Source organism: Delftia tsuruhatensis NBRC 16741 (assembly GCF_001571325.1).
Taxonomy (GTDB): domain Bacteria; phylum Pseudomonadota; class Gammaproteobacteria; order Burkholderiales; family Burkholderiaceae_C; genus Comamonas; species Comamonas tsuruhatensis.
Window position 1 is genome coordinate 1 of record NZ_BCTO01000033.1, and the last position, 109,148, is coordinate 109,148.

Below are 109,148 nucleotides of genomic sequence, written 5' to 3' on the forward strand. Positions count from 1 at the left end.
GGTTGAATCCACCGTCGGTAGCTGCCACACGAGAGCCCCTGGCAACCCGCTACGCCGCCGCACATCGGCCCTGAGCGCTTGCGCCTCGGCCGATAGCTCGCTCCTCAGCCTTACTGGTCTAAAAAACTAAAGTCCAGTGGCGCGTTTTCCGTACAGACGAAAGTCCAGTGGCGCATCTCTCTAAAGATCGATGGCGCATGGCTTGCGAGGACGTGAGAAATCAACGAGTTATCTGCGTGACGCGCTGCGTGTTCAGTGGCGTTCCGCAAGAATTCTTCCAGTTGTGTGTTTGTGCTACAGGGGCAGGGTCCTGCGGCCATTGAGTCCTCACGCTGCGGCAGTCGGGCAAAGGCTCCATCCAATTCATGCTGGCGAAGGTGTGCCTCGTGTATCCACTGGAATCTCGTCAAAAACCAGCCGTCCTGGGCTGGTTCCAGAAAGTGATGAAAGCAAGAAGTGCGAAGACTGAGATAAGCAGTCCTACCGCCGCCATGTGGGAGATCCCTGCCATCGTGCTGACCAGCATGGCGCCAAGTGCTGCGCCGGACATCTGTATGAAGCCCAACATGGCGGAGGCTGCACCTGCTTGAGCTCCAAATGGAGAAAGCGCCTGTGCTGTACTGAGAGGATTGGCAACGCCCATTCCCATGAGGAAGACACAGAGCGCGAACGTGAACGCTGTGAGGCTGGATGGGTATCGAACCGAGGCCAGGTAGATCATCACGCCTCCAACCAAGGCCAAGACGATTCCGGCTTGGATGACTCGAGCTGCACCCCAGCGATGTGAAAGTCTTGGTACAGCGAGGCCTGCAGCAAAAACCACGGGCACCGTGGCTGCAAAAAAGAGCCCCATCTCCAGCGCGCTCAACTTGATGGCGCCCATCAGCACTGATGGAGCAGCAGCGAAGAATCCATAAAGCCCGCCTGTGAGACACATGACAGCGACGACTGGACGGAGGAAGCGTGGATCGATCAGAAGGCTGGCATAGATCCTGAGTATGGGGCCAACGGCAAGCGGCATCCGCCGCGACGCGACGTGTGTTTCTGGAAGTCGGAAGGCGTACCACATTGAAAGTGCAAGCCCGAAGGCACTGACCGTCAGGAAGGTCATGCGCCAGCCAATCATTTTCTCAGTCATGCCGCCCAGCAGCGGAGAGAACCCCGGGGCCGCGGCCATAGCCACGATCACCATCGCAAGAACGCGTGCCAGAGTTTCGCCTTCATACATATCTCTTGCGATCGCGCGTGCAAGTACGGACGCGGCGCATACGCCTGCAGCCTGTATTGCTCGGCCGACAATCAGTTCGGCTGGAGCCGCCGCCTGGGCACACACCACCCCGCCGGCCGCGAAGACCAGCAAGCCCCCTATGACCAGTTTGCGACGCCCGAAGCGATCAGACAGAGGTCCCACGAAGAGTTGCCCCGCCGCGAAAACTACGAAGAAGACACTGAGTGTCAGGCCGAGCTGGGCATCTGACGCACCCAGGGTTTTAGACATCGCCGGAAACGACGGCAGGATGATGTTGGTTGACAAAGCGCCTATCGCCGCGAGCGCAGCCAACAGAAGAACTACGCCACGGTTCGCTGTGCCTGCTTGATTTTCCGCCGGCACTGGAGCCCGACTGCTTGGCTTCATTCCGGCATCACCATGCGGATTTCGCGAGTCCCGATCTCTGCGCCGGTCTCTGCGTCGATCGCAATCGGCTTCAGATCGTTGCCCGTCTCGGCATCCAGAAACCGAACCAGCTTGCCTTCGCCACGGTGCTTTCGGCCCCAGGCAGCAATCATGAAGAGAACGGGCAAGTAGTCCCTCCCAGCTTCGGTCAGGACGTATTCCTCGCGAGGTGGCCGCTCCGAATACTGCCGCTTTTCCAGCAGTTGCTCATCCGTGAGCGTCGCCAAACGCTTCGTCAGCATCGTGGGAGCGATGCCAAGGCTTTTCCTGAACTGATCGAAGCGCGTCAGCCCAGCGTTCGCATCCCGCAGGATCAACATAGTCCACGCATCGCCCAGGAAGGCCAGGCTGCGCGCGATGGGGCAAGTGCTTTCAGAAGTTTTTTTCGAGTCCATATCATTTCAGTATTGACTAAGTACTGAAACGATACTAACATGCGCTCATCGTTCAGTCCAGCACCCACGCCCGAAAGGAGTCATGCGCGCAGAGAGCCCGGCCTCATCTTGAGAGGTAACGGTTGTGAGCCATGCCTTGGCTGATGAAGGCTTGTTCATGGTCGCGCTGCCAACCCCGATAGCAAATAGCCCAAAGCCCTTCTGCACGCACGTTCAGCCGGGCAAAGTTTTCAAGAATTTCCATCATCTACGGAGAAGCTACCCATGAAGAAGACAGTCCTAATCACCGGCGCATCCTCGGGCTTCGGCCTGCTGCTCGCCAACAGCCTGCACAACCAGGGCTTCGAAGTCATCGGTACCAGCCGTGAACCTGAAAAGCACGAAGGGAAGGTTCCCTTCAAGCTGCTGCGTCTGGACATCAGCGACGACAACTCCATCAACGCGTTCGCTGAAGAGCTGTTCCGCAGCGTCAGGCAGCTGGATGTATTGGTGAACAATGCCGGCTACATGGTGACGGGGCTGGCAGAAGAGACTCCCGTCGAATTGGGACGTCAGCAGTTCGAAACCAACTTCTGGGGCACGATCAAAGTGACGAATGCCTTGCTGCCCCGGCTGCGGGCGCAAAAGCATGGGCAGATCATCACAATCAGCTCCATCGTCGGCTTGATCGGCCCGCCGAATCTCTCGTACTACACGGCTTCAAAGCACGCAGTCCAGGGGTATTTCAAATCTCTGCGCTTCGAGCTGGATCCGTTCAACATCCAAGTCAGCATGGTGGAGCCAGTGTGGTTCAAGACCAACCTCGCTCATAACTCCGTGTCTCAATCAAGCGGGCGTATTGCTGATTACAACGCCTACCGCAAGCAAGCAGATGCTGCGACACAGAAGGGGATCGATGAGGCGGAGGCGCCCGACGCCGTCGTCAAAACGATTACCAAGCTGATCGATACCAAGAAGCCAAAGTTCAGTAATCCCGTTGGAAAGATGACCGGAATGATCCTGTTCCTGCAGAGCTATGCGCCCAAGATGTTCGAGGGGGCAATATTGAAGAGTGTGAAAACAGCTTGAATCTCAGCATCATTTATCTTTGAGAGGAGCCGAAATGAAATACTACCTGTGCAAATTTGTCCCGCCTCGCGCGAATTTCCTGGGCACCATGTCCGGCGAAGAAAAAACATGGATGATGCAGCATGGCGAATATATGAACGGTCTTCTCGAGCAAGGTGTGATCGTAGCGCACGGGCCTGTGATTGACGATGGTGATGGCTACGGCGTGTCTCTTTACCAGATCGCCGACAACCAAGAGATCGGTTCGTTTACATCCGAAGATCCCATCGTGAAGAATGGGATTGGCCACTATGAGCACTACACGATGGCCAGCTTGACTTCCCGCAGCTGAACGCATCTTTCTCCGCAGCAGCGTCTCTCTGCGCTGACTTGTCTTATTAACCAGGCTGTCATAAAAATGGTGGATATCAATTGGGGAAGTTGAAATGACTAGCTCTCTTATTGCTGGCGCCTCCAGTGGCATTGGTGCTGTTTACGCACGCCGCTTTGCGGCTCGTGGCCACGATCTCGTATTGGTGGCCCGTACCACCGACCGGCTCAATGCATTGCTGCCTGAGTCTTCACAAGGTATTTGCGCAGCAACGAAGTCCTACATGTTGGCCTTCTCGCAGAGCCTTGCAGCTGAGGCAGGGCCCAGGGGCGTCTACATACCAGCGGTTTTGCCGGCCGCCACACGCACCGAGATCTATGAGCGCTCTGGTGGCGATGTCATGGATGGAGGTTGACGACCTCGTTGATGCAGCTGGTGGGTTTTGATCGCAGAGGGCTTGTGACCATTCCACCAGTGCCTGAGGCAGCGGCATGGGACGCATTTTAGCAAGCGCGCGGATATTTGGCCCAGGGCTTCTCAAACTCCAAGCCCGCTACTCGTTACCTCACTTGAATTTCACCATCTATTTGGTTTTTGCAGCATTCGTGCACTGGTCTGCTGCGTGTGGATATTCCCTGAGCAAGACTTTGGGTAAAGATCAGCAAAGTGTTTTGAATTTTCAATTATTTTGTATTGAAAAAGAAAAGCTGATTGGAAACTTATTCTGAATATTGATTGATGAATATATCTGGTAGTCATCAATTTTCTTTAGGAAAGGAGTGGCTCAATATTTAATATTGCGTCTTTGATTCATTCGGTCAACACTGCCGCATAACATACTTGCCGGTAGCCTCATAGTCATCTGTCATTTAAACCATGTCAAAAATAGCCTCGCCCTTGATCAGGGTAAGTGCATTGCGCACTCTAAAATTCGCATTCTTCACAATAGCTATTTCTACTTGCTATGCAGCCAATTCTCAAGAGAGCAGCGCAGCAAATAAAAAGGAAGTAAATAGTACTTCTCGCGCGGAGGTCATGGCCGATCTGGCACTCTGGCGTCGTGCCGGAGTCGACCGCTATGAAGTACTGTCGACTTCGTACGGTATGGAATCAGAAGCCTATCGGTTGGCACATCAGGAATATCTTCGCCTTCGGAATGGTGAGGAATTCCAGGAAGAACTGAAAAAAGCAATCACTAAGTGATTTGCCCTGCCTGAGCAGGCCCTGCGGTGGCGCTGGAGAAGGTTCGGCGCTGATGCGGGTGCGCGTGCTTAGCTCGGGCCAAACGAAACGACAACGGCCCCTTCGATTCCCATGAGGGCGCCGAGGGGGCTGTCGTCGTTTCCGTGTTGAGAGCCCACTGCGCGGGCATGCAATCCAGCCCTTTAGACCGTATTCATGTCCCACTTATGGCCCAGACACCCACTCAATGAGCTGTAAGTGGTTGTCGCCATTGGAAAATTGATGGTCCCTCCGACAGGAATCGAACCTGTATCTGGCGCTTAGGAGGCGCCCGTTCTATCCATTGAACTACGGAGAGGAGCAAACGGCGATTGTAAACCCATGGCGGGTCCGCCCCGCGCAGCGCCGGCAGGGAGGCTGCGCAGGGGTGGGGCGTCAGTCCTTGCGCACGGTGTAGATCAGGTCCAGCGCGCTGGTTTCCCCGGTCTGGCCGCGCAGGGTGAGGCGGCGCGAGAGGTCGTAGAAGATGTACAGCGTGCCCATGGCGCCCGAGAGGCTTTGCTCGTAGGTGACATAGAGGTCGCTGGACAGGCGCTTGCCCAGGGTGAGGGCCGCGCCGGTGGAGCCCTCGCCGCCCGGTCCCTTGAAGCCGATTTCGTCCAGGCCCAGGTTGCTGGCGATCTTGCCGCTGTTGTTGCGCCCGCCGCTGAGCAGGGACAGCGCGGCCTGCTGGAGCAGGGCGCTTTCGGCGCCGCCCGTGGCGGGGTCGCGGCCCATGACCACCCAGGAGAGCTTTTCGGCATCGGGCATTTCGGGGTCGGAGTACAGGCGCACGCGCGGGGCGTTGGCCGTGCCCTGCACCTGCACGCCTGCGCGCACGGCGATGTTCGGGCGCAGCGCCAGGATGTCCAGCGAGGGGTTGGCGTAGGGGCCGTTGAAGCGGATGAGGCCGGTCTCCACGTCCAGCGACTGGCCCCAGGCGCGGTAGCGGCCCTGCACGGTGCGGATCTCGCCGGTAATGCGCGGCGGGCCGCCCGCCACGGTGGGGCCTTGCACTTCCAGCGCGCCTTCCAGGCGTGTGGTGATGCCGTAGCCCTGCAGCGCGAAGTCGCGGCCCAGGTCGAGCTTGACGAGGATGTCGGGCAGCTTGATGGTTTCGGCGCGGGCCTGGGCCTTGCGGTCGGCCTGCTGCTGCTTGCGCGCCGCTTCCTGCTCGGCCTTGCGCGAGGCGGCCGAGTGCACGACCACGTCGGAGTCCAGCGAGGGCGCGGATTCCTCGGGCAGGATGATGGTGGCGCGGTCGGTGGTGAGGTCGCCGCGCAGCGTGAACTGGCCTTGCTCCAGCCTGGCCTGCAGGCCGCCCGAGACGCTGACCTGGCGGTCCGCGCGCACCAGCACCTGCAGCCTGGTGGCCTGGGCGCGCAAGTCCATGCTCAGGCCGGAGTTGCTGCCATCGGCGTTGGGCGGGTCCCAGCGCACGAAGCCCGAGCCCGTGAGTTCGCCGCCTTCGCGCGGCGCCGTGGTGAGGTTGCCGCTGTAGCCCAGGATGCGCGCATTGCTGCCGCGCCCGCCCTGCATGCGCAGCTCGGTCAGGTCCAGGCGGTTGCCTTGCAGGCGCGCGCGCAGCACGCCGTTTTGCAGGTCGATGCCGTCCAGCGCGGACAGGATGCTCAGGCCGTCGGCCGAGAGATTGCCCTGCCACTGCGGGTTCTGGCGGTCGCCGCTGATCTCGGCCTTGGCCTGCAGCGAGCCGGTGACGCGCCAGCCGGGCGGGGCGAACAGCGCCCAGATGCCGATGTCGGGCATGCGGGCGTCTATCTGGCCGGACAGAGGGGCCTTCTCGGGCCAGGTCCAGGTGCCGTCCTGCTGGGCCAGGCGCGTGCCCAGTTGCGCGGTCAGGGTGCCGGCGCGTTCGCTGTCCCAGTCGAGCTTGGCCTGCACGTCGTCGCCCTGGGCGCGCACGCTCAGGCGGGCCTGCTTGATGTGGGCGCGCATGCCGGCGCCGCGCACGGTACGGGTGCGCACTTCGCCGGGCTTGCTGGAGCGCGGCCCCGTGGTGTGGATGACGGTGGTGCCCGAGCCGTCTTCCACGGCCAGGCGCAGGTCGCCGGCTGCACGCTCGACCAGCAGTTCGGCCTTGAGCGCGGGGCCCGTCGTGTCGATGTCCCAGCGGGCGTTGAAGCTCAGGTCGCCGCTCAGGCCCATGGCGGCCAGCGGGGGCTCCTCGGCCATGGACAGGGCATCGACCCAGGCCAGCGGCAATGCCTGGGCGCGGCCTGTGCTGCGCAGGGCCCAGCGGCCGTCGCCGCCCTGGCTGGCGCGGGTGTCGTCCCAGGCCAGCAGCACGGGCTGGGGCGCTTGGGCATTGGTGCGGCGCTGGGGCAGGGTGGGCGGCGTGACCTGCAGGCTGCCGGCCGATGCCGTGAAGGCAGTGGACAGCACGGTGCGGCCCGTGGTGCGCTGGGCGATCCGTACGGGCTGGTTGCCTGCCAGTTGCAGCTGCCATGGGCCGGGCAGGTCCTGGCCCGGACTCAGCCGGGCCTGCAGCTTGTCGATGCTGGCCTGCCAGTCCAGGGGTGCGGCACCGCGCGCCGTGGCAAGGCCTGCCTGCAGGGCCGTGTCGATCTGCGCGGTCTGCGTGCCGCGCTTCGCCTGGCCGGCCAGGGTGAGGCTGGCCTGCTCGGGCGAGCCCTTGAGGGCCAGGCGCAGCTCGGGCAGCTCCAGCGCCTGCTCGGGCGGCGTGTTGGCGGGCAGGTAGCGCAGCTTGGCGGCCTGCAGGTCGGCCTGCAGCTGCAGGCCGCTGGCGGGCAGGGGGTCGCCCACGGCGGCCTTCATGCGCTTTTGCAGTGCGCCCCATCCGCCGCGCCAGCTGGCGTCCAGCTGGGCCTGGCCTTCGATCAGGGCGCCGGCCAGCGGGTCCTTCATGCCGGGCAGCTTGCGCAGCCACTGTGTGAGGGAGGTGAGTGACGACAGCTTGAGCTGGCTGCTGCCCTGGCCTGCGGCAGGGCTGATGTGGCCGTCCAGCGAGAGTTCGGCGCCGGGCAGCTGGGCCTTCAGCACGGTCTGCAGTTTTTGCTGTTCGGTGTCGAACTGCAGGCTGCGGCTGCGCACCGAGGCCTGCAGCGCATCAAGCTGCAGGTTCTCCAGCGACAGCACGGGCTGGGCCCAGCGGCCTTTGGTGGCGAGTTTTTCTATGCGCAGGGGCTGGCGCTTGGCGCCTGCGGGCGCTGCTGCGGCCTGGATGTCCACGCTGAAGTCCACCTGCTGCTCTGCCGTGGTGCTGGCGCGCAGCTCGCCCTGCAGCGGTGCGGCTTCCAGGAGGCTGTAGAGCGCGGCGGGGTCCAGGCGCTGGACCTTGGCCTGGCCTTCGAAGACCTTGGTGGCGGGCTCGAAGCGGCCCTGGGCGTCGATGCCGCCCGAGCCTATGGCGATCTGCGCCTGCTCCAGCAGCCACTGCTGGCCGTCATAGCGCACTGCGGCCTCGATCTGGTCCAGCGGCAGGCGCTGGCGGTCCCAGGGGCCAGGCATGGCGTTGTTCAGGCGTGTCGTCAGCTGCCAGGCGGTGGTGGCGATGGCCGAGCCTGGTGCCTGGTCCGATGCCTGTTCCGTGGCGGGTGCCTGGGCTGTATCAGCTGCCTTGCCATCCGGCCCGGCCTGCAATTCGCCGCTGATGCGGGTGCGCGGTCCCTGGGGCCAGAAGGCGGCGATGTCGATCTGGCTGAGCTGGGCGCGCGCGGTCTGCAGCGGCTGGGGCTGCCAGGGCCGGATGCTGGCCTCGATGTCCGCGTGCATGGGTTCGGACACGGGGGCGGCTTCCTTGCGCTCCCTGGCCTTGCCGTTCTTGCCATCGGCCTTGGCGGATTTCTGTACGGCGGCAGGGGCAGGCGTTTCCTCGGGCACCGTCCCGGGCTTGGCATCAACCTGGAGCTTGATGCCCAGTTGCGCAGCGGCGGTAGCCAGGGTGCCGTCGATCCGTGCCTTGGCCTGCACGGCCAGCGGTGCAGGTTTGGGGGCCTTGGCCGTGGAGGCCTCGTCGTCCGAAGCCAGGGCCGGCGCCTGCAGGTCGCCCTGCAGCTCGGCCTGGATGGCCATGGGCGCACGGGCCTGCAGGCGCAGCCTGGCCTGGTAGCTGCCATCGGCCCATTGCAGGTCGCGCACGTCCAGCTGGTGCTCGCTGCCGTCGTAGGCGTAGTGGCCTTGCAGGCCCAGTACCTCGGCCTGGGGCGGGCCTTGCCAGACGATGCGCTCCACATGGAAGGGCACGTCGATCTTCACGGGCAGCACGAGCTGCTGCAGCGGCTCGACGGGTTTCTTGTCCTCGGGGTCAGGCGTGCTGGCAATGTTCAGCTCGGCGATGCGCACTTCGCCCAGGCGCACGGTGCGCGACAGCAGGGGACGCAATTGCCAGCCGATGGTGGCGTCGCGCAGCTCCACCTTCATGGTGGGGCTTTGCCATTGCAGCCAGCCGATGCGCCCGCCCTGGCGCACGGTGCCGGTGACTTCCTTGGCCTGCAGGCTCTGGCCTGCGGGCAGCCAGCCGGCCACGCGCTGCAGGGTGTAGGCCAGCGAATCGGCACGGCCGCTCCACCACCAGGCGGAACCCAGCAGGGCGGCCAGCAGCAGGACCAGGACCAGGAAGAACCAGAGCAGGTAGCGCAGCCAGCGGCGGCGGGGCGCAGGCGACGGAGGGGACGCCTGGGGGCTTTGGTCTGGCGCGGCGGAGGAGGCAGGGGTATTCAAGCGGGAATCCACCATGGTCAGAAGTTGAAGCCCAGGCGCAGGTGCAGGCGCAGCTGCTTTTCCTGGGCGCCCCAGGCGATGTCGGCCTGCACGGGGCCCACGGGGCTGCGCCAGCGCAGGCCGGTGCCCACGCCCACGCGCATGTACATGGAGTCGGGCGCATCGCCCACGGTGCCGGCGTCCAGGAAGACGGCGTGCTCCCAGTCCTGCGTGTTGCCCTTGATGACGATGGGCCGCTGCCACTCGATGCTGCCCACGGCCATGTAGCGCCCGCCGATGACCTTGCCGCTGTCGGTGCGCGCACCGATGCTCTGGTACCCGTAGCCGCGCACGGTGTTGTCGCCGCCGGTGATGAACAGCTGGGTGACGGGCAGGTCGGCATCCTTGCGGGCCAGCAAGGCACCGCCGGAGGCGCGCAGCGCCAGGCGGCTGCGGCGCTTGGTCTCGGGATCGACCTCGCCGATGGGAATCAGGCTGAGCCAGCGGCCCGAGACACGGCCGAACGGTGTGCGCTGGGGCGTGAGCGTGGTGCCCGCGCCGACTTCCCAGGCAAAGCCGAAGCCCGAGGAGGGCGCCAGCGTGCTGTCGAAGTAGCGGCCCGTCCAGCCGTAGTTGGCCGTGACCGACGAGCTGGACGGGGGCGCGCCCTCGCCCTGGGTCTTGGCGTAGTCGTACTGCAGGTAGTAGTTGCGGTCGATGTGGTCTTCGGACTTGGTGCGGCCGGCGCGCAGCTGCAGGCTGTTGACATCGAAGTCGCCCGAGGGCGCGCGCTCGGCCTTGGCCGTGGTGAACCAGCGCCACAGGGTTTCGTCGGGCAGGGCGGTCCACTGCGTGGAGATCAGCGGGTTCTTGCGGTCGAAGCGCATGCGCGTGACGGCACGCCAGCCCAGCCAGGGCAGGCGGTTGTGGATGTGGTCCACGCTCAGGCGCGGGCCGGTGTCGGTGCTCATGCCCACGCCGAAGACCCATTTCTGCATCTGGGCCTCGCGCACCTGGGCGATGACGGGCGTGGTGACCTGGGCGCCCTTGCGCTTGATGGCTTCCTCGTCCTCGGCGGCGCTGTCTCCCTGCTGGGGCACGTTGGCCAGCGTGAGGAAGACGGAGTCGTAGTAGCCGCTGCTGGCCAGGCGCAGCTGGGCGTCGACCAGGGCGGTCTGGTCGTATTCCTCGCCCTCGGGCAGGCGTGCGATGCGGGCCGTCCCCACGGGGTCGTAGCGCTGGGCGCCTTCGATGCGCAGCGGGCCGAAGGTGTAGGCCGGGCCGGGCGCATAGGCCACGCTGACGTCGGCCTCGTGCGTGTCGGCGTCGATGTCGGCCAGGCTGGAGTCGATGCGCGCCAGCGGGTAGCGGCGCGACTGCAGCGTGCGCAGGCCCTGGCTCTTGGCCTGGCTCCAGCTGGCCTGGCTGAAGCGCTGGCCGGGCTGCAGCGGCCATTGGCTTTCGATGGTGGCGCGCTGCGAGGCGCCTTCGGGATCGTCGGCATTGACGCCCGCAAAACGCACCTGGCTGCGCGCAATGGTGGCGGGCTCGCCAGGGTCCACCTTGACGGTGACCTCCAGCGGGGCCTCGTCGGATTCGGGCGTTTCCTTGATCTCCACCGTGACCGTGGGGCTGAAGTAGCCCAGCGTGCCGATCAGGTCGCGCACGTTGGCGTCGGTGGCGCCCAGCAGCCGCGTCAACTCGCGCCGCTGCAGGTCGCTCTGGTAGCGGTAGCGGCGCAGTTCGAGGTGCTTTTCCAGCAGCTCGCGCACTTCCTTGGGCGCATCGACGACAAGGGAGAAGGCCGGGTCGCCGGTCGCTGCAATCAGCGACGGGTCCGTGTCCTTGTCATCATTCTTGGACGGCAGGAGGCTGCAGCCGCCTAGCATCAGGGCTGCACTCAACAGAAACAAAAACGCCGGCCCTCGGGCCGGCGCTGTCGCGGGGGGGAGCTTGGGCATCGGCCTATTTTGACAGCAGGCGCATGGCGTCTTCCAGACCTTTGAGTGTCAAAGGGTACATGCGGTTGCCCGTGAGCTGCTGGATGATGCTGATGCTCTGGCGGTACTGCCAGACGCCGGGCGGCTCGGGGTTGATCCAGGCAAAGCGCGGGAAGGCATGCGTCAGGCGCTGCAGCCATTCGGCGCCGGGCTCCTCGTTCATGTACTCCACGCTGCCGCCGGGCTGCAGGATCTCGTAGGGGCTCATGGTGGCGTCGCCCACGAAGATCAGCTTGTAGTCCTTGTTGTACTTGCGGATGATGTCCCAGGTCGGAAACTTCTCGGCGAAGCGGCGGCGGTTGTTCTTCCACATGAAGTCGTAGACGCAGTTGTGGAAGTAGTAGAACTCCAGGTGCTTGAACTCGCTCTTGACGGCGGAGAACAGCTCCTCCACGCGCTGCACGTGCTCGTCCATGGTGCCGCCCACGTCCATGAGCAGCAGCACCTTCACGTTGTTGTGGCGCTCCGGGATCATCTTGATGTCCAGGTAGCCCGCGTTGGCGGCCGTGCTGCGGATGGTGTCGGGCAGGTCCAGCTCCAGGTCGCTGCCTTCGCGTGCGAACTTGCGCAGCCGGCGCAGCGCCACCTTGATGTTGCGCGTGCCCAGCTCCTGCGTGTCGTCGTAGTCGCGGTAGGCACGCTGCTCCCAGACCTTGACGGCGCTCTTGTTGCGGCCCGGCCCGCCGATGCGCACGCCGGCCGGGTTGTAGCCGCCGTGGCCGAAGGGGCTGGTGCCGCCCGTGCCTATCCACTTGTTGCCGCCTTCGTGGCGCTCCTTTTGCTCCTCCAGGCGCTTCTTGAGCGTGTCCATCAGCTCGTCCCAGCCCATGGCTTCGATGGCGGCCTTCTGCTCGGGCGAGAGTTCGCGCTCCAGCAGCTTCTTCAGCCAGTCCTGGGGAATCTCGCGCGTGAGGTCGGCCACCATCTCCACGCCCTTGAAGTAGGCAGCGAAGGCGCGGTCGTACTTGTCGTAGTGCTTCTCGTCCTTGACCAGCACGGTGCGGCCCAGGTGGTAGAAGTCGTCCAGGCTCCAGGCGTCCTCGCTCCTGGGGCCGACCACGCCGGCCTGCAGCGCCTCCAGCAGGGTCAGGAACTCCTTGACCGAGACGGGCAGCTTGGCCGCGCGCATGGTGTAGAAGAAGTCGATCAGCATGGCATCTCCCGGGGGCCTGGCGTACGCGCCCTCATGTGCGCGCCACGGCGGTGCTGCCGTCCGAATGGCGCTGCAACTGGTCCAGCAACTGGGCGCGCGACTCGGGCCATTCGCCGCTGCGCAGGCTGTACATCACGGTGTCGCGGATGGTGCCGTCGCGGCGCAGCGCGTGGCCGCGGATCACGCCGTCCTTCCTGGCACCCAGGCGCTCGATGGCGCGCTGGCTGGCGAAGTTGAAGCAGTCCGTGCGCCAGCCCACCACATGGCAGGCCAGCGTGTCGAAGGCATGGCCCATGAGCATGAGCTTGGCCGAGGTGTTGACATGGGTGCGCTGCACGCTGCGCGCGTACCAGGTGTAGCCGATCTCCACGCGGCGCACCTCGGGCAGGATGTCGTGGTAGCTGCTGGTGCCCAGCACGCGGCCGCTGTCGTCGTCGAGCACGGCAAACGCGAAGCGCTTGCCCTGGCTGCGCTGCTCCAGCGCGGCCTCGATATAGGCGCGCACGTCGTCGGGCTCGGGCGCGGAGGTCACGCGGATGCGCCACAGCTGGCCGTCCTGCACGGCCTCGCGCAGGCCCGGTTCATGGCTGAGCGCCAGGGGCTCGAGCCGCACGCCGTTGAAGCGCATGACCACGGGCTGCACGAAGCCCTGGTGCGCCACGGCGCCAGCCACGGGGATGGTGGTGACCTGGCCGGTGATGGCCGGCACGCGCGATTCTGCGCCGGCGTGGTCGGGGCCTTCGGTGTCGGGCTTGGAATCCGGCATGGCTGGCCTCAGCGGTTGCGCTGGTTCATGAAGACCAGCTTCTCGAACAGGCTCACGTCCTGCTCGTTCTTGAGCAGGGCGCCCACCAGCGGCGGCACGGAGACCTTGCCCTCGGCGGTCTGCAGCGATTCCACGGGAATGTCCTCGGCCACCAGCAGCTTGAGCCAGTCGATCAGCTCGCTGGTGGAGGGCTTCTTCTTGAGGCCGGGCAGGTTGCGCACGTCGTAGAACACCTTCATCGCGGCGGCCAGCAGCTCGCCCTGCAGCTTGGGGAAGTGCACGGCCACGATCTGGCGCATGGTGTCGGCGTCGGGGAACTTGATGTAGTGGAAGAAGCAGCGGCGCAGGAAGGCGTCGGGCAGCTCCTTTTCGTTGTTGGAGGTGATGAACACCAGCGGCCGGTGCTTGGCGCGGATCATCTCGCGCGTCTCGTAGCAGTAGAACTCCATGCGGTCGATCTCGCGCAGCAGGTCGTTCGGGAATTCGATGTCGGCCTTGTCGATCTCGTCGATCAGCAGGGCCACGGGCCGGTCTGCCGTGAAGGCCTGCCACAGCACGCCCTTGACGATGTAGTTGTGGATGTCCTTGACGCGCTCGCCGCCGTCGATGTCGGACAGTTGCGAGTCGCGCAGGCGGCTGACGGCGTCGTATTCATACAGGCCCTGCTGGGCCTTGGTGGTGGACTTGATGTGCCACTGCAGCAGCGGCATGTCCAGCGCGGCGGCCACTTCCTCGGCCAGCATGGTCTTGCCCGTGCCGGGCTCTCCCTTGACCAGCAGCGGGCGCTGCAAGGTGGCTGCGGCATTCACCGCGAGCATCAAATCCTGGGTGGCGACGTAGTTCTCGGAACCTTGAAATTTCATGGGCGGTATCAGCGTAAGTATTGATGGGGACGCTTGACGGTGACTGCCATAATCGTTCGCGCTACCCGCTCAGCAGTAGGCATCCGTCAGAACTCTTGAAGGATTGTGCGCGCAAAATGATAAAAACTTTGACCACGGTATTGGCGCTGGCTGTCGCATCTGTGACCTCTGTGGCACAGGCCCAGCAAAGCAAAGGTGACGCAAAGGCAGGGGAGGGGAAGATCGCCATGTGCATTGGCTGCCATGGCATCCAGGGCTACCAGGCCAGCTTCCCCGAGGTGTACAAGGTCCCCAAGATTTCCGGCCAGGGCGCACCCTACATCGTGGCCGCGCTGCAGGCCTACCAGAAGGGCGAACGCAAGCATCCCACCATGCGCGGCATTGCCGATCCGCTGACCGAGCAGGACATGGCCGACGTGGCGGCCTACTACGCCGAGCATGGCGTGGCCAAGGCCGCCGACGCCAAGGTCCGCGAGCCCAGCACCCAGGTCGCCGCGCTGCTGCAAAAGGGCGCCTGCGTATCCTGCCACGGCCAGGGCTTTTCCAAACCCATCGATCCCAGCTACCCCAAGGTGGCCGGCCAGTATGCGGACTATCTGTACTCCGCCCTCAAGTCCTACAAGACCGAAGGCAACCCCCATATCGGCCGCAGCAACGGCGTGATGGCCGGCATTGCCAAGCAGTTCACCAACAGCGAACTCAAGGCGCTGGCCAACTACATCGGCAGCCTCGATGGCGAGCTGCAGACCCTGCCGCAGCCCCATTTCCGCCTGGGCCACAAATCGCAGTGAATCGCGCGCAGCCCCATACCCCATAGCAAAAGCCCGCAATCGCGGGCTTTGTCTTGAGGGTGATGCACAGAGGCGCTATGCGCCGCCCGTGGCCTTGGCGCCGTCACTCGTGGCGCGGCGCTGGACTGCGGCGATATAGGCTTCGCCATCGGGCGGGCGGCCCGAACGCTGGCTTTCCCAGAGCATCTGCCCCAGGCATTCCATGGTGGCGTGGTGGGCGTCGTGCAGCGAGTCCAGGCGGCGGCTGAGCAGCTCCACGGCCTGGCGTATGCCGCGCGGCTGGTCGATGCTGCACTGCTCGCTGATGGACAGATGCATGGACAGATGCAAAAACGGATTGGTCACGCCGGGCGTGGCGTCGTAGTCGCGCAGCAGGGCGGCGTCCACGTCGGCAAGGTCATCGAAATACTCGGGATGCTCGGCAATCCAGAGGCTGGCCAGCGTCTCTATGGCCTCCATCGGCGCGCCGCTCAGCATCTTGGTGCGCACGCCGCAGAAAAAGCGCCGCACATCGGCTTGGGTGGGGTTGAACATGGTGGCGCGCAGCGTAGCACGCGGCCCTTTTGGGCGGGCACGCAAGGACTTTGCCGAGGGCCCGCCGCAAGAAGAGGTCAGAGCACCTCGAAGACCCTGCCGGTCTGGGCGCCTTCCACGCTGCGCTGGTAGGCCAGGGCCACGCGGGCGGCGGGCACGGTCTCGAAGCCGGGGAAGACCGAGCCATAGGCATCGGCCGATTCGGTCAGCAGGGTGGGGCTCACGGCGTTGATGCGCAGGCCGCGCTGCAGTTCGACCGCGGCGCCGGTGACGAAGCCGTGGAGGGCGGCATTCACTGTCGATGCATTGGCGCCGTGGCGGATGGGCTCGGTGGCGGCGACGCCGCTGGTCAGCGTGATGGAGCCGCCGTCGCGCAGCCAGCGCTGGCCCAGCAGGGCGAGCCGCACCTGGCCCAGCAGCTTGTCCTGCAGGCCGGAGTTGAACTGCTCGGCCGTCATCTCGGACAGCGGGCCGAAGTGCAGCTTTCCGGCCGTGCTGACGATGGCGTCCACCTGGCCGGCGGCTTCGAACATTTTCTGCAGCGTCTCGGGCTGCGTGAAGTCGGCGCGCAGATCGCCGCTGTTGCGGCCCACGGTGACGATGTCATGGCGCGGGGCCAGCAGGGCGTGTACGGCGCGGCCGATGGTGCCGGAGGCACCGATGAGAAGGATCTTCATGCGGTTTTCTTTCTGAGGGGGTGAACAGGCCTCCAGTGTTTTGCAAATCATGGATGGCATAAAGTAGCTGGATCTTTTTGTACTCCTAAGCATTGGTTGGCAATCCATGGACAAGCTGCGCAATATGGAGGTCTTCATGGCCGTGGTCGAGGACGGCAGCTTTGCCCAGGCCGCGCGGCGCCTGGACATCTCGGCCGTGATGGTGGGCAAGCATGTGCAGCAACTGGAAGCCCATCTGGGCGCGCGCCTGCTGCAGCGCACCACGCGGCGCCACAGCCTGACCGAGGTGGGGCGCAGCTTCTACGAGGACAGCCGCCAGGTCTTCGAGCAGTTGCGCTGGGCCGAGTCGGCCGTGGAGCGCAGCCGCAGCGCGCCCCAGGGCCTGCTGCGCATCAGCGCGCCGACCACGCTGGGCAACCATGTGATCGCGCCGCTGGTGGCCGACTACCAGCTGGCCCATCCGCTGGTGCGCGTGGACCTGCAACTGAGCGACAGCATGGTCGACCTGGTGGGCGAGAACATCGACGTGGCCGTGCGCATCGGCCCCGTGGGCGGCGAAGGCCTGGTGGCGCGGCCGCTGCAGCCCTATCGCATGGTGATCGCGGCGGCGCCTTCGTACCTGCGGCGGCGCGGTCATCCGCGTGGCGTGGGCGATCTGGCGCGCCATGACTGCCTGAGCTACGCGGTCTGGCAGCGCCGCTCGGAATGGATTCTGCGCGGCGACGGCTCGGCGCCGGTGCAGTGGCCCGACGATGCCCGCCTGCGCTGCAACAGCGGCGACGGGCTGCGCCATGCGGCGCTGCGCGGCCTGGGCCTGATCCTGCAGCCCGAGGTGCTGCTGGCCGCCGACATGGCCGCGGGCCGGCTGGTGCCCGTGCTGCAGGACTGCGTGCCGCTGCCGCGCCCGGTGCACCTGGTCTATCTGCCGGACCGCCGCCAACTGCCCAAGCTGGCGCAGTTCGTGGACCACATGGTGCAGGCGCTGGGCGCGTCCTGAGGCCCGGTTTTCAGGGGGCGGGCGGGTGCGGGGTTTCCTGCGGCGCCTGGTCCTTCTCCTGCTGCGCCTGGGCCTCCTGCCGCTCCTTGGCCATCTGCTCGACCAGCTGCTGGCGGCCCTGCTTGGCCACGGCGATGAGCTGGGCCTGGTCCTTGTGGTGGGGGTACATGCGCTCGATCAGCTGCAGGTTGTGCTCCCGAAAGCGCGCGGTGGTGCGCCGGGCCTCGGCAGGGCTGTGGCCAGCGAGCTCCAGCACGGTGCGTGCCGAGACCAGGCTGGACTCGAAGACTTCGCGCTCGACATGGTGCACGCCCAGGTCGCGCAACTGGTACCAGTGGGCCATGTCGCGCGCGCGGGCCACGATCTCCAGGTGCGGAAAGCGCTTGCGCACGCGGGCGGCGATCTTCAGCGATTGCTCGGAAGAGTCCACGGCAATGACCAGCACCCGCGCCTTGTCCGCGCCGGCAATGCGCAGCAGGTCCATGCGGGTGGCATCGCCGAAGAACACGCGGTAGCCGAAGGTGTGTGCCACTTCCAGCATCTCCACGCTGTGGTCGAGGATGGTGGCCGGCACGCCCTGGGTCAGCAGCACGCGCGCCACGATCTGGCCGTAGCGGCCAAAGCCCGCAATGATGATCTGCGCGTCCTGCGGCTCCGAGATTTCATGGGCCCTGGCAGCCTGGCCCGCGCCGTCGACCTGGCAATCCTTCATGTCGGCAAAGCGCTTGAGCAGCAGCTTGTCCATCAGCACCAGGACCAGCGGGCCGATCAGCATGGACAGGGCCACGGCGGCCACCAGCATGGACGAGATGCTGTGGTGGAACACCTTGTACTGCGCCGCCGTCTGGAACACCACGAAGGCGAACTCGCCGCCCTGGGCCAGCAGCAGGGTGAACACCGGGCGCTCGCGCCAGGGCAGCTTCAGCACGCGGGCCAGGGTGTAGAGCACGGCGCCCTTGAGCGCCAGAAAGCCCAGCACCATGGCCGCCATGGCCCAGGGCGCGCGCAGCAGCACGCCGAAGTCGATGCTCATGCCCACGGCCATGAAGAACAGGCCCAGCAGCAGGCCCTTGAAGGGCTCGATGTTGGTCTCCAGCTCGCTGCGGTACTCGCTGTCGGCCAGCAGCACGCCGGCCAGGAAGGCTCCCAGCGCCATGGACAGGCCCACCTGCACCATCAGCATGGCAATGCCCACCACCAGCAGCAGCGAGGTGGCCGTGAAGATCTCGGGCGTGCGGCTGCGGGCGATCCAGCGCAGCAGGGGGCGCAGCAGCAGGCGGCCGCCCACCACCACGGCGGCGATGGTGCCCACGGTCTTGAGCACCTGCAGCCACAGGTGGCTGTCTGTGTGCGTGGCATTGGCGGCCTTGACCGCGCCCAGGATGGGGATCAGCGCCAGGATGGGAATGGCGGCCACGTCCTGGAACAGCAGGATGGAAAAGCCGGCCTGGCCGCTGGGCGTGCGCATGAGGTTGCGCTCGGCCATGACCTGCAGGCAGATGGCCGTGGACGACAGGGCCAGGCCCATGCCCGCGATCAGGCTCACGCGCCAGGAAAAGCCGAAGGCCCAGGCCGCCAGGAACAGCACGCCCGTGCAGGCCAGCATCTGCGCGAGCCCCCATCCCAGGATGGGCCGGCGCAGCTCCCACAGGCGGCTGGGCTGCAGCTCCAGCCCGATCACGAAGAGCATCAGCACCACGCCGAACTCGGCAAAGTGAAGAATGTCATCCACATTGCTGACAAGCGACAGTCCCCAGGGGCCCATGGCAATGCCGGCACCCAGGTAGCCAATGATGGCGCCCAGGCCCAGGGCACGCGCAATGGGCACGGCCAGCACGGCGGCGGTGAGATAGAGAAAGCCGTAGGTCAGCCAGATGGGGGCGCTGTGTTCCATGGAAGCTCGGGATCTTGGAGTTGGTGTTTACCCTGGGATGATTGATTGTGTCACTCTCACAGCCGGGTCAGCTTTCTGACAGGGTTGAAAATGCCCCCCACGCTCCCTTTGCTGCGCAAGGTCCGCTGCCCCTGGCCGGGCGCCCCCCGAGGGGGCCGTTTTCATCTTGGGGCGGCCCGGCGATGAAAAATGCCACCGAATGCTTCACCGCCCCATCCGGCTTTGCCGCGGCAGTGCGCCACATCGGCTGCACGGTTTTAAGATGCCGGCCTGCTCCGTATTTTTAAGGTGTTTGGCATGGATTGGCACACTTGGATCGCCTACTTTGTGGCCTGCTGGATCATTGCGGTCTCCCCGGGCTCGGGCGCCGTGCTGTCCATGAGCCATGGCCTGTCGTATGGCGTGCGCAAGAGCAGCGCCACCATCTTCGGGCTGCAGCTGGGGCTGCTGACCATCTTGCTGATCGCCGGCGCGGGCGTGGGCTCGCTGCTGCTGGCCTCCGAATGGGCGTTCAACGCCGTCAAGATCGTCGGCGCCTGCTATCTGATCTACCTGGGCATCAGCCAATGGCGCTCGGGTGCCGCACCCCTGGCCACCCAGGAATCCATGCCCGAGCTCAGCGTGCGCCGCCGCGTGCTCACGGGCTTCCTGACCAACGCCACCAATCCCAAGGGCATCATCTTCATGGTGGCCGTGCTGCCCCAGTTCATGACCACCAGCCGCCCGCTGTGGCTGCAGTTGCTGATCCTGGCCGCCACCATGCTGGCCGTGGACACCATGGTCATGCACGGCTATGCGGCCAGCGCCAGCGCGCTGCGCGGCTTCATGCGCAACGCGCGTGCCGTGCGCAGCCAGAACCGGGTATTCGGCGCGCTGCTGATGGCCGTGGGCACGGGGCTGTTCTTCGTGCAGCGCGCCTCGCGCTGAGCCCCTCCCTGGGCTAACCCTAGCCTGTCGCGCGCCCGACATGGAGCGCGCGGCACCGGCCCCTACCATTTGGGGCATGAAAACCTTCCATTCCTATTCCGAAGTGCGTGCCTGCGTGGGGCAGGAAGTCGCCGTCAGCGACTGGATCACCATCACCCAGCAGCAGGTGCAGCTGTTCGCCGATGCCACGGGCGACCAGCAGTGGATCCATGTGGACCCCGAGCGTGCGTCCAAGGGTCCCTTCGGCGCGCCGATCGCGCATGGCTTTCTGACGCTGTCGCTGATTCCCCAGTTTTTCCAGAGCTGCTTTCACATCGAAGGCGCGCAAATGGGCGTGAACTACGGCCTCAACCGCGTGCGCTTCACCTCGCCCGTGCCCGTGGGCAGCCGCCTGCGCGCGCGCCTGACGCTGCAGGCCGCCGAGCCCATCGAGCCCGGCGGCCTGCAGATGACCTGGCTGGTGACCGTGGAGCGCGAAGGCGCGGACAAGCCCGCCTGCGTGGCCGAGTCCGTGGCCCGCAACTACGGTGCCAAGGCCTGAATGAAAACTGACCCCCCGCTACCCTTGCTGCGCAAGGCCCGCTGCCCCCCAAGGGGGCGCTTTTCATCTTGGGGCGGCCCGGCGATGAAAAAAAGCCCGCAGGCGGCACCTGCGGGCTGGCTGCGTGGTGGCAGCGGTTGCGGGGTCTGGGGCTCAGGCGCCGAAGTTCAGCTGGCCCGAACGCTCGGCAGCGGCGGCCTCGCGGCGCACTTCCTCGCGGCTCACGCCAGCGGTGGCAGTGTTCTGGATGGGCAGGTAGCCTTCGGCGACGGAGGGCATGGTGCCATTGGCCTGGGCGGCCTTCAGGTCGGCCATGACCTGGGCACGTGTCAGCGTGCTCTGGGTCTCCACTTCGGGCGGGTAGCTGCTGTTGTCGGCGTAGTCGAAGCCGGCGGCCTGGGCGGCGAAGGCGGAAACGGTGAGGGCGGCCAGGACGGCAAAACGGCGGGTGTTCTTCATGATTCAAGTCCTTTGTTTTGTTTCTGGGACAGGGCGTTCCTTGCGGAAATCGCTTGGTAACGTAGAGCCCATGACTCAAATGTAGGACGGTGTGGAATCGGGATAAACCCTTGGATTGGCAATGCGCTTTTTCAGCGGTTGAAACAATCGGCGGGGAACTTTCCGCCGACCCGGGCCGGTCGCTCAGCCCGCGCCGGGCGCGCCCTCGGCCAGTGCGGCGCCGGCAAACTGCTGCTGGCGCCAGGCTTCAAACACCGTCACGGCCACGGCGTTGGACAGGTTCAGGCTGCGCTGCTGCGGCAGCATGGGCAGGCGCAGGCGCTGCTGCGGCGGGAACTGCTCACGCACCTCGGCGGGCAGGCCCTTGCTTTCGGAGCCGAACACCAGCCAGTCGCCGGGCTGGAAGCCGATGGCGTGGGCGGGGCTGCTGCTGTGCGTGGTCATGGCGAACATGCGCTGGCGGTCCGGCCGGCAGTCCTGCAGGAAGGCCTGCCAGTCGGAATGGCGGCGCACGGGCGCGTACTCGTGGTAGTCGAGGCCGGCGCGGCGCATCAGGCGGTCTTCCATGGAAAAGCCCAGCGGCTCGATCAGGTGCAGGCTGCAGCCGGTGTTGGCGGCCAGACGGATCACATTGCCGGTATTGGGCGGGATCTCCGGCGCGACGAGAACGATATGGAACATGGCCCGTATTGTCTCGCGGCGGCAGATGCCCCGGGCCCCGGTCCCCTGCGGTCAGGGCGTGCGCGCCAGCACCAGGGCGCTGACCTCGGCCGCGCCTGCGCGGCGCAGGCAGGTGGCCAGCGCATGCAGGCTGGCGCCCGTGGTCATCACATCGTCGATCAACAGGATCTTGCGGCCGCGCACATGGGGCAGTTGCGCAGGTGGCACGGCAAAGACCGTGCGCAGCTGGCGCAGGCGCAGGGCGCGCGGCAGGTCATGCTGGGCCTGTGCCGTGTGGGCGCGCTGCACGGCCTGGTGCCGCAGCTTGCCCCGGGTGGATGCGCTGCAGAGCGCGCGGGCCAGCACCAGGGTCTGGTGAAAGCCGCGCTCTCGCAGGCGCTGCGGCGACAGCGGCATGGGCAGCAGCAGGTCGCATTGCTGCAGTTGCTCGCGCGCCTGAGGCAACTCCAGCAGCAGGTCGGCCAGGCTGCGTGCCAGGCCGGTATCTCCCCGGAACTTGAAGTCGCCGATCACCGTGTGCCACGGGTAGGCATAGTCCAGCGCGGCCAGGCAGTGCGTCAGCGGCGGCGGCTTGAACAGGCAGGCGCCGCAGGTGCGGGGACCATCGGCGCCGGTGCGGGCCGGCAGCGGCATGGCGCAGCGCCCGCATCGCGCCATGGGTCCGGCCCAGCGTGCGCGGCAGTCCTGGCACAGGCGCCGCGCAGGCCAGCGGTGGCAGACGGCGCACTGGCTGGGCAGCAGGCCGGGCAGGCCGGCATGCCAGCGCGAAAGCCATGACGCAGGCAGGTTGGGCATGGAGTCAATATACTCGCGCCGCGTCCGCCACCCCTTTGCTCCGGGGCCGGGCGCCTGTCTTTTGAGGAGCACGGATTCCCCGCCCAGCCATGTCCCACGAATTGCCTCCCACCATCGATCCGGCCGCCGCATTGCGCTGGCAGCAGGGCGCGCCTGCGGCCTCGCCGTGGCTGCATGAGGAGGTGGCGCGCCGCATGCAGGAGCGGCTGGACTGGATCGTCAAGCCGCCCCAGCGCTGGTGCCACTGGCAGCCCGTGCGCGGCGGCCTGCAGGCCCATGCGCTGCTGCGCCAGCGCTATGCCCAGTCCGAATGCCTGGTCTATGAAGCCTCGCCGCTGCATGAGGCCGCCGCCCGCGAGCAGCTGGGCGCGCGCTGGTGGCAGCCCGCGCGCTGGACCGGGGGCGCCACGCGCTTCGGCGAGCCCGAGCCCGCCGGCGTGGACATGCTGTGGGCCAACATGGCCCTGCACCAGCAGGCCGACCCGCAGGCGCTGATCGCGCGCTGGCACAAGGCGCTGTCCGTGGACGGCTATGTGATGTTCTCCTGCCTGGGGCCCGATACGCTGCGCGAGCTGCATGCCCTCTACGCCCAGCTCGGCTGGCCGCCCGCCGGCCAGGCCTTCACCGACATGCACGACTGGGGCGACATGCTGGTGCACGCAGGCTTCAGCGAGCCGGTGATGGACATGGAGCACATCACGCTGACCTTTGCCACGCCCGAGCGGCTGCTGCAGGAGCTGCGCGAGCTGGGCCGCAACTTCCATCCGCAGCGCTTTGCCGCGCTGCGCGGCCGCCGCTGGCAGCAGCGCCTGCACGATGCCCTGCGCGAGCGCCTGGCCGGCCCCGACCGGCAACTGGCGCTGACCTTCGAGATCGTCTACGGCCATGCCTACAAGCCGCAGCCGCGCGTGCGCCTGGAGTCCAGCAGCGCCGTGTCGCTGGAGGACATGCGCAGCATGCTGCGCCAGCCACGCAACACGGGTTTGCGATAGCCTGAATGTCGCTTTCCGGTCATTGATCGAAAACAAAAACGTCTACACTTTTCCCGAGCTGACAGAGACAACAGCTTTTCCCTGGGCTCGCTCTCCCGGGCCGGGAAAAGACCAGCGGTCCGCAGGCCGAAAGGGGAGACGATTTGGTGTTTCGCTTTGCCACGGGAACGAGAACGGGCCGGCGCATTCAAGAGTGGCCCGCCCGCAAGTTTGATCATCACCGGCTGCAGCAGTGCCTGCTCCTCTGGGAGCGGGCACTGGTTTTTCTGTCCCTGTGTTCCCTGCTGCCCGCACTGCTGGGCCGCATGCGCTGCCTCTTTCCATCCGCTCCCGGCCCGCACGGCACACACGGCACACATGCCCTGAAGGGCCGGCGCGCGCGCATCCTCCCATCCACTTTGCTGCTGTCCCCCGAGTTCATGCGCCTGCAGGCGCAGGCGGGGATGGCGGCCCGCCCCCATCCTGGTCCCACGTCCGAGCTGCCGTTGATGCCGGCTGGCACGCTATTGGTGATTGCGCGCAGGCACATCTGCGGCGCTTTCATGCATGCTCGGACAGTTGAGGCCGGGAGTTGCCCTTTGGGCAGGCGTTGAACGGTCTGGCTGCGCGGCCCCCACGCCGGCGCAGCGGAGCGAGTGGATAACCCGAGGCTTAGATGTAAGTGAAAACTATGAAAAGCATTTCCACCAGGCTGGTTCTCTGGGGCTTGATGAGTGTGGCAGGGGCAGGCTCCCTTGCACATGCGGCGACAGATCTGCCAGGCGGCCCGGCCGTCAATCAGCTCAACCTTCATCCGGCGGTCACGCGCATCGCGCATGAGCAGCATTACCTGCACTGGATGATGCTGATCATCTGCACGGTGATCTTCATCGGCGTGTTCGCCGTGATGTTCTATTCGATCTGGAAGCACCGCAAATCGCGCGGCGCCAAGGCCGCGAACTTCCACGAATCGGCCACGGTCGAGGTGGTCTGGACCGTCGTGCCCTTCATCATCGTCGTGCTCATGGCGCTGCCTGCCACCAAGGTGCTGGTGGCGCAGAAGGACACCACCAACGCCGATGTCACGATCAAGGCCACGGGCTACCAGTGGAAATGGGGCTACGACTACATCAACGGCGAAGGCGAGGGCCTGAGCTTCATCTCCACGCTGGACAGCAGCCACCGCGTGCTGTCCGACAGCGGCGATGTGTCCAAGGCACCCAACGACTACCTGCTCAAGGTGGACAACCCGCTGGTCGTGCCCGTGGACCGCAAGGTGCGCATCATCACCACGGCCAACGACGTGATCCACTCCTTCATGGTGCCGTCCTTCGGCATCAAGCAGGATGCGATTCCGGGCTTCGTGCGCGACACCTGGTTCCGCGCCGAGAAGACCGGCGACTACTACGGCCAGTGCGCCGAGCTGTGCGGCAAGGAGCATGCCTACATGCCCATCCACGTGAAGGTGCTGTCCAATGACGGCTACAAGGCCTGGGTGGACGAGCAAAAGAAGATCGCCGCCGCCAAGAAGGACGACCCCAGCAAGGTCTGGTCCCTGCAAGACCTGATCGCACGCGGCGAGAAGGTCTATGCGGCCAACTGCGCGGCCTGCCACCAGGCCAACGGCAAGGGCGCCGGTCCCATCAAGGCGCTGGACGGCAGCCCCGTGGTCCTGGGTCCCACGGCCGAGATGATGCATGTGGTGCTGGAAGGCCGTGCCAACGGCGCCATGCCCGCCTGGAAGCAGCTGAGCGATACCGAGCTGGCCGCCGTGGTCACCTTTGCCAAGAACCACTGGTCCAACAAGACCGGCCAGCTGGTGCAGCCGGCCGAGTTCGTGGCCGCCCGCACAGGCAAGTTCCCTGCGCAGTGAGCACGCAAGACAGATGAGCGATTGGAGATAACAGCATGAGCGCCGTACTTCCCCCCATCCACAGCCCTGCGGGCGAGGGCCACGAACATGCGCATGAGCACGAGCATGGACACGGGCATGACGACCATCACCACCACGCCACGCCCACGGGCTGGCGGCGCTGGATGTTCGCCACCAACCACAAGGACATCGGCACGCTGTACCTGCTGTTCTCGTTCACCATGCTGATGGTGGGCGGGGTGCTGGCGCTGCTGATCCGCGCCGAGCTGTTCCAGCCCGGGCTGCAGATCGTCAACCCCGAGCTGTTCAACCAGCTGACCACCATGCACGGCCTGATCATGGTGTTCGGCGCCATCATGCCGGCCTTCGTGGGCTTTGCGAACTGGATGCTGCCGCTGCAGATCGGCGCCTCCGACATGGCCTTCGCGCGCATGAACAACTTCAGCTTCTGGCTGCTGATCCCGGCCGGCCTGATGCTGGTGGGCTCGTTCTTCATGCCCGGCGGCGCACCCGCCGCAGGCTGGACGCTGTATGCGCCGCTGACGCTGCAGATGGGGCCGTCCATGGACACCTCCATCCTGGCCATGCACATCATGGGCGCCAGCTCCATCATGGGCGCCATCAACATCATCGTCACCGTGCTCAACATGCGCGCGCCCGGCATGACGCTGATGAAGATGCCCATGTTCGCCTGGACCTGGCTGATCACGGCCTACCTGCTGATCGCCGTCATGCCCGTGCTGGCCGGCGCCATCACCATGACGCTGACGGACCGCCATTTCGGCACCAGCTTCTTCAACCCCGCAGGCGGCGGCGATCCGGTGATGTACCAGCACATCTTCTGGTTCTTCGGCCACCCCGAGGTCTACATCATGATCCTGCCGGCCTTCGGCATCATCAGCCAGATCGTGCCGGCCTTCAGCCGCAAGAAGCTGTTCGGCTATGCGTCCATGGTGTATGCGACCTCGTCCATCGCCATCCTGTCCTTCATCGTGTGGGCGCACCACATGTTCACGACCGGCATGCCCGTCACGGGCCAGCTGTTCTTCATGTACGCCACCATGCTGATCTCGGTGCCCACGGCCGTGAAGATCTTCAACTGGGTGGCCACCATGTGGCGTGGCTCCATGACCTTCGAGACGCCCATGCTGTTCTCGGTGGGCTTCATCTTCGTGTTCACCATGGGCGGCTTCACGGGCCTGATCCTGTCGATGGCGCCCATCGACATCCAGCTGCAGGACACCTACTACGTGGTGGCCCACTTCCACTACGTGCTGGTGGCCGGATCGCTGTTCTCCATGTTCGCGGCCTACTACTACTGGGCCCCCAAGTGGACGGGCGTGATGTATTCGGAGACGCGCGGCCAGATCCACTTCTGGGGCTCGCTGATCTTCTTCAACATCACCTTCTTCCCCATGCACTTCCTGGGCCTGGCGGGCATGCCGCGCCGCTATGCCGACTACCCCATGCAGTTCGCCGACTTCAACATGGTGGCCTCGCTGGGCGCGCTGGGCTTTGGCCTGATGCAGGTGTATTTCTTCCTCTTCGTCGTCGTGCCCGCCATGCGCGGCAAGGGCGAGAAGGCGCCGCAAAAGCCCTGGGAGGCTGCCGAAGGCCTGGAGTGGGAAGTGCCCTCGCCGGCGCCGTTCCATACCTTCGAGACGCCGCCCAAGCTGGATGCGACGGCGACCCGCGTCATAGGCTGAAATGAACCACCGCCTGGGTCGCTTCGCGCCTTCCCCCTTCCTCGATGTCCCTGGGGTGGGGCGCGACAGTTTCAGAGATTGCCAGTAGTCATGGAGATCAGAAAAATGGATGCACAGCAACGAAAAGCCAATGTGCGGCTGGCGCTGATCCTGGTATCGGTGGCGCTGGTCTTTCTGGCCGGCTTCGTGATCAAGATCACCGTGCTCCATTGAGCGCTTGAAGGCAACAGGAGGGCAATCCGTGAGCGTGCGCAGTGAAAACGCGAAGATGGTGGGCAAGCTGGCCGTAGTGGCGCTGGGCATGTTTGCCTTCGGCTACGTGCTGATTCCCATCTACAAGCACATCTGCGAGCTCACGGGCATCAACATCCTGTCGCTGTCCGAGCGGCAGGTGCCGGGCAACGGCACGGCCGGGCGCGATGTGAAGCTGCCGGCCAACTCGCAGGTGGACAAGAGCCGCACCATCACCGTGGAGTTCGACGCCAATGCGCGCGGGCCCTGGGACTTCAAGCCGGCGCAGCGCTCCATGCAGGTCCATCCGGGCGAGCTGGCCACGGTCATGTACGAATTCCAGAATGTGCAGAACCGCCGCATGGCGGCCCAGGCGATACCGAGCTATGCGCCACGCCAGGCGGCTGCGCATTTCAACAAGCTCGAGTGCTTCTGCTTTTCGCAGTACACGCTGGAGCCCGGGGAAAAGCGCGAGTGGCCGGTGGCCTTCGTGATCGATCCGCGCATCTCCAAGGACGTGACCACGATCACGCTGTCCTATACCTTCTTCGAGGTGGGCGGCAGGACGCCGGCCGCGCCCACGGGCGATGCGCCGGTGGCCGCAGGGCCGAAGCAGGAGCCGGCCTCATGAATGCGCCGCAACCCGGGGACAAGCGCCGCCCGCCCAGCGTGTGGCGCACGGTGCGCGCCGTGGCCTGGTCCCTGTTCGGCGTGCGCAGGGCTAGCGAGTACCAGCAGGACGGGGAGCGCATCACGCCGCTGCATGTGATTGCAGTGGGGCTGGCGGCCATCTTCCTGCTGGTGCTGGGATTGATCGCGCTGGTCAAGCTCGTGGTCTGAGCGGCGCGGCCATCGGGGACAGAGAGTGATAGACGGGAAACACAGAACCAAGAATGTCAGGAGCTGAGCAATGAGTGCAACCACCCACGGCAAAACGCCTTACTACTACGTGCCGGCAGAGTCCAGCCATCCCGTCATGGCGGCGGCGGGGCTGTTCTTCGTGATCCTGGGCGCGGGCAACTGGATCAACGGCCATGAATGGGGCATGTACAGCCTGGGCCTGGGCCTGGTCTGGTGGCTGGCCGTGCTCTTTTTCTGGTTCCGGGAGGCCGCGCATGAAAGCGAGTCGGGCAAGTACGGTCGCAAGATCGACCTGTCCTTCCGCTGGAGCATGAGCTGGTTCATCTTCTCCGAGGTGATGTTCTTCGGCGCCTTCTTCACCGCCCTGTGGTGGGCGCGCTCGCACTCGGTGCCCGCGCTGGGCAGCCTGGACAACGCCTTGCTGTGGCCCGACTTCAAGGCCGTCTGGCCCAGCATGGCAGCCGGCGCCACGGCCTCGCCGGCCAACAGTGTCGAGCCTTTCCAGACCGTGGGCCCGTTCTGGCTGCCCACCATCAACACGGCGCTGCTGCTGACTTCGGGCGTGACGCTGACCATTGCCCACCATGCGCTGCAGGCCGGCCACCGCGCCCGCACCATCGCCTTCATGTGGATGACGGTGATCCTGGGCTTCGTCTTCCTGTGCGTGCAGGGCTACGAGTACTACCACCTGTACACGGATCTGAACCTCAAGCTGTCCTCGGGCGTGTTCGGCTCGACCTTCTTCCTGCTCACGGGATTCCACGGCTTCCACGTCTTCGTGGGCATGCTGATGCTGTTCTTCATCACCATGCGCCTGCATGCCGGGCACTTCACGGCCGAGCGGCATTTCGGCTTCGAGGGCGCGGCATGGTACTGGCACTTCGTGGACGTGGTGTGGCTGTTCCTCTACGTGCTGGTCTACTGGATGTAGTCTGTATCCGGCCCCATGCAAAAAGAAGCGCCAGGGCGCTTCTTTTTGTTTGTGGTGGCAGGGGGCTTGTCTATTGCCCGGCGGTCCAGCCGGTGGGATGGATGTAGCCCAGCTTGGCCGCCAGCAGCACGCACAGGAACAGCGCGATGGACAGGCCCACGCGCAGCGCCAGTGCACGGAACATGGCGCGGCTGCGGCGCCTGTCGTCGCCCGCTCCCTGCTGGTCTTCGGGATTGCGGCGCATCATGAAGAACAGGGCGCTGCCCAGACTGGCGACAATGGCCAGCAGGGCGAGAACGATCACGAATTTCATGGGTGGATTATCCGGTGCGTGTTTCCAGAATGCCAGAGCGCTGGCGGTTTGTACTGATCACCTTGGCCGCGCTGATCGGCGTGGCCGTCACGCTGTCCCTGGGCCGCTGGCAGCTGCAGCGCGCGGCCTACAAGCAGGAACTGTTCGACGCCGTGCAGCGCCAGCAGGGCCTGCCGCCGTGGAGCAACGCCCAGCTGGCAGCCGTGCAGCCCGGTGCGGTGCCGAACCCCGAAGCCGCGCCCTGGCTGCACCGTCCCGTGCAATTGCAGGGCCACTGGATTGCGGGGCAGACGCTGTACCTGGACAACCGCCAGATGCAGGGCCAGCCGGGCTTCTTCGTGCTCACGCCGCTGCGGCTGGCTGCGCCGCATGAGGACGTGGTGATCGCCGTGCAGCGCGGCTGGGTGCCGCGCAACTTCCTGGACCGCACGGCCCTGCCCGAGGTGCAGACGCCCGAAGGGCTGGTGACCGTCCAGGGGCGCATGGAGGCCGCGCCGTCCCGGCTCTACGAATTCGGCCGTGCAGGGGCAGACCCTGATGGGCAAAAGTCGCGCATCCGACAGAATGTGGACATTGCCGAATGGGCCGTGGCCTCCGGGCTGCCGCTGCGCGAATGGAGCCTGCTGCAGACCGGCGAAGCCAGCGAAGGCCTGCGGCGCGACTGGCCCGTTGTGACGGCCGGTGTCGAGAAACACCATGGCTATGCGTTCCAATGGTTTGGACTTGCGGCCCTGATCACGCTTTTGTATGTCTGGTTCCAAATCGTCCGACGCTTTGTCCGCCCGCGCCATGCCCGCTCCTGAGACTCCCCTGGAGATGACTGTCCATGGCCTGCCACCCTTGCAGCCGGGCCTTGCCGGCGCGCAACGCACGCGCAGCGGCCGCTGGAAGATGCTGGCCGTGTTCGCGGTCTGCGCCGCGCCCGTGGTGGCCTCCTATTTCACCTACTACGTGCTGCGGCCTGGCCAGCAGCGCAGCTTTGGCGAGCTGATCGCGGCCCAGCCGGCCCTGCCTTCGGCCACGGCCACCACGCTGGACGGCGCGCCGCTGCCGCTGCAGTCGCTCAAGGGCCAGTGGCTGCTGCTCAGCGTGGCGGGCGGTGCCTGCGGCAGCGCCTGCGAAAGCCATCTCTATCTGCAGCGCCAGCTGCGCGAGACCCTGGGCCGCGAAAAGGACCGGCTGGACCGGGTCTGGCTCATCTCCGACGACGCTCCCGTGCCCGCCCACCTGCGCCCCGCGCTGGCCCAGGCCACGGTGCTGCGCGTGCCCGAGGCCGTGCTGCGCGGCTGGCTGCAGCCCGCGCCCGGCCATGCGCTGCAGGACCACCTGTACGTGGTGGACCCGCAGGGCCACTGGATGATGCGCATGCCCGCCGGGCTGGGCATGGCCGATGCCGGCAAGGCCAAGCGCGACCTGGACCGGCTGCTGCGAGCATCGGCCTCGTGGGACACGGCGGGACGCCCCGGCGACGGCGACTGAGGCCTGCGCCAAGGAACCGAGCCGGCAGCCAGGCCGTCTCATGGAGGCAGGCAGGCCCCGCAGCGCCGGGGTCTTGCGGTTATGGGTTATGGTTTGCGGCTGTGCGAAAGCGCCTTCAGCAGACGCTTTCGCCTTTTCACTTTCCAGCCCGGGCGGCGCGCAGGCTTTGCGGCCGCGCAGCCTGCGGCAACTACCTTGTTGAGGAAGCATGAACAAACGGACAGCGCTGCGCTTTCTGGGCGTGACCGCCATGGCATGGGGCGCCCTGGCGCTGAGCGGATGCTCGCGCGAGGCCAAGACCAGTTTCCAGGGCGTCGATGTCACGGGCGCCGAATACGCCAAGGACATTCCCCTGCGCGATGTGGACGGCAAGCAGCGCAGCATCAAGGACTTTGCGGGCAAGGTCGTCGTGGTCTTCTTCGGCTACACGCAATGCCCCGACGTCTGCCCCACCACCCTGCAGGAGCTGGTCGAGGTCAAGCAGCAACTGGGCGCCGATGGCGACAGGCTGCAGGGCGTCTTCGTCACCCTGGACCCCGAGCGCGACACGCCCGAGGTGCTCAAGGCCTACCTGGGCAACTTCGACACAGGCTTCGTCGGCCTGCACGGCACGCCCGAGGAGACGGCGGCCGTGGCCAAGGATTTCAAGCTCTTCTACAAGAAGGTGCCCGGCAAGACCGAAGGCACCTACACGCTGGACCATTCGGCCGGCAGCTATGTCTACGACACGGCCGGCCGCCTGCGCGTGTATGAGCGATACGGCGGCGGCCCGCAGGTGCTGGGCGCCGACGTCAAGGCCCTGCTGCAGGAAAAGCGTTCCTGATCCTGCGCGCGCCGCAGCCAGTGTGACCGCCGTCACATTGGCTGCGTTTAGGCGCGATGCGGCAAACCATCCCTGATGTGCATCGCCGCAGGACTGCTTAGAGTGGGCCCCGCCTGGAGCGTCATGCCGACGCCCCGCCCATCTCCAAGAGACCTGATCCATGCGGCGAAACGTGTACGTCACCCAGCGTGAGTACCCTTTGAACGAAGGAGAGACGCTTCTTTCCGTCACCGACCTGAAGGGGCGCATCGTCTATGCCAACGATGCCTTCATCCGCGTCAGCGGCTTCGAGGCCGCCGAGCTCTACGGCAAGGCCCACAGCATCGTGCGCCATCCGGACATGCCGGCCGCCGCCTTCGCCGACATGTGGTCCACCATCCAGCGAGGGCTGCCCTGGAGCGCGCTGGTCAAGAACCGGCGCAAGAACGGCGACCACTACTGGGTGCGCGCCAACGCCAGTCCCATACGCCATGCGGGCACCGTGGTCGGCTACCTGTCCGTGCGCACCCGGCCGCAGCCGTGCGAGGTGCAGCAGCATGCGGCGCTCTATGAACAGATCAATGCCGGCGTGCGCTCGCTGGGCCTGCACCGGGGCTTCCCAGTGGGGCGTGGCGCCGCGGGCGCGCTGCAGCGCTGGTGGCGCTTCAGGCCGCTGGCCTGGCGGGCGCAGGCCATGGTGGCGGGACTGTGGCTGCTGGGATCGGCCGGGCTGTGGTTGCCGTCGCTGCAGGCCTGGGCCTCGGCTTTGCCCCTGTCCCTGACGCTGGCCGAGATCTGGCCCGCCTGGCTGATCTGGAGCCTGGCTTGCGTGGCGGCCGGGCAGTGGCTGCGCACCAGGCTGCTCATGCCCCTGGCTGCCCTGCGCGGACAGGCCCAGGCCGTGGCCAGCGGGCAGCAGACGGGGGAACTGTTCACGCAGCGCACGGACGAGATCGGCGCCATCGGCGGCGCCGTGCGGCAGACCGGACTCAACCTGGTCTCCCTGGTGGACGACATCCAGGGCAAGAGCGACCAGGTGCGCCGCTGCGCGCTGGCCGTGCAGCAGGGCAGCACCGAACTGAGCGACCGCACCGAGGCTGCCGCCGCCAGCCTGGAGCAATCGGCCCAGGCCATGCAGGCCCTGGCCTGCGCCATAGAGCGCAGCAGCGCCCAGGCCGGCGAGGCCGCCCGCCGCGCGCGGCATGGCGTGGACATGGCCGGGCAGAGCAGCCGCATGGTCGCGCAACTGGACCAGGGCATGCGCGGCGTGGCCCGGACCAGCGACCAGGTCGGGGAGATCAGCTCGCTCATCGACGGCATTGCCTTTCAGACCAATCTGCTGGCGCTCAACGCCGCCGTGGAGGCCGCGCGCGCCGGCGAGCACGGCAAGGGCTTTGCCGTGGTGGCCGACGAGGTGCGCGGCCTGTCCCAGCGCAGCGCCCACGCTGCGCGCCAGATCAAGGCATTGATCGAGGCATCGCAGCAGCAGGTGGCGCAAAGCTGCGCCATGGCGCGCGAAATGGGCGAGGCCATGCTCGCCGTGCAGGCCGACATGCGCGAGCAGCTGCTGCTGGCCGAAGGCATGCAGGCCGCCAGCCAGGCCCAGGCCGGTGGCGTGCAACAGGTACAGGCCGCCGTGCAGCAGCTCGAACAGATGACCCAGCACAACGCCACGCTGGCGCGCGACACCATCGCGCACGCGCAGCAGCTGGCCGGGCAGGCTCAGGCGCTGGAGGCTGCGGCATCGGTCTTCCACGGCAAGGGGCCGTCCGCATGATGGCGTCGGCCTGGAGCGCGCAAGCCGGCCATCTGATCGGGCCGTGCGAGGCGCTGGATGAGGAGCTCAAGCGCGTGGCCATGGAGGCCGCGCCCGACGGCATCGTGCTCGTGGATCGCAAGGGCCGCATCCTGCTGGCCAATCCCGCCATGCAGGCCATGAGCGGCTATGGCGCCTCCGAGCTGCTGGGCCGTCCGCTGCAGATGCTGCTGCCGCCCGAGGCGCATGCGGCCCATGGGCCGCAGCTGCAGTCCTACTTCGCCCAGCCCGCGCGCCGGCCCATGGGGCAGGGGCGGGACCTGTGGCTGCTGCGCAAGGACGGCAAGCGCCTGTCCGTGGACATCGCCCTGGGCCATTCCCCGCACGGCGGGGGCGTGGCCGTGGCCTTTGTGCGCGACCTGTCGCAGCTGCGCCAGATGGAGGCCTGCATGCACTACCACGCCACGCACGACACGCTCACCGGCCTGCTCAACCGCTGGCAGTTCGGGTTGCAGCTGGAGCAGGCGATCTCGCAGGCGCAGGCGCAAGTGGGTTCGGGCTCGGGCACCGGGCCCGCGTCCTTTGCGCTGCTGCTGCTCGACCTCGACAACTTCAAGGCCATCAACGACGGCTATGGCCACGACGTGGGCGACCAGGTGCTCAAGGAAGTGGCGCGCCGCCTGCAGGCCGCGCTGGGCACTTCGGCCACGCTGGCGCGCATGGGCGGTGACGAGTTCACCGCCGTGCTGCATCCCTGCAACGGGCCGAACCTGCGCCGGCGCGTCGACGCGCTGCTGGGCGAGCTGTGCCGGCCCTGCGCCATCGGCCACTACGCGCTGAACTTCGGCGCCAGCGTGGGCGTGGCCTTCTACCCGCAGGACGCGGGCGATGCGGCCACCCTCATGCGCTATGCCGACATGGCCATGTACGACGCCAAGCAGCGCGGCCGTGCCTCCTACGCCTGCTATGCCAGCGCCATGGGCGAGGCCATGGCCGAGAAAGTGCTGCTGCACGAACGCCTCAAGCGCGCCCTGGACCGGGGTCTGCTGAGCCTGCATTTCCAGCCCCAGGTGCAGGTGCTGGGCGGCCAGGTCCAGGGCGTGGAGGCCCTGCTGCGCTGGAACGACGAGCAGATGGGCTGGGTCTCGCCGGAGCGCTTCGTGCCCGTGGCCGAGTCCACGGGCCTGATCCTCGCGCTGGGCGAATGGGTGATCGATGCGGCCTGCCGCCAGGCCGGCGACTGGCTGCGCGCAGGCATGCCGCTGCGCGTGGCGGTCAACCTCTCTGCCCAGCAACTGCGCCAGGCCGACCTGCAGCAGCGCCTCATGGGCAGCCTGGCCCGGCATGGCGTGCCGCCGCACCTGCTGGAGCTGGAAGTCACCGAGTCCGCCGCCATGACCGACCCGCAGCAGGCGCGCGAATTGCTGGGCAGCCTGCTTGCCGCAGGTGTCTGCGTGGTGCTGGACGATTTCGGCACCGGCTACTCCTCGCTGGCCCACCTGCGCGATCTGCCCGTCTCGCGCGTGAAGATAGACCGCACCTTCATCGGCCCCATGCTCGACAGCCCGGCCGACGCCAAGATCGTCAAGGCCGTGATCGCGCTGGCCCGCACCCTGGGCCTGCAGGTGGTGGCCGAAGGCGTGGAAACCGCCGAGCAGCTGCGCCTGCTGCGCATCCTGGACTGCGACGCCTACCAGGGCTGGCTCTTCGCCCGCGCCATGCCGGCGGAGCAGATTCCCGCGCTGATTCACAAGCCCGTGGCGACCTTGCTGGCGCAGCAGGAGGAAGAGGCGCTTGAGCATCAAACTGCGGACTGTTGCGATGGGAAGGGAGCGATGGTGAGCAGGGACGGCGGTTCTGCCAAACCTGGCGCTTGATGTTGCAACAGGTCGGCAAGCCTACCGGTCCGCCCGATCAACCGCCACGCCTCTCGCACCCCACCTCCTTCACCCCACCTCCCTCACCCCACCCCCACTGATCCTCGACAACACCGCAGGCTGCAGCACGCAATGCCATCGATCCGGCCGCTCCAGCGCGCCCAGTTGCACCAGGCGCACAAGGCTGCGTGCGATGGTTTCGCGCGTGGTGGCCAGCAGGGCGGCCAGTGCACCCTGGCTGGGCAGGCGCACGAGCAGGCTTGACTGCAGCGCGGCCAGTTGCATCAGGGTGGCGGCCAGCTGGCGCAGCACGCCGGGGATGCGGACGATGTGGGCCCATTCCGCCAGCAGGGCGTTGTTGCAGGTGTAGCTGGTGGCCAGCGCGCGCACGAAGGCGGCATCGACCAGGCCGCGGCGCGTGATGGTGGCGATATCCACGCAGCAGATGCGCCCCGGGCCCAGGGCCTCGAAGTGCATGGCCGAGGGCTGCTGCAGCCAGCCCGGGCTGCCCAGCGCGTGGCCGTTGCCGAACAGTGCCACGGGCCGCTGCACGCCGTCGCCGCCACGGCGGATAGCCAGGACGAAACCGAGCTTGATCACCTGGAATTCATGGGCAACGCAGCCTTGCGCCTGGAGCTTCTGGCCCTTGGCCAGGCCGCGTTCGCGGATGTGCGGCAGCCATTGCAGGAAGGCGGGTTCGGGCAGTTGCCCCAGCAGGCAGTGCGACGAACGCATGCATTCGCTGCAGCGTACGGCTGAAGGCGCAAAGGACGACGATGGCATGGCACGGACGGTTCGAAGGCGCCGCAAGCCAGGGCAGGAGGCGCCCTGGCGCTGGCAGGGACCCGGGCGTGCGGCCAGGGCGAAGCCGTGCAGGCTAGCGGGCCCTGCGGCTGAATGCAACGTGATGTAACCGTTTTCGCGCCAGATGGCGTCAATCCGCCGCTGTTCCTTGACCTGGGTCAGACGGCTGCCGTGCTGCTGGCGCTGCTGGCATGGTCGGCACCGCTGGCCGTTTCGCTGCCGTGGGCGCGGGCGGCTTCGCGCATGCGTGCCAGCTCGCGTGCGGGCAGGGGGATGTCGCCGCTGGCGACCTTCATCAGCAGGCAGTGCAGCATTTCGGTGGACAGTCCGTGCAGCACCAGGCGGTGGCCGGCGCGCAGGGTGGACAGGGGCACCAGCGGGTGCTTGTTGTTGAGCATGACCAGGTGCTCGGGCGAGGCGAGGATCTTGGCCGCATAGATGGCCACGGTCTCGTCCAGCTGCAGCGAGTTGCTGGCGCGCCAGAAGTCGTTGTCGGTCAGCAGCAGCTGGTAGACGGGCGTGTAGACCTCGATGGCGCTTTGCAGGTCCAGCAGGTTCAGGCGCCCGCGCGGCATGTCCTCCAGGCGCAGGGGCGGGTTGCGCAGCATGGAGAAGTCGGGCTCGGCCACGGGCTGCAGTTCCTGGCCTGCGGCGCGCAGCGCGTTGTTCAGGCGGATGACGAAGTTGAACAGGTTCAGGTCGTGCCTGAGGAACAGGTCGTCCTTGATGTCGTCGATGCTGCCTGGCTCCAGCGGTGTGGTGGACACGGGCGTGGGCGCATTGGCCGCGACAAAGGCCAGGATCTGCGAGCCCAGGTGGAAATGGCGCAGGATGAGCCAGTTGGCCTCGGGCGAGACGAAGCGGTTCATGCTGAAGGCCAGCAGCCGGTGCAGCAGCCTGGAGTGCGCCCAGTTGCGCGGCAGCAGCACCTTGAGGATCTGGATGAGCACGATGCTGGTGCGTGCCAGCGGCCGCAGGAAGGGCAGCAGGTACTGGCGCGAGCCGCTGCTGCAGTCGCGCAGCCAGGCGGCCTTGACGTCGTCGGGCAGCGGCGTGCTTTGGTCCAGGTACAGGGCACGCCAGGGGCTGGGGTCGCGCTCGTCGTGGGGCTGGTCGATGAAGTCTGGCGGTGGCATCAGTGCTCCTCGGTCAGGACATGCTCGAACTGCATCAGGTACAGCGCCGCCGTGTGGCGCGCGGTGCGCACGATGGCCTGCGCCGCCGTGCCCCCGGTGCCGTCTGTGCCGTCTGTGCCGTCCAGCGCCATCACCATCTGCACGGCCATGAGCCAGCGCTCCAGGTGGTGTTCGTCGTTGGCGCCGTGGTATTCCAGGAAGCGGAAGGCATCGGGCGGCAGCGGCAGGCTGGCGCGCAGCAGCGGCAGCAGGCTGGGCACGATGCGCTGGCCCGTGCCTTCGATGATGTAGATGGCGCCCAGCAGGCCCACGGGATTGGGCGTGGCGGCCAGGCCGTGCAGGTAGGCGTTGAGCGCCTCGCCGCCGGGGTTGCGGCGCAGGCGGGTGAGGTCGGTCTCGGTGCCGCCGGCCTTCAGGTAGTCCTCGTGCAGGATGCGGAAGTCGTTCTGCTCCTCGCCCGCATGCACGTCGATCAGCGCAGCCAGCGCCGCGTGCTCGCCGGTCAGCGAGGCCGCGCCCTCGCGCATCCACAGGCTGCCCTCGCGCACCTGGGGAACCCAGTGGCTCATCCAGCGCACGTAGTCCGCCGTCTGCAGCCTGCCTGTGCGTATGCGCTGCAGCAGCGGCGTGCGCCACACGCGCGAGCGGTAGTCCTGCCAGAGGCTGGCCAGCTCGGTCAGCAGCGGCGCGAGCGTGGCCGGGGCCTGGTTCGGGTCGTGGGGCGGGGCGATGGTGGAGACATCGGGCAGCAGGTCCGGGGCAGCGGGAGCTTCGGCGGTGGCACTGCGCGCTGTGGCCTTGGCCGGGGTGGCGGTGGGCGCCTGGGCCGCATCCTCCACTTCCAGCAGCATGTAGCCGGCCGTGAAGCGGCCCGATTCGGGAATGAAGCACAGCACGGTGTCGCCGTGCTTCAGGCGTGCCGATTCCGTGCGCAGGAACTCGGACAGCATCACGAAGATGGAGGCCGCGCCCGTGTTGCCGCGCCAGGCCAGGTTGCTCCACCAGCGTTCGCGCGGGATGCCGAGCTGGGCCTTTCCCAGCAACTCGTCCACCACGGGGATGAAGCGCTCCGACGAGTAGTGGCACAGGAAGTGGTCTATGCCGCGCCCGGGCACCCAGCCCGTGTGCGCCAGGTGGGCGTATTCGTGGATGCAGACATCGAACAGGTGCGGCAGCAGGCGGATGTCCTGGCGCAGCGACAGCGCGCCTGCGGCCTCGGCCTCGCCCCAGGCGGCAAAGTCCAGGTGGCTGGTGGCGCGGTCGGGCGTCAGGCCCAGCTGCATGCAGACCGGGTAGTCGCCCGCAAAGCTGCGCAGGTGCGTCCAGCGCAGCTTCAGGCGCAGGCCGGGCGCCTGGGGCAGGGCCTGCGGGCCGCCCAGCAGCACGGCGCCTGCGCCATCGGACAGCATCCAGCGCAGGAAGTGGGCGTCGAAATCCGTGTTGTATCCCTGGGCCGCGAAGCGCGAGCGCTTGAACAGGCGCGAGGGCATTTCGCTGGCCACGGCCAGGGCCAGCGAGTCGGGCGCGCGGTCCACGGCCTGGGCCGCTGCCTGCAGCGCGCCCACGCTGGCGGCGCAGACGCCGTGCACGGACAGGGTCTCCATGGGCGGCGCAGCCATCTCGCCCTGGATCATGCTGGCAAAGCCGGGCATGAGCGCATCGCCGCCCGAGGAACCGCTGGCCAGGAAGCCCACATCGCCCAGCGCGCGCCCGGCCTGCGCCAGGCAGTCCTGGATGGCCTGGGCGGCCATGGCCGTGTTGCTGTGCACGGTGCGGCCTTCGGCGTCGATGGCGTAGTGGCGCTGGACAATGCCGTTCTCGGCCAGGATGCGGCGCTTGAGGCGCTCGGACAGGCGGTTGAGCGGCGCCACGTAGGCATCCATGCCTGCGTTGTCCACGGGTTCACCGGGCAGGAACATGCCTGCGGCATGCAGATAGACGTTGGAATAGGCGACGGGCATGGGTTCTGGGACGTATCAGTCGTATGTTCCGGGAGGCATGTGCGCGCGCGTGCGCGCCGGCGGCCAGACCGTGCCGAGCACGAAGACGCGGGCCATGTAGGGTAGCAGTCCGCCTTCGTTGAGCGCGGGGGCCACGCGCTGGCGATAGTGCAGGTCGTGCAAGCGCGTGAGCTCGGACCAGTGGGCCTGGGGCTGCTCGTGGTGGGCCGTGTGCAGGCCGATGTTGAACAGCAGCGGATTGACCCAGCCCTCGAAGTTGCGCGCGTAGTTCAGTGGCGTGGCGCTGTCCAGCCGCTGGCCGCGCGTCAGTGGCCGGCCATCGGCATGGGCGTGCTGCAGGTAGTTGGTGGCCAGCAGCCAGTGCAGGCCATGCAGCTGGGGAACGATCACCAGCAGCAAGGCCTTTTGCCAATCCAGCGACAGCAGCAGCGCCCAACTGCCCAGCCACAGCAGGTACTGGCCCATGCAGTAGCGAAAGGCGCCGGGCCAATGCCGCCGCAGCTGGCCCAGCCAGCGCAGGAACAGCGGGTACAGCACCCAGCCGGCCTGCAGCGGGTGGAGCAGGTAGCCCAGCAGATGGTTGTGGTCGCCGCCGAAGCGGTAGGTGCGTGCCATGTCGCGCGGGCCGTGGCGGAAGCGGTGGTGGTTGGCCACATGGGCGGGCCAGAACACAAAGGTCGGGTGGCCTTGCAGCAGGGTCAGCCAGTAGTCGGTGAAGCGGTTGGCCCAGCGCCCGCGCCACATGCGCAAATGCGTGTGGTTGTGGTGGATGACGCCCACGCCCAGCGTGAGGAACAGCTCGATCCCGTAGAGCCACAGGTTCCAGCCGTGCTGCCACTGCCACCACACGATCAGCGGCAGCGCCACCAGATAGGCCAGCGACTGCAGGTCGCGCCCGTGGCGCAGCCGGGGCAGCCATGGCTGGACGTGGCGAGCAGGCGGCCGGCTCATTCCGTCCTGGGCCGGGCCGTGGCGGGCAGTGCCACGCGCGTGCGCATCAGCCGGTCCATGAAGGCCAGCGCAAAGCCGTAGTTGCCATTGGGCCGGGCATGGTGCAGATGGTGGCGCCGGCTGGCGGCCAGCGCATGCGTGTCGGACACCCTGGGAAAGAAGTCGTAGTTGGAGTGGCCTATGACGTTCAGCAGCAGGCTGAGCACGGGCACCGAGGCCAGCGACCAGAAACTGAAGTCATGCACCACCATGGGCAACAGGATGACGTTGCCCAGCATCAGCGCCTCGATGGGATGGAAGCTGTAGGTGGACCACGGCGTGGTGACGATGGAGCGGTGGTGGTCGCCATGAAAGCGCCCCAGCAGCCGCGTGTGCAGCAGGCGGTGGTTGATCCAGAAATGCACATCGTTCCAGATCAGCAGCACCACGACTTCGATGGCAATGCGCCAGGGGCCTGCATCGGGCTCCAGCCGCGCCCACCCCAATTGCAGAAGGCCCCAGGGCACGATCATGCCGATGCCGAAGATCAGCACCGAATGCAGCGACTGGCGCCATTCGCGCTGCAACTGGTCGGGCTTGAGCGGGCGCGTGTCCAGCACGCGGCCCACGCCGCGCCGCTGCAGCCAGCGCGTGAGCGCCGACATGCCCCAGCCACCGGCCAGGTAGAGCACGCCAAAGAAGGCCAGGCCCCAGGCCATGACCTGCCAGGCGTTGAGTTCGGTAAAGGCTTGGGCTGCGGTCATGGGGGTGTCAAAGAGGGCACGTCACTGGGCGCATCATTGTGCGCGTATGCCCTGTTCGCGGATGATGCGGCCCAGCGTCGCCACGTCCTGGCGCATGCGCAGGGCCAGGCCTTCGGGCGAGCTGCCCACGGCCTGCCAGCCCTGGGCGGCCAGGCGCGCGCGCATCTCGGGCGAGCGCACGATCTCGCTCACGGCCTCGGCCAGCTTGTGCACATGGGCGGCGGGCATGGCCTTGGGCGCCGCCACGGCGTTCCAGATCTCCAGGTCGAAATCGCCCACGCCCAGCTCCTTGAGGCTGGGCAGGCCCGGCGCCAGCGGGCTGCGCGCGGCCGAGGTCACGGCCACGCCGCGCAGCTTGCCGGCCTGGACCTGGGCCATGGCCAGCGCGGGCGGCAGCATGGACAGCTGCAGGTCGCCGCCCTGGATGGCGTTGAACACCTGCGGGTAGCCGGGATAGGGAATGTGCTCGGGCCTGAGCGCGGAGCGGCTCTTGAGCAGCTCCATGCCCAGGTGGCCCACGGTGCCCACGCCGGGCGAGCCGTAGCTCCAGCGGCTGCCGGCCTGGGCAGCGGCCTCCAGGAAGGCCCGGCCCTCGGGCGCGCCGGCCGGCGCCACCAGCACCAGGGGTGCCACGCCGATCAGGCTGACGGGCTGCAGGTCCTTGACGGGGTCGTAGCGCACGGCGGGGTTGAGCAGGCGGGCAATCGTCAGGTTGCCGTTGATCATCACGCTGAAGGTATGGCCATCGCGCGCACGGGCCACCTGCTCGCCTGCAATGTTGCCGCCTGCTCCCACCTTGTTCTCGACGATGACGGGCTGGCCCAGGCGCTTTTCCAGCGGCTCGGCCAGTGCGCGCGCCGTGAGGTCCGGGGAAGATCCTGCGGGAAAGCCGACGATCAGGTGCAGCGGCTTGCTGGGCCAGTTGTCGCCCGCCACGGCAGCGCAAGGCAGCAGGGCCGAAGCCAGGGCGGTGGCCAAGGCATTGGCGAAGAGGCGGCGTAGTGGCGAGATGGCGCGGGCGGGCATGGGTGCGTGGGGGCCGCAAAGGCCGCGGGCAATAAAAAACCCGGAGATTATCCGGGTTTGTCTTGAAGCAGCCTGTCAGCCCAGGCCGTCAGGCCATCAGGCGAACTCGGCCAGGGCCTTCTTCATCTTCTTCATGGCAGCCACCTCGATCTGGCGAATGCGCTCGGCGCTCACGCCATACACGGCGGCCAGTTCATGCAGCGTCATGCCGCCCGAGCCGTCATCGTTGACCTTGAGCCAGCGCTCCTCGACGATGCGGCGGCTGCGGTCGTCCAGCGAATCCAGCGCCATGGCAATGCCGTCGGTGGCCAGGTGGTCACGCTGGCGCGACTCGATCATGGCCGTGGGCTCATGTGCGCCGTCGGCCAGATAGGCGATGGGGCCGAAGGCCTGCTCGCCATCATCGCTGGGCGAGGGGTCCAGCAGCACGTCGCCACCGGCCAGGCGCGTTTCCATCTCCATGACTTCTTCGCGCTTGACGTTGAGCTTCTCGGCCATGGCGTCGATCTCGCCGGAGGTCAGCGTGTCGCGCAGCATGGCGCCGTCCTCGGCCATGGCGGCGTCGGACTTCAGGCCCTGCTTCATGGAGCGCAGGTTGAAGAACAGCTTGCGCTGGGCCTTGGTCGTGGCGACCTTGACCATGCGCCAGTTCTTGAGGATGTACTCGTGGATCTCGGCCTTGATCCAGTGCATGGCGTAGCTCACCAGGCGCACGTTCTGATCGGGATCGAAGCGCTTGACGGCCTTCATCAGGCCGACATTGCCTTCCTGGATCAGGTCGCCATGGGGCAGGCCGTAACCCAGGTACTGGCGCGAGATGGACACCACCAGGCGCAGGTGGGACATCACCAGACGCCCTGCGGCGTCCAGGTCACTGTGTTCCTTGAGCTTGCGGGCGTAGTCCTGCTCTTCCTCGAGGGTGAGCATGGGCAGGCGGTTGACCGCGGAAATGTAGGCATCCAGATTGCCCAGAGGCGGCACCAGGGCCCAGGGGTTAGCGGGCGCCAAGGTGGTCGCAATGGAGCCGGAGGCGTTTGTCATTGCAGAGTTCCTTTCTTCCATTCCTTCATATTAGCACTCGTTAGGATTGAGTGCTAAAGCCGAAGTTCCGCGGGTTTTTCAGTCGGTTGCAGAAATCTTCGGCACTGCAAAAGTCGCTTCTGGCTAGTCTGAGCGATTTTTGGAAACCCTGCTTGCCGGCGGGAGGCATGTGTCGGCCCCCGCCGGGTTTTGACCCCTTTGCGCCCGGCCCCGCCGGCGACCGGGCGAACGGCACGAAAGATCCAGGTTCGTGCAGTCGGGGTGCCCAGCGGCTATTTGAACCGTGGCTGCACGATGATCTTCACCGCCGACTCGTTGTTGTGGATCAGCGTGTCAAAGCCCTGGGCCACCAGGTCATCGAGCTGGATGCGCTGGGTGATGAAGGGCTCGAGGTTGATCTTGCCCTCCTCGACCAGCTTGATGGTTTCCTGGTGGTCGTTGCAGTAGGCGATGGTGCCGCGCACGTCCAGCTCCTTCATGACCACGCTGTGCACGTTGATGGTGGCCGGATGGCTCCAGATGGACACGATCACCACCACGCCCGTGGCCTTCGTCGCGGCCACCAGCGTGTCCAGCACCTTGTTCACGCTGGTGCATTCGAACGACACATCCACGCCCTTGCCGCCGGTGAGCTTCATCACCTCGGCCACCACGTCCACCTCGGAGGGGTCCAGGATGTGATCGGCCACGCCCGATTCACGCGCCTTTTGCTTGCGCTTGGCACTGAGCTCGGTGATGACGACGGTCAGGCCCTTGGCCTTGAGGATGGCCGACAGCAGCAGGCCGATGGGGCCGGCGCCGCCCACCAGTGCCACATCGCCGGCCTTCGCTCCGCTGCGGGTGTAGGCATGGTGGCCCACGGACAGCGGCTCGATCAGCGCGGCCTGGTCCAGTGGAATGGCATCGGAGATGGGATGCACCCAGCGGCGCTTGACGGCAATCCGCTCGGACAGCCCGCCACCGCGCCCGCCCAGGCCGATGAAGTTCATGTCCTTGGACAGGTGGTAGTTGTCGCCCGGCCCCGTGGGCACATCGTCGGCCACGATGTAGGGCTCCACCACCACATGCTGGCCGACCTGGATATCGTCCACCCCTGCGCCCACGGCGTACACCACGCCCGAGAACTCATGCCCCATGGTGATGGGTGCGGACTCGCCCGAGATGGGATGCGGGTGGCCGCAGGGCGGGATGAAGATCGGCCCTTCCATGAACTCATGCAGATCCGTGCCGCAGATGCCGCACCAGGCCACCTCGATGCCCACGGTGCCGGGCTCCACCACGGGTTCGGGGATGTCCTCGATGCGGATGTCGCCCCGGTCGTGGAAACGTGCTGCTTTCATGATTGAACTTTCTGTTTTGCAAGGCTGGGTTGGCGGGCGGCACAGCCGCCCCATGGCGATTATTCGGCCTTACCGCAGGTGATGAACTTGCTGCAGGTCATAGACACGCACCGGCAGGCCTTCCTGCCGCGCCTTGAGCTGCAGCGCCAGGTACAGCGAGTAGTGGCGCGACTGGTGCAGGTTGCCGCCGTGGAACCACAGCGCCTCTTGCTGCGTGGGCTTCCACATGTTGCGCTGCTCGCCCTCCCACGGTCCCGGGTCCTTGGTGGTGTCCGAGCCCAGGCCCCAGACCTTGCCTACCTTGTCCGCCACCTCCTGGCTGATCAGGTCGGCCACCCAGCCGTTCATGGAGCCATAGCCGGTCGCGTAGACCACCAGGTCCGCCGGCAGCTCGGTGCCATCGGCCAGCACCACCGCGTTTTCCGACAGGTGGCTGATCTGCTTGCCCGCCTGCAGCTTGATGCTGCCGTCGATCACCAGATCGCAGGCCCCCACGTCGATGTAGTAGCCCGAGGCGCGGCGCAGGTACTTCATGAAAAGGCCCGAGTCGTCATCCCCGAAGTCCAGCATGAAGCCGGTCGCCTCCAGCTGGCGGTAGAACTGAGCGTCGCGCTCGCGGATGCGGTTGTACACCGGCACCTGGAAGTCGGCCATGATGCGGTAGGGCAGCGAGGCAAAGATCAGGTCCGCCTTCCTGGTCGTCACGCCGCTGGCCACGGCGCGCTCCGAGTACAGGTCGCCCAGGCCGATGTCCATCAGCGAATCGGAGCGCACGATATGCGTGGACGAGCGCTGCACCATGGTCACATCGGCGCCGTGCTCCCACAGGGCCGCGCAGATGTCGTGGGCGGAATTGTTGGCGCCGATCACCACCACCTTCTTGCCCGCGTAGGCGTCCGGGCCATGGTGCTGGGACGAGTGCTGCTGCTCGCCCTTGAAGATGTCCTGGCCCTTGATCTTGGGCACATTCGCCTTGCCCGACATGCCGGTGGCGAACACCACATGCCTGGGGCGCAGCACCTGCGTCTCGCCATTGCGCTCCACGGTGACTTCCCATTCCTGCCGGCCCTCATCGAAGCGGGCGTTCAGGCAGTTGGTGGACGGCCAGTAGTTGACCTCCATCACCTTGGTGTACATCTCCAGCCAGTCGCCGATCTTGTCCTTGGGCGCGAACACGGGCCAGTTGTCCGGGAAAGGCATGTACGGCAGGTGGTCGTACCAGACCGGGTCGTGCAGGCACAGCGATTTATAGCGGTTGCGCCACTGGTCGCCGGGGCGCGCCTGGCGGTCGATGACGATGTGCGATACCCCCAGCTGGCGCAGCCGCGCGCCCAGCGCAATGCCGCCCTGGCCGCCGCCGATGACGAGCACGAAAGGCTGCCTGTCGCGGCCCAGTTCCTGGGCCTCCTGCTGGCGGCGCTCCAGCCAGGTCTGGCGGCCACGCCGGATGCCGTGCTCGGCCCCCATCGGGCGGCGCGTGCCCATGGGTTCCTCATGGCCCTTGAGCTCCTGGGCGGCCGTCAGCAGCGTCCAGATGCGCCCGTCCCTGATGCGGACATGGCCGCCGCCGCGCGCATGGCGCGTGTCGATCACGATCCAGGCGGACACCACGCCATCGGCCTCCTCCACCGTCTCGCGCTCGTCCAGCGAAAAGCGCACGGGCGCAGCGGCGTCCAGCTGCGCAGCCAGCATGTCGGCGATCTGGCTGCGCCCTTCCATGGTCTTGATGTTCCAGGTCAGCAGCACCAGGTCGCGCCAGTAGCATTCGTCGGCGAACAGGCGGCTGGCGGCCGCGAAGTCGCGGTCTCCCAGGGCATGGTTGAGTTGGTCAAGCATCGCCTTGGCGCGGGCGTTGGGCGTCGTATCGGTCATGGTTGTCTCCTTGATGCGGTCATGCCCGCTGGTTTTTCTTCGGGCAGGCGCTCTTACGCAATCACCATGCCAGGCAGGCCCGGCGGCAGGATGCGCCAGGCAAATCAAGGGGTTGCCTGCGCGCCTCCGGTACAAACCCTGCGCCTTGCAACCCGCTGCCCGGCATTGCCGCCCGCGACAGGTGGGGCAGCCCTGCGACACCTGTCGCACCAGGCGTGCTGCAGCGCAGCAGGGGCAGTGGGTAAGTCTTGATTGGCGCTGCGCCGCACAGGGCACAGAATCGTCTGCGGCACGTTCAAAGCCCGCATCGACTCCACGCCATGCCCCTGCAGTCCTACGCCTCGCACATCCAGGAAATCGAAGCCTTCGGCCTGGGCTACTCCCACCGCGGGCAGGAGCGCGACCGCGCCGTGCTGCGCAGCTGGCGCCGCTGCATCGACTCCCACCGGCTCGACCCGGCGCATACCAGCGAAGCCCACATCGTCACCGAAGGCCAGCTGCGCGCGCACCGCGAGGAGTCCGAGCCGCTGATCCACATCGCCCGCCATGCGCTGGAGCGGCTGTACCAGCAGCTCAAGGGCCTGGACTACGTGCTGCTGCTGGCGGACCGGCATGGCGTGGCCGTGGACTTTCTGGGGCATGAGGCCGACAAGGGCGACCTGCGCCGCGCGGGCCTGTATCTGGGCGCGCAATGGCGCGAGGACCACTCGGGCACCTCGGCCGTGGGTGCCTGCCTTGAGACGGGCGAGGCGCTGACGGTGCACCAGAGCGACCATTTCGACTTCACCCACACCGGCCTGTCCTGCACGGCCGCGCCCATCTACGACATGCGCGGCGAACTCGCGGCGGTGCTGGACCTGTCGCTGCTGCGCTCACCTGCCGAGCGGGCCAGCCAGAACCTGGCGCTCAACCTCGTCATGGCCGCGGCGCGTGGAGCAGGCCAACCTGATGGCGCAGTCCGGCCAGGACTGGGTGGTGCGCCTGGCCCAGTCGCCCGATTTCCTCGACGTCGATCCCGACGCCTCCATCAGCGTCGATGCACGTGGCCGCATCCGCGCCATGACCCACGCGGGCGCGCGGCTGTTGGCAGCGGCCGCGCAACTGGACTGGCGCCAGCGCAAGAGCCTCATCGGCCAGCCGCTGGAGCGCTTCTTCGACGTGGACCTGCGCCACCTGTCCGAGCTGCGCCGCAATCGCCCGGCGCAGGAGCGCATCATCCGCGCCCGCGACGGCAGCATCCTCTTCGCCCATGCCATGGAGCCGCAGCGCCGGACACGCCGCCTGCAAGCGCAGGCAAGGCCGGCGCAGCCCCCGCTGCCTGCTGCGCTGCAGGCGCTGGACACGGGTGATGCCGCACTGCAGACGCTGCTGCGCAAGGCCGCGCGGCTCGCACCGCAAGAGCTGCCCGTGCTGGTGCAGGGAGAGACCGGCGCGGGCAAGGAATACCTGGCCCGCGCGCTGCATGCATCCAGCGGCCGCAGCGGCGCCTTCATTGCCATCAACTGCGCAGCCATTCCCGAGGCACTGCTGGAGAGCGAGCTGTTCGGCTACCTGCCCGGCACCTGGACCGGCGGCGCCAGCAAGGGCCGCGAAGGGCTGATTGCTGCGGCACACGAGGGCACGCTGTTCCTTGACGAGATCGGCGACATGCCCCTGGCCCTGCAGGCCAAGCTGCTGCGGGTGCTGTCCGAATCCGAAATCACCCCCTTGGGCGCGCGCGCGCCACGGGCGGTGGCGGTGCGCTTCATCTCGGCCTCGCACCAGCCGCTGGCCGAGCTGGTGCGGCGTGGCAGCTTCCGGGAAGACCTGCTGTACCGCCTCAACGCGGCCGAGCTTCGCCTGCCTGCGCTGCGCCAGCGCAGCGACCTGCAGACCATTGCCGACCAGATGCTGGCCACCCTGGGCAGCCACCTGCACCTGGGCGACGCAGCCCGCGCCGTGCTGGCCGCGCACGCCTGGCCCGGCAACCTGCGCGAGCTGCACAACGCGCTGCGCTACGCCGCAGCCCTGTGCGGCCACGATGGCGACGGCACCATCGAGCCCGACCACCTGCCTGACCACCTGCACGATGCGCTGCACCGCGCACCAGCGCGCACCGCCTTGGCTGGCAATGCCGGCGAGCCCGCCGCACAGGCGCTGGAACAGCTGCTTGCGCAATGCCAGGGCAATGTCTCCGAGGCGGCGCGCCAGCTCGGCGTCAGCCGCTCCACCATCCACCGGCGCATCCAGCAGCTGCAGCTGGGCGTGCGGCATGCCCATTGGCGCGGGACATAGCACGGCCTTCGCCCCAGGGCCCATGCGATGTCCATGGCGGCTGGCCGCGGCGATCGGCCCGTCGGTCGCAGCGCCAGGTCAGTCGCAGTGCAAGTCCAGTCGCAGTGCAATTTCAGTCGCAGCGTGCGGTCATGCCGCCGTCCACGACAAGCTCGGTTCCCGTCACGAAGCGGGCCTCGTCGCTGGCCAGGTACAGGGCGGCACTGGCGGTATCGCGGCCATCGCCCATGAAGCCCAGCGGGATGCGCCTGACCCGCGAGGCCAGCAGCGTCTCCACATCGCCGCCTGTGCGCTGCCTGGCCAGCCGCGCTTGCACCATGGGGGTGTGCAGCTGGCCCGGCACCACCGTGTTCACGCGAATGCCGTCAGGCGCATGCTGCACGGCCACCACGCGGGACAGGTGGATCACGCCGGCCTTGCTGGCCGCATAGGCGACCTGCGCGCTGCCGGTCCAGCGCAGGCCCGAGGTGGACGCCACGTTGACGATGGCGCCGCTGCCGCGTTCGACCATGTGCGGGAGCACATGCTTGCAGGTCAGAAAGACGCTCTTGAGGTTGATGTCGATCTGGCTGTCCCAGTCCTGCTCGCTCAGCTGAATGGGGCCGCCGGCTGCGGATCCGCCCACGTTGTTGATCAGGATGTCCGGGACGCCCCAAGCCTGCAGGCAGGCCTGGACCATGGCCCTGACGCTGGACGAGTCGGTGACATCGCAGATGCAGGTCGTGATGGACGCTGCCGCCTCGCCGGCCAGGGACAGCGTTTCGTCAAGCCGCGCCTGGTCACGGTCCACCGCCAGCACCTTCGCGCCTTCCTCCGCCAGGCGCACGGCCATGGCCCTGCCGTTGCCCCAGCCTGCTGCCACGCATCCGGCCCCCGTAACGATGGCTATCTTGGACTTGAACCTGCTCATTGGCTTTCCTCATGTGACACGGTGGAGCCGCTGTGGCAAGCGGCGATGCAGGCCAGTTTGCGATCGATGCCGGCAAAGTTAAACTGGATGACGCCTATACCAGCTATGTTGAATACCTATGGATCTGCGCCAACTGGAGTACTTCGTCGCCGTGGTGGAGCACGGCAGCATCAGCCGCGCGGCCGTGGCGCTGAATTTGGCGCAGCCGAGCGTGAGCCGCCAGATCGCACTGCTGGAAGAGGAGCTGGGGCAGCGGCTGCTGGACAGGACAGGGCGCGGCGTGGCAGCAACCGCGGCCGGGGAGACACTGCTGTCGCATGCACGCACGATGCTCAACTCGGCCAGCCAGGCGCTGTCCGATCTCAAGGAAATGCATGCCGAGCCCGTCGGCAGCGTGGTCGTGGGCCTGCCCCACCGGGTGGCGGCAAGCCTGGCCGTGCCGCTGATACGGGAGTTCCGGCGCCGGCTGCCGCATGCACTGCTTTCGGTGGTGGAGGGGCTGAGCCTGTCCTTGCGTGAGGGAATGATTGCGGGCCGCATCGACCTGGGTCTGATGTTCGACCCTGCTCCGACGCCCCTGCTGTCCTACGAACCCCTGATGCGCGAGTCCATGCTGCTGGTGGCTCCCAAGGGCTACCGGTTGCCGTCGCGCATCGGCCTTTCGGCCCTGGCGGACTTTCCGCTGGTGCTGCCGGGCACCCATAACCCGATACGCAGCCTCGTGGACGCCGTCCTGCTGCCGCGCAAGATCCGGCTGAACGTGGTGGCCGAGGTGGGGGCCGTGCACACGGCGCTGTCCGTGGTGGAGGAGGGACTGGCTTGCTCCATTCTTCCGGACAGTGCGTTGAATCTGGCCGGTGCCCGCACTGGAATCCAGTCTGCGCCCATCGGCCCGCCGGCCATACGCAACCAGCTCGTGCTGGCCATGCCCAGGGCGCGTCCCGCGAACCGGCTGATCGCGGAAACCGCCAAGTTGCTGCGCGAGCTTGACTTTCGCAAGGGCGCCCGCGCCGTGTAGGGCATGCCTCCCGGATCGGAAGCGGCAGGTCAGTCGATGCGGATGCCCGCTTCCCTGACGGCCTTGCCGATCTTGTTCAGGTCGTCAGCGATCAATTTCCGGAACTGCGCAGGACTGGACTTCGCGGGGACAAAGGACAGTTCGGCGAACCTGGATTTCAGCGACGGCGCCTCCACGGCCTTTGAAATTTCGGTGTTCAACCTGTGGGTGATGTCTGCGGGCAGGCCGGCCGGGCCCCAGATTCCGTACCAGGACAGGAGCTCGAACCCGGCAATGGTGCCCTCCGCCAGCGTCGGCACATCGGGCAGCGACGGGACGCGGGTCTTGCTGGTGACAGCAAGGGGCCGCAGACGGCCGGCCTGCACGAAGGGCATGACACCCGGCATGGGCGAGATGGCCGCGGAGACATGGCCGCCGATCACGTCCGTCAATTGGGGAACGGCACCCTTGTAGGCGACGATGTCCATCTGCAGGCCAAGGGCCCGGTTCAGCATCTCTTCGCTCAGGTGGCTGGTGGTACCCAGGCCGGAAGTCGCCCAGGTGTACTTGCCTGGATGGGCCCTGGCCAGTTGCACGAACTCTGCCACGGTCCTGACGGGCAACTCGTTGGTGACCGCCACGATCAGCGGCACGTACCCGATTTGCCCCACGGGCGTGAAGTCACGCTCGGCGTCATAGGTTTTCTTGGAACTGACCAGCGGCAGGTAGGCATGGCTGGAGGCATTGAAGATGAGCGTGTATCCGTCAGGCTTGGCCTTCTTGACCTGCAGGGTTCCCAACAGGCCGGAAGCCCCCGGAACGTTCTCGATCACGATGGCCTGGCCCAGCTGCCTTTGCAGTTGGTCGGCCACCAGGCGGCCCACGGTGTCGATCGAGCCACCCGGCGTGTACGGAATCACCATGCGGATCGGCTTGCCCGGATAGTCTTGCGCGCCCACCAGGGTGCAGGTGGCCCAGGCAGCACAGGTCATGGCGATCTTCCAGGTTTTCCTGATGGCGGCTGCGGGCGTGTGGATGGTCATCGTTGTCTCCTGAGCACTGTTTCTGTCCGGCGCATCCCCGAAGGGGCCGGGTGTCTTGCGGGCAAGGGCTGGCCTAGGCGGCGTACACGCGGCGCGTGAATGCCGCAATGGCGTCTGCCATGGCAAGGGGCTGCTCGGGCGCCAGGGCGTGGCCCGCGTCGGCAATCACCTGTTCCGTCACCCGCTCGCCCAGGCAGGACTTCATCACATGGGGGATCACGACCGCGTCATGCTCGGCCCGAAGATCCAGTATGGGAACGGTCGTTCCTGCGCTGAAGTAGTCATCGATGGGCGTGACGCGCCGTGCATGGCCTTGCGCTTCATGGGCCTGGGCGTTCCACCCGTCCAGCCAGGCGCTGGGGTCATGTCCCGGGGCAAAGAAGGCGCGGCGCAGGCAGTCCAGGCGCTGCTCCCTGGACAGCCGTGCATCGCCCGCGCCGTCGATTGCGTCCCGCAGGCGGCCATACGGCATTTCGTCCGATCCCGGCGGCAGCTTGCCTGCCGAGGCGGCGGCCATGACGACGCCGCGCACCAGGTCCGGCCTGTCGGCCGCCAGCATGCGCGCCGGCTGGCTGCCCCAGGCATGACCCACGACCACGACAGGGCCGGTGGCTTCGTGGTCGATGACGGCGGCGACGTCGGCTGCGAAGTCATGCAGCGTCAGCCCCTGCATGGGGCCACGGCTTTGGCCTATGCCCCGAGGCTCGGGGCGCAGTACCCGCAGCCCTTGCGCCTGCAGATGGCGGGCAACGACGTCGTAGTCCCGGCCGGAACGGGCCAGCGATGGCAGCATGCAGACGACCGGCCCTGCGCCCTGGTCCGCATACTCGATTTGTATCTCGTCCTTCGCAGCCTGCGGGCGGTAGCGCACGAGCCGGCGAGTGACGCCGGTTGTCTCCAGATGGGTGTTTGTCATGCCGCCAGTCTGGGTTGCGGGCGCCATTGCGATAAGGCAATGCAGCCTATATCAGCTATGTTTTTTCCCTATGCAAAGCGGGCCGCCCGCAGGTGCGCGGAACGGCGGCCAAACCTCACCGTTTCTCCAGCAGGCTCTGAATCTGGCGGCCCAGCTGCAGCAACGCCGGGTGCAGCTCCTGCACGATGGCTGGCACAGGCTCCGTCGTGGACACGCTGCAGTTCAGGACATAGATGGCATCGGGTGTCACCAGCGGCGTGGCCAGTGCAACCACTTCCGGCTGCCACGATGCAGCGCAGAAGCCTTGGCTTTTCACGGACCTGATGGCCGCCTGGATCTGTTTTTCCAGGTCGCGCCATTGGGCGCCTCTCTTGAGCCTGAAGCTGTCGAACAGTGCCTTGCGCCTGGCAGGCGGCGCCACGGCAAGGTAGGCACGGCCCAGCGACGTCAGCTCCATGGGCACGCGCTGACCCGACACCACATGCCTGAGCACAATCCGGCGGTTGTAGCGGATCGATTCCAGATAGACCATCTCGTCCCTGTCGGGACAGGCCAGGCCCACGTTGATCCTGCGTGTCTCGGCGAGGGTGCGCATCAGGGGGGCCGCCATCGAAAGCACCGTCGATCCGGTACGCATGGCGTGCGCCAGGCTCAGGACAGCGGGAGCCAGGCGAAAGGCGCGGCTTTGGTGATCGGCCTGCAGCATGCCGCAGCCCACCAGGGTCTGCGTCAGCCGGCTCACGGTGGCCTTGGACAGTCCGGTGCGTTCCACCAGGTCGCCGTTGCCCAGCAGTTCCGACCCGGGCCTGAACGCACGGAGTATTTCGATGCCTCTTTCCAAGGAGCGGTTGCTCGGGGACTGACCGGGCTTGTCATGGAGTATGGGGGATCGCCTGTGGGTCATGTTGCTGCCGCCTGCGGGAGGACCGGTTCATCCTCGGTTGAAAGCCTGGTTCTTGCTGCACAGGCGCGGGCGCCTGATGGCGTGGAGTATTCCACCGAAAGGATGGCAGATGAAAACGCAAGTCCTGGCGCGCTCGCTGTGCGGTTTCACTGGTTGGAACATGGGGGGTCACAACTGCGGCGCGTTTCCCTAAGCTTTCACCAATCCGTCGCCAGCGTCATCGCAACGCTTGCGCATGGACCGGACCTCTGCCCATAGAACCAGGAGACACACCATGCTTCGTTTCGCCGCCCGCCGTTGCGCCAGGGCCATTGCGCTCATTGCCGTGCTCGCGACTGCCTGCAACGCAGTCTTTGCAGCCTTCCCGGAAAAGCCCGTGCGCCTCGTCGTGCCCTTCGCGCCCGGTGGCGGAACCGACCTGATCGCACGCACGCTGGGTGCCGAGATGGCCAAGGACCTGGGCCAGCCCGTCATCGTGGACAACAAGCCCGGTGCCGGCACGATCATCGGCACCGACAACGTTGCCAAGAGCGCGCCGGACGGCTACTCCGTGGTCGTGGCTTCCTTCGCGCACGCCGTCAATCCGGCGCTGCAGGCCAAGCTGCCGTACGGGAGCAACAAGGCCTTCGCGCCGGTGATCCTGATCGGCCGCGGCCCCAACGTGCTGGTGGTGCCCGCCGCCAGCCCGTACAAGACGGTGGCGGACGTGATGGCCGCCGCCAAGGCCAGTCCCGACAAGCTGACCTATGCCTCGCAGGGCGCAGGAACGTCGGCGCATCTGGCGGGTGAGCTGTTTGCCAACCTGGCCAAGGTCAGGATCACCCATGTGCCCTACCGTGGCGCAGGCCCGGCACTCACCGATCTGATGGGTGGCCAGGTGGACATGATGTTTGCCACCGCGGCGGCGGTATCCACCTTCATCGACAACGGCAAGCTGCGCGTGCTGGGTGTGACCACGGCCGAGCCGTCTGCCGCCTTCAAGGATGCGCCGCCCATCGCCGTCACCGTCCCGGGCTACCGCGTCGAGAGCTGGTACGGCCTGTACGTGCCGGCCGCCACGCCCGCTGCCGTGATCGAGCGCCTGAACACTGCGGCCCGCAAGGCGGCCCGTTCGCCGGACTTTGTTCGCAAGCTGGAACACGAAGGCCTGGTGGTCAATGCCGGGCCGGCGGCGGAACTGGACACCTATGTGCAGGCCGAGGAAAAGCGCTGGGCCCAGATCGTCAGGCAAAACAACATCCATCCCGATTGATCGCATTGCCCGCGATCACCTTGATAGCACGCCATGAACTACGAACTGATCCAACTGAATGTCGCCGATGCGGTGGCGACCGTGACCCTGAACCGCCCCGACAAGCGCAACGCCATGAGCGATGACATGCGCACCGAGTTCATCGATGCCCTGGAGCGCGTGGCGGCGGACAAGGCCATCAAGGCCCTGGTGCTGACAGGCGCGGGCAAGGGCTTTTGCGCAGGCGGGGACATTGCCGGAATGCAAAGGCGCATGAACGCGCCTGCGGGCGAGGTGGGCTTCAACGGCTGGCAGCGCCAGCAGCGCGTGCACCACGTCCAGGCCCTGTTGCACACCATGCCCAAGCCCGTGATCGCCGCCGTCAACGGCGCAGCGTCGGGCCTGGGCGCGGACACGGCGCTGGCCTGTGATTTCGTCATTGCCAGCGAGTGGGCCAGCTTCGCCTGGAGCTATGTGCTGCGCGGCATCATCCCCGACGGCGGCGGCATGTACTTCCTGCCGCGCCGCGTGGGCCTGGCCAAGGCCAAGGAGCTGATCTTCACGGGCCGCCAGGTCAAGCTGCCGGAAGCCCTGGCCCTGGGCATCGTGGACCGCCAGGCCAGCGCCGAGACCTTGGTGGCAGACGCCCAGGCCTGGGCGCGCGAGCTGTCCTCGGCTTCTTCCACCGCGCTGGCGTTGACCAAGACCATCCTGAACCAGAGCTTCGAGCTGTCTTCGCACGATGTCTTCGCACAGGGAAGCCAGGCCCAGGGCATCTGCTACACCAGCAGTGAACACCGCGCATCGGTGGAGGCCTTCCTGGCCAAGACGGCCGCCAAGGAGTGATGCCATGAGCCAAGCCATTGCCAAGCTGCTGTCGCCGCGCAGTGTCGCCGTCATAGGCGCCTCTGCCGACCTGAAAAAGACCACGGGCCGCCCGGTGGCCTACCTGCAAAAGCACGGGTTTGCCGGCCGCATTCTTCCCGTCAATCCGCGCGTGGAGCGCATCGGCGATCTGGCCTGCTATCCCGATGTGGCCTCGTTGCCTGAAGTGCCCGATGTGGCCGTGGTGCTGCTGGGCGCCGAGCGTGCGCACCAGGCCGTCAGGGAACTGTCGGCGCTGGGCTGCGCGGCAGCCATCGTGCTGGCCAGCGGCTATACGGAAACGGGCGAGGACGGGGCGCACCGCCAGCGGCAGCTGATCGAGGCGGCGGGCAGCATGCGCCTGCTGGGGCCCAACACCATCGGGCTGGTCAACCTGACCGACCGGATCGTGCTGTCGCCTTCTGGGGCGCTGGAGATGGATGAGTTCCCCGCGGGCGGCATTGGCGTCGTCTCGCAAAGCGGCGGCATCCTGGGCTCGCTGCTGTCGCGCGCCGCCGCGCGTGGCATCGGGCTGTCCAAGCTCATTTCCACCAGCAATGAAGTGGATCTGGAACTGGCCGACTTCATAGACCACCTGGCCGATGACCCGGCCACCAAGGTGATCGCGCTGTATGTGGAGACGGTGCGCCATCCCGCCAGGTTCCGTGCCGCCTGCCTGAAGGCCGCGCGTGCCGGCAAGCCCGTGGTGGCCTTCAAGATCGGCCGCTCCGAGGCCGGCGCCAAGGCCGCCGTATCGCACACGGGCGCCATGGCCGGGGCGGATCGCATGTACGACGCGCTGTTCCGCCAGGTCGGCGTGATCCGTGCGCACAGCTTTGCCGACCTGCTGGACGTGCCCGCTGCGCTGGCCACGGGCCGCAGGCTGCGCGGCAGGCGCATCGCCATCCTGACTTCCACCGGCGGTGCGGGCACCCTGGTGTCGGACGATCTGGGCGTGGCCGGCTTCGACACGCCTGCGCCGGACGAGGCAACGGCCGATGCGCTGCGCGCGCTGCAGACCGGCAGCGAAGCCGTGCTGGACCGCAACCCCATCGACGTGACCCTGGCGGGCCTGCGTCCCGACCTGCTGCGCGGCGCCCTCAATGCCCTGCTGGCAAGCCCCAGCTACGACGCGCTGGTCATCATCGTCGGCTCCTCCAGCCTGGCCATGCCCGAGCTGCTGGCCGGTGCCATCCAGGACTGCCTGCCCCATTCCGACAAGCCGGTGCTGGCCTACGTCAGCCCGCATGCGCCGGAAATCGGCGCGCTGCTCACGCAACGCGGCGTGCCGGCCTTCGCTGCGGCGGAAAGCTGCACGGCCGCGCTGGCGGGCATGCTGCGAGTCAACGGCTTCCAGGGTGCGCCTTCCGAGCTGGTCGTCGGCAAGCACACCCTGCAGGAACCGGACCTGCCCGTCGGCTGCCTCGATGAAGCGCAGGCCAAGTCCGTTTTCCGCCGCTTCGGCGTGCCGTGCGCGGCCGAGCGCGTGGTGCATACCGCCGAAGAGGCCGAAGCCGCCGCGCGCGAACTGGGCGGCCGGGTGGTGCTCAAGATCCTTTCGTCCCGGATCACGCACAAGAGCGATGTGGGCGGTGTCGCCGTCGGCCTGACGACGCAGACCATAGGTGCCCGGTTGGGTGCGATGGTGGCCGACGTGCAGGCCAGGGCGGGCGTGCGCCCGGACCGGTTCCTGGTGCAGCAGATGGTGGCCGGCGGCACCGAGCTGATCCTGGGCCTGCACAAGGATGCGCTGGGCACCGCCGTGATGCTGGGCATGGGGGGCGTTGCGGCCGAATTGTTCCAGGACACCACGCTGCGCCTGCTGCCCGACGATGGGACACAACTGGGTGTGCTGAGCCGCTCAGAAGCGCTGGACATGGCCAGGGAGCTCAAGACCTGGCCTCTGCTGGACGGATTTCGCGGCCGCCCCAAGGCGGATGTCGATGCCCTGGCCGATGCCATCGTCGCGTTCTCTGCGATGGCCGCCCAACTGGGCGACCGCGTGATCGAGGCGGAGATCAACCCGGTGTTCGTGCTGCCGCAGGGCCAGGGCGTGTGCGCTGCGGATGGTGTGCTGGTTCTGGCTTGAGGGGCCGGCCACTGCACATTTGTGCCAAAAAAGTGAGACTGCCCCGGCCAGTGTTCATCCAGGAGACCACGCATGCATGCGACCGAAGTGTTCGGACAATTTGCCTCTCGATACCAACGCACCGAGCTTCCCGACACCGTCATCCACCACGCCAAGCGGGCCGTGATCGACTGGTATGCCTCCCTGTTCCCGGGCCTGGGCTGCGCGCCTCTTGCACAGTTGGAACAGGTGCTTGCCGAGGATCTGGACCGCGGGTCCTGCCGGCTTGGAAACGGCCGCATGGCCACGGCGCGGGCGGCGGCACTGTTCAACGGCTCGGCGGCCCATGCCGCCGAGGTGGACGACAGCTTCCGCGATGCCATGTACCACCCCGGGGCCGCAACCATTGCAGCGGCGTTGGCGGCAAGCCAGCAGGCAGGGGCCAGTGGCCTGGAATTCCTGCGTGCCGTGGTGCTGGGCTATGAGGTCTCCACCCGCATCGGCGTGACCCTGGGCCGGGCCCACTACCGCTTCTGGCACAACACCGGCACCGTGGGCGTCTTCGGGGCTGCGGCGGCCGCAGGGTATGCGCTGCGGCTGGATGCAGGGCCATTCGCCCATGCACTGGCCACGGCGGCCACCTTCTCTGCGGGTCTGCAGCAGGCATTCCGCATGGATTCGATGTCCAAGCCCCTGCATGCCGGGCGCGCAGCGGAGGCCGGCCTGCTGGCTGCGCAACTCGCGCACAGGGGGGTGACGGGATCGCTGGATGTGCTGGAGGGGGAGTCGGGCCTGGGCCGCGCTGTCAGCGACGGACCCGACTGGTCAGGCATCGGGGACACGCTGGGCAGGGACTTCCACATCACCCGGCTCACCTTCAAGAACCATGTCGGCTGCGGCCATACCTTTGCGGCCATCGACGCCGCGCTGGCTCTGCGCAGCCAGCATGCCCTGCGGGCGGACGACATCTGCAGCGTGGCCGTGGCCACCTATGGCCCGGCCCTGGATATCGCCTGCTACACCGATCCCGTGACCGAAAACGAAGCGCGCTTCAGTCTCCGGTTCGTGGTGGCGACGGCCTTGGTCCATGGCAGCGTGCGAATGTCCGCTTACACCCCCGAGCGCCTGGCCGATCCCGCCGTGCGCGCGATGCTCGAGCGCGTCCAGGTCTCGGTGGACCCGCAAATCGATAGGGCCTTCCCGGGAAAGAGATCGGCGCGCCTGGAAATCGTTGCCAGGGATGGACGCCGCCATGTCTGGTTGCAGCCCGATCGCAAGGGCGATCCCGAACTGCCGTTGTCGGATGGGGAGCTGGAGGACAAGTTCATGGAGCTTGCCGCTCCCGTCGCCGGCGCGGGACGTGCCCGGCAGCTGCTGTCAAACATCTGGGGGCTTGAGCTGGCGAGCTGCCTGCGGGGTCTTGCGGTCTGACAAGGCGCAAGCCCGGGGGCGGCTCACGATGCAGACTGCCGGCGCTGGATGCTGCGGATGTCGAAGGCGCCGCCGGTCTGGGCCTGGTCGCTGGTGGTGACGGCCCGCTTGCCGAGCAGGGGGAAGACCAGCTCGGCAAAGCGGATGGACTCCTCCAGGTGCGGGTAGCCCGAGAGCACGAAGCTGTCCGCACCCAGCGCGGCGTATTCGCGCAGGCGCTCGGCCACGGTGGCGGCATCGCCGACCAGGGCCGTGCCCGCGCCGCCGCGCACCAGGCCCACGCCGGCCCAGAGGTTGGGCGCCACCTCCAGCCGGTCGCGCCGCCCGCCGTGCAGCGCGGCCATGCGCGACTGGCCCACGGAGTCCATGCGCGCATAGCCGGCCTGGGCGCGGGCGATGTCCTCGTCGGTGAGCTTGCTGATCAGGCGCTCGGCATCGGCCCAGGCCTCCTCGTTGGTCTCGCGCACGATGACGTGCAGCCGCACGCCCAGGCGGACCTGGCGGCCCTGCTGCGCGGCGCGGCGGCGGATGTCGGCGAACTTTTCGGCCACGGCGGCGGGGGGCTCGCCCCAGGTGAGGTAGGCGTCCACCTGGCGCGCGGCCAGGTCGTGGGCAGCGTCCGAGGAGCCGCCGAAGTACAGCGGCGGATGCGGCTTTTGCACCGGGGGAAAGAAGTTGCGGCCCTGCTTGACCTTGAAGTATTTGCCGTCGAAATCCACGGCCTCGCCGGCCAGCAGGCGGCGCCAGATGGTCAGGAATTCATCGGCGTAGGCATAGCGTTCGTCGTGGGCCAGGAAGATGCCGTCGGCCTCCAGCTCGGTGGCATCGCCCCCGGGCACCACGTTGAGCAGCAGGCGCCCGCCAAGGGCCTGGTCCAGCGTGGCGGCCTGGCGCGCGCTGGACACGGGCGCGCCCAGCGAGGTGCGCAGGGCCACCAGCAGCTTGATGCGCTGCGTGACGGGCACCAGGCTGGAGGCGACCACCCAGGGGTCCAGGCAGGAGCTGCCGGTGGGGATCAGCAGGCCGTCGTAGCCCAGCTCCTCGGCCGTGACGGCGATCTGGCGCATGTAGGCGTTGGTGGGTGCGCGGCCGAAGTCGGAGGTGCCGAGGTAGCGCGTGTCGCCCGAGGTGGGCAGGAACCAGAAGATGTCTGGCGATGCGTGGGGGTCTTGGCTCATGGGATCTCCGGGGACGATGGAAAAGACGGTGGCGCGGCCTCGCCCGGCACCTGGCCCAGGCGCTGCAGCCGCGCGCGCACCACGCTGCGGCTGATGCCCAGCTGGCGCGCGGTCTGCACCTGGTTGCCGCGGTTGCGCTGCCAGGCCTTGAGCAGCAGGGCGCCCAGCACGTGCTGCTCCAGGCCTTCGGCATGCACGTCGCACAGGCTGTCCAGCGCTTCGCCCAGGGCCAGTTCGGCGGCGGCGGCCTGGGCGCCGTGTTCGGCCTCGCGTGTGGGGACGGGATCGGGCTCGCCCTGGCTGCTGGCGATGTGCAGGTCGCCCGCGCCGATGTGCATGCCCTGGGTCAGCAGCAGGCTGCGGTGGATGACGTTCTCCAGCTCGCGGCTGTTGCCGGGCCAGTCGTGCTCCAGCAGCTTGCGCTGCGCGTCCTGGCTCAGTGCCATGGGCGCGTAGCGCATGCGCTGGCAGTAGCTCGCGATGAAGTGGCGCGCCAGCGGCAGGATGTCGGCCGGGCGCTGGCGCAGCGGCAGCACGGTGAGGGTGACGACATCGAGCAGGTAGTACAGGTCTTCGCGAAAGCGCCGCGCCGCCACCTTGGTGTGCAGCGGCGCGCTGCTGGCCGCTAGCACGCGCACATCGGCCGGCGTGCGCTGGCTGGCACCGATGCGGGTGACCGCCTTGTCCTGCAGCACGCGCACCAGCTTGCTCTGGACGTGCAGGGGCAGGTCGTCGATCTCGTCCAGCAGCAGGGTGCCGCCGTGGGCGTCCTCGAAGCGGCCGGGCAGGTTGCCGAAGGCACCCGTCAGCGCACCGCTTTCGTGGCCGAAGAGCTCGGCGTTGATCAGGGCCTCGGACAGCGCGCCGCAGTTGACGGCGACAAAGGGGCCGTGGCGGCGCGGGCTCAGGCGGTGGATGTGGCGGGCCACCATTTCCTTGTCGGCGCCGCTGTCGCCCAGGATGAGGACGCCGGCCTCGCTGGCGGCCACCTGTCCCATGGTCTTGAGCAGGGCCTGCGAGGCCGGGTCTTGCAGTATCCACGGCGCGGGCGCGGCGCCGTCATCGTGCGCGGCAGAGGCTGCGGGCGCGGGCGCAGGTACGGGCGCAGGTGTTGCCGAGGACTTGCCGGGCGGCCAGGTGGGCAGACGGGTGTTCATGGCGCGGCGTCACGAGTAGAAGCTGGGCTGCGGATGGGTTCCGTTGAGCACCCAGTCGCCCAGCTCCTGCAGCTTGTAGTGCAGCGGGTCGTGCAGCGTCTGCGTGCGCAGGTTGCGCCAGAAGCGGTCAAAGCGCAGCGCCGCGTGCGTGGCGCGCGCGCCCGTGGCCTCGAAGATGCGGCTGGACAGGTCCAGCCCCGAGCGCGTGGTGGCAATCTTGGCGGCCGTCGCGGCCACGGCGACTTCGCCGCGCTCGTGGGCGGTCAGCGCCGGGCCCCGGCGCCAGGCGGCGTCAAAGCGCTGCGCGGCCTGCAGGGTCAGCAGGCGCGCGCCTTCCAGCGCGGCCCACAGCTCGCCATACAGCGCCTGGATGTGGGGGTCTGCGCCGGCCGCATCGGCAGGGGACTTGAACCAGGGCCGCGCCTCGTTCAGCGTGTAGCCGCGCGCCTGCTCCAGCGCGCCCTGGGCAATGCCCAGGAACAGATGGGCCAGGATGAGCTGGGCCAGCAGCGGGCGCAGCGCGGCATGCGGCGTGGACAGCGGGCCGGGGTCGAGCAGCAGCTCTGCCGCCTCCACGCGCACGCGCTCGAACAGGGCCGAGCCGCTGTCGGTCTGGCGCTGGCCCATGTTGTCCCAGTCGCGCAGCAAGGTGATGCTCGTGCGCTCGGTGGGCACCACGCCGATCAGCAGCTGGCCGCTGTCGGCATCGATGGCCGAGGCCACCAGCATCTGCGAGTCCAGCGCGCCCGAGGTGAAGCTCTTCTTGCCCGAGAACTCCCAGTGGCCGGGCTGGCGCGTGGCCGTGGTGCGGCGGTCCAGAGGGTTCAGCGTATTGCCCCAGAACCAGCGGTGGCGTGCCGTCTGCAGCAGCCAGGGCCGCCACTGGGCGGGCTGGCCGAACAGCTGCACGGTGGCCAGGTGCAGGTGCTGGAAGCCGTAGACATGGGCCAGCGAGCCGTCTGCCGTGGCCAGGATGCGCACCGTCTCCAGCGTCTGCACCCAGTCCGCGCCCAGGCCGCCCAGCGCGCGCGGAATGCTCAGTGCCAGCAGGCCGCTGGCGCGCAGCGCATCGCGCTCGGCCTTGGGCGTGCCGCCTGCGGCATCGCGCAGGGCCGCCGTGGCGGCAAGGCGCTGCGCCAGATCCTGCGCAGTGGCTATCGGGTCCGCAGGGACGGCCTCTGACTGGCTCACGCGGGCTGCCCGGCCAGGGCCAGGTCGGCGGCTTCGGGAACGGGCTGCTGTACCTCGGCCTGGGCCTGCACCAACTGCTGCAGCGCACCCCGCAGCACCGGGGCCGACAGCTGCACGGTCAGCTCGATGCGCTGGCGCAGCGATTCGCTGTGGACCTGGCCGTCCTGGATGTCCTCGGGCGTGGAGTACACGCCAATGGGCAGGGTGAGGGCCGAGAAAAAGCCGAACAGCGGGCGCAGCTGGTGGTCCAGGATGAGGGCGTGGCGCGGGCTGCCGCCGGTGGCGGCCAGCAGCACGGGCGTGCCCTGCAGCGCGTCCAGGTCGATGAGGTCGAACAGGTGCTTGAGCAGGCCCGGCAGGCTGGCGCGGAAGACCGGCGCGCCGACGATCAGGAAGTCGGCCTGCTCGATGGCTTCGATGGCCTGCAGCGTGGCCGGCGGCAGGTCGTTCTTGGACAGGGCCGCGCCCAGGTGGGGCTGCAGGTCCAGCAGGTCGATGACCTGTGCCTGCAGCGGCAGCTCCTGGCCCAGGCGGGCATGCAGGGCGTCCAGCAGGACACGGGTGCGGGAGGGGCGGCTCAGGCTGCCATTGACGATGACAGTCTTCAGCGATCGGCTCATGGAAACTCCTTGGCGTGGGTTCCAGGAGGCAGCGCGGCATGCGGTTTGCGAAGACTGCCAGCCCGGATGAGGTGGGATGGATGCCTTCATTACAGGGCCGAACGCCGGTATGGCGAAAGAAACTTAACGCATTTGCTTATCGGTTTGGGTGCCTTGGCAAGTGCTTGTTTCTGAAAGGAATTTTGTGGCGCATGGCATGTGCTAATGCGTTCTGGCGATATGGGCACGGCCGCTGCGCCCGTCCCTGCGCAGCGCGGACGCGCAAGGGCCTTCAGCCCGCCATGCCCGTCACGCCCGTCACGCCCACTTGCCAGTAGTAGATGGGGTCGGCGCCGTTGAGCAGGATGTCGCCCGCCGAGCGGGCCTTGTACAGCACGGGGTTGTGCGAGGCCAGGGTGCGCGCATTGCGCCAGTGGCGGTCCAGTGCCAGGTCTTCGGACAGGGCGCTGGAGCCGCCCACCTCGAACAGCCGCGCGGCCGCCTGCAGCACGGGATCGACCACGGCCACCTGGGCCTGGGCCGTGCGCAGCTCCAGGGCATGCAGCTGCTGCAGCGGCACCTCGCGCCCGGCCTCGCGCTCGCGAGCGATGCGGCCCAGTTCGGCGGCCACGTCGGCCACGGCCAGGCCCGCGATGTAGGCCGTGCCGGCCAGCTGGCCGACGATGTGCTGCACCAGCGGATCGTCCTTGGGCAGGGTGGCGCTGCCGTGGCTGAACACGCGGCGGCGCGCCTGCACATAGGCGATGGCATCGCGCTGCAAGGCCCGGGCAATGCCGGCCAGGGTGGCCAGGTGGGCCAGCTGGAAATAGGCCACCATGGGCGTGGGCTGGGCGCGCGGGAAGCGGATCACGGCGTCGTCGGGCACGCGCACCTGGCTGAGCACGGTGGTGCCCGAGCCGGTCAGGCGCTGGCCAAAGCCGCGCCAGTCATCGAAGCGCTGCACGCCGGACTCCGAGGTGGGCACGACGGCGTGCACGGTCTGGTCTTCCTTGCCCGGCTCCACCGCGCGCGCCACCACGGTCACCCAGTCGGCATACAGCGTGCCCGTGCTGTAGAACTTGCGCCCGTCCAGCCGCCACCAGCCGGGCTGCGTGTCGGGCACCAGGGTGGTCTGCAGCGTGCCCAGGGTGCCTGCGCCGACCTCGGTGGTGGCATTGCCGAACACGGCGCCGCGCGCGGCCAGCGGCAGCCAGCGGGCCTGGGTGGCGGCATCGCGGTCGATGAGCACGCGGTCCAGAAAGCCGAAGTGCGGGCGCAGGATCTGGGCGACGTTGGAGTCGGCCTCGGCCAGCTCGGTCCACAGCGCGAACAGCTGCTCCACGCTGGCGCCGGCCCCGCCAAGGCGGCGCGGCACGCGCAGCGCGGTGAAGCCGCTGTCACGCAGCCAGGCGATGGGTTCATGGGCCAGGCTGCGCGTGCGTTCGCGCTCGGCCGCACCCTGGGCGATGCGGTCGAACACGGGGCGAAAGCGCGCCTGCAGGGACGGCAGCGAGGGCGCGTCTGGATCGGCCGGGCCGTCTGTGGTCGGGCCGGGCGCCGCGTAGGCCGCAGGCTCGGTGGCGCAGGGGAGGGTGGTGGTCATGGCTTTGCAAATTCAAAGGCCCGCCAACCCGGCCTGCCTGCAAGGCAGGGCCGGGCCACGGGCCGGTGGGGGAGGGTGGCTAAGGACTTCAACGCCGCCAGCGCGCGGCGGCGTGGCTGGCGGGCAGGCGGTCGCCCTGGCCGAACAGGCGCTGGCGCAGCGTGGCGTCGTCGCCGTAGCTGGTGCGGTAGCGGCCCCGGTTCTGCAGCTCGGGCACGACCAGGCGGGCGAAGTCTCCCCAGGTCTCGGGCGCGACGATGCGCGTCAGGTTGAAGCCGTCGATCTCGCCCACGTCGATCCAGCGCTCCAGCTCGTCGGCCACCTGGGACGGATCGCCCACGATGGTGGCGTAGCGGCTGCCCAGCGTGAACTGATCCAGCAGCTTGCGCCGCGTGGTCCAGCCCTGCTTCTGGGCGGCCTGGGCCGCCGACTGGATGGCGTTGGTGTTGCCGAAGGAGATGGGGTCGTCCAGCCCGTACTGCGCAAAGTCCACGCCGGTGCTGGCGGCAAAGTGGGCCAGCCCGCTTTCCGCGCTGGCGTGGGCCAGGTAGTCGGCGTATTTCTCGCGCGCCTCGGCCTCGGTGCGGCCGGGCACCACGGCCACGCCGGCGTAGATCTTGATGTCCTCGGGGCGCCGGCCCGCGTCCACGGCGGCCTGGCGCAGCTGGCGCGAGGCCTCGCGCGCGGCCTCGGGCGTGCGTGCGCCGATGAAGATGCCCTCGGCATGCCGGCCCGCAAAGCGCAGCCCGCGCGGCGAGGTGCCGGCCTGGAACAGCACGGGCGTGCGCTGGGGCGAGGGTGCGCTCATGTGGATGGCGTTGGCGCGGTAGAACGGCCCCTCGTGCACCACCGGGTGCACCTTGTCGGGCAGGGCGTGGATGCGCCGCGCCTTGTCGGCGATCACGGCACCCTCTTCCCAACTGCCTTCCCAGAGCTTGTAGGAAAGCTCCAGGAAGTCGTCGGCGCGGTCGTAGCGGCTGTCGTGCTCGGCCAGGCCGTTCTGGCCCAGGCCGCGCGCGCCGCTGTCCACATAGCCGGTGACGATGTTCCAGCCGATGCGGCCATTGGTCAGCTGGTCCAGCGTGGTCACGTCGCGCGCGAAGGTATAGGGCTGGTGCGCGCCCACGGTGGCCGTGAGGCCGAAGCCGATGTGCCGCGTCACCGCCGCCATGGCCGAGACCAGCAGCCAGGGGTTGTTGACGGGCAGCTGTATGCCTTCGCGCAGGGTCAGGTCCACGCCGCCCTGGTAGACGTCGTAGTAGCCGACCACGTCGGCGATGAAGATGCCGTCGAACAGGCCTTCCTCCAGCACCCTGGCGATGTGGGTCCAGTAGGCCAGCGTGCCGTACTCGGTGGAGCGGTCGCGCGGATGGGTCCACAGGCCGTGGTGTATGTGGCCCACGCAGTTCATGTTGAAGGCGTTGACGTGGATGTGGCGCTTGGCTTGCGTCATGGGGCGGGTCCTGCAGTCCGTTGCGTCAGTTCTTCAACCAGGCCAGGCGGTAGAGCTTCTGGTCGTTCAGGTAGAAGGCGTGGATGGTCTTGCGCACCACGTCGGAGTTTTTGTAGATGTCCAGGAAGCGGGCGATGCGCGGGTCGGCCGCGCGGTCGCTGCGGGCCACGAACTGGATGGCCCAGGAGTCGTCCTCGTAGCTGGTGTAGGCCAGGCCCTTGCTGGCATCGAAGGCCTTGGAGGCGATGATGAAATACGGAAAGCCCTGGGCCAGGTCCACGTCGGGCGTGGTGCGCGCCAGCTGCGGGCCCTCGATCTCCACGAACTGCAGCTTCCTGGGGTTGGAGACGATGTCCGCTTGGGTGCCCAGCAGTCCGGTGTCGGGGCGCAGCGTGATCAGGCCCGCGTGCTGCAGCAGGCGCAGGCCGCGGCCCACGTTGACGGGGTCGCTGGCAATGGCCACCTTGGCGCCCGTGGGCAGGTCGGCCAGGGATTTGTGGCGCGTGGAGTACAGGCCCAGATAGGACAGGATGCCCGCCTGCACGCTGGTGAACTTGAAGCCCTTGCTGCGCGCTGCATTGGCCAGGTAGTTGCTGTTCTGGTAGTAGTTGAGGTCGATATCACCCGCGTCCAGCGCCACGTTGGGCGTGGCCCAGTCGGTGAATTCCACCACCTGCACGTCCAGGCCCTGCTTCTTGGCCTCCTTGGCGGCGGCTTCCACCGAGTCCGCGAAGATGCCCGGCACCACGCCGATCTTCAGGGGCGCGGCCAGGGCGCTGCCCGCGAGCAGGGCAGCGCCCAGGAAGGCGGCCAGCCGGGGCCAGAGTGTGGGGGAGGTCGTTGTCATCATTGCATTCCTGTGTCGTTGATAAAGGTCAGAGCGCGCCATGGCGCGGCGGGCGTATGCCGTTGAGCACGTAGTTGCCCACGGCGTGGTATTTCCAGCGCACGGGGTCGTGCAGGGTGTGGGTGCGCGCGTTGCGCCAGAAGCGGTCCAGGCCCTGTCCCGCCAGGGTGGAGGCAGTGCCCGCCAGCTCGAACAGCTTGCTGCCCGCCAGCAGGCTGGCGCTGGTGCTCAGCGCCTTGGCCTGGGCCACGGCCACCGAGGCAGCGGCCACGCTGTCGTCCGTGGGCGCGCGCTGGGCGGCGTCCACGGCCAGGGCCGCGCGGGCCACCAGGGCATCGGCGGCGCGCAGGCGCACGTGGACATTGCCCAGTTGCTGCAGCAGCAGCGGGTCCTGCGTGGCGCTGGCCACGCCCGCGTCCACCCAGGGCCGCGCATGCTCGCGGATGAAGGGCAGGGCGGCCTGCAGCGCGCCGTGGCCAATGCCCGCGTCCAGGGCGGCATGGATGATCTGGGCAAAGGGGCCGATGGTGGTGGGCCGCTCGAAGGAACTGGTGAAGGGCACCACCCATTCGGGCTCCACGCGCACGCGGTCGAACTGCACGGAGCCGCTGCCCGTCACGCGCTGGCCGAAGCCATCCCAGTCGTCGGTGACGGTGACGCCGGCCGCATCGCGCGGGATGAAGACCAGATACATGCGCTCGCCTTGCCCCGGCGCCTCTTCCTGCGCGCTGACCAGGGTGGGAATCCAGTGCGCGAACAGGGCGCCCGTGCAATAGAACTTGCGCCCCTGCACGAACCAGCCGCCGCTGTCGCGCAGCAGCCGGGTGCGGCGCTGGAAGTCGCGGTGGCCGATCTCGGCCAGCGCATTGCCCAGGCGCTCGCCGCGCAGCACACGGTCATAGAAGAAGGCCTTTTGCGCGGGCGATCCGCCCACGCGCAGCACTTCCAGCGAGTAGTAGTGGTTCTGCGGAATGTGGCCGAAGTTGCCATCGGCCGCCGCGATCAGGGCAATGGCCCGCGTCAGCGTGGCCGTGGACACGCCCGCGCCGCCGTACTCCCGGGGAATGGTGATGCCCCACAGGCCGCTCTGGCTGAACTGCTCCACCTCCTGCCAGGGCAGCAGGCGGTCGCGGTCGCGCGCCAGCGCGCCGGGGGCGATGAGGGCGGCAAAACTGCGGGCCGCTTCCAGCGCCTCGGCCTCGCTGCCGATGATGTGGGCGGGCCGGGCCGCAGGCGCTGCGGGAGCGGGCTGGCTGCCCGGTGTGGAGGCCAGGGCCTGCAGCTCTTGGGTCGATGTCTGTGTCATGGCGGTCAGTTCCACTGGTGGCGGCGCGGCAGGGCGCCGTTGAGCAGGTAGTTGCCCAGCAGGTGGTATTTCCAGCGCACGGGGTCGTGCAGCGTGTGCACGCGGGCGTTGCGCCAGTGGCGGTCCAGGTGGTGGGCGGCGCGGCTGGCCGAGGAGCCGGCCAGCGCGAACAGGTGCTCGCCGGCCTGCAGCGCGGCCTCGGTGGTGAGGATCTTGGCCTCGGCCACGGCCACCGAGGCCTGGGCGCTGGCCTGCTCGTCCACCGCGCCACCAGCCGCTGCAGCAAGCGTATCCAGCGTGCGCGCGGCCTCCAGCAGCACGGCATGGGCCGCATCCACCTCGATCTGCAGCTGGCCGACCTCGTGGATGAGGTGGGGATCGTCGCTGGCGCGCGCCACGCCCGAGTCCATCCAGGGCCGGCTCTTGTCGCGCACGAAGTCCACCGCGTCGCGCAGCGCGCCCTGGGCAATGCCCGCGTCGATGGAGGCCTGGATCAGCTGCGACACCGGGCCGGACAGCGAGGGCGTGGCCTCGAACTGCCAGGCAGGCACCACGTCCTCGGGATGTACCTGCACCTGATCCAGCTGCACGCTGCCGCTGGCCGTGGTGCGCTGGCCGAAGGAGTCCCAGTCGTCGAACACGGTCACGCCCGGCGCATCGCGCCGCACCCAGACCTGCACGATGCGGCCCTCCTCGTCCTGGGCACGGAAGGGCACCCAGTGCGCGAAGGCCGAGCCCGTGGAGTAAAAGCGCGTGCCGCTGACGCGCAGGCCGCCTGCGGCATCGCGTGACAGGCGCGCCGTGGCCTCCAGCACATGGGCCGCGCGCCCCTTGCGTTCCGGCCCGGCATTGCCCAGGCGGTGGCCGGCCAGCACGTCGGCGAACCAGCGGCGCTTCTGGGGCTCGCTGCCCATGTCCCGCAGGTTCTGCAGCACGGCGAAATGGTTCTGCGGAATCTGGCCCAGCGAAGGGTCGGCCGCGCACAGCGTGACGAAGACCTGGGCCAGCGTCTCGTAGGAAACGCCCAGGCCGCCGTAGGCGCGGGGCACGGTGATGGCGCCCAGCCCGCTGGCCGTGTAGCGCTCGATTTCCTGCCAGGGCAGGCGCCGCTCGTGGTCGCGGGCCGCTGCGTCCACGCGCCATTCATCGGCCAGGGTCTGGGCGGCCTGCAGGGCCTCGGCCTCGCTGGTGATGCGGTGCGGGGTGGAGGGCGGCAGGGGCAGGCGCCGCAGCGCCCCGCCCGGGGTGTGGTGTGTGTTGCCGGGCAAGGCTGCGCCCAGGGCATCCGGTGTGGTCATTCCGTGCCTCGTTGCTGAGTCGGTGGGGAGAGGGCCGCCAGGCGGCGGCCCCGGAGGGAAAGGCGTGGTGCCTGTTTTCAGCGTCAGCGGCTGCGCAGCCGGCGCACGTAGCGGTCGCCCAGCACCTGGACCACGGTGACCAGCGCGATCAGCACGGCAATCACCAGCAGCATCACCTGGGTGTCAAAGCGCTGGTAGCCGTAGCGGATGGCCAGGTCGCCCAGGCCGCCCGCGCCCACGGCGCCGGCCATGGCCGAGGAACTGATCAGCGCCACCAGGGTGATGGTGAAGCCGCCCACGATGCCGGGCAGGGCCTCGGGCAGGTAGACGTGGCGCACGATGTCCCACTTGCGGCAGCCCATGGCCTGGGCGGCTTCGATGAGGCCGGGATCGACCTCGCGCAGGCTGACCTCGACAATGCGCGCAAAGAACGGCGTGGCGCTGATGGCCAGCGGCACGATGGCCGCCCACACGCCGATGGTGGTGCCCGTCACCAGCCGCGTGAACGGGATCAGCGCCACCAGCAGCACGATGAAGGGCGTGGCACGGAAGCCGTTGATCACGCTGCCCAGCGCGCGGTGCGTGCGCGGCGAGGCCAGGAAGCCGCCGGGTGCGGTGACGATGAGCAGCACCGCCAGCGGAATGCCCGCCGCCAGCGCGATGCCGCCCGAGACGCCGACCATCATCAGCGTGTCGGCCAGCGCGTTGCCGTAGCGCTCAATGGGAATGGACAGATTCAGCGACATATCCGAGATCCTTGATGTCATGCGCAATGGCCGCCGGGCCCTGCGTCAATGTGTGCCAGTCATGCGCGGCCGTGCCGCCGCCCAGCGCGATCAGCAGCTGCCCCTGGGCATGGCCCTGGATGCGGTCCACGCCGCCATGCAGCAGGCGCACCCGGCCGCCCAGGGCCTGGGCGATGCGCGGGAAGTCGGGCTCCAGCCCGTCCTCGCCGCGGTAGGCCAGCTGCAGGATGCGTTCGTGGCGGCCTGCGGGCGCGGTGCTAAGCAGGCGCTGGCGCAGGTCGTCGGGCAGGCCGTGCTGCAGCGGTGCCAGCAGGGCGCGCGTGGCCGGGTGCTGCGGGTTGCCGAAGACCTTCCAGACCTCGCCCAGCTCTGCGATGCGGCCCTGCTCCAGCACCAGCACGCGGTCGGCGATCTCGCGGATCACGCTCATCTCGTGCGTGATCAGGACGATGGTGATGCCCAGCTTGCGGTTGATGGTGCGCAGCAGCTCCAGGATGGACTGCGTGGTCTCGGGGTCCAGGGCCGAGGTGGCCTCGTCGCACAGCAGGATCTCGGGGTCGGTGGCCAGGGCGCGGGCAATACCCACGCGCTGCTTTTGCCCGCCCGACAGCCGGCTCGGATAGGTGCCAGCCTTCTCCTGCAGGCCCACCAGGGCCAGCAGCTCATTGACCCGCGCATTGATGCGTGCGCGCGGAAGGCCCGCCACCTGCAGGGGCAGGGCCACGTTGTCATGCACCGTCTTGGCCGACAGCAGGTTGAAGTGCTGGAAGATCATGCCGATGCGCCGGCGCAGCTGCACCAGCTGCGATTCGTCCAGCGTGCCGATGTCCACGCCGTCGACCCGCACCTGGCCGCTGCTGGGCTGCTCCAGCCGGTTGATGGTGCGCAGCAGGCTGGACTTGCCCGCGCCGCTGCGCCCGATGATGCCGAAGATGCTGCCCGGCGCGATCTCCAGGCTGATCGCGTCCAGCGCCTGTACGGGCCCGGCCGAAGACTGGTAGGTCTTGGCCACGCCGCTGAAGGCCACGGCGCCGGGTCCACGGATGGATTCCCGCGTGGTGCCGGCCGCTGCCGATGAGCGCCTGCCCGCGTCATGGGCCGGCCTGTCCGTCTCGTGGGCCGGCCTGTCCGCCAGGGGCTGCCTGGCTGCAATGCTGGTTGACATGGCTGAAGTCCTCCCCGCGCCGCTCAGGGCTTGACCCAGGCCAGGTTGTACAGGCGCTTGTCGTTGGAGAAGGCGCGCTGGGCTTCGGCCTTCACCGCATCGGAGTTCTGGTAGATGCGGATGAACTTCTGCACCACGGGGTCCTGCGTGCGGTTGGCCTTGACCACGAACTGGATGGAAAAGCGCGCGTCCTCGATGCCCGAATATGCAAGCCCGCTGGACGGATCGAAGGCCTTGGCCGCCACGATGAAGTGCGGGTAGCCCTGGGCGAGGTCCACGTCGCCCGTGATGCGCACCAGCTGCGGCCCCTCGACCTCGACGAAGCTGAGCTTCTTGGGGTTCTCGACGATGTCGTCCAGGCTGCCCAGGTAGCCCACGCCGGGCTTGAGCTTGATCAGCCCCACCTTCTGCAGCAAGAGCAGGCCGCGCCCCTGGTTCACGGGGTCGTTGGCAATGCCCACCTTGCCGCCCTGCGGCACCTGGGCGATGGCCTTGTGCTTGAGCGAGTACAGGCCCACGTTGGCCAGGATGCCCGTGCCCGCGCTGGCCAGCTTGTAGCCGTTCTTCTGGATGGCGTTGTCCAGGAAGGGCTGGTGCTGGAAGTAGTTGATGTCCAGGTCGCCCGAGTCCACGGCCACGTTGGGCGTGGTCCAGTCGGTGAACTCCACCACCTGCACATCGATGCCCTGGGCCTTGGCCTCCTTGGCGGCCACGGCCACCGAGTCGGCGTAGGCGCCGGGCACCACGCCGATGCGCAGCTTGTCGGCAGCGTGGGCGGAGAACAGGGCCAGGGCGGCCAGCGGGGCGATCAGTGCACGGGAAAGCTTCATCGGGATCTCCGGAAAAAAAGTTCGAAAAAGACAGGAAGGGGCCGCGTCACGGCTTGCGCCACGGCAGGCTGTACAGCCTGTCGTTGGCGGCGAAGGACTTGTGGATCTGCGCCTGCACGGCGCCCGAGGTCTGGTAGATGCGCACGAACTGCGCAATGCGCGGGTCCCGGGCGTTGTCCTGGCGCGAGACGAAGCGGATGGCGTAGTACAGGTCGTCAATGCCCGAATACAGCAGCGCATTGCCGGCCACCTGCGGCCGCCCGGCGTTGACGAAGTGGGCCGGGTAGCCCTGGGCCAGGTCCACATCGTCCAGCGCGCGCACCAGCTGCGGCCCCTCGATCTCGACAAAGCGCAGCCTGCGCGGGTTGGACACGATGTCGTCCAGCCCCGCGCGCGGGCCCTTGCCTTCGCGCAGCTGGATCAGGCCGGCCTTCTCCAGCAGCAGCAGGCCGCGCCCCTGGTTGACGGGGTCGTTGGCCACGCCGACGCGCGCTCCCTCCTTCAGGTCGGCAAAGCGCTGGGTCTTGAGCGAGTACAGGCCGATGTTGGGCAGCAGGCCCGTGGCCACGCTGGTGAAGGCATAGCCGCGCTCGCGGATGGCGTTGTCCAGGAAGGCCTGGTGCTGGAAGTAGTTGAGGTCGATGTCGCCGGCCGCCAGCGCCGTGTTGGGCGTGGTCCAGTCGGTGAACTCGATGACCTGCACGTCCAGCCCCTGGGCGCGCGCCTCCTTGGCGGCGACCTCCACGGAGTCGGCCAGCGAGCCGGGCGTGACGCCTATCTTCAGCGCGGCGGCCGCCGCAAGGCCGGGCAGCGCCAGCGTGGCGGCGAGCGACCAGAGCAATGTGTTTCTGCGCGTGGGCAAGGCGTGGTTCCTCCAGCTCGGCCAGGCCCGGCGCCGGCGCCCACATGGCGCCTGCCGGCATGGCCTCTGAAGGCATTGCAACACCCGGCCCCGGCGCGCACCACGACGGAATTCACATTTCCTTATAGCGAGCCATGCGCGGCGCAAGGCATTGATCGCAAAGGAAATTTTGCACAGGCAAGATTGAGCTTATGCCCGCGCGAAATATGGCACCGTGCCGGCTGCGCAGGCTTGCGGCAGCCAGGGCGGCCTGCCGCGCTCCCAGGCTCAAGCGGCCTGTTGCGCCTTCATCCTCGTCCAGGCCTTGAAGAGGATGGACTGCAGGCTGGCACGCTCGCCCTCGTCCAGGTAGTCGACCAGCGACTCGCACATGCGCCAGAAGGCCGGCAGCGCGCGGGCCAGCACCTCGCGGCCCTGGTCGGTGAGCGCCAGGTCGAAGCTGCGGCGGTCTTCCTGGCTGAGGCTGCGCGCCAGCAGCGAGCGCTTTTCCAGCCAGTCCAGCAGGCCCGTCACCGACGAGCGCGTCACGCCGACGTAGCTGGCGATATAGGAGGGCGTGACCACCGTGTCGCCCAGCAGCCCGCGCTCGGCCAGGCCGAAGATCATGAGCACGTCGAGCTTGCTCTCGGACAGGCCGAACGCCTGCAGCGATGCGTTGGCGCGCTGCTCCACATCGTCGGCCAGCCACAGCAGCAGCAGGCCCAGGCCGGCGGCCGGCGTGTCGGTGCCGGGCTGCGCGGTCTCGGCCATCAGGGCCAGGTGCGGGCGCAGCGCTTCGGGGGCGTTGGCGAGGGGGGTGGAATCGGGGGCCGGTGCGGCAGCGGTCTTGCGCGGACTCATGGGAGTGGATGGAAGCGGGTGAAGGCGTGTGAAACCGGGTTGAAGGCGGGTTGAAGCCGGGAGAAGAAAGGGCGGTTGATTTTACGGCTTTCATATATTACGCTTTGTGTATAGTACGTTAAGCGTATTATTTAGCGGCACACAAATCTGCAAGGACATCCCATGCCCATCAAAGTTCTTGAACTCCACCATGTCGGGTTCGGCGTCAACCACGCCCAGGCCGACGCCATGCTCGACTTCTACCGAGAAGTGCTGAACCTGCCCCAGGACGCCGCGCGCTGGAAGATCCCCGGCATCTACGGCTCCTGGATCAACCTGCCCAACGGCAGCCAGTTGCACATCCTCGGCAGCGAGGGGCCGTCGCGCTATGCGCAGGGCCCGGGCAAGGACCCCGTGTCCAACCACATCGCGCTGGCCGTGGACGACATCCTCGGCGCCGAGCAGGAGCTGCTGGCGCGCGGCGTCGATTACTTCACGCTGGACAACGTGGCATCGCCCAGCCTCAAGCAGCTGTTCCTGCGCGACCCGGCCGGCAACCTGGTGGAACTGCACCAGTCCAATGCGCGCGCCCCCGGCATCGCCCAGGCCGAGCAGGACGCGGCGCGCGCCGGCAACGAGTGACGCGACGCCCTCCCTTTTTCCCTTCCCCTCCGGAATCCCATGTACTTTGAAATGCAATCGCTCAACAGCGAGCAGCGCAGCAACATCCTGCACTCCCTGGTTCTGCCCCGTCCCATCGCCTGGATCAGCTCGGTGGACGGGGACGGCACGGACAACGTCGCGCCGTTTTCCTTCTTCAACGCCATGTCGGGCGATCCGCCGCTGCTGTGCGTGTGCATCGGCTCGCGCCAGGGGGTGCTCAAGGACACGGCGCGCAACATCGCGGCCACGGGCGAGTTCGTGGTGAACCTGGTGTCCGAGCCGCTGGCGCGCCGCATGGCGGTGACGGCCATAGAGTTCGGCGCGCAGGTGGACGAGTCGGCCCAGGCCGGCCTGGTCCTGGGCGATGCCCGGCGCGTCAAGGCGCCGCGCATCGTGGACAGCCCTGCGTCCTTCGAGTGCCGCGTGCGCCAGATCATCGATATCGACGGCGTGCGCAGCCTGGTGCTGGCCGACGTGCTGGCCGCCCATGTCATGGATGCGGCCGTGGTCGATGGCGAGCTCATGTACTTCGACCCCGCGCCCATGGAGCTGATCGCGCGGCTGCAGAACCCCGGCTGGTATGGCCGCGTGGGCGATGCCTTCCAGATGCCCACGCCCTCGGTGGCGCAGTGGGATGCCATGCAGCGCCAGGGCGTGTCCGACAGCTACCTGGCCTGGGCCGACGATGGCGCCGCCGCGCGCTGAAGGGCCGCCCATGCTTGCGCAACACACCATAGACAGCCTGGCGGCCGAGCTGCACGCCAGCGAAAAAAGCCGCGTGCAGGTCCGGCACTTTTCCCGCCGCCATCCGGACATGACGGTGCAGGACGGCTACGCCATCTCGCGCGCCTGGATGCGGCTCAAGCGCGCCGAGGGCCGCACGGTCAGGGGCCACAAGATCGGCCTGACCTCGCGTGCCATGCAGCAGGCCGTGCAGATCACCGAGCCCGACTACGGCACCCTGCTGGACGACATGTTCTTCGAGCCCGGCGGCGACATTCCCTTTGCGCGCTTCATCGCTCCGCGCGTGGAGGTGGAGCTGGCCTTCGTGCTGGGCCGCACGCTCAAGGGGCCGGGCGTCACCCTGTGCGATGTGCTGGCCGCCACCGACTGGGTGGTGCCCGCTGTTGAAATCATCGACGCCCGCATCGAGCAAAAGGACCGCGATACCCAGGCCATGCGCACGGTGCGCGACACCATCGCCGACAACGCGGCCAATGCCGGCATCGTCATGGGCGGGCGGCCCGTGCGCCCCGACGCGGTGGACCTGCGCTGGGTGTCGGCGCTGCTGCAGCGCAACGGCGTGATCGAGGAATCCGGCGTGGCGGCCGCCGTGCTCAACCATCCGGCCACGGGCGTGGCCTGGCTGGCCAACCGGCTCGCGCAATGGGATGAGCAGCTGGACGCAGGCCAGGTGGTGCTGGCCGGCTCGTTCACGCGGCCCGTCACGGCCCAGGCCGGCGACAGCTTCCATGTGGACTACGGGCCGCTGGGCTCCATTGCCTGGCGCTTTGCCTGAGCTTCGTCCGCAGTGTGGCGATGGTGTCGCCTGCGGCACAGTCCGCAGGCCCGGCGCGTCGCCGACAATGCAGCGGCGCCGCCCGCCACCGGTGCGCGGGCGGCGGCTGCAACACATGCACTACAGGATGGACAAGCAATGGAGATGAAGAACGCAAAGACGGCCGTGGTCACGGGCGGAGGAACCGGCGTGGGCAAGGCCGTGGCGCTGGCCCTGGCGGGCGCGGGCTACCAGGTGGTGGTGGCGGGCCGCCGCCAGGCGCCGCTGGATGAGACCTGCGCCGAGGCCCAGGCAAAGTACGGCGCGGGCGAGCGCATGCTGGGCATTGCCACCGATGTCAGCGACCCGGCTGCCGTGGAGCAGCTGTTCGCGCGCACGGTGCAGCGCTTCGGTCGCGTGGACCTGCTGTTCAACAACGCGGGCCGGGGCAATCCGCCCGGCTCCTTCCTGGACTGGACGCCCGAGCAGTGGCGCGAGGTGGTCGATGTCAACCTCAACGGCATGTTCTATTGCCTGCAGCAGGCGTTTCGCACCATGCGCGACCAGTCGCCGCGCGGCGGCCGCATCATCAACAACGGCTCCATCTCCGCGCATGCGCCGCGCCCCAATTCCAGCGCCTACACGGCCACCAAGCATGCCGTCATGGGCCTGACCAAGACGGCTGCGCTCGACGGCCGTGCCTACGACATCGCCGTGGGCCAGATCGATATCGGCAATGCCATGACCGAGCTGGCATCGCGCATGGCCAAGGGCGTGCCCCAGGCCAATGGCGAGATCGCGGTGGAGCCGCTGATCGACGCGGATGTGGTGGGCCAGTCCGTGCTCTACATGGCCAGCCTGCCGCTGGAGGCCAACGTGCTGTTCCACACGGTGATGGCCACCAAGATGCCCTTCGTGGGCCGGGGCTGAACCGGCAAGGGCAGGCCCTCAGGCCTGCACGCGGCGGCTCGCCGTCTCGGACGGGAGCTCGCCGAAGCGGCTGCGGTACTGGGCCGCGAAGTGGCCCAGGTGCAGGAAGCCGTATTTCTGCGCCACGTCGCGCACGCCGGAGCCGGCTGCGGCGCCCGGGCCCTTGGCTGCCTGGAGTTCGGCGCGCACCCGGTCCAGCCGCAGCTGGCGCAGGAAATCCATGGGCCCCATGCCCGCGTGCTGGCGGAAGGAGGCCTGCAGCGTGCGCGCGCTGCAGCCGGCCTCGCGGCAGACATCGGCCAGCGACAGGGGCTGGTCGGCATGGGCCTGCATGTACTCCTGGGCCTTGCGCACGCCGCGCGGCAGCAGGCTGCGCCGGCTGTCCCCGGCCAGTGCGCGGCTGTGGCTGTGCGTGGCCGACATCAGCAGGCTGGTCAGCAGGTATTCCTCCGCATGCCGGGCCAGTGCCTGCGTGGCCTGCAGGGCGTTGCCCGCATCCAGCGTGTGCCGCAGGCAGTCGATGAAATGCACCAGCGGTGCCAGCGCCGGCTGGTCCAGCGGCACGCCCAGATCGAACACCAGGGGCCGGCCTGCGGGCGCCTGCAGCAGCGCCTCCAGCCGCGCCACCAGGGCCGGGCGGGCCATGCGCACGATCAGGTGCGGGCTGTCGTCGGCCCAGCGCATGGACAGCGGCTCGGTCGGCGAGGGCAGGGAGGCCAGGCGCGGCGTGGCATCCACCTGCTGCGCGCCGCAGCGGATCTCGGCACTGCCGCGCAGGGGAATCTGCAACAGGAAGAAGTCCCGCAGGTAGCCGGGCTCGATGTGCACGCCGGGACCGTACTGCACATAGTTCAGGCTGACGTTGCGGGAAAGCGGCGCGCTGTGGTGGCAGGCATCCAGCTCGGCGCGCGGGCGCAGCATGCCCAGGCCATGCGGACAGAAGACGCGCGCCACGCTTTCGCGGGCCTCGTCCATGTCGTGGCTCTCGAAAAGCCGGTAGCGCTGCAGCGGCAGCGGTGTGTGCATGGCGTGTTCCATAGGCTGGGCAGAACGTAGCAAAAACCACCCGCTCCCACAATTCGGACCATTCCCCGGGAGCCGATTTCTGCGCGCCAGGGACAGTGCCTGCGCTTGCCGGATGCCTGCGCGGCCTGGCCCCCCGTAACGTGTGCTGCACAGGCCAGCCCGGCCTGGCATCCACACGGGAGAACAAGCGTCATGTTCAAGGGACTCGAAGGCAAAAGCGCCATCGTCACCGGCGGCTCCACCCTGATAGGCGCCGGCGTGGTGCGTGCGCTGCACGCGGCCGGCGTGAAGGTGGTCATTGCCGACATCGATGCCGACAACGGCCAGGTGCTGGCCGATGCGCTGGGCGAGGGCGCGCTTTTCGTGCGCACCGACATCACCGACGACGCGCAGGTCGCCGCCTGCGTTCAGCAGGCATGCAGCCGGCACGGCGGCGTGCACATCCTGGTCAACCTGGCCTGCTCCTATGTGGATGAGGGCCTGCAGTCGCCGCGTGCCGACTGGCTGGCCTCGTTCAACGTGAACGTGGCCAGCGCCGTGGCCATGCTGCAGGCCGTGCACCCGCACATGGTGGCCGCCGGTGGCGGGGCCGTGGTGAATTTCACCAGCATCTCCTCCGAGGCCGCGCAGACGGGGCGCTGGCTCTACCCGGCCAGCAAGGCGGCCATGAAGCAGCTCACGCGCAGCATGGCCATGGACCTGGCGGCCGATGGCATCCGCGTCAACAGCGTCTGCCCGGGCTGGACCTGGTCGGCGGTGATGGACCGGCTCAGTGGCGGCGACCGCGCCAAGACCGACCGCGTGGCCGCGCCCTTTCACCTGCTGGGCCGCGTGGGCGATCCGCACGAGGTGGCGCAGGTGGTGCTGTTCCTGTGCTCGGACCATGCCAGCTTCGTGACCGGGGCCGACTACGCGGTGGACGGCGGCTACGGCGCCATGGGGCCCGAGCGGGCCGTGGCCGCCATTCCCCAATTGATGGACTAGTACGCAGTACGGACACGGAGCCGCAAGGAGACAGCCATGAAGAAAATCGCCATCGTCGGAGCCGGCCAGTCGGGCCTGCAACTGGGCCTGGGCCTGCTGGCCGCGGGCCATCAGGTCACGATACTGAGCAACCGCACGGCGCAGGACATCGCCCAGGGCCGGGTCATGTCCAGCCAGTGCATGTTCGACAGCGCGCTGCAGATAGAGCGCGGCCTGGGCCTGGTCCACTGGTCGCGCGAATGCCCGGTGGTCGAGGGCATCGGCCTGTGCGTGCCGCACCCTGGGCAACACGGCGAGAAGGCGGCCGACAAGGCCATCGACTGGGCGGCGCGGCTGAACGCGGGCGCGCAGTCCGTGGACCAGCGCCTGAAGATCCCCGCATGGATGGACGATTTCCGCCGCCAGGGCGGCGAGCTGGTGCTCAAGGACGCGGGCATCGCCGAGCTGGAGGAATGCACGCGCAGCCATGACCTGACCCTGGTTGCCAGCGGCAAGGGCGAGATATCGAGGCTGTTCGAGCGCGATGCCCACCGCTCGCGCTTCGACCAGCCCCAGCGCGCGCTGGCGCTGACCTATGTGACGGGCATGAAGCCGCGCGAGCCGTTCTCCGCCGTGTCCTTCAACCTTGTGCCGGGCGTGGGCGAGTATTTCGTGTTCCCGGCGCTGACGACCACGGGCCCCTGCGAGATCATGGTGTTCGAGGGCGTGCCCGGCGGCCCCATGGACTGCTGGGGCGATGTGAAGACACCGGAGCAGCACCTGGAGCGCAGCCGCTGGATCCTCGACACCTTCGTGCCCTGGGAGGCCGAGCGCTGCCGCGACATTGCGCTGACCGATGACAACGGCATCCTCGCGGGCTGCTTCGCCCCCACGGTGCGCAAGCCCGTGGCCACGCTGCCGTCGGGGCGCAAGGTGCTGGGCATGGGCGACGTGGTGGTGCTCAACGACCCCATTACGGGCCAGGGCTCCAACAACGCGGCCAAGTGCGCCGACACCTATCTGCGCAGCATCCTGGCGCGCGGCAATGGCGACAGTAATGGTGACGGAAATGGCGCCTTCGACGCCGCCTGGATGCAGCAGACCTTCGACCGCTACTGGTTCGGCTATGCGCAATGGGTCACGCAGTGGACCAACATGCTGCTGGCGCCACCGCCACCCCATGTGCTCAAGCTGCTGGCCAGCGCGGGCACGCTGGCACCGCTGGCCAGCGCCCTTGCCAACGGCTTCGACGACCCGCGCACCTTCTTCCCCTGGTTCGCGGACGCGGGCGAGGCGGACCACTACATCGACAGCTGCGCGGCCATCGCCGCCATGGCAGCCGTCCCCGCCTAGCCACAGAGGCCGCCATGAGCACATGCGACACCCCGGCCGCCGCCACGGCCTGCTCCTTCGATCCGCGCGAGCTGCGCAAGGCCTTCGGCCAGTTCACCACGGGCGTGACCGTCATCACCACGCGCGCGCCGGACGGGCGGCGCGTGGGCATGACGGCCAACTCGTTCTCCTCTGTGTCGCTGGACCCGCCGCTGGTGCTGTGGAGCCTGGCGCGCCAGGCGCCCAGCGTCTGCGATTTCCAGGGTGCCAGCCACTTCGCCATCCACGTGCTGGCTGCGGGCCAGCACCTTCTGTCGCGGCGCTTTTCCACGCCGCAGCAAGACAAGTTCGTCGGCCTGGACTGCGCGGAAGGCCCGGCCGGCGTGCCCCTGATCGATGGCGTGCTGGCCCGCTTCGTCTGCCGCAACGTCCGGCAATACGATGGCGGCGACCACCTCATCTTCATCGGCCAGGTCGAGCGCTGCGAACGCTTCGACGGCGAGCCCCTGGCCTTTCACGCGGGCTACTATCAGGTGACGGTGCGGCACCCCGAATGCGTATGACGGGCCATGAAAAAAGCGGCACCGCAGCTTTCCCCACCCTTTGAAACGGAGACAACCCCATGCAGCAGAAAGAACCCCCGGCCAGCCGCCATGTGCGCATCAACGCGCTGGACGGCAGCGGCAGCTTCAACGCCTACCTGGCCGTGCCGGCCTCGGGCAGCGGCCCCGGCCTGGTGCTGGCGCAGGAGATCTTCGGCGTCAACGCCACCATGCGCGAGGTGGCCGACTACTACGCCGAAGAAGGCTACGTGGTGCTGGTGCCCGACCTGTTCTGGCGCCAGCAGCCCGATGTGGAGCTGGGCTACACGCCGGCGGACTGGGAGCGCGCCTTCGGCTTCTACAAGGGATTCGACGAGGCCCTGGGCGTGCAGGACATCCAGGCCTGCCTGAACGCCTTGCGCCAGCGCCCCGAGGTCACGGACGGCAAGGCCGGCGTTCTGGGCTTTTGCCTGGGCGGCAAGCTGGCCTACCTGGCCGCCTGCCGCACCGATGCCGATGCGGTGGTCGGCTACTACGGCGTGGGCATCGAGGCGGCGCTGGACGAGGCCGAGCGCATCCGCTGCCCGCTCACCCTGCATGTGGCCGAGCTCGACGCCTTCTGCCCGCCCGAGGCGCGCCAGCGCATCGTCCAGGCGCTGGGCGGGCGTCCCGGCGTGGCCGTGCATGTCTATCCCGGCGTGGACCATGCCTTTGCGCGCAAGGGCGGCGACCATTTCCACCGCGCCTCGGCCCTGATGGCGCACGAGCGCAGCATTGCCACGCTCAAGTCCGCTATCGGCCCGCATTTCGACCTGGCCGCGCTGTGGGACAAGCACTGCGAGTACGAGTTCGCCACGCGCAACGTGGACGACACCATGGCCACCATGGTGGCCGAGCCCTATGTGAACCACATCCCCACCATGACCGGCGGCGTGGGCTTCAGCAACCTGCACGCCTTCTATACGAACCACTTCGTCAACAGCAATCCGCCCGACACGTCGCTGACCCCGATTTCACGCACGGTGGGGGCCTCGCAGGTGGTGGACGAGATGCTGTTCTGCTTCACGCACACCACCGAGATCCCGTGGATGCTGCCCGGCGTGCGGCCCACGGGGCGGCGCGTGGAGATCCCGCTGCTGGCCGTGGTCAAGTTCCGGGGCGACAAGCTCTACCACGAGCACATCTACTGGGACCAGGCCAGCGTGCTGGTGCAGGTGGGCCTGCTGGACCCGGCGCTGCTGCCCGTGGCGGGCGTGGAGACGGCCCGCAAGCTGCTGGACGAGACCCTGCCTTCCAACGAACTGCTCAAGCGTTGAGCGCGGCGCGGGCGCACGGGTTTCACCCTGCGCCCGCTGGCGGCCTGCAGGCCGCCAGGGCTCTCAGGGTTGCCACCAATGTTGATATGTCAACATTGGTGGATCATGCGGCCATCGCAATCGCAATCGCAATCGCAATCGCAATCGCCATCGCCATCGCCATCGCCATCGCCGCCCGGTTCCCTCCGTCCAATGCCCCGCCCACGCACATCCACGATCCCTGCCGCCGATGCCGCCACCGGCCCTGCACCGGACACGCAGGTCTGCCCCCAGACGCTGGCGCTGGAGGATTTCATCACCTTCCGCCTGGGCGCGCTGTCCAATGCGCTGCAGACCCAGGTGACGCGCCACTACATCGCGCCGGCATCGCCCGTGGGGCTGACCGAGTGGCGGCTCATGGGCCAGATCCAGCGCCATGGCGAGCTGCATGCCAGCGCGCTGTCGCGCCTGAGCCTGATGGACAAGGCCCAGATCAGCCGCGCGCTGCAGCCGCTGATCGACCGGGGCTGGGTGCTGCGCCGCGCCGATCCGCAGCACGCGCGGCGCCACCTGCTGCAGCTGAGCGAAGCTGGGCAGGCGCTCTTCGACGAGGTGCTGTCCCGCGCACGCCCCTACCAGGCGGCCCTGCTCAATGCCCTGACGGCCGATGAGCGCGCCATGCTGGACCGCATCCTGGACAAGCTGGGCCGTGCCTCCCAAGCGCTGGACCAAGGGCTGGACCAGGGGCTGGACCAGGGGCTGGATGCCTGATTTCCCCACAAGCCACTGCACAACCCACCTCAAGACCCACCTCAGAACCCACCCCACGAGCCACACCATGAATTGCTCCATGCACCCTGATGAACGCGCCGCCCGCATCGAACTGGCCGCCTGCTACCGCGTCTTTGCCATGCTGGGCTGGGACGAGCTGATCTACAACCACATCACGGTGCGCCTGCCCGACAGCGTGACGGGCGGGGAAAAGCAGTTCCTGATCAACCCCTTCGGCCTGCATTACGAAGAGGTCACGGCCAGCAACCTGGTACGCATCAATGTGCGCGGCGAGGTGCTGGACGGCTCGCGGCATCCGGTGAATCCGGCCGGCTTCGTGGTGCATGCGGCCATCCACGACGGGCTGCCGGGCGCGCACTGCGTGATGCACACGCACACCACCTCGGGCATGGGCGTGGCCTGCCTGGAGCAGGGCCTGTCGCAAAGCAACTTCTACAGCGCCCAATTGCACGGCATGGTGGCCTACCATGACTTCGAGGGCATCACCATCCATGCCGACGAAGGGCCGCGCCTGCTGGCCAGCATCGGCCACCGCAAGGCCGTGATCCTGCGCAACCATGGCCTGCTCAGCTGGGGCAGCGACCTGCCCCAGGCCTTCGTGGTGCTGTGGACGCTGCAGCGCGCCTGCGACGTGCAGATGGCCACCCTGTCCATGGGTGCGCCGCGCATGGTCTCCGACGCCATGGCCCAGCGCTGCAACGAGGACTCGCTGACCTTCAACGCCAGCCACGGCGGTGCCCGCGATGTGTTCGACCACCTGGTGCGCCGCGTGAACCGGCGCGACAGCAGCTATCTCGATCTTTGAACCCGGAGCTTCCCGCGCATGACCATGGAACAGACAAGCATTTCATTCGACAAGGCCTGCATCTTCGGCGCCGGTGCCATCGGCGGCTGGATGGGCGCGGCCCTGGCCCGCGCCGGCTGCCAGCTCAGCGCCGTGGCGCGCGGCGCCGCGCTGCAGGCCCTGCGCACCCAGGGCCTGACCCTGGTGCACGGCGAGCAGCGCGAGCACTTCGCGCTGCGTGCCGAACAGGACCCGGCCGCCCTGGGCGTGCAGGACCTGGTCATCATCTCCGTCAAGGCGCCGGGCATGCCCGATGTGGCCGAGCGCATCGCCCCGCTGATCGGCCCGCAGACCGTGGTGCTCACGGCCATGAACGGCGTGCCCTGGTGGTTCCTGCACGGCGGTGTCGATGCCAGCGTGCGCGGCAAGCAGCTGAAAGCCGTGGACCCTGAAGGCCGCATTGCGCAAGCCATCCCGCTGGGCCAGGTGCTGGGCTCCGTGGTCCATGCCAGCTGCTCCAACGATGCGCCCGGCGTGGTGCGCCGGCACTTCGGCAACAGCCTGATCCTGGGCGAGCCTCTGGCCACAGGGCCCGGCCAGCCGCCCACGCCGCGCCTGGCGGCACTGGCCCAACTGCTGCAGCGTGGCGGCATCGAGGCCAAGGTCTCCGACAACATCCAGCGCGACGCCTGGTACAAGCTCTGGGGCAACATGACCGTCAACCCCGTCAGCGCGCTGACGGGTGCCACCTCGGACCGCATCCTGGGCGACGACCTGGTGCGCGGCCTGATCACGCGCGTGATGCTGGAGGCCAAGGAGATCGGCGCGCGCATCGGCCTGCCCATCAACGAATCGCCCGAAGACCGCCATGCGGTCACGCTCAAGCTGGGCGCCTTCAAGACCTCCATGCTGCAGGACGTGGAAGCCGGCAAGCCCGTGGAGCTCGACGCCCTGGTGGGCGCGGTGCGCGAAATGGGCCAGCTGTGCGGCGTGGACACCCCGTTCACCGATGCGCTGCTGGGCCTGGCGCGGCTGCAGGCGCGGCAAAAGGGGCTGATGGCCTGACGCCGCAAGGGCCAGTACCGGCCTGCAGCACGCAACCGTAGACTACGCCTCCATGACTTCCGCCAAGAACCCCGCCTCGCCCTGGTCCACGCTGTGCGTGGTGGCCACCACCGTCCCCAGTGCCGAGGAGGCCGCCCATCTGGCGCGCAGCCTGGTGCAGCAGCAGGCCGCGGCCTGCGTGCAGGTGGAGGCCATCACCTCGCACTATGTGTGGGACGGCGAGATGCACGCCACGCCCGAGTGGCGGCTGGTCTGCAAGACCCTGCCCGACGTGCTGGAGCGCCTGGCCCGGCTGCTGCGCGCCGGGCACAGCTACAGCGTGCCGCAGATCACCATGCGCACCGAGCGCTGCATGGCCGACTATGCGCAGTGGCTGCGCTCCCAGGTCTCGACCCGGGACGTGGCGGACGCTGCAGAAAGGGCCGCCGCGCCCCGCATCACTGCGGCGTGACGTTGGCGGCCTTGATCACGGGCACCCAGGTCGCTGTCTCCTTGCGGATCAGCTCGCCGAAGGCGCTGCCCGTGACCACCCAGGGCTCGATCCCCTGCAGGTCCAGCTGCCTGACCACGGCCGGCGTGCTGAAGATCTCCTGAATATCCTTTTCCAGCTGCCTGAGCACGGCCGGCGGCGTCTTCCTGGGCGCCATCACGCCGTACCAGGACGAGATGGCAATGCCCGGCACGCCCGCCTGGGCCAGCGTGGGCACATCAGGCAGGTACTTGCTGCGGGCCGGGTCGGTCACGGCCAGCGCACGCAGCTTGCCCGACTGCACATGCGGCAGCAGCGCGGGCACATTGCCCACGATCATCGGCACCGTGCCGCCCAGCACATCGTTGAGGCCGGGCGCCGTGCCCTTGTAGGCCACGTGCAGGATGTCGGCGCCGGTCTGCTGCTTGAACAGCTCGCCGGCCAGATGCAGGCTGGAGCCCACGCCGGGCGAGGCATAGCTGATGGTGGCCGGCCTGGCCTTGGACAGGGCCACCAGCTCCTGCACCGTTTTGGCGGGCACGCCGGGGTGCACGGCGATCACATTGGCCGCCTTGGCCAGCGAGGCCACGGGCGCGAAGTCCGTCTCCACGCTGTAGCCGGGCCTGGCCAGCAGCGTGGGATTGATGGTCAGGTTGCCCTGGGGCACGACCAGCAGCGCATGGCCGTCCGGCGCGGCACGCTTGACCATGTCGATGCCGATATTGCCGTTGGCCCCGGGCTTGTTCTCCACCACCGAAGTCTGCTTGTAGCGCTCGGCCAATCCCGTGGACAGCAGGCGGGCCAGCGCATCGACCGGGCCTCCGGGCGGAAAGGGCGCGACGATGGTGAAAGGCTTGGCGGCCAGCTGCTGCTGCGCGGCGGCATCCTGGGCCAGGGCGCTCTGGCATGCGGCTGCTGCCAGCAGGGCGGCAGCGCCGAGCAAGGTGGGGGCTTTCATGGGGAACTCCGGGGAACAAGGCAAGGCAGGTACAAGCAAAAGAAATGCCTGAGGGCTATCGATTGTTTCTTGTATAAAACAACGTTCTTCTTATAAATCAATGCAAAGCATAAAACCTGCGGCTTGATTCGAATCAAGGGAAAACCCTTGCCTGCATGCCTGGGCCTTCGCTGCGTTCGCATGCCCATGAAAAAAGGAGCGCAGCGCGCTCCCGTAAGTCCACTCCAGAGAATGGGTCAAAGCGCATCAACAGGGGAGCTGATGCAGTCGATGCCAAGCCGCAGGACGACAGCTCCACGAGCAGGTCTTGCTGCCATCGCATGTCAGGCCTGTAGGCAAGTCACCACTAAGCCCAACAGCATCAGGCCCATGCCTATCTTCTCTGTTCGACTGAAGCTTTCGCTGAACACGCGGCGCGAAACCAGGTAGCTGAAAACGACCTCGATCATTCCCAAAGTGCGCACAGGTGATGCTCCTTGCATGGCGTAGGCCGTGAACCAAGCAATTGAAGCGGCTGCCCCCATGCAACCGGCAAGCAGCGAGATGCGCCAAGCTCGAAAAATAGGTGCCAGACCTTGAGCTGTGCGCAACTGGATCCAAAGTCCCATGCCGACGGTTTGCATCGACTGTGCGATCAGCACGCCCCAGGCGCCAGATAACCATGCCGTTTCGGCGCCAAGTGCCAGCGACCCTCCTCGAAATCCTACTGTTGCAACTGCAAAGCAGGAGCCGCAAGCCAGGCCATAAAGTGCAGATCGGTTGAGCCACGCGGACGGTGAGAGCAACTGTTCGCGTGGCGGCAGGGACAGCAGCAGCATACCGATTGTGGCTACGATCATTGCGGCCAACGCCAGCGGTGTTGGAAGTTCATGGAGAAAAACCGATGCGAACAGAGCTAGCTGCAGCACCTCTGTCTTTGTCAGAGTGACAGCCACGGCAAAGTTGCGCTCCTTCATCGCCAGCAGCAAAGCGACCGTTCCAGCCAATTGGAAAAAAGCGCCCAATGCAATCCAGCCAAGGTAAATCGGCGTGATCGAAGGTACAGCGTATGGCTTTGCTGGTACCAGATACAGCAGTGCCAGCCACAACATGGCAAAAGGTAGGCCATACAGAAAACGCACCAGCGTGGCCGATAGCGCGCCCAGCTCCTGTGTCAGGCTGCGCTGCGCTGTGTTTCGTACCGTTTGAGCGAGAGCGGCGAACAGGGTTATGGGAACCCATAACCAAGAAAAACCTTGAATGGATTCAAGCATGAATATGGAGGAGGGATGGGTAAATGGGGCGTAGAGTAAATTCTTACATTGCTGTGGATTATTTGGTAATGCACAGCAATGCTCATTTGCTGATTAGAGAAATTTTGCTCTCTTGAAGATTTATTGAACGGTTGAAGACAGAGACTCGAGATAGAACATGAGGCCTGCGTAGAGCGTTTCTTCTGGGGTGCCCGCGCGAGGAGAGCTCGGCATCATCCAGGTATCCTTGCTGCCGTTTATCCGCATGCTGCGGAGAAAGCAGTATGTGGTCAATGCGTAGAATTTGCAACTCGAAAAATACTCTTAAGATAAAGATTTTCTTAAATACAGAGATATTGAAATCGATTTGCAGAATGCGCAATTCCAGTAAGCAATTCAGAGAAAGAACTGATTTTCTCAACAAGCACGCATAGCGTGATTGTTATGAAAAGGTGATGCTGGGTCTTTATTTCCTGATGCTATCTGAAAATAGTATGGCTATAGATGGTGGCTTATCTTGCGTACCAATTTTGAAAGAGCGATTTCATAGGTCCCTGCGTATAGCCGCCAGCAGGCTTTTCGAAGAATTCCAGATATGCTGCTCGGCAAGGGCCTGGGCCTTCTTTGGGTCGCGATTGCGGATGGCGGCGAGGATGCCGCGTTTTTCTTCTGTGCTTTCTGAGGCCCGTGAGCTGTGAGAAAGTGAGAGTCTCCGCAGGCGTGCGAGGCGGCTCCTTTGTGAAGAAAGATAGCTTGCCATCAGCGAATTTTGGGCTGCATCCAGGAGAACTTCGTAGAACTCCTCGATGGTCTCGATCTGAGCCCCGACATCGCCCGAAATCTGCGCTTCATTCATCGCTTTCACTGTGACATCCAGGCGCTCGATTTGCTCTATGGTGGCTCGCTCTGCGCACAGTGCCGCCACATAGCCTTCAACGGCTGCACGCATTTCAAAGATCTGGCGAATGCCGTCTTCATCGATAACGGCGACTATCGGGCCTTTATAGGGCTCCTTTGTGATCCACCCTTCTGCCTCCAATTGCCCCAGGGTTTCACGAACTATCGTTCTGCTCACATCAAGGAGATCGCACAGCTTGCGTTCTACCAAGCGTGATCCAGGTGGAAGTTGGCCTTCCACAATGGCGCGCTTCAATTGCTCAAGTGCCAGCTGTCGGAGCGTTGGATTCACACGCTCTACGGCCATACTGCCTCGCGGAATTCCCATGTCTGTCAATGCAGGTCTGTCTGTGTCTGTACCTGCTTTAGAGGCTTGCCGTTTCATGTCTGTTTGACTTTCTTGCGAATTGAGTGATGGTATACCAACATACAATCTTGGGTCAAGATATGGAAGGGTGCGAAAAATTGAGAGGCATCTGGTTGGGAAGGCAGCAGGAAGACAGTGACCAAGCCATCTCCGCCCTCGATGGTTTGTCTCTGATTGGTTTGCAAGCCACATAAATTGGCCTGAACTTGCCATCTGCAGCCAGCAAGTAGCCTAATCGGCTGGTTTAAAACTCTTATGTGCTTTTACGAGCCCCGAAAAGTGGGGGGGGCAGAGCGGGAGAATATGCTTGAAATGATGCGCGGCACACGCCGTAGTTGGCATATCGAAGGCAGGTCGCACTGATGAGTCTGTTGCCGAGTTTTCGCACAGGCACTCAACAGAGTTGGTGCGCTTGCCGAGGCATGGGCCGTACGCTCACCCGCACGCAAAGCTGGAGCGACGGGAAAAAATGCGTTCTCCACATCGGAGCCCAGAGTTGAGTGCGGTGGTGCACCGCAAGGCCTGCCAGCCGGCGTCAGTGAGGAAGAGCTAGGATTTCTGACCGTCCGAAGCAAGGACGGGCTTGTCGGTGCTACCGAGCACTGGCGGAAGTGCTGCTTTGACTGGCCGAAGAGATTCGTCAATTGCCACGTGACGATGAGTGGCTGCTTCGGTGATTGAAGGGCATGCCCTTTCTGGTCTTTGCCGCGCCCACGCTGTCGGCTGTGGCAAAGTACTGGGCTTTTGCGGCAAGTCACATGAGCTAACCCGGTAGGGCCTGGCCTGATCAGTCCCGAAGCGGTTGAGTGCGTCAGAGGTTGAGGCTGGAGAGCTCTTCGTTGAGCGGTCACTCCCCAATGGATGAGCGGAGAGCGGCTTGAGCGCCAGCCCGCAATTCATCCATTCCGCCTTCCTGTGGCGCCTGTCGAGAAAACTCTGAACAGATTGTCAGGACAGCAGCGCCTGCGCGAATTCCCTGGCGTTGAAGGTCTCCAGGTCTTCGACCTTTTCGCCCACGCCGATGAAGTACACGGGGATCGGCCGTTCCTGGGCAATGGCGGCCAGCACGCCGCCCTTGGCCGTGCCGTCGAGCTTGGTGACGATCAGGCCCGTGAGCTGCAGTGCATCGTCGAAGGCGCGCACCTGGGCCAGCGCGTTCTGGCCGGTGTTGCCGTCGATGACCAGCAGCACCTCGTGCGGTGCCGTGGCATCGGCCTTGGTGACCACGCGGCGGATCTTGCGCAGCTCTTCCATCAGGTGCAGCTGGGTGGGCAGGCGGCCCGCCGTGTCCACCAGCACCACATCCTTCTTGCGGGCGCGGCCGGCGGTGACGGCATCAAAGCTCACGGCTGCAGGATCACCGCCTTCCTGGCTGACGATCTCCACCGTGTTGCGGTTGGCCCAGACGCCGAGCTGCTCGCGCGCGGCGGCGCGGAAGGTGTCGGCGGCAGCCAGCAGCACGCTCTGGCCTTCGTCGGCCAGATGCTTGGTCAGCTTGCCGATGGAGGTGGTCTTGCCTGCGCCGTTGACGCCAGCGACCATGACCACGGTAGGCTGGTGCTCGCCGATGATCAGCGGCTTTTCCAGCGGGCGCAGCAGGTCGGCCAGTGCATCGGCCAGCAGGGCCTTGACGGCGGCGGGGTCGGTGGCCTTGGCTTCCTTGACGCGGCGGCGCAGGTCGGTGAGCAGGTGCTCGGTGGCCTTGACGCCGGTGTCGGCCATCAGCAGGGCGTCTTCCAGCTCTTCGTACAGCGCATCGTTGATCTGCGTGCCGGTGAAGACCGTGGCGATGCTGCTGCCGGTCTTGCGCAGTCCGGCCTTGAGGCGCTGCATCCAGTTCTGGCGGCTGGCGCCTTCGGCTTCGGGCTTGGCCGTGGGCTCGGGTGCGGCAATGAAGTCGGCAGGCGCGAGCGTGGAAGCAGCAGCAGTGGGTGCAGCGGGTGCGGCAGGCGGGGCGGCATCGCCCTTGCCGCCGCCGAAGGGCTTGCGCCACCAGGCGCTGCCGGTGTCGGCTGCGGCCGGTGGGGCAGGTGTGCCAGGGGGCAGGTCTGGGGCGCGGTCCTGCGGCGGGGTTGCGGGAATGCCGGCCTCTTCAGGCGCGGCGCTGCTGTCCGCCGGGGAAATCTCGGCGGAGGAGGGGGTGGGCTTTTTCTTGAAAAAACTGAACATCGGCAGGTTCTTAGAATCACAGCATTCTATGAAACATGCACTCACCCTCCTGGGCTTAATGGCCTGCATGGGCACCGGGGCTGCTTTGGCAGCCCCGGATGCATCCTCTTCCTCCCCTTCGTCACTGCTGCAGACGGTGGCCAGCCAGGCCGCAGGCGGCCAGCGGTCCGCCACAGCAGCGCAGCAATTCACCCTGAAGAACGGCATGCAGCTCATCGTGCAGCCCGACCGGCGCGCGCCCACGGCCGTGCACATGGTCTGGGTGCGCGTGGGCGCCATCGATGAGGTCGACGGCACCTCGGGCGTGGCCCACGCGCTCGAGCACATGATGTTCAAGGGTTCGCGCAAGGTGGCGCCCGGCGAGTTCTCGCGCCGGGTGGCGGCCCTGGGCGGGCAGGAGAACGCCTTCACCAGCCGCGACTACACGGGCTACTACCAGCAGATCCCGTCCAGCCGGCTGGAAGACGTGATGAAGCTCGAATCCGACCGCTTCGCCAACAACCACTGGCCCGACAGCGAGTTCAAGAAGGAGATCGAGGTCATCAAGGAAGAGCGCCGCATGCGCACCGAGGACCAGCCGCGCGCCGTGCTCATGGAGCAACTGATGGCGGCGACCTTCATGGCCTCGCCCTACCACCGGCCCGTGATCGGCTGGATGAGCGATCTGGACGCCCTGACGCCCGGCGACGTGCGCGATTTCCACAGCCGCTGGTATGTGCCCGGCAATGCCACCGTCGTCATTGCCGGTGATGTGGACGTTGCCAAGGTCCGCGCCTGGGCCGAGAAGTACTACGGCAGCATTCCCGCACGCGCCGTGCCGGTGCGCAAGCCGCGCACCGAGCCTGCGCAGATCGGCATCCGCCGCATCGAGGTCAAGCAGCCGGCCGAGCAGGCCCTGGTGGCCCTGGCCTTCCGTGCGCCCTCGCTGACGCGCGTCAGCGATCTGCAGGCCGATGACCGCGATGCGCTGGCGCTGCTGGTGCTCTCGGCCGTGCTCGACGGCTATGACGGCGCCCGCCTGGAGCGGGCCCTGGTCCAGGGCGAAGGCCGCGTGGCCGACGGCGCGGGCAGCTCCATGTCGCTCATGAGCCGCGGCCCCGGCCTGTTCATGCTGACGGGCGTGCCCGCCACCGGCAAGACTGCGGCCGAGGTCGAGGCCGCGCTGCGCGCCGAAGTGGCCAAGGTCGCCAGGGACGGCGTCGAGCCTGCCGAACTGGAGCGCGTGAAGACGCAATGGATGGCCTCCAATGTCTATGAGCGCGACTCGGTCATGGGCCAGGCCCAGAGCCTGGGCAATTACTGGATACAGGGCATGCCGCTGGATGCGGAAGACCAGTTGCTGGCCCAGCTTCGCACCATCACGCCCGATGACGTCAAGCGCGTGGCGGCCAAGTACTTTGGCGATGACCAGCTCACGGTGGGCACCCTGGTGCCGCAGCCCCTGCCTGAAGGCGGCAAGCCCCGCCGCACCGACGCGGGTGCAGGCATTGGCGGACCCCTGCATTGATGCCCCCGAAGCACGCTGGAGTGAAGATGAAGAACATGAAAAAGATGGTGGCCAGCTCCGTGCTGGCAAGCGTGGGCCTGGGCTTTGGCGCCACGTCCGCATGGGCCTTGCTGCCCATCCAGCACTGGACCCAGCCCAGCGGGGCGCAGGTCTGGCTGGTGGACAGCCCGGGCATTCCCATGGTCGATGTGCAGATGGATTTCGACGCCGGCAGCCGGCGCGATCCCGCCAATCAGGTCGGCCTGGCCAGCGCCGTGGCGCTGATGGCGTCCAAGGGCGTCACGGCCCAGGGCAGCGCGCCTGCTCTCGATGAAAACGGCCTGGGCCAGGCCTGGGCCGATCTGGGGGCCAGCTTTGGCGCCCAGGCGGGCCGCGACAGCTTCAGCTATGGGCTGCGCTCCCTGACCGAGCCCGCGCTGCTGCAGCGCGCCGTGGCCCTGGCCGCGCGCCAGATCGCCAGCCCCAGCTGGCCGCAGGATGTGTGGCTGCGCGAGCGCGAGCGCTGGACTGCGGCCATCAAGGAATCGGACACGCGCCCCGTAACGGTGGCCGGCAAGGCCCTGAGCCAGGGCGTGTTCGGCACCCACCCCTACGGTGCGCGTGCCACGGCCGAGAGCCTGTCGCGCATCGACCTGTCGGACATGCAGTCCTTACACCGCCGGCTGATCGCCGCCTGCCGTGCCAAGGTCAGCATCGTCGGCGCCGTCAGCCGCGAGCAGGCCGACCAGCTGGTGCAGCAACTGCTGGCTCCGCTGCAGGCGGCGCAGGGCCAGGATGCGGGCGCCTGCGCTCCGCTGCCCGACGTGCCCAAGGTGCAGGCGCTCAAGGCGCCGGTCAACGAGAACATCCCCTTCGCCTCGGCCCAGGCGCAGGTGCTGATCGCCCAGCCCGGCATTGCACGCAACAGCCCGGACTTCATGGCCGTGCTCGTGGGCAACCACATCCTGGGCGGCGGAGGCTTCACCTCGCGGCTGACCGAGGAAGTGCGCGAAAAGCGCGGCCTGAGCTACAGCGTCTACAGCGACTTCTCGCCGGGCCTGGACGCGGGTGCCTTCACGATCGCCCTGCAGACACGTCCCGACCAGGCGGCCGAGGCCTTGAAGGTGTCGCAGGACACGCTGCGCCGCTTTGTCGCCGACGGCCCGACCGAGAAGGAGCTCAAGGCCGCCAAGGACAATCTGATCGGCGGCTTTGCGCTGCGCATAGACAGCAACCGCAAGCTGCTGGGCAATGTGGCCAACATCGCCTGGAACGGCCTGCCGCTGGACTATCTGGAGCACTGGACCGAGCGCGTGCAGGCGCTGACCGTGCGTGATGTGCGCGAGGCCATGCAGCGCATGCTGCAGCCCGATCGCATGGTGACCGTCGTCGTGGGAGGCAAGCAATGAGCCGCAACAGCATCAAACTGCATACCCCTGCCGGCAAGCGCTGGCTGGAAAAGGCCACGGCCGAGGCCGCGTCGCCCAAGGCGCCTGCCGCAGCGCCGGCCGCAAAGGCAAAGGCGGGCAAGCCGGCACCCTCGGGTGCGGGCGAGGTCCGCATCATCGGCGGCCAGTGGCGCCGCACGCGTCTGCCCGTGGCGCAGCGCCCGGGCCTGCGCCCCACGCCGGACCGCGTGCGCGAGACCCTGTTCAACTGGCTGGGCCAGGACCTGACGGGCTGGCACTGCCTGGACGCCTTCGCGGGCACGGGTGCGCTGGGCTTCGAGGCCGCATCGCGCGGCGCGACCAGCGTGCTGATGAACGAGCAGGACGCCGCCCTGGTGCTGCAGCTGCAGCGCCTGCGCGAGCGCCTGGACGCCCAGTCCGTGCGCGTGCTGCGCGGCGATGGCATCGGCTGCCTGCGCCAGGTGGCGCCGGGCACGCTGGACCTGGTGCTGATCGATCCGCCGTTCGACCATGCCGAGCTGTTCGAGCCTGCGCTGAAGGCCGCTGCGCTGGCCGTCTCCGCCCAGGGCTATGTCTATCTGGAGGCGCCCCAGGCCTGGACCGAGGAGCAACTGGCCGAGGCTGGCGGCCTGCAGCTGTTCCGCCATCTCAAGGCGGGTGCCGTCCACGCCCATCTGCTGCGCAAGGCCGCGCAGGACGAGTAGTCTGGCGCCGCAGCCGTGTTCCAGCGCAGGAATGCGGCTGTCGCGCAGCCGACGGGCCATGCTGCAGTGCAATGCATAATGCGCCATCCGTGCCGGACCAGGGCACGCGCAGCCAAGGAAAGTGAACGCCATGAGCCACGACGTGATTGCCGTCTACCCCGGAACCTTCGATCCGATCACGCTGGGCCACGAAGACGTGGTGCGCCGTGCGACCCAGCTGTTCAGCCACGTCATCGTGGCCGTGGCGGCCGGCCACCACAAGAAGACCATGTTCAATCTCGAGGAACGCATGGAGATGGTGCGCGAGGCCGTGTCCATCTATCCCCATGTCCAGGTCGAGAGCTTTCATGGCCTGCTGCGCGACTTCGTGGTCGAGCGCGGCGGCAAGGCCATGGTGCGCGGCCTGCGCGCGGTCACCGACTTCGACTACGAGTTTCAGCTTGCCGGCATGAACCGCACGCTGATGCCCGAGGTGGAGACCGTCTTCCTCACGCCCAGCGACCGCTACCAGTTCATCAGCAGCACCTTCGTGCGCGAGATCGCCACGCTGGATGGCGAGATCGACAAGTTCGTCTCGCCCAACGTGCGCACGCGACTGCTTGAGAAGGTGCAGGCCAATCGCGCTCCTTGAGAGAGGGAGGCCGGCCAGGCGCCTTGGCCCGCCCCCATGACGAGTTCACGATATCAGGCGCTCTGCGTGGCGGCACTTGCATTCACGGCCGCATGCACGAATTCCAGCTTGCGCCGCGCGCCCATTGAAAGAGCGAACGGATAGGCATCCCCGTGGCCCAGGCTGCGGTTGAGGCTGTTGGTCAGCAGCGTCAGCGGCACCCACTGGTCCAGCATGGTGCCGAAGTCCGGCCGGGCAGGGACCGCGAACGGGTCCTGCACGCACAGCGCGGCCGGCGTTCCCATGCCCGCCGCCGTGCCTGCGCCTCCTGGCAAGGTGATGCAGGTGCCATAGCTGGCCGCAGTCTCCAGCAGATCCACCATGTGCAGGTAGTGGGCCCAGCTTTCGGCCCAGTCTTCCCACGGGTGGGAGGTGGCATAGGCGCTGACGAAGTTGTCGCGCCACTGCCCATCCAGCGGGCTGCGTGCGTAGTAGTTCTGCAGGGCCTGGGCATAGTCCTGGCGCTCGTCGCCGAACAGGCGGCGGAATTCCTCGATACGGCCCGCGCCCACCACCAGCCTGTCCCAGAAGAAGTGGCCGGACTCATGGCGCAGATGGCCCACCAGCGTCCGGTAGGGCTCATGCAGCGCCTGGCGGCGCCGGGCACGCTCGGCATCGTCGGCCTCCACCACGTTCAGCGTGATGGTGCCGTTGGCATGGCCGGTCATCACCGGCGCCTGCCCGGGCAGGTCGGCCAGCAGTTCGAAGCGCGGCCCGTCCTCTCCAGGCCTGGGGCCCAGGCCCAGGCGGGCCAGCGTATAGAACAGCTGGCGCTTGGCCGCCTCGATCTTGGTCCAGCGCAAGGCATTGGCCGGGTCTGACAGATCGGGCAGCCAGCGTGTCTGGCGGCAGGATTCGCACAGCGCGTGGGGGTCGTCGGCGGGCAGGGCGAAGTTGCACTGGCCCACAGGTCCCCGGTGGCTGCACATCTTGTAGAGGCGGCCTGGCGGCTTGCCTGCGCCCAGGGAGGACAGGCTCTCCCACAGCGCGCTGTCCCGCGCGCCGGAAACCGGTCGCAGGCAAGCCACATGCAGTCGCTCTGGCAGGAAGGCCAGGGTGGCGCCGCAGTGCACGCATTGAACGCTGTCGAAGAAAACCGGGTGGCCGCAGGCATCGCAGTTGAAAACTCGCATGTCGGTCACTTTACGCCGTATGCCCTGGCGTCATGAAAAATGATTCCCATGTCGCCCTGGCGCTGCAAGGTCAGATTCCCCCAAGGGTGGTTTTCACCGGGGTGGCCCTGCAATGAAAAAAGGCCGGATGACACCGGCCTTTCGATGGCCCCATGGGGGCCTGCATCAGGGGCGAACCACGATGCTGTTGCGCACTTCGCGCACGTTCTTGGTGGTGCGTGCGATCTCGGCAGCGCGGGCCTTTTCCGACTCCGACTTGGCAAAGCCCGACAGTTGCACCGTGCCGTTCAGGGTCTCGACGCTGATGGAGGTGGCCGAGACGCTCTTGTCCTCTGCCATCTTGGCCTTCACGGCAGTGGTGATGCCGGCGTCATCCACATACGAACCCACGGTCTGCTGGTCGCGGGCCACGGAGCAGGCGGTGGTGCCGAGCACGGTGGCGCCGGCGACGAGAGCGAAAGCGATGGCACGGGTGTACTTTTGCATGGTCAGTTCTTTCTTGGACAAGAAATGGAGGGAAACGGTAGTCGAGGGAACTCGGGGGCTGGGCTGCAGCTCACTTGCGCGAGCGGGAACTCATGAAGAACGCGGTGGCCAGGGCTGCGCCCGTGGCTGCTGCCAGCAGCATGGAGCGGCCAGGCTGCTCGATGACGTAGCGCGTGGTGGCTTCCGTGGCAGATTGCAGCTGGCGGCGGGCGCGGTCGGAGCTGTCGGCGCAGAAGTTGATTCCGCGCGTGGCCAGTTCCTGGGCACGTGCCGCGAGGTCGTCGATGACGGGATTCAGTTCACGCTCGATGGACTTCACGCCTTCCTCGGCCTTGTCCAGAGCATTTGCTGCAGTGCGGCGCGTGGTGTTGACGGCTTCCTTGGCAGTGTCTGCTACGTCCTGGGCAACGTCCTTGGCGGTATCGGCGGCTTTGTTCACGGCTTTCTCGGCTTGGCTCATTGGTTCTATCTCCTCAAAACTTGCATGAATGGGAAAGGCGGTCGGGCTGCCGGGCTGGCTGCCCGCCGGAGGCGGGCTTGGGCTGGCAGGTGGCTGAAGGCGGCGCCGCCGCTACTTCTTGATCAGGCTCATCACAAAGGTGACTACAGCCATGATCACGAAAATATAGAACAGGATCTTGGCGATGCCTACAGCACCTGCCGCAATTCCGCCAAAGCCGAAGATGGCGGCGACGAGAGCGATCACGAAAAACACGATGGCGTAGTGCAGCATGTAGAACTCCTTGGTTGTTCGTTGCCAAGAAACGGCATCTGGCTGTCAGGAGCCGAGTGCTGTTCCCATGCGATTGACTGTACCGAGCCGCCCGAGGCCGGATTGACGGTGCCCGGCGTGGCATGGCGTCAGGGTTAGGCAGGGGGTGGGTGTAGGAAAAGCGCCGGCCCGCAGTGCCCATCAAGAAAAACCCCTGCCAGGGCGGTGCCGGGCAGGGGTTGTGCGTGCAGGCGATGCGTCGTGGTCAGGCGGATGCCGGGCTCAGCGGAATGACGGCGGAGATGGCCGTGCCCTTGCCCAGTTCGGAGGAGACGGTCAGCCGCCCGCCTGCCGCCTCCACGCGATGGCGCATGCCGGCCAGCCCGTGGGAGTTGGGGCGCATGGCCGAGGTCTCGAAGCCCTCGCCATCGTCCTGGATCTGCACTGTCACATAGGTCGGGTAGTTGTGCACGGAGACCAGTACGTGGCTGGCCTTGGCGTATTTGCCGATATTGGTCAGCGACTCCTGCACGATGCGGTAGACCGTGAGCTGGGTCGACTCCGGCAGCTCCACCTGCTCCAGGTTCGCTGTGACCTCGATGCCGCTGCGTTCGCCGAATTCGCGTGCCAGGATTTCCAGCGCCGTGGTCAGGCCCAGGTTGGACAGGGACGAAGGACGCAGGTCCTCGATGATGCGGCGCTTGAGGGCAATGCCGCTGTTGAGCGTCTCCACCAGATGGCTGACGCGCTCTCCCACGTCGGGGGCGCTGAGGTCGATCTTGGATTTGAGCCGGGCCACATCGAGCTTGGCCGCCGTCAGCAGCGAGCCCAGTTCATCGTGCAGCTCGCGCGCCAGGTGGCCGCGCTCATCCTCGCGCACCTGCTGCAAGTGGTTGGCCAGCTCCGTCAGCGTGGCCGTGCGTTCGCGCACCAGGGCTTCAAGGCGGTTGCGCTCGTCACGCTGGATTTCCTGCTCGCGCTGATGGGCCTGCTGCAGCGCGTGGGCCTGGCGCAGGTACATGAAAAAGCCCAGCACGCCCAGCGCGGTCACCGTGGCAATGCCTATGCGCGACAGCGACAGCGTGTGCTCGATATCCTGCAGGTTCTTGGCCGAGCGCTCGTCTATGCCTGACAGCAGCTTGCCTGTGTAGTCCCGGATGGCATCCATGTTCTCCATGCCCACGTCCGTGAACATGACGAAGCGCCAGGCTTCCTCGTTGCCCTGGCGGTACAGGCGCAGGCTCAACTCCATCTCGCTCATCTTGCGCTCGACCTGGCGGGCCAGCGGCGTGAAGATGGCCAGTTCCTGGGGGTCGTAGATGAAGATCTGGCGCAACTCGTCCATGTTGTAGTTGATGGCCGTGATCGCCTTGCTGTAGGGCTCCAGGTAGCGCTCCTCCCCCGTGAGCAGGTAGCCGCGCAGGCCGGTCTCTGCATCGAGCATCAACCGCAGCAGTTGGCTGATTTCCGAGCGGGTCGCCTGGGTCTGGGTCATGGCCTCCAGCGCCTTGGTCGAGCGCTTGTAGCTGGCCTCGTTAATGCTGACAAGCAGCACGGCCGCAACGATGGCAAATGCCAGGCTGATCGCAATTCTTCGGAAATTTATCCAACGCATAAGCATCCTCTCACCTACAAGATCTTCGCCGATATTCTGCATAATTCGTGTTATCGGCAGCCGGAGCAGTTCCTGCCCCGGCCGTTACCATATATTGTTTGCACGACCGGCGTTCCTGCTGGTCCCCCGAAAAAGAGGTATTCATGATCAGAATCGGCATTGTGGACGACCATGCAATTGTGCGCTCGGGTCTGCGTCAGTTTCTCTCGGAACATGTGGACCTGCGTGTAGTCGGTGAGGCCGCCAATGGCCGTGAGGCCATCGACCTGGTCCGAGCCCACGAGATCGACGTGCTGCTGATGGACCTGTCCATGCCCGGGCAAAGCGGCATCGATGCGCTGGCCATGCTGCGGGCCAAGGCCCCTGACATGGGCATCCTGATCCTGAGCGGATATCCCGAGGAGCACTACGCGATCAACCTGATCCGCCAGGGCGCCAGCGGCTACCTGAACAAGGAATGCGATCCCCAGGAGATTGCCGAAGCGATCCGCACCGTGGCCCTGGGCCGCCGCTACCTGACGCCGGCCGTGGCCGACCTGCTGGCCCAGCAGCTCAACCGCAAGGATGACGCGCCAGCGCATGAACAGCTGTCCGAGCGTGAGTTCCAGGTCTTCCTCAAACTCGCGCGCGGCGAAACGGCAGGTGATATTGCGAAATCGCTCTCGCTGAGCGTGAAGACGGTCAGTACCTATCGCACGCGGCTTATGGAGAAAATGGGATTGTCATCCAACAGCGATCTCACGTATTACGCGCTGAAAAACCGGCTGATCGACTGATTCCCAGTCAATAGAAAATACGGGCTGCACGATTATCAAGTCGTGCAGCCTTTTTCTTTGATGGAGAGTAAAAATGCCGTGTTTTGGGTTCAGGCTGTTTTGAGTTGATTGAGCGATGCGGCGTCGATATTCATGCAATAGTCCATGAGTGCATCGATCTCATTGGACTTGTCGAAGACCGCATCCACGCCGAGCTGGGCGCAGCGGCTGCGGATGTCAGGGGTGGCGTAGTTGCTGAGCACCACGATCTTCTGGTGCGGCTGGCGCTCGCGGCAGGCGGTGAGCACACCCAGGCCGCTGCCCTGGCGCAGGAACAGATCGACGATGGCCAGATCCCATGCGTCGGGGTTCTGCTGAAGCCAGTCCGTCCCCGCGCTTTCCGTCTCGGCGATGCCCACGGCCTCGACATCGGCGAGTTCCTCGAGCGTGGCGATCAGGTTCTCGCGGATCGTAGGGTTGTCTTCAACAAGATAGGTGCGCAATTTCACGGCTGTATCCAATAGGGACGCGGATGGCAATCGGAGTCCGGCGGAACCCGGCCTTCATTGTCCTGCGCGACAGCGGGCGATTGTGCCAGTGGGGGATCGGCCTGGAAGTCAGTCGATTCCTACGCCTTGTTGCCGCAAACGGGACAGTCCGGCACACGGGTGGTTTGCATGCTACTCCAATCGAGGCTGCGGCTGTCGAACATGGTCAGGCGGTTTGTTGCAGGCGTGCCAAAACCCGCGATCAGCTTGAGGGCTTCGGCCGCCTGCAGCGTGCCCATGACGCCGACCACGGGGGCGAAGACGCCCATGGTCGAGCACTGCACTTCCTCGAACTGCGCCTCCGGCGGGAATACGCAGGCATAGCAGGCGCAGTTCTCGTCGCGTGGGTCCATCACCATGAGCTGGCCGTCCAGGCGGATGGCCGCCCCCGCCACCAGGGGCACCTTGTGCCGCACGCAGGCCGCGTTGATCATGTGGCGCGTGCGGTAGTTGTCCGTGCAGTCCAGCACCACCGTGGCTTGGGGCACGAGCTCGTCGAGCAGGGCATCGTCTGCGCGCTGCTGGCGGCAATCGATGCGGATGCCGGGGTTGATGGCATGCACGGCCGTGCGTATGGATTGCACCTTGGGCTGGCCCACGCGATCGGTGGTGTGGGCAATCTGGCGCTGCAGGTTGGTCATGTCCACGGCATCGTCGTCCACCAGGGTGATGCGGCCGATGCCGGCCGAGCCCAGGTACAGCGAGGCAGGCGCGCCCAGGCCGCCTGCGCCGATGATGAGCACATGCGCTGCCAGGATGCGCTCCTGGCCTTCGATGCCGATCTCGTCCAGCAGGATGTGGCGCGAGTAGCGCAGCAGTTGATCGTCGTTCATTCGCGTCTCCAGACGTGAAAAAGCCGGGCGCGGGCCCGGCTTGGTGGGAGCGCGGACCCGGTCCGAGCTCTTCAGTTTTCCTTCTTTTCGGGCTCGCGCTCGGTCAGGGTCTTGCTGACCATGACGGGCTGGCCCTTGAGGCGGTTGAGCGCCTGCTGCAGCTGGAAGTCCTTTTCGGTGCCGAACTCGGGCAGGCGACGCTCGGCCAGGGGCTTCTTGGCCTCTTCCTCCAGGCGCTTGCGGGCTTCCTCGCGGGCCTTCTCGCGTACTTCGTCCTTGACTTCGGCGCCCTGTCCGCTGGACAGGTGCTTTTCCAGGTCGGCCTCGCGCATGCGCAGGGCAGCGAACAGATCGCCTTCAGGGGTCTCGTCCACCATCACGTCAGGAACGATGCCCTTGGCCTGGATGGATTTGCCGCTGGGCGTGTAGTAGCGGGCCGTGGTCAGCTTCAGGCCCGTGTCGGGACCCAGCGGGCGAACGGTCTGCACCGAGCCCTTGCCGAAGGTCTGGCTGCCCATGATGACCGCACGCTTGTGGTCCTGCAGGGCGCCGGCCACGATTTCGCTGGCCGAGGCCGAGCCTTCGTTGACCAGAACCACCAGCGGCAGCTTCTTGAGCGAGGCGGGCAGGCGCTGCAGCGGGTCTCCCATGCCGCGGCGGGCATAGAAGCTGGGAGAGGCCTTGTAGGTTTCCTTGCTCTCGGCCAGCTGGCCGTTGGTGGACACCACGGTCACATCGGGCGGCAGGAAGGCTGCCGAGATGGCGACGGCCGCGTCCAGCAGGCCGCCCGGGTCGTTGCGCAGGTCCAGAACCAGGCCCTTCATGTTGGGTTCCTGCTTGTACAGCTCTTCGACCTTGCGCACGAAGTCGTCCACCGTGCGTTCCTGGAACTGGCTCAGACGGATCCAGCCGTAGCCGGGCTCGATGACCTTGCCCTTGACGGATTGCGTCTTGATTTCCTCGCGCGTGATGGTCACGGGGAAGCTGCGGCTTTCATCCTTGCGCAGGATGGTCAGCTGCACCTTGGTGTTGGGCTCGCCGCGCATGCGCTTGACGGCGTCGTTGAGCGACAGGCCCTTGACGGCCGTGTCGTCGATCTTGGTGATCAGGTCGCCGGTCTTGAGGCCCGCGCGGAAGGCGGGGGAGCCTTCGATGGGCGAGACGACCTTGATCAGGCCGTCTTCCTGCGTGATCTCGATGCCCACGCCGACGAAGCGGCCCGAGGTGCCCTCGCGGAATTCCTTGTAGGACTTCTTGTCGAAGTACTGCGAGTGCGGATCGAGGCTGGACACCATGCCGGAGATGGCATCGGTGATCAGCTTCTTGTCATCGACCGACTCGACATAGTCGGTCTTGATCAGGCCGAAGACGGCGGACAGCTGCTGGATTTCCTCCAGCGGCAGCGGGGTCATGGCACCGCGGGCCACGGTCTGCAAGGAAACCGTGGTCAGTGCTCCGGCGATTACGCCTACGGAAACCCAGCCGGCAATTTTGATTTTCTGGCCCATATCACCCCTTTAACCGCGTCAATATACACCCGCTTGGAAAGGCAATCGCCCGCGTGGTTCCCTAAAAACGGCGCAGCAAGCGCAATTTCCGTAGCAGGCGCTCACCTCAGGCGGGTCAGGCTCAAGCCTTGCCCTGTGCGGCCACGGCGGCAGCCGCCTTGGCGGCAGCCTCGGCATCGCCCAGGTAGTAGTGGCGAATGGGCTTGAGATTGGCATCCAGCTCGTAGACCAGCGGAATGCCGTTGGGCACGTTGACGCCGACGATGGCGTCATCCGAGATGCCGTCCAGGTACTTGATCAGCGCGCGGATGGAGTTGCCATGCGCGGCAACCACGACGCGCTTGCCGGACAGGATGGCGGGCGCGATGGACTCGTTCCAGAACGGCAGCACGCGCGCGACCGTGTCCTTCAGGCATTCGGTCAGCGGCACCTGGCTGGGGTCCAGCTGGGCGTAGCGCACGTCGCTGCGCTCGCTGCGCGGGTCCTGGGGCTCCAGGGCCGGCGGGGGAGTGTCGTAGCTGCGGCGCCAGACCAGCACCTGGGCGTCGCCGTACTGCTTGGCCATGTCGGCCTTGTTCAGGCCCTGCAGGCCGCCGTAGTGGCGCTCGTTCAGGCGCCAGCTGTGCTGCACGGGCAGCCAGGTGCGGTCCATTTCGTCCAGCGTGTGCCACAGCGTGCGCGTGGCGCGCTTGAGCACGCTGGTGAAGGCCAGGTCGAAGTCGTAGCCTTCGGCCTTGAGCAGGCGGCCGGCGTTCTTGGCCTGTTCGACGCCGGTGGCGGTCAGGTCCACATCGGTCCAGCCGGTGAAGCGGTTTTCGAGGTTCCAGGTGGATTCACCGTGGCGGATCAGCACGAGCTTGTACATGGCGGCTTTCTAAGTCTCTCGATGCGACAAAGCTGGGCTGTCGCGGGGGCAAAAGCCAGCATTCTAGAATTGACAGGTTTGCCAACCCAAGGAATGACGTGAAATTCATCATCGATAACTGGTATTTGATCCTGATCGCGCTGGCTTCCGGCGTGATGCTGCTGCTGCCCCTGGTGCGCGGCGCAGGCGGCGGCTCGCTGACGGCGGCGCAGGCCGTGCAACTGATCAACCGCCAAAAGGCCGTGGTCATCGATGTCTCCGAGCCCGAGGAGTACGCGGCCGCCCATGCCAATGGCGCCAAGAATGTGCCGCTGGGCCAGTTCGAGGAAAAGCTGCCTGCCACCGTGAAGAACAAGGCCCTGCCGCTGGTGCTGATCTGCACCAAGGGCAACCGCGCCTCGCGTGCCGAAGGCATTGCGAAGAAGCTGGGCTACGAAAAGGCCCAGGCCCTGGCCGGTGGCCTGAAGGCCTGGCGTGATGCCGGCATGCCGGTTGAAAAGGCCTGAAGCGCCTCCAGTTGATCACGATGGAAGCCGCTGCGCCGCGTCCCCGGCGCCTGCAGCCGGCAAGCCGCCCACTCGAAGAAAGTCGCATATGCAAGCCGTGAAGATGTACACCACCGCTGTCTGCCCCTATTGCATCCGGGCCAAGCAGATCCTCAAGTCCAAGGGCGTGGAGCAGATCGAAGAGATCCGCATCGATACCGACCCTGCCGCGCGTGACGTGATGATGCAGAGCACGGGCCGCCGTACGGTGCCCCAGATCTTCATCGGCGACCACCATGTGGGCGGCTGCGACGACCTGATGGCGCTGGACGCCGACGGTGGCCTGGTGCCCATGCTGCAAAGCTGAAACACGGGCACTGCATAATGCAGGCCCAGGTGCCCGCTGCGCAACCTATTGGCAGCGGGCATTTTGTTGGTGATTTTTTTGATGCCCTGGCCGCCGTGCCAGGGTTTTTTGCCCAGAAAGACTGATTCCATGGCCGAACAGGACACTCCCGTCTTCCAGATCCAGCGCGTCTACCTCAAGGACCTGTCGCTGGAGCAGCCCAATTCGCCCGCCATCCTGCTGGAGCAGGAGCAGCCCAGCGTGGACATCCAGCTCGGCGTCGAGGCGACTCCCGTGGCCGAAGGCATCTACGAAGTGGCCGTGACGGCCACCGTGCAGACCAAGATCCAGGACAAGACCGTGTTCCTGGTCGAGGCCAAGCAGGCCGGCATCTTCGAGATCCGCAACGTGCCCGAAGACCAGATGGGTGGCGTGATCGGCATTGCCTGCCCCCAGATCATCTATCCCTACCTGCGCGGCAACGTGGCCGACGTGGTCACACGCGCCGGCTTCCCGCCCGTGCACCTGGCCGAGATCAACTTCCAGGCCATGTACGAGCAGCAGCAGGCAGCCGCCCAGGCGGACGGCAACTCGCTGCCGCAGTAAGCCGGTCCCATCCCGGCCGATGAGACTTGCGCCCAGGCGCGTCGCATCGCTGTGGTACAAGAAAAGAGGCCCGAGGGCCTCTTTTTTTCATCAACGTCGCTTCTTCAACGTCGGGCAGATATGAACATTGTGGTGATTGGTGCAGGCGCCTGGGGCACGGCGCTGGCAATGAGCGCGGCCTCGCGCGATGACGGACGTGTCGTGACGCTGTGGGCGCGCGACGCTGCCCAGGCGCAGGCCATGCGGGACAGCGGCGAGAACGCGCGCTACCTGCCGGGCGTGGCGCTGCCTGCCGCGCTGCAGGTGGTGCATGGCGAGATCGACGGCCATCTGGCTGCGGCAGACCTGATCGTGATCGGCACGCCCATGGCGGCCTTGCGCGAATGGCTGGGCCGCCTGCGCAATGTGCGGGCGCCCGTGGTGTGGCTGTGCAAGGGCTTCGAGGCCGTGCCCGCAGGCGCGTCGGCCGCCGCCCATGGACTGATGGCGCACGAGGTCTGCGCCCAGGTGGCGCCCGATCTGCTGTGCGGCGTGCTCAGCGGCCCCAGCTTTGCGGCCGAGGTGGCGCGCCACCAGCCCACGGCCCTGGTGGCGGCCAGCCGGCATGCCGAGGTCAATGACGCCCTGGTCGCGGCCTTCCATGGCGATGCCATGCGCGTCTACGCCAACGCCGACATCGTGGGCGTGGAAGTGGGCGGCGCCGTGAAGAACGTGCTGGCCATTGCCACCGGCCTGTGCGACGGCCTGCAGCTGGGCCTGAACGCCCGCGCCGCGCTGATCACGCGCGGCCTGGCCGAGATGACGCGACTGGGCCTGGCCCTGGGCGCGCGGGTGGAGACCTTCATGGGCCTGTCCGGCCTGGGCGATCTGGTGCTGACGGCCACGGGCGACCTGTCGCGCAATCGCAAGGTGGGCCTGCTGCTGGCCCAGGGCCGCACGCTGGAGCAGGCCGTGGCCTCGCTGGGCCATGTGGCCGAGGGCGTGTACAGCGCACGCACCGTGCTGGCGCGCGCGCGGCTGTTGAATGTGGAGATGCCCATCACCGAAACCGTGGTCGAGCTGCTGGACGGCCGGCTGCAGGCCGCCGAGGCCGTGCAGCACCTGATGGCGCGCGATCCGCGCGGCGAGTGATTCTTCGGTGTCCATGAAAAATGGCCCACACGCTCCCCTTGCTGCGCAAGGTCCACTGCCCCCCGAGGGGGCCGCTTTTCATCTTGGGGCGGCCCGGCGATGAAAAAGCCCCGGAGCTGGAAGGCCCCGGGGCTTTTTTGCGTCAGAAATCCTGGCGCCTGGCGCGCTACATGCCTAGTTACAGGCCCAGCTCCAGACCCAGCAGTTCCTCCACCGTCTGGCGGCGGCGGATGAGGCGGGCGCTGTCGCCATCGACCAGCACTTCGGCGGCCAGCGGGCGCGTGTTGTAGTTGCTGGACATGGAGCTGCCATAGGCGCCCGTGTCATGGATGACCAGCAGGTCGCCCACCGAGGCGCCTGCCAGCGCGCGCGGCAGCACCACGCCGCCGTCGCCCTGGGTGAACACGTCGCCCGATTCGCACAGCGGGCCGGCGACCACGGCATCGCGCAGGGGCATGGCCTGGCCGTCGCGGCGCAGCACTTCCATGCCGTGCCAGCTGCCGTACATGGAAGGGCGCATCAGTTCGTTGAAGCCCGTATCGACCAGCACGAAATGGTTGCTGCCCGCGTTCTTGGTGGCGCGTACCTGGCCCAGCAGCACGCCCGACTCGGCCACCAGGAAGCGGCCCGGCTCGATCTCCAGGCCCAGCGCGTGGCCCACGATGGCCTCGGCGTCCTTGCGTGCCGCATCCCACAGGCCGTGGTAGTGGGCGGTGTCGATGGTGGCGTCGCCATCGCGGTAGGGAATGGACAGGCCGCCGCCGGCCGAGATGGCCTGCAGGTCATGGCCTGCCTGGCGGGTGGCGCGCACCAGCTCGACCATGGCGCCGCAGACCTGCTGCAGGTGGCCGTAGTCCACGCCCGAGCCGATGTGCATGTGCAGGCCTGCCAGCTTCAGGCCGCCGTCGCGGATGGCCTGCAGCGCCGCCAGCAGGTCGCTGTGCCAGATGCCGTGCTTGCTGTGCTCGCCGCCCGTGTTGGTCTTGTTGCTGTGGCCGTGGCCGAAGCCGGGGTTGATGCGCAGCCACACGGGATGGCCGGGCGAGGCCTGGGCCAGCTGGTGCAGCATGTCGATGGAGCCGGCGTTCACGGGCACCTTGTGCTCGGCCACGCAGGCCAGCGTGGCCTCGTCCATCACGTCGGCGGTGAACACGATGTCGCTGTGCAGGTCGTCGCCATGGCCGGCCGCGTAGCCGGCGGCCAGCGCGCGCAGGATTTCGCCGCGCGAGACGGCGTCCACCTTCACGCCCTGCTCGCGCATCAGCCGCAGGATGTGGATGTTGGAGCAGGCCTTCTGCGCAAAGCGGATGGTGTCGAAGGCCTTGAGCTGGGCGATGCGCGCGCGGATGGTGGCGGCGTCATAGACCCACAGCGGCGTGCCGTGCTGGTCGGCCAGGGCCCAGAGCTGGGCGGGCGAGAAGGGATTGGACATGGTGTCTCTTTCAGGGGAACTGCCGCGCATGATGGCGGATGGAGGGCATTCAGTCCAATGCTTGTTCTTATGGTGTCTATTTGATTTGGATATGCTTTGGCCATGCAAGACCCCGAGCTGCCGCACACGTCCCCCGAACCCCGCATCTCCCACCGCCACCTGGAGGTGTTTCGCGCGCTCATGCTCAGTGGCAGCGCCACGGCGGCGGCGCAGATGCTGTTCAGCTCCCAGCCCACCGTCAGCCGCGAACTGGCGCGCCTGGAAAGCCTGCTGGGCTATGCGCTGTTCGAGCGTGCCCAGGGCCGGCTGCGGCCCACGGCACGCGCCCTCTCGCTGTGGGCCGAAGTGCAGCGCAGCTGGCAGGGGCTGGACCGGGTGGTGGAGCATGCGCTGGCCCTGGGGCGTCCGCACCAGGCGCGCATCAACGTGCTGTGCCTGCCCGCGCTCAGCCATGCGCTGCTGCCCGCAGCGCTGGCGCGGCTGCATGCGGAGCACGGCCCAGTGGCCGTCAGCGTGGCCACGCAGGAGGCGCCGCTGCTGCAGGAGTGGATGGCCGCCCAGCGCTACGACCTGGGTCTGGCCGAGCTGGCCGAGGCGCCTCCGGGCACGCGTGCCCTTGCGCTGCCCGCCATGGACGAGGTGGCCGTGCTGCCCGCAGGGCATGCGCTGGCGGCCCGCCCGGTGCTGGAGGCGGGCGACTTTGCGGGGGAGGGCTTCATCAGCCTGGCGCGAGACGACCCCTATCGCCAGCAGATCGATGCCGTGTTCGAGCAGGCCGGCGTGCAGCGCCAGCTGCACCTGGAGACCCACAGCGCCGTGGCGGTCTGCGCCATGGTCCAGCATGGCCTGGGCGTGGCCATCGTCAATCCGCTGACGGCGCGAGTCTGCGCCGGGCCGCAGCTGGTGGTGCGGCCGCTGGCGTTTTCCATTCCCTTCCAGGTCCATGCGCTGCTGCCGCTTCACCGGCCGGCCGTGGCCGAGGCGCAGTGGCTGGTGGACGCGCTCGCCGCCGAGGTGGCCGCGGTCGCTTGAAGTGGGGTGGGCGACTTCAGCGCGCCGCGTCCTTCAGGCTGGCTGCGTTGTCTGCCGCCGGCTCGGGCGGCAGGCCCCACTCCATCCAGTCGTCGCCAAAGATCTCCACCGGGTGCTGTGTGCGGTCCGATCCGTTGCCGCAGGCCAGCTCGTCGCGGGCGCAGTAGCGGTCGCAACCCCAGCAGGTGCGCTCGGGATGGGCGGGGTGGATGGGGAATTTCCTGGCCATGGCATCCAGCTTGGATCGCCATGGCCGCCAGGGTTTTGCGCTGGATCAGAACTCCAGGTTGTCGATCAGGCGCGTCTTGCCCAGGCGCGCGGCGCCCAGGGCCACCAGTGGTGCACCGGCCAGTTGCGCGCCCTCGGCCGGCGGCTGCAGGTCACGGCGCAGGCGCACGGTCAGGTAATCGGGCTCCCAGCCCTGTGCGGCCAGGGACTGCATGGCCCATGCCTCCAGTTCGGCCAGCGGAGCCTGGCCTGCGCGCGTGGCGTCGGCCAGTTGCTTGAGTGCCTGCGACAGCGCCATGGCCTGCTGGCGTTCATCGGGGCTCAGGTAGCCGTTGCGCGAACTCAGCGCCAGGCCGTCATCGGCGCGCGCCGTGTCGCCGGCCACGATG

General features: G+C 67.2%; 105 protein-coding genes, 1 tRNA gene and 2 pseudogenes (1 of these 108 running past the window's edge). 49 read left to right on the forward strand and 59 right to left on the reverse strand.

The window, feature by feature from the left end:
• Nucleotides 1–406: 406 nt before the first annotated feature.
• Nucleotides 407–1,636 (reverse strand): multidrug effflux MFS transporter, encoded by a 1,230-nt coding sequence (locus DTS01S_RS16955; RefSeq protein ID WP_016454546.1) that lies wholly within the window; start codon nucleotides 1,634–1,636, stop codon nucleotides 407–409.
• Nucleotides 1,633–2,070, reverse strand: a complete 438-nt coding sequence (locus DTS01S_RS16960) for a winged helix-turn-helix transcriptional regulator (RefSeq protein ID WP_016454547.1) — start codon at nucleotides 2,068–2,070, stop codon at nucleotides 1,633–1,635. Before DTS01S_RS16960 ends, DTS01S_RS16955 begins: the two co-directional genes overlap by 4 nt.
• Nucleotides 2,071–2,334: 264 nt before the next feature.
• Here DTS01S_RS16960 and DTS01S_RS16965 point away from each other — a divergent pair, with 264 nt between their 5' ends.
• The 5 genes and pseudogenes from DTS01S_RS16965 (at nucleotide 2,335) to DTS01S_RS29735 (ending at nucleotide 4,651) form a co-directional block, all read left to right on the forward strand.
• The gene (locus DTS01S_RS16965) at nucleotides 2,335–3,138 is read left to right on the forward strand and encodes an SDR family oxidoreductase (protein WP_017405393.1); all 804 of its coding nucleotides are present in this window, start codon (nucleotides 2,335–2,337) and stop codon (nucleotides 3,136–3,138) included.
• 34 nt (nucleotides 3,139–3,172) lie between these two features.
• Entirely contained in the window at nucleotides 3,173–3,469 is a 297-nt protein-coding gene (locus tag DTS01S_RS16970; RefSeq protein ID WP_017405392.1) for a YciI family protein, read from the forward strand.
• Nucleotides 3,470–3,563: 94 nt separating this feature from the next.
• Nucleotides 3,564–3,949: pseudogene (locus DTS01S_RS31255) on the forward strand (SDR family NAD(P)-dependent oxidoreductase); the annotation flags it as partial.
• Nucleotides 3,940–4,176 carry a hypothetical protein gene (locus DTS01S_RS30540; RefSeq protein WP_156493772.1) on the forward strand — a complete coding sequence of 79 codons (237 nt, stop codon included), beginning with the start codon at nucleotides 3,940–3,942 and terminating at the stop codon, nucleotides 4,174–4,176. The pseudogene DTS01S_RS31255 and the gene DTS01S_RS30540, both read left to right, overlap by 10 nt.
• A gap of 148 nt (nucleotides 4,177–4,324) precedes the next feature.
• Nucleotides 4,325–4,651: a hypothetical protein gene (locus tag DTS01S_RS29735; protein ID WP_074931940.1), complete on the forward strand. Its 327-nt coding sequence runs from the start codon at nucleotides 4,325–4,327 to the stop codon at nucleotides 4,649–4,651.
• Nucleotides 4,652–4,913: 262 nt separating this feature from the next.
• Here DTS01S_RS29735 and DTS01S_RS16975 read toward each other — a convergent pair.
• The 6 genes from DTS01S_RS16975 to DTS01S_RS17000 form a co-directional block, all read right to left on the reverse strand.
• Nucleotides 4,914–4,988: transfer RNA gene (locus DTS01S_RS16975), tRNA-Arg, on the reverse strand.
• 77 nt (nucleotides 4,989–5,065) lie between these two features.
• Entirely contained in the window at nucleotides 5,066–9,385 is a 4,320-nt protein-coding gene (locus tag DTS01S_RS16980; protein ID WP_061288189.1) for a translocation/assembly module TamB domain-containing protein, read from the reverse strand.
• Nucleotides 9,386–9,387: 2 nt separating this feature from the next.
• Nucleotides 9,388–11,310, reverse strand: coding sequence for an autotransporter assembly complex protein TamA (locus DTS01S_RS16985; protein WP_026062384.1), 1,923 nt, complete (start codon nucleotides 11,308–11,310; stop codon nucleotides 9,388–9,390).
• A gap of 4 nt (nucleotides 11,311–11,314) precedes the next feature.
• Nucleotides 11,315–12,502 (reverse strand): vWA domain-containing protein, encoded by a 1,188-nt coding sequence (locus DTS01S_RS16990; protein WP_016453729.1) that lies wholly within the window; start codon nucleotides 12,500–12,502, stop codon nucleotides 11,315–11,317.
• A 31-nt stretch (nucleotides 12,503–12,533) separates the two neighbouring features.
• The gene (locus DTS01S_RS16995; protein ID WP_061288191.1) at nucleotides 12,534–13,268 is read right to left on the reverse strand and encodes a GNAT family N-acetyltransferase; all 735 of its coding nucleotides are present in this window, start codon (nucleotides 13,266–13,268) and stop codon (nucleotides 12,534–12,536) included.
• Between the two features lie 8 nt (nucleotides 13,269–13,276).
• Nucleotides 13,277–14,131: an AAA family ATPase gene (locus tag DTS01S_RS17000; RefSeq protein ID WP_016450128.1), complete on the reverse strand. Its 855-nt coding sequence runs from the start codon at nucleotides 14,129–14,131 to the stop codon at nucleotides 13,277–13,279.
• 116 nt (nucleotides 14,132–14,247) lie between these two features.
• Between DTS01S_RS17000 and DTS01S_RS17005 the strand changes: the two genes are divergently transcribed.
• Nucleotides 14,248–14,922 (forward strand): c-type cytochrome, encoded by a 675-nt coding sequence (locus DTS01S_RS17005; protein WP_016450129.1) that lies wholly within the window; start codon nucleotides 14,248–14,250, stop codon nucleotides 14,920–14,922.
• A 75-nt stretch (nucleotides 14,923–14,997) separates the two neighbouring features.
• On the opposite strand, the gene DTS01S_RS17010 is transcribed toward DTS01S_RS17005, so the two are convergent.
• Together DTS01S_RS17010 and DTS01S_RS17015 are read right to left on the reverse strand one after the other, a co-directional pair.
• On the reverse strand, nucleotides 14,998–15,456 hold the full coding sequence (locus DTS01S_RS17010; RefSeq protein ID WP_016453732.1) for a DUF1841 family protein: 459 nt from the start codon (nucleotides 15,454–15,456) through the stop codon (nucleotides 14,998–15,000).
• Nucleotides 15,457–15,533: 77 nt separating this feature from the next.
• A complete protein-coding gene (locus tag DTS01S_RS17015; RefSeq protein ID WP_034347952.1) occupies nucleotides 15,534–16,133 on the reverse strand; it encodes a short chain dehydrogenase in 600 nt (199 codons plus the stop codon).
• A 106-nt stretch (nucleotides 16,134–16,239) separates the two neighbouring features.
• Here DTS01S_RS17015 and DTS01S_RS17020 point away from each other — a divergent pair, with 106 nt between their 5' ends.
• The gene (locus DTS01S_RS17020; RefSeq protein WP_016453734.1) at nucleotides 16,240–17,130 is read left to right on the forward strand and encodes a LysR family transcriptional regulator; all 891 of its coding nucleotides are present in this window, start codon (nucleotides 16,240–16,242) and stop codon (nucleotides 17,128–17,130) included.
• Nucleotides 17,131–17,140: 10 nt separating this feature from the next.
• Here DTS01S_RS17020 and kefC read toward each other — a convergent pair whose 3' ends face one another.
• Entirely contained in the window at nucleotides 17,141–19,024 is a 1,884-nt protein-coding gene (kefC, locus tag DTS01S_RS17025) for a glutathione-regulated potassium-efflux system protein KefC (RefSeq protein WP_061288194.1), read from the reverse strand.
• A gap of 297 nt (nucleotides 19,025–19,321) precedes the next feature.
• Between kefC and DTS01S_RS17030 the strand changes: the two genes are divergently transcribed.
• On the forward strand, nucleotides 19,322–19,951 hold the full coding sequence (locus DTS01S_RS17030; RefSeq protein WP_061288196.1) for a LysE family transporter: 630 nt from the start codon (nucleotides 19,322–19,324) through the stop codon (nucleotides 19,949–19,951).
• Nucleotides 19,952–20,027: 76 nt separating this feature from the next.
• Nucleotides 20,028–20,492, forward strand: coding sequence for a MaoC family dehydratase (locus DTS01S_RS17035; protein WP_017406698.1), 465 nt, complete (start codon nucleotides 20,028–20,030; stop codon nucleotides 20,490–20,492).
• A 153-nt stretch (nucleotides 20,493–20,645) separates the two neighbouring features.
• Here the strand turns inward: DTS01S_RS17035 and DTS01S_RS17040 are convergent, their stop codons facing one another.
• The 3 genes from DTS01S_RS17040 to DTS01S_RS17050 form a co-directional block, all read right to left on the reverse strand.
• Nucleotides 20,646–20,951 (reverse strand): DUF4148 domain-containing protein, encoded by a 306-nt coding sequence (locus DTS01S_RS17040; RefSeq protein WP_016450135.1) that lies wholly within the window; start codon nucleotides 20,949–20,951, stop codon nucleotides 20,646–20,648.
• A 183-nt stretch (nucleotides 20,952–21,134) separates the two neighbouring features.
• Complete coding sequence (gene trmL / locus DTS01S_RS17045) at nucleotides 21,135–21,632, reverse strand: tRNA (uridine(34)/cytosine(34)/5-carboxymethylaminomethyluridine(34)-2'-O)-methyltransferase TrmL (protein WP_061288198.1); 498 nt, start codon at nucleotides 21,630–21,632, stop codon at nucleotides 21,135–21,137.
• A gap of 51 nt (nucleotides 21,633–21,683) precedes the next feature.
• A complete protein-coding gene (locus DTS01S_RS17050) occupies nucleotides 21,684–22,427 on the reverse strand; it encodes a ComF family protein (RefSeq protein WP_061288199.1) in 744 nt (247 codons plus the stop codon).
• An 89-nt stretch (nucleotides 22,428–22,516) separates the two neighbouring features.
• On the opposite strand from DTS01S_RS17050, the gene DTS01S_RS17055 reads away from it, so the two are divergent.
• From DTS01S_RS17055 to DTS01S_RS17085, 7 genes are all read left to right on the forward strand, one after another.
• Nucleotides 22,517–23,419, forward strand: a complete 903-nt coding sequence (locus tag DTS01S_RS17055) for a class I SAM-dependent methyltransferase (RefSeq protein WP_061288203.1) — start codon at nucleotides 22,517–22,519, stop codon at nucleotides 23,417–23,419.
• A gap of 670 nt (nucleotides 23,420–24,089) precedes the next feature.
• Entirely contained in the window at nucleotides 24,090–25,271 is a 1,182-nt protein-coding gene (coxB, locus tag DTS01S_RS17065; protein WP_016450139.1) for a cytochrome c oxidase subunit II, read from the forward strand.
• Between the two features lie 35 nt (nucleotides 25,272–25,306).
• Nucleotides 25,307–26,977: a cytochrome c oxidase subunit I gene (ctaD, locus tag DTS01S_RS17070; protein ID WP_016450140.1), complete on the forward strand. Its 1,671-nt coding sequence runs from the start codon at nucleotides 25,307–25,309 to the stop codon at nucleotides 26,975–26,977.
• A gap of 105 nt (nucleotides 26,978–27,082) precedes the next feature.
• The gene (locus tag DTS01S_RS31070; protein WP_016450141.1) at nucleotides 27,083–27,190 is read left to right on the forward strand and encodes a cytochrome oxidase small assembly protein; all 108 of its coding nucleotides are present in this window, start codon (nucleotides 27,083–27,085) and stop codon (nucleotides 27,188–27,190) included.
• A 28-nt stretch (nucleotides 27,191–27,218) separates the two neighbouring features.
• A complete protein-coding gene (locus tag DTS01S_RS17075; protein WP_016453742.1) occupies nucleotides 27,219–27,839 on the forward strand; it encodes a cytochrome c oxidase assembly protein in 621 nt (206 codons plus the stop codon).
• Complete coding sequence (locus tag DTS01S_RS17080; RefSeq protein ID WP_016450143.1) at nucleotides 27,836–28,048, forward strand: DUF2970 domain-containing protein; 213 nt, start codon at nucleotides 27,836–27,838, stop codon at nucleotides 28,046–28,048. The genes DTS01S_RS17075 and DTS01S_RS17080 overlap by 4 nt, the downstream gene beginning before the upstream one ends.
• Before the next feature lie 70 nt (nucleotides 28,049–28,118).
• Nucleotides 28,119–29,000: a cytochrome c oxidase subunit 3 gene (locus tag DTS01S_RS17085; protein ID WP_016450144.1), complete on the forward strand. Its 882-nt coding sequence runs from the start codon at nucleotides 28,119–28,121 to the stop codon at nucleotides 28,998–29,000.
• A gap of 70 nt (nucleotides 29,001–29,070) precedes the next feature.
• Here the strand turns inward: DTS01S_RS17085 and DTS01S_RS17090 are convergent, their stop codons facing one another.
• Nucleotides 29,071–29,313, reverse strand: a complete 243-nt coding sequence (locus tag DTS01S_RS17090) for a twin transmembrane helix small protein (protein WP_016450145.1) — start codon at nucleotides 29,311–29,313, stop codon at nucleotides 29,071–29,073.
• A gap of 29 nt (nucleotides 29,314–29,342) precedes the next feature.
• Here DTS01S_RS17090 and DTS01S_RS17095 point away from each other — a divergent pair, with 29 nt between their 5' ends.
• The 5 genes from DTS01S_RS17095 to DTS01S_RS17115 all read left to right on the forward strand — a co-directional run bounded on the left by DTS01S_RS17095 (nucleotide 29,343) and on the right by DTS01S_RS17115 (nucleotide 35,227).
• Nucleotides 29,343–30,116 (forward strand): SURF1 family protein, encoded by a 774-nt coding sequence (locus DTS01S_RS17095; protein WP_016453743.1) that lies wholly within the window; start codon nucleotides 29,343–29,345, stop codon nucleotides 30,114–30,116.
• On the forward strand, nucleotides 30,103–30,792 hold the full coding sequence (locus DTS01S_RS17100; RefSeq protein ID WP_026062728.1) for an SCO family protein: 690 nt from the start codon (nucleotides 30,103–30,105) through the stop codon (nucleotides 30,790–30,792). The genes DTS01S_RS17095 and DTS01S_RS17100 overlap by 14 nt, the downstream gene beginning before the upstream one ends.
• A gap of 208 nt (nucleotides 30,793–31,000) precedes the next feature.
• On the forward strand, nucleotides 31,001–31,615 hold the full coding sequence (locus DTS01S_RS17105) for an SCO family protein (RefSeq protein ID WP_061288205.1): 615 nt from the start codon (nucleotides 31,001–31,003) through the stop codon (nucleotides 31,613–31,615).
• 160 nt (nucleotides 31,616–31,775) lie between these two features.
• Complete coding sequence (locus tag DTS01S_RS17110; RefSeq protein WP_017404752.1) at nucleotides 31,776–33,371, forward strand: methyl-accepting chemotaxis protein; 1,596 nt, start codon at nucleotides 31,776–31,778, stop codon at nucleotides 33,369–33,371.
• Nucleotides 33,368–35,227, forward strand: a complete 1,860-nt coding sequence (locus DTS01S_RS17115) for a putative bifunctional diguanylate cyclase/phosphodiesterase (RefSeq protein WP_017404751.1) — start codon at nucleotides 33,368–33,370, stop codon at nucleotides 35,225–35,227. Before DTS01S_RS17110 ends, DTS01S_RS17115 begins: the two co-directional genes overlap by 4 nt.
• 69 nt (nucleotides 35,228–35,296) lie before the next feature.
• On the opposite strand, the gene DTS01S_RS17120 is transcribed toward DTS01S_RS17115, so the two are convergent.
• The 9 genes from DTS01S_RS17120 to DTS01S_RS17160 form a co-directional block, all read right to left on the reverse strand.
• Nucleotides 35,297–35,962: a Crp/Fnr family transcriptional regulator gene (locus DTS01S_RS17120; RefSeq protein WP_016450151.1), complete on the reverse strand. Its 666-nt coding sequence runs from the start codon at nucleotides 35,960–35,962 to the stop codon at nucleotides 35,297–35,299.
• Nucleotides 35,963–36,189: 227 nt separating this feature from the next.
• Nucleotides 36,190–37,167, reverse strand: a complete 978-nt coding sequence (locus DTS01S_RS17125) for a DUF6999 family protein (RefSeq protein WP_017404750.1) — start codon at nucleotides 37,165–37,167, stop codon at nucleotides 36,190–36,192.
• Nucleotides 37,167–39,128, reverse strand: coding sequence for a StlD/DarB family beta-ketosynthase (locus tag DTS01S_RS17130; protein ID WP_017404749.1), 1,962 nt, complete (start codon nucleotides 39,126–39,128; stop codon nucleotides 37,167–37,169). Before DTS01S_RS17130 ends, DTS01S_RS17125 begins: the two co-directional genes overlap by 1 nt.
• Nucleotides 39,129–39,143: 15 nt before the next feature.
• The gene (locus tag DTS01S_RS17135; protein WP_016450154.1) at nucleotides 39,144–40,079 is read right to left on the reverse strand and encodes a fatty acid desaturase; all 936 of its coding nucleotides are present in this window, start codon (nucleotides 40,077–40,079) and stop codon (nucleotides 39,144–39,146) included.
• Complete coding sequence (locus DTS01S_RS17140; RefSeq protein WP_017404748.1) at nucleotides 40,076–40,822, reverse strand: sterol desaturase family protein; 747 nt, start codon at nucleotides 40,820–40,822, stop codon at nucleotides 40,076–40,078. The genes DTS01S_RS17135 and DTS01S_RS17140 overlap by 4 nt, the downstream gene beginning before the upstream one ends.
• A gap of 33 nt (nucleotides 40,823–40,855) precedes the next feature.
• Complete coding sequence (locus DTS01S_RS17145; RefSeq protein WP_017404747.1) at nucleotides 40,856–41,848, reverse strand: Bug family tripartite tricarboxylate transporter substrate binding protein; 993 nt, start codon at nucleotides 41,846–41,848, stop codon at nucleotides 40,856–40,858.
• A 96-nt stretch (nucleotides 41,849–41,944) separates the two neighbouring features.
• Complete coding sequence (gene rpoH, locus DTS01S_RS17150; protein ID WP_016450157.1) at nucleotides 41,945–42,889, reverse strand: RNA polymerase sigma factor RpoH; 945 nt, start codon at nucleotides 42,887–42,889, stop codon at nucleotides 41,945–41,947.
• A gap of 272 nt (nucleotides 42,890–43,161) precedes the next feature.
• On the reverse strand, nucleotides 43,162–44,229 hold the full coding sequence (locus DTS01S_RS17155) for a 2,3-butanediol dehydrogenase (protein WP_016450158.1): 1,068 nt from the start codon (nucleotides 44,227–44,229) through the stop codon (nucleotides 43,162–43,164).
• A 69-nt stretch (nucleotides 44,230–44,298) separates the two neighbouring features.
• A complete protein-coding gene (locus tag DTS01S_RS17160; RefSeq protein WP_017406502.1) occupies nucleotides 44,299–46,101 on the reverse strand; it encodes an NAD(P)/FAD-dependent oxidoreductase in 1,803 nt (600 codons plus the stop codon).
• A 320-nt stretch (nucleotides 46,102–46,421) separates the two neighbouring features.
• On the opposite strand from DTS01S_RS17160, the pseudogene DTS01S_RS17165 reads away from it, so the two are divergent.
• Nucleotides 46,422–48,375: pseudogene (locus DTS01S_RS17165) on the forward strand (sigma-54-dependent Fis family transcriptional regulator).
• 112 nt (nucleotides 48,376–48,487) lie between these two features.
• Here the strand turns inward: DTS01S_RS17165 and DTS01S_RS17170 are convergent.
• Nucleotides 48,488–49,285 carry an SDR family NAD(P)-dependent oxidoreductase gene (locus tag DTS01S_RS17170; protein WP_026062672.1) on the reverse strand — a complete coding sequence of 266 codons (798 nt, stop codon included), beginning with the start codon at nucleotides 49,283–49,285 and terminating at the stop codon, nucleotides 48,488–48,490.
• A 118-nt stretch (nucleotides 49,286–49,403) separates the two neighbouring features.
• On the opposite strand from DTS01S_RS17170, the gene DTS01S_RS17175 reads away from it, so the two are divergent.
• On the forward strand, nucleotides 49,404–50,303 hold the full coding sequence (locus DTS01S_RS17175) for a LysR family transcriptional regulator (protein ID WP_016450162.1): 900 nt from the start codon (nucleotides 49,404–49,406) through the stop codon (nucleotides 50,301–50,303).
• Nucleotides 50,304–50,332: 29 nt separating this feature from the next.
• Here the strand turns inward: DTS01S_RS17175 and DTS01S_RS17180 are convergent, their stop codons facing one another.
• The 3 genes from DTS01S_RS17180 to DTS01S_RS17190 form a co-directional block, all read right to left on the reverse strand.
• A complete protein-coding gene (locus DTS01S_RS17180; RefSeq protein ID WP_017406504.1) occupies nucleotides 50,333–51,325 on the reverse strand; it encodes a Bug family tripartite tricarboxylate transporter substrate binding protein in 993 nt (330 codons plus the stop codon).
• Nucleotides 51,326–51,398: 73 nt separating this feature from the next.
• Entirely contained in the window at nucleotides 51,399–52,241 is an 843-nt protein-coding gene (locus tag DTS01S_RS17185) for an alpha/beta fold hydrolase (protein ID WP_254788027.1), read from the reverse strand.
• Nucleotides 52,242–52,356: 115 nt separating this feature from the next.
• Nucleotides 52,357–53,145, reverse strand: a complete 789-nt coding sequence (locus DTS01S_RS17190; RefSeq protein WP_016453776.1) for an IclR family transcriptional regulator — start codon at nucleotides 53,143–53,145, stop codon at nucleotides 52,357–52,359.
• Between the two features lie 274 nt (nucleotides 53,146–53,419).
• Here DTS01S_RS17190 and DTS01S_RS17195 point away from each other — a divergent pair, with 274 nt between their 5' ends.
• From DTS01S_RS17195 to DTS01S_RS17210, 4 genes are all read left to right on the forward strand, one after another.
• Nucleotides 53,420–54,397, forward strand: a complete 978-nt coding sequence (locus tag DTS01S_RS17195; protein WP_016453777.1) for a tripartite tricarboxylate transporter substrate binding protein — start codon at nucleotides 53,420–53,422, stop codon at nucleotides 54,395–54,397.
• Nucleotides 54,398–54,430: 33 nt separating this feature from the next.
• The gene (locus tag DTS01S_RS17200; protein WP_017406507.1) at nucleotides 54,431–55,222 is read left to right on the forward strand and encodes an enoyl-CoA hydratase/isomerase family protein; all 792 of its coding nucleotides are present in this window, start codon (nucleotides 54,431–54,433) and stop codon (nucleotides 55,220–55,222) included.
• A 4-nt stretch (nucleotides 55,223–55,226) separates the two neighbouring features.
• A complete protein-coding gene (locus tag DTS01S_RS17205) occupies nucleotides 55,227–57,329 on the forward strand; it encodes an acetate--CoA ligase family protein (protein WP_061288207.1) in 2,103 nt (700 codons plus the stop codon).
• Between the two features lie 72 nt (nucleotides 57,330–57,401).
• Nucleotides 57,402–58,739 carry an MmgE/PrpD family protein gene (locus tag DTS01S_RS17210; RefSeq protein WP_061288209.1) on the forward strand — a complete coding sequence of 446 codons (1,338 nt, stop codon included), beginning with the start codon at nucleotides 57,402–57,404 and terminating at the stop codon, nucleotides 58,737–58,739.
• 23 nt (nucleotides 58,740–58,762) lie between these two features.
• On the opposite strand, the gene ssuD is transcribed toward DTS01S_RS17210, so the two are convergent.
• The 14 genes from ssuD to DTS01S_RS17280 all read right to left on the reverse strand — a co-directional run bounded on the left by ssuD (nucleotide 58,763) and on the right by DTS01S_RS17280 (nucleotide 73,814).
• The gene (gene ssuD, locus DTS01S_RS17215) at nucleotides 58,763–59,917 is read right to left on the reverse strand and encodes an FMNH2-dependent alkanesulfonate monooxygenase (protein WP_016453780.1); all 1,155 of its coding nucleotides are present in this window, start codon (nucleotides 59,915–59,917) and stop codon (nucleotides 58,763–58,765) included.
• A complete protein-coding gene (locus DTS01S_RS17220; RefSeq protein ID WP_061288211.1) occupies nucleotides 59,914–61,074 on the reverse strand; it encodes a sigma 54-interacting transcriptional regulator in 1,161 nt (386 codons plus the stop codon). The genes ssuD and DTS01S_RS17220 overlap by 4 nt, the downstream gene beginning before the upstream one ends.
• A 9-nt stretch (nucleotides 61,075–61,083) precedes the next feature.
• On the reverse strand, nucleotides 61,084–62,265 hold the full coding sequence (locus DTS01S_RS17225; protein ID WP_061288213.1) for an acyl-CoA dehydrogenase family protein: 1,182 nt from the start codon (nucleotides 62,263–62,265) through the stop codon (nucleotides 61,084–61,086).
• Nucleotides 62,262–62,885 carry an FMN reductase gene (gene msuE, locus DTS01S_RS17230; protein ID WP_016450173.1) on the reverse strand — a complete coding sequence of 208 codons (624 nt, stop codon included), beginning with the start codon at nucleotides 62,883–62,885 and terminating at the stop codon, nucleotides 62,262–62,264. Before msuE ends, DTS01S_RS17225 begins: the two co-directional genes overlap by 4 nt.
• 271 nt (nucleotides 62,886–63,156) lie before the next feature.
• Nucleotides 63,157–64,467 (reverse strand): acyl-CoA dehydrogenase family protein, encoded by a 1,311-nt coding sequence (locus DTS01S_RS17235; RefSeq protein ID WP_061288216.1) that lies wholly within the window; start codon nucleotides 64,465–64,467, stop codon nucleotides 63,157–63,159.
• An 88-nt stretch (nucleotides 64,468–64,555) separates the two neighbouring features.
• A complete protein-coding gene (locus tag DTS01S_RS17240) occupies nucleotides 64,556–65,920 on the reverse strand; it encodes an LLM class flavin-dependent oxidoreductase (RefSeq protein WP_061288217.1) in 1,365 nt (454 codons plus the stop codon).
• Nucleotides 65,921–65,945: 25 nt separating this feature from the next.
• Nucleotides 65,946–66,770, reverse strand: a complete 825-nt coding sequence (locus tag DTS01S_RS17245) for a MetQ/NlpA family ABC transporter substrate-binding protein (protein WP_012203704.1) — start codon at nucleotides 66,768–66,770, stop codon at nucleotides 65,946–65,948.
• A 25-nt stretch (nucleotides 66,771–66,795) separates the two neighbouring features.
• Complete coding sequence (locus tag DTS01S_RS17250; protein ID WP_026062385.1) at nucleotides 66,796–68,073, reverse strand: SfnB family sulfur acquisition oxidoreductase; 1,278 nt, start codon at nucleotides 68,071–68,073, stop codon at nucleotides 66,796–66,798.
• A gap of 5 nt (nucleotides 68,074–68,078) precedes the next feature.
• The gene (locus tag DTS01S_RS17255; protein WP_017405402.1) at nucleotides 68,079–69,371 is read right to left on the reverse strand and encodes an SfnB family sulfur acquisition oxidoreductase; all 1,293 of its coding nucleotides are present in this window, start codon (nucleotides 69,369–69,371) and stop codon (nucleotides 68,079–68,081) included.
• 83 nt (nucleotides 69,372–69,454) lie between these two features.
• The gene (locus DTS01S_RS17260) at nucleotides 69,455–70,117 is read right to left on the reverse strand and encodes a methionine ABC transporter permease (protein WP_012203707.1); all 663 of its coding nucleotides are present in this window, start codon (nucleotides 70,115–70,117) and stop codon (nucleotides 69,455–69,457) included.
• Nucleotides 70,089–71,282 (reverse strand): methionine ABC transporter ATP-binding protein, encoded by a 1,194-nt coding sequence (locus DTS01S_RS17265; RefSeq protein ID WP_061288219.1) that lies wholly within the window; start codon nucleotides 71,280–71,282, stop codon nucleotides 70,089–70,091. Before DTS01S_RS17265 ends, DTS01S_RS17260 begins: the two co-directional genes overlap by 29 nt.
• Nucleotides 71,283–71,305: 23 nt before the next feature.
• Nucleotides 71,306–72,112 (reverse strand): MetQ/NlpA family ABC transporter substrate-binding protein, encoded by an 807-nt coding sequence (locus DTS01S_RS17270; RefSeq protein ID WP_017404209.1) that lies wholly within the window; start codon nucleotides 72,110–72,112, stop codon nucleotides 71,306–71,308.
• 46 nt (nucleotides 72,113–72,158) lie between these two features.
• On the reverse strand, nucleotides 72,159–72,974 hold the full coding sequence (locus tag DTS01S_RS17275) for a MetQ/NlpA family ABC transporter substrate-binding protein (RefSeq protein WP_016449091.1): 816 nt from the start codon (nucleotides 72,972–72,974) through the stop codon (nucleotides 72,159–72,161).
• A gap of 267 nt (nucleotides 72,975–73,241) precedes the next feature.
• Nucleotides 73,242–73,814: a MarR family winged helix-turn-helix transcriptional regulator gene (locus DTS01S_RS17280; protein WP_017404211.1), complete on the reverse strand. Its 573-nt coding sequence runs from the start codon at nucleotides 73,812–73,814 to the stop codon at nucleotides 73,242–73,244.
• Between the two features lie 162 nt (nucleotides 73,815–73,976).
• Between DTS01S_RS17280 and DTS01S_RS17285 the strand changes: the two genes are divergently transcribed.
• The 4 genes from DTS01S_RS17285 (at nucleotide 73,977) to DTS01S_RS17300 (ending at nucleotide 76,884) form a co-directional block, all read left to right on the forward strand.
• A complete protein-coding gene (locus DTS01S_RS17285; RefSeq protein ID WP_017404212.1) occupies nucleotides 73,977–74,435 on the forward strand; it encodes a VOC family protein in 459 nt (152 codons plus the stop codon).
• A gap of 39 nt (nucleotides 74,436–74,474) precedes the next feature.
• Nucleotides 74,475–75,161 (forward strand): flavin reductase family protein, encoded by a 687-nt coding sequence (locus tag DTS01S_RS17290; RefSeq protein WP_061288221.1) that lies wholly within the window; start codon nucleotides 74,475–74,477, stop codon nucleotides 75,159–75,161.
• A gap of 10 nt (nucleotides 75,162–75,171) precedes the next feature.
• A complete protein-coding gene (hpaH, locus tag DTS01S_RS17295; RefSeq protein ID WP_026062081.1) occupies nucleotides 75,172–75,975 on the forward strand; it encodes a 2-oxo-hept-4-ene-1,7-dioate hydratase in 804 nt (267 codons plus the stop codon).
• A 138-nt stretch (nucleotides 75,976–76,113) separates the two neighbouring features.
• Complete coding sequence (locus DTS01S_RS17300) at nucleotides 76,114–76,884, forward strand: SDR family oxidoreductase (RefSeq protein ID WP_013803947.1); 771 nt, start codon at nucleotides 76,114–76,116, stop codon at nucleotides 76,882–76,884.
• An 18-nt stretch (nucleotides 76,885–76,902) separates the two neighbouring features.
• On the opposite strand, the gene DTS01S_RS17305 is transcribed toward DTS01S_RS17300, so the two are convergent.
• Entirely contained in the window at nucleotides 76,903–77,910 is a 1,008-nt protein-coding gene (locus DTS01S_RS17305; RefSeq protein ID WP_061288223.1) for an AraC family transcriptional regulator, read from the reverse strand.
• Nucleotides 77,911–78,102: 192 nt separating this feature from the next.
• Here DTS01S_RS17305 and DTS01S_RS17310 point away from each other — a divergent pair, with 192 nt between their 5' ends.
• The 8 genes from DTS01S_RS17310 to cutA all read left to right on the forward strand — a co-directional run bounded on the left by DTS01S_RS17310 (nucleotide 78,103) and on the right by cutA (nucleotide 85,134).
• Nucleotides 78,103–78,894, forward strand: coding sequence for an SDR family oxidoreductase (locus tag DTS01S_RS17310; RefSeq protein ID WP_012203717.1), 792 nt, complete (start codon nucleotides 78,103–78,105; stop codon nucleotides 78,892–78,894).
• A 36-nt stretch (nucleotides 78,895–78,930) separates the two neighbouring features.
• Entirely contained in the window at nucleotides 78,931–80,226 is a 1,296-nt protein-coding gene (locus DTS01S_RS17315) for a styrene monooxygenase/indole monooxygenase family protein (protein WP_061288225.1), read from the forward strand.
• Nucleotides 80,227–80,240: 14 nt separating this feature from the next.
• Complete coding sequence (locus DTS01S_RS17320) at nucleotides 80,241–80,768, forward strand: flavin reductase family protein (protein ID WP_016449085.1); 528 nt, start codon at nucleotides 80,241–80,243, stop codon at nucleotides 80,766–80,768.
• Between the two features lie 59 nt (nucleotides 80,769–80,827).
• Complete coding sequence (locus tag DTS01S_RS17325; protein WP_016449084.1) at nucleotides 80,828–82,063, forward strand: dienelactone hydrolase family protein; 1,236 nt, start codon at nucleotides 80,828–80,830, stop codon at nucleotides 82,061–82,063.
• A 192-nt stretch (nucleotides 82,064–82,255) separates the two neighbouring features.
• Nucleotides 82,256–82,813 (forward strand): MarR family winged helix-turn-helix transcriptional regulator, encoded by a 558-nt coding sequence (locus DTS01S_RS17330; RefSeq protein ID WP_016449083.1) that lies wholly within the window; start codon nucleotides 82,256–82,258, stop codon nucleotides 82,811–82,813.
• A complete protein-coding gene (locus DTS01S_RS17335; RefSeq protein WP_255247321.1) occupies nucleotides 82,806–83,639 on the forward strand; it encodes a class II aldolase/adducin family protein in 834 nt (277 codons plus the stop codon). Before DTS01S_RS17330 ends, DTS01S_RS17335 begins: the two co-directional genes overlap by 8 nt.
• Before the next feature lie 18 nt (nucleotides 83,640–83,657).
• The gene (locus DTS01S_RS17340) at nucleotides 83,658–84,683 is read left to right on the forward strand and encodes a 2-dehydropantoate 2-reductase (protein WP_017404218.1); all 1,026 of its coding nucleotides are present in this window, start codon (nucleotides 83,658–83,660) and stop codon (nucleotides 84,681–84,683) included.
• A 52-nt stretch (nucleotides 84,684–84,735) separates the two neighbouring features.
• The gene (cutA, locus tag DTS01S_RS17345) at nucleotides 84,736–85,134 is read left to right on the forward strand and encodes a divalent-cation tolerance protein CutA (RefSeq protein WP_017404219.1); all 399 of its coding nucleotides are present in this window, start codon (nucleotides 84,736–84,738) and stop codon (nucleotides 85,132–85,134) included.
• Here the strand turns inward: cutA and DTS01S_RS17350 are convergent.
• The 4 genes from DTS01S_RS17350 to ftsY all read right to left on the reverse strand — a co-directional run bounded on the left by DTS01S_RS17350 (nucleotide 85,121) and on the right by ftsY (nucleotide 90,775).
• Nucleotides 85,121–86,110, reverse strand: coding sequence for a Bug family tripartite tricarboxylate transporter substrate binding protein (locus tag DTS01S_RS17350; RefSeq protein ID WP_017404220.1), 990 nt, complete (start codon nucleotides 86,108–86,110; stop codon nucleotides 85,121–85,123). The genes cutA and DTS01S_RS17350 overlap by 14 nt on opposite strands.
• A 323-nt stretch (nucleotides 86,111–86,433) precedes the next feature.
• Nucleotides 86,434–87,363: a DMT family transporter gene (locus DTS01S_RS17355; RefSeq protein ID WP_061288227.1), complete on the reverse strand. Its 930-nt coding sequence runs from the start codon at nucleotides 87,361–87,363 to the stop codon at nucleotides 86,434–86,436.
• A 523-nt stretch (nucleotides 87,364–87,886) separates the two neighbouring features.
• Nucleotides 87,887–88,624 (reverse strand): GntR family transcriptional regulator, encoded by a 738-nt coding sequence (locus DTS01S_RS29740; RefSeq protein ID WP_254662032.1) that lies wholly within the window; start codon nucleotides 88,622–88,624, stop codon nucleotides 87,887–87,889.
• Nucleotides 88,625–89,554: 930 nt separating this feature from the next.
• Complete coding sequence (gene ftsY / locus DTS01S_RS17365) at nucleotides 89,555–90,775, reverse strand: signal recognition particle-docking protein FtsY (RefSeq protein ID WP_016449076.1); 1,221 nt, start codon at nucleotides 90,773–90,775, stop codon at nucleotides 89,555–89,557.
• Nucleotides 90,776–90,803: 28 nt separating this feature from the next.
• Between ftsY and DTS01S_RS17370 the strand changes: the two genes are divergently transcribed.
• The 4 genes from DTS01S_RS17370 (at nucleotide 90,804) to coaD (ending at nucleotide 95,005) form a co-directional block, all read left to right on the forward strand.
• A complete protein-coding gene (locus DTS01S_RS17370) occupies nucleotides 90,804–92,282 on the forward strand; it encodes a M16 family metallopeptidase (RefSeq protein ID WP_026062084.1) in 1,479 nt (492 codons plus the stop codon).
• Nucleotides 92,283–92,308: 26 nt separating this feature from the next.
• Complete coding sequence (locus tag DTS01S_RS17375; protein ID WP_061288229.1) at nucleotides 92,309–93,670, forward strand: M16 family metallopeptidase; 1,362 nt, start codon at nucleotides 92,309–92,311, stop codon at nucleotides 93,668–93,670.
• On the forward strand, nucleotides 93,667–94,374 hold the full coding sequence (gene rsmD / locus DTS01S_RS17380) for a 16S rRNA (guanine(966)-N(2))-methyltransferase RsmD (protein ID WP_043791136.1): 708 nt from the start codon (nucleotides 93,667–93,669) through the stop codon (nucleotides 94,372–94,374). The genes DTS01S_RS17375 and rsmD overlap by 4 nt, the downstream gene beginning before the upstream one ends.
• Nucleotides 94,375–94,504: 130 nt before the next feature.
• Nucleotides 94,505–95,005: a pantetheine-phosphate adenylyltransferase gene (gene coaD, locus DTS01S_RS17385; RefSeq protein WP_016449072.1), complete on the forward strand. Its 501-nt coding sequence runs from the start codon at nucleotides 94,505–94,507 to the stop codon at nucleotides 95,003–95,005.
• Between the two features lie 53 nt (nucleotides 95,006–95,058).
• Here the strand turns inward: coaD and DTS01S_RS17390 are convergent, their stop codons facing one another.
• The 5 genes from DTS01S_RS17390 to DTS01S_RS17405 form a co-directional block, all read right to left on the reverse strand.
• Nucleotides 95,059–96,177, reverse strand: a complete 1,119-nt coding sequence (locus tag DTS01S_RS17390) for a zinc-binding metallopeptidase family protein (protein ID WP_016449071.1) — start codon at nucleotides 96,175–96,177, stop codon at nucleotides 95,059–95,061.
• Nucleotides 96,178–96,342: 165 nt separating this feature from the next.
• On the reverse strand, nucleotides 96,343–96,663 hold the full coding sequence (locus DTS01S_RS17395; protein ID WP_012203732.1) for a BON domain-containing protein: 321 nt from the start codon (nucleotides 96,661–96,663) through the stop codon (nucleotides 96,343–96,345).
• Between the two features lie 70 nt (nucleotides 96,664–96,733).
• Nucleotides 96,734–97,123: a hypothetical protein gene (locus tag DTS01S_RS17400; RefSeq protein WP_016449070.1), complete on the reverse strand. Its 390-nt coding sequence runs from the start codon at nucleotides 97,121–97,123 to the stop codon at nucleotides 96,734–96,736.
• A 111-nt stretch (nucleotides 97,124–97,234) separates the two neighbouring features.
• Nucleotides 97,235–97,396, reverse strand: coding sequence for a DUF1328 domain-containing protein (locus DTS01S_RS29745; RefSeq protein ID WP_013803930.1), 162 nt, complete (start codon nucleotides 97,394–97,396; stop codon nucleotides 97,235–97,237).
• Nucleotides 97,397–97,640: 244 nt separating this feature from the next.
• A complete protein-coding gene (locus tag DTS01S_RS17405; protein ID WP_016449069.1) occupies nucleotides 97,641–98,990 on the reverse strand; it encodes a sensor histidine kinase in 1,350 nt (449 codons plus the stop codon).
• Nucleotides 98,991–99,133: 143 nt separating this feature from the next.
• Here DTS01S_RS17405 and DTS01S_RS17410 point away from each other — a divergent pair, with 143 nt between their 5' ends.
• Nucleotides 99,134–99,766, forward strand: coding sequence for a response regulator (locus tag DTS01S_RS17410; protein ID WP_012203736.1), 633 nt, complete (start codon nucleotides 99,134–99,136; stop codon nucleotides 99,764–99,766).
• 89 nt (nucleotides 99,767–99,855) lie between these two features.
• Here DTS01S_RS17410 and DTS01S_RS17415 read toward each other — a convergent pair whose 3' ends face one another.
• The 4 genes from DTS01S_RS17415 to gpmA form a co-directional block, all read right to left on the reverse strand.
• Nucleotides 99,856–100,254: a response regulator gene (locus DTS01S_RS17415; RefSeq protein WP_013803928.1), complete on the reverse strand. Its 399-nt coding sequence runs from the start codon at nucleotides 100,252–100,254 to the stop codon at nucleotides 99,856–99,858.
• Between the two features lie 119 nt (nucleotides 100,255–100,373).
• Nucleotides 100,374–101,126: a HesA/MoeB/ThiF family protein gene (locus DTS01S_RS17420; protein ID WP_017404230.1), complete on the reverse strand. Its 753-nt coding sequence runs from the start codon at nucleotides 101,124–101,126 to the stop codon at nucleotides 100,374–100,376.
• 71 nt (nucleotides 101,127–101,197) lie between these two features.
• A complete protein-coding gene (locus DTS01S_RS17425) occupies nucleotides 101,198–102,634 on the reverse strand; it encodes a S41 family peptidase (protein ID WP_016449067.1) in 1,437 nt (478 codons plus the stop codon).
• Between the two features lie 121 nt (nucleotides 102,635–102,755).
• Nucleotides 102,756–103,499, reverse strand: coding sequence for a 2,3-diphosphoglycerate-dependent phosphoglycerate mutase (gene gpmA, locus DTS01S_RS17430; RefSeq protein WP_034366077.1), 744 nt, complete (start codon nucleotides 103,497–103,499; stop codon nucleotides 102,756–102,758).
• Between the two features lie 98 nt (nucleotides 103,500–103,597).
• Here gpmA and DTS01S_RS17435 point away from each other — a divergent pair, with 98 nt between their 5' ends.
• The 4 genes from DTS01S_RS17435 to DTS01S_RS17450 all read left to right on the forward strand — a co-directional run bounded on the left by DTS01S_RS17435 (nucleotide 103,598) and on the right by DTS01S_RS17450 (nucleotide 106,067).
• Nucleotides 103,598–104,005, forward strand: coding sequence for a rhodanese-like domain-containing protein (locus tag DTS01S_RS17435; RefSeq protein ID WP_016449065.1), 408 nt, complete (start codon nucleotides 103,598–103,600; stop codon nucleotides 104,003–104,005).
• 88 nt (nucleotides 104,006–104,093) lie between these two features.
• Nucleotides 104,094–104,351 (forward strand): glutaredoxin 3, encoded by a 258-nt coding sequence (grxC, locus tag DTS01S_RS17440; RefSeq protein ID WP_016449064.1) that lies wholly within the window; start codon nucleotides 104,094–104,096, stop codon nucleotides 104,349–104,351.
• A 129-nt stretch (nucleotides 104,352–104,480) separates the two neighbouring features.
• Nucleotides 104,481–104,936, forward strand: coding sequence for a protein-export chaperone SecB (gene secB, locus DTS01S_RS17445; RefSeq protein ID WP_013803924.1), 456 nt, complete (start codon nucleotides 104,481–104,483; stop codon nucleotides 104,934–104,936).
• 120 nt (nucleotides 104,937–105,056) lie between these two features.
• Nucleotides 105,057–106,067, forward strand: a complete 1,011-nt coding sequence (locus DTS01S_RS17450; protein ID WP_017404234.1) for an NAD(P)H-dependent glycerol-3-phosphate dehydrogenase — start codon at nucleotides 105,057–105,059, stop codon at nucleotides 106,065–106,067.
• 178 nt (nucleotides 106,068–106,245) lie between these two features.
• Here the strand turns inward: DTS01S_RS17450 and lysA are convergent, their stop codons facing one another.
• Entirely contained in the window at nucleotides 106,246–107,499 is a 1,254-nt protein-coding gene (gene lysA, locus DTS01S_RS17455; RefSeq protein ID WP_061288232.1) for a diaminopimelate decarboxylase, read from the reverse strand.
• A 102-nt stretch (nucleotides 107,500–107,601) separates the two neighbouring features.
• Here lysA and DTS01S_RS17460 point away from each other — a divergent pair, with 102 nt between their 5' ends.
• Complete coding sequence (locus DTS01S_RS17460; RefSeq protein ID WP_061288238.1) at nucleotides 107,602–108,531, forward strand: LysR family transcriptional regulator; 930 nt, start codon at nucleotides 107,602–107,604, stop codon at nucleotides 108,529–108,531.
• 16 nt (nucleotides 108,532–108,547) lie between these two features.
• Here DTS01S_RS17460 and DTS01S_RS17465 read toward each other — a convergent pair whose 3' ends face one another.
• Nucleotides 108,548–108,760: a DUF3079 domain-containing protein gene (locus DTS01S_RS17465; protein ID WP_016454156.1), complete on the reverse strand. Its 213-nt coding sequence runs from the start codon at nucleotides 108,758–108,760 to the stop codon at nucleotides 108,548–108,550.
• Between the two features lie 45 nt (nucleotides 108,761–108,805).
• A protein-coding gene (panC, locus tag DTS01S_RS17470; protein ID WP_016449059.1) for a pantoate--beta-alanine ligase crosses the window boundary here: on the reverse strand, nucleotides 108,806–109,148 show its end. 509 nt of this gene lie beyond the right edge of the window; the window shows 343 of its 852 coding nt (coding positions 510–852); the start codon falls outside the window, past its right edge; the stop codon is at nucleotides 108,806–108,808.

Excerpts from the sequence above, each read along its gene's own strand:
- DTS01S_RS17105 (WP_061288205.1), top strand. The coding sequence starts at position 31,001 with ATGAACAAACGGACAGCGCTGCGCTTTCTGGGCGTGACCGCCATGGCA.
- DTS01S_RS17185 (WP_254788027.1), bottom strand. The coding sequence starts at position 52,241 with ATGACAAACACCCATCTGGAGACAACCGGCGTCACTCGCCGGCTCGTG.
- DTS01S_RS16970 (WP_017405392.1), top strand. The coding sequence starts at position 3,173 with ATGAAATACTACCTGTGCAAATTTGTCCCGCCTCGCGCGAATTTCCTG.
- DTS01S_RS17030 (WP_061288196.1), top strand. The coding sequence starts at position 19,322 with ATGGATTGGCACACTTGGATCGCCTACTTTGTGGCCTGCTGGATCATT.
- DTS01S_RS17110 (WP_017404752.1), top strand. The coding sequence starts at position 31,776 with ATGCGGCGAAACGTGTACGTCACCCAGCGTGAGTACCCTTTGAACGAA.
- DTS01S_RS17120 (WP_016450151.1), bottom strand. The coding sequence starts at position 35,962 with ATGCGTTCGTCGCACTGCCTGCTGGGGCAACTGCCCGAACCCGCCTTC.
- DTS01S_RS17190 (WP_016453776.1), bottom strand. The coding sequence starts at position 53,145 with ATGACCCACAGGCGATCCCCCATACTCCATGACAAGCCCGGTCAGTCC.
- DTS01S_RS17350 (WP_017404220.1), bottom strand. The coding sequence starts at position 86,110 with ATGAAAGCCCCCACCTTGCTCGGCGCTGCCGCCCTGCTGGCAGCAGCC.
- secB (WP_013803924.1), top strand. The coding sequence starts at position 104,481 with ATGGCCGAACAGGACACTCCCGTCTTCCAGATCCAGCGCGTCTACCTC.
- DTS01S_RS17250 (WP_026062385.1), bottom strand. The coding sequence starts at position 68,073 with ATGACACAGACATCGACCCAAGAGCTGCAGGCCCTGGCCTCCACACCG.
- DTS01S_RS17155 (WP_016450158.1), bottom strand. The coding sequence starts at position 44,229 with ATGAAAGCAGCACGTTTCCACGACCGGGGCGACATCCGCATCGAGGAC.
- DTS01S_RS17010 (WP_016453732.1), bottom strand. The coding sequence starts at position 15,456 with ATGTTCAACCCCACCCAAGCCGATGTGCGGCGCTTTTTCTGCGGCGTG.
- DTS01S_RS29745 (WP_013803930.1), bottom strand. The coding sequence starts at position 97,396 with ATGCTGCACTACGCCATCGTGTTTTTCGTGATCGCTCTCGTCGCCGCC.
- ftsY (WP_016449076.1), bottom strand. The coding sequence starts at position 90,775 with ATGTTCAGTTTTTTCAAGAAAAAGCCCACCCCCTCCTCCGCCGAGATT.
- DTS01S_RS17420 (WP_017404230.1), bottom strand. The coding sequence starts at position 101,126 with ATGAACGACGATCAACTGCTGCGCTACTCGCGCCACATCCTGCTGGAC.
- DTS01S_RS17020 (WP_016453734.1), top strand. The coding sequence starts at position 16,240 with ATGGACAAGCTGCGCAATATGGAGGTCTTCATGGCCGTGGTCGAGGAC.
- DTS01S_RS17330 (WP_016449083.1), top strand. The coding sequence starts at position 82,256 with ATGCCCCGCCCACGCACATCCACGATCCCTGCCGCCGATGCCGCCACC.
- DTS01S_RS17400 (WP_016449070.1), bottom strand. The coding sequence starts at position 97,123 with ATGAGCCAAGCCGAGAAAGCCGTGAACAAAGCCGCCGATACCGCCAAG.
- DTS01S_RS17335 (WP_255247321.1), top strand. The coding sequence starts at position 82,806 with ATGCCTGATTTCCCCACAAGCCACTGCACAACCCACCTCAAGACCCAC.
- DTS01S_RS16960 (WP_016454547.1), bottom strand. The coding sequence starts at position 2,070 with ATGGACTCGAAAAAAACTTCTGAAAGCACTTGCCCCATCGCGCGCAGC.
- DTS01S_RS17205 (WP_061288207.1), top strand. The coding sequence starts at position 55,227 with ATGAGCCAAGCCATTGCCAAGCTGCTGTCGCCGCGCAGTGTCGCCGTC.
- DTS01S_RS16965 (WP_017405393.1), top strand. The coding sequence starts at position 2,335 with ATGAAGAAGACAGTCCTAATCACCGGCGCATCCTCGGGCTTCGGCCTG.
- DTS01S_RS17245 (WP_012203704.1), bottom strand. The coding sequence starts at position 66,770 with ATGATGACAACGACCTCCCCCACACTCTGGCCCCGGCTGGCCGCCTTC.
- DTS01S_RS17395 (WP_012203732.1), bottom strand. The coding sequence starts at position 96,663 with ATGCAAAAGTACACCCGTGCCATCGCTTTCGCTCTCGTCGCCGGCGCC.
- DTS01S_RS17260 (WP_012203707.1), bottom strand. The coding sequence starts at position 70,117 with ATGTCGCTGAATCTGTCCATTCCCATTGAGCGCTACGGCAACGCGCTG.
- DTS01S_RS17255 (WP_017405402.1), bottom strand. The coding sequence starts at position 69,371 with ATGACCACACCGGATGCCCTGGGCGCAGCCTTGCCCGGCAACACACAC.
- DTS01S_RS17100 (WP_026062728.1), top strand. The coding sequence starts at position 30,103 with ATGCCCGCTCCTGAGACTCCCCTGGAGATGACTGTCCATGGCCTGCCA.
- DTS01S_RS16980 (WP_061288189.1), bottom strand. The coding sequence starts at position 9,385 with ATGGTGGATTCCCGCTTGAATACCCCTGCCTCCTCCGCCGCGCCAGAC.
- DTS01S_RS17355 (WP_061288227.1), bottom strand. The coding sequence starts at position 87,363 with ATGCTTGAATCCATTCAAGGTTTTTCTTGGTTATGGGTTCCCATAACC.
- DTS01S_RS17135 (WP_016450154.1), bottom strand. The coding sequence starts at position 40,079 with ATGAGCCGGCCGCCTGCTCGCCACGTCCAGCCATGGCTGCCCCGGCTG.
- DTS01S_RS17085 (WP_016450144.1), top strand. The coding sequence starts at position 28,119 with ATGAGTGCAACCACCCACGGCAAAACGCCTTACTACTACGTGCCGGCA.
- DTS01S_RS17170 (WP_026062672.1), bottom strand. The coding sequence starts at position 49,285 with ATGAGCAGGTTCAAGTCCAAGATAGCCATCGTTACGGGGGCCGGATGC.
- DTS01S_RS17375 (WP_061288229.1), top strand. The coding sequence starts at position 92,309 with ATGAAGAACATGAAAAAGATGGTGGCCAGCTCCGTGCTGGCAAGCGTG.
- gpmA (WP_034366077.1), bottom strand. The coding sequence starts at position 103,499 with ATGTACAAGCTCGTGCTGATCCGCCACGGTGAATCCACCTGGAACCTC.
- DTS01S_RS29735 (WP_074931940.1), top strand. The coding sequence starts at position 4,325 with ATGTCAAAAATAGCCTCGCCCTTGATCAGGGTAAGTGCATTGCGCACT.
- rpoH (WP_016450157.1), bottom strand. The coding sequence starts at position 42,889 with ATGACAAACGCCTCCGGCTCCATTGCGACCACCTTGGCGCCCGCTAAC.
- DTS01S_RS17195 (WP_016453777.1), top strand. The coding sequence starts at position 53,420 with ATGCTTCGTTTCGCCGCCCGCCGTTGCGCCAGGGCCATTGCGCTCATT.
- DTS01S_RS17005 (WP_016450129.1), top strand. The coding sequence starts at position 14,248 with ATGATAAAAACTTTGACCACGGTATTGGCGCTGGCTGTCGCATCTGTG.
- DTS01S_RS17405 (WP_016449069.1), bottom strand. The coding sequence starts at position 98,990 with ATGCGTTGGATAAATTTCCGAAGAATTGCGATCAGCCTGGCATTTGCC.
- DTS01S_RS17000 (WP_016450128.1), bottom strand. The coding sequence starts at position 14,131 with ATGAAATTTCAAGGTTCCGAGAACTACGTCGCCACCCAGGATTTGATG.
- DTS01S_RS17235 (WP_061288216.1), bottom strand. The coding sequence starts at position 64,467 with ATGACCACCACCCTCCCCTGCGCCACCGAGCCTGCGGCCTACGCGGCG.
- ssuD (WP_016453780.1), bottom strand. The coding sequence starts at position 59,917 with ATGAGCCAAGACCCCCACGCATCGCCAGACATCTTCTGGTTCCTGCCC.
- coaD (WP_016449072.1), top strand. The coding sequence starts at position 94,505 with ATGAGCCACGACGTGATTGCCGTCTACCCCGGAACCTTCGATCCGATC.
- DTS01S_RS17285 (WP_017404212.1), top strand. The coding sequence starts at position 73,977 with ATGCCCATCAAAGTTCTTGAACTCCACCATGTCGGGTTCGGCGTCAAC.
- DTS01S_RS17125 (WP_017404750.1), bottom strand. The coding sequence starts at position 37,167 with ATGCCACCGCCAGACTTCATCGACCAGCCCCACGACGAGCGCGACCCC.
- DTS01S_RS17115 (WP_017404751.1), top strand. The coding sequence starts at position 33,368 with ATGATGGCGTCGGCCTGGAGCGCGCAAGCCGGCCATCTGATCGGGCCG.
- DTS01S_RS17090 (WP_016450145.1), bottom strand. The coding sequence starts at position 29,313 with ATGAAATTCGTGATCGTTCTCGCCCTGCTGGCCATTGTCGCCAGTCTG.
- DTS01S_RS17410 (WP_012203736.1), top strand. The coding sequence starts at position 99,134 with ATGATCAGAATCGGCATTGTGGACGACCATGCAATTGTGCGCTCGGGT.
- DTS01S_RS17015 (WP_034347952.1), bottom strand. The coding sequence starts at position 16,133 with ATGAAGATCCTTCTCATCGGTGCCTCCGGCACCATCGGCCGCGCCGTA.
- DTS01S_RS17450 (WP_017404234.1), top strand. The coding sequence starts at position 105,057 with ATGAACATTGTGGTGATTGGTGCAGGCGCCTGGGGCACGGCGCTGGCA.
- DTS01S_RS17175 (WP_016450162.1), top strand. The coding sequence starts at position 49,404 with ATGGATCTGCGCCAACTGGAGTACTTCGTCGCCGTGGTGGAGCACGGC.
- DTS01S_RS17050 (WP_061288199.1), bottom strand. The coding sequence starts at position 22,427 with ATGCCCAACCTGCCTGCGTCATGGCTTTCGCGCTGGCATGCCGGCCTG.
- DTS01S_RS31070 (WP_016450141.1), top strand. The coding sequence starts at position 27,083 with ATGGATGCACAGCAACGAAAAGCCAATGTGCGGCTGGCGCTGATCCTG.
- DTS01S_RS17340 (WP_017404218.1), top strand. The coding sequence starts at position 83,658 with ATGACCATGGAACAGACAAGCATTTCATTCGACAAGGCCTGCATCTTC.
- DTS01S_RS16990 (WP_016453729.1), bottom strand. The coding sequence starts at position 12,502 with ATGCTGATCGACTTCTTCTACACCATGCGCGCGGCCAAGCTGCCCGTC.
- cutA (WP_017404219.1), top strand. The coding sequence starts at position 84,736 with ATGACTTCCGCCAAGAACCCCGCCTCGCCCTGGTCCACGCTGTGCGTG.
- DTS01S_RS17265 (WP_061288219.1), bottom strand. The coding sequence starts at position 71,282 with ATGTCAACCAGCATTGCAGCCAGGCAGCCCCTGGCGGACAGGCCGGCC.
- DTS01S_RS17315 (WP_061288225.1), top strand. The coding sequence starts at position 78,931 with ATGAAGAAAATCGCCATCGTCGGAGCCGGCCAGTCGGGCCTGCAACTG.
- DTS01S_RS17305 (WP_061288223.1), bottom strand. The coding sequence starts at position 77,910 with ATGCACACACCGCTGCCGCTGCAGCGCTACCGGCTTTTCGAGAGCCAC.
- DTS01S_RS17200 (WP_017406507.1), top strand. The coding sequence starts at position 54,431 with ATGAACTACGAACTGATCCAACTGAATGTCGCCGATGCGGTGGCGACC.
- DTS01S_RS17080 (WP_016450143.1), top strand. The coding sequence starts at position 27,836 with ATGAATGCGCCGCAACCCGGGGACAAGCGCCGCCCGCCCAGCGTGTGG.
- DTS01S_RS17055 (WP_061288203.1), top strand. The coding sequence starts at position 22,517 with ATGTCCCACGAATTGCCTCCCACCATCGATCCGGCCGCCGCATTGCGC.
- DTS01S_RS17325 (WP_016449084.1), top strand. The coding sequence starts at position 80,828 with ATGCAGCAGAAAGAACCCCCGGCCAGCCGCCATGTGCGCATCAACGCG.
- DTS01S_RS17140 (WP_017404748.1), bottom strand. The coding sequence starts at position 40,822 with ATGACCGCAGCCCAAGCCTTTACCGAACTCAACGCCTGGCAGGTCATG.
- DTS01S_RS17145 (WP_017404747.1), bottom strand. The coding sequence starts at position 41,848 with ATGCCCGCCCGCGCCATCTCGCCACTACGCCGCCTCTTCGCCAATGCC.
- DTS01S_RS17390 (WP_016449071.1), bottom strand. The coding sequence starts at position 96,177 with ATGCGAGTTTTCAACTGCGATGCCTGCGGCCACCCGGTTTTCTTCGAC.
- DTS01S_RS17320 (WP_016449085.1), top strand. The coding sequence starts at position 80,241 with ATGAGCACATGCGACACCCCGGCCGCCGCCACGGCCTGCTCCTTCGAT.
- DTS01S_RS17290 (WP_061288221.1), top strand. The coding sequence starts at position 74,475 with ATGTACTTTGAAATGCAATCGCTCAACAGCGAGCAGCGCAGCAACATC.
- hpaH (WP_026062081.1), top strand. The coding sequence starts at position 75,172 with ATGCTTGCGCAACACACCATAGACAGCCTGGCGGCCGAGCTGCACGCC.
- DTS01S_RS17370 (WP_026062084.1), top strand. The coding sequence starts at position 90,804 with ATGAAACATGCACTCACCCTCCTGGGCTTAATGGCCTGCATGGGCACC.
- DTS01S_RS30540 (WP_156493772.1), top strand. The coding sequence starts at position 3,940 with ATGGGACGCATTTTAGCAAGCGCGCGGATATTTGGCCCAGGGCTTCTC.
- DTS01S_RS17280 (WP_017404211.1), bottom strand. The coding sequence starts at position 73,814 with ATGAGTCCGCGCAAGACCGCTGCCGCACCGGCCCCCGATTCCACCCCC.
- rsmD (WP_043791136.1), top strand. The coding sequence starts at position 93,667 with ATGAGCCGCAACAGCATCAAACTGCATACCCCTGCCGGCAAGCGCTGG.
- DTS01S_RS17270 (WP_017404209.1), bottom strand. The coding sequence starts at position 72,112 with ATGAAGCTTTCCCGTGCACTGATCGCCCCGCTGGCCGCCCTGGCCCTG.
- DTS01S_RS17220 (WP_061288211.1), bottom strand. The coding sequence starts at position 61,074 with ATGAACACCCGTCTGCCCACCTGGCCGCCCGGCAAGTCCTCGGCAACA.
- DTS01S_RS17095 (WP_016453743.1), top strand. The coding sequence starts at position 29,343 with ATGCCAGAGCGCTGGCGGTTTGTACTGATCACCTTGGCCGCGCTGATC.
- DTS01S_RS17035 (WP_017406698.1), top strand. The coding sequence starts at position 20,028 with ATGAAAACCTTCCATTCCTATTCCGAAGTGCGTGCCTGCGTGGGGCAG.
- kefC (WP_061288194.1), bottom strand. The coding sequence starts at position 19,024 with ATGGAACACAGCGCCCCCATCTGGCTGACCTACGGCTTTCTCTATCTC.
- DTS01S_RS17465 (WP_016454156.1), bottom strand. The coding sequence starts at position 108,760 with ATGGCCAGGAAATTCCCCATCCACCCCGCCCATCCCGAGCGCACCTGC.
- DTS01S_RS17040 (WP_016450135.1), bottom strand. The coding sequence starts at position 20,951 with ATGAAGAACACCCGCCGTTTTGCCGTCCTGGCCGCCCTCACCGTTTCC.
- DTS01S_RS17300 (WP_013803947.1), top strand. The coding sequence starts at position 76,114 with ATGGAGATGAAGAACGCAAAGACGGCCGTGGTCACGGGCGGAGGAACC.
- DTS01S_RS17160 (WP_017406502.1), bottom strand. The coding sequence starts at position 46,101 with ATGACCGATACGACGCCCAACGCCCGCGCCAAGGCGATGCTTGACCAA.
- DTS01S_RS17425 (WP_016449067.1), bottom strand. The coding sequence starts at position 102,634 with ATGGGCCAGAAAATCAAAATTGCCGGCTGGGTTTCCGTAGGCGTAATC.
- DTS01S_RS17310 (WP_012203717.1), top strand. The coding sequence starts at position 78,103 with ATGTTCAAGGGACTCGAAGGCAAAAGCGCCATCGTCACCGGCGGCTCC.
- DTS01S_RS16995 (WP_061288191.1), bottom strand. The coding sequence starts at position 13,268 with ATGCCGGATTCCAAGCCCGACACCGAAGGCCCCGACCACGCCGGCGCA.
- lysA (WP_061288232.1), bottom strand. The coding sequence starts at position 107,499 with ATGTCCAATCCCTTCTCGCCCGCCCAGCTCTGGGCCCTGGCCGACCAG.
- DTS01S_RS29740 (WP_254662032.1), bottom strand. The coding sequence starts at position 88,624 with ATGAAACGGCAAGCCTCTAAAGCAGGTACAGACACAGACAGACCTGCA.
- DTS01S_RS17210 (WP_061288209.1), top strand. The coding sequence starts at position 57,402 with ATGCATGCGACCGAAGTGTTCGGACAATTTGCCTCTCGATACCAACGC.
- DTS01S_RS16955 (WP_016454546.1), bottom strand. The coding sequence starts at position 1,636 with ATGAAGCCAAGCAGTCGGGCTCCAGTGCCGGCGGAAAATCAAGCAGGC.
- DTS01S_RS17130 (WP_017404749.1), bottom strand. The coding sequence starts at position 39,128 with ATGCCCGTCGCCTATTCCAACGTCTATCTGCATGCCGCAGGCATGTTC.
- msuE (WP_016450173.1), bottom strand. The coding sequence starts at position 62,885 with ATGAGCCGATCGCTGAAGACTGTCATCGTCAATGGCAGCCTGAGCCGC.
- DTS01S_RS16985 (WP_026062384.1), bottom strand. The coding sequence starts at position 11,310 with ATGCCCAAGCTCCCCCCCGCGACAGCGCCGGCCCGAGGGCCGGCGTTT.
- DTS01S_RS17240 (WP_061288217.1), bottom strand. The coding sequence starts at position 65,920 with ATGACGCAAGCCAAGCGCCACATCCACGTCAACGCCTTCAACATGAAC.
- ctaD (WP_016450140.1), top strand. The coding sequence starts at position 25,307 with ATGAGCGCCGTACTTCCCCCCATCCACAGCCCTGCGGGCGAGGGCCAC.
- DTS01S_RS17460 (WP_061288238.1), top strand. The coding sequence starts at position 107,602 with ATGCAAGACCCCGAGCTGCCGCACACGTCCCCCGAACCCCGCATCTCC.
- trmL (WP_061288198.1), bottom strand. The coding sequence starts at position 21,632 with ATGTTCCATATCGTTCTCGTCGCGCCGGAGATCCCGCCCAATACCGGC.
- grxC (WP_016449064.1), top strand. The coding sequence starts at position 104,094 with ATGCAAGCCGTGAAGATGTACACCACCGCTGTCTGCCCCTATTGCATC.
- DTS01S_RS17180 (WP_017406504.1), bottom strand. The coding sequence starts at position 51,325 with ATGACCATCCACACGCCCGCAGCCGCCATCAGGAAAACCTGGAAGATC.
- coxB (WP_016450139.1), top strand. The coding sequence starts at position 24,090 with ATGAAAAGCATTTCCACCAGGCTGGTTCTCTGGGGCTTGATGAGTGTG.